The organism is Pseudomonas sp. TH41, assembly GCF_016650695.1.
Lineage (GTDB): Bacteria > Pseudomonadota > Gammaproteobacteria > Pseudomonadales > Pseudomonadaceae > Aquipseudomonas.
Genome location: NZ_JAEKFH010000003.1, coordinates 1,536,437 through 1,651,779 on the forward strand (window position 1 = coordinate 1,536,437; position 115,343 = coordinate 1,651,779).

The 115,343-nt window shown below is 59.2% G+C and carries 91 protein-coding genes, 2 tRNA genes and 1 riboswitch (2 of these 94 running past the window's edge); of the genes, 32 read left to right on the forward strand and 61 right to left on the reverse strand.

Annotation, left to right across the window (positions count from 1 at the left end):
• Nucleotides 1-782, forward strand: partial view of an urease subunit alpha gene (ureC, locus tag JFU37_RS09735; RefSeq protein WP_201115094.1) — the 3' end only. It extends 919 nt beyond the left edge of the window; 782 of the gene's 1,701 nt are visible here — the last part of the coding sequence; the start codon falls outside the window, past its left edge; its stop codon occupies nucleotides 780-782.
• Nucleotides 783-962: 180 nt separating this feature from the next.
• On the opposite strand, the gene JFU37_RS09740 is transcribed toward ureC, so the two are convergent.
• Nucleotides 963-6,026, reverse strand: coding sequence for a dermonecrotic toxin domain-containing protein (locus JFU37_RS09740; protein ID WP_201115095.1), 5,064 nt, complete (start codon nucleotides 6,024-6,026; stop codon nucleotides 963-965).
• Between the two features lie 241 nt (nucleotides 6,027-6,267).
• Here JFU37_RS09740 and JFU37_RS09745 point away from each other — a divergent pair, with 241 nt between their 5' ends.
• Complete coding sequence (locus JFU37_RS09745) at nucleotides 6,268-7,395, forward strand: sensor histidine kinase (protein ID WP_201115096.1); 1,128 nt, start codon at nucleotides 6,268-6,270, stop codon at nucleotides 7,393-7,395.
• Nucleotides 7,396-7,588: 193 nt separating this feature from the next.
• Nucleotides 7,589-8,116, forward strand: a complete 528-nt coding sequence (locus tag JFU37_RS09750) for an RHS repeat-associated core domain-containing protein (protein ID WP_201115097.1) — start codon at nucleotides 7,589-7,591, stop codon at nucleotides 8,114-8,116.
• A gap of 428 nt (nucleotides 8,117-8,544) precedes the next feature.
• Here the strand turns inward: JFU37_RS09750 and JFU37_RS09755 are convergent, their stop codons facing one another.
• Nucleotides 8,545-8,850: a chaperone modulator CbpM gene (locus tag JFU37_RS09755; RefSeq protein WP_201115098.1), complete on the reverse strand. Its 306-nt coding sequence runs from the start codon at nucleotides 8,848-8,850 to the stop codon at nucleotides 8,545-8,547.
• A 23-nt stretch (nucleotides 8,851-8,873) separates the two neighbouring features.
• Nucleotides 8,874-9,821, reverse strand: coding sequence for a DnaJ C-terminal domain-containing protein (locus tag JFU37_RS09760; RefSeq protein ID WP_201115099.1), 948 nt, complete (start codon nucleotides 9,819-9,821; stop codon nucleotides 8,874-8,876).
• A gap of 298 nt (nucleotides 9,822-10,119) precedes the next feature.
• Between JFU37_RS09760 and JFU37_RS09765 the strand changes: the two genes are divergently transcribed.
• The gene (locus tag JFU37_RS09765; protein ID WP_201115100.1) at nucleotides 10,120-11,394 is read left to right on the forward strand and encodes an Hsp70 family protein; all 1,275 of its coding nucleotides are present in this window, start codon (nucleotides 10,120-10,122) and stop codon (nucleotides 11,392-11,394) included.
• Between the two features lie 122 nt (nucleotides 11,395-11,516).
• On the opposite strand, the gene JFU37_RS09770 is transcribed toward JFU37_RS09765, so the two are convergent.
• From JFU37_RS09770 to JFU37_RS09785, 4 genes are all read right to left on the reverse strand, one after another.
• Nucleotides 11,517-12,530, reverse strand: a complete 1,014-nt coding sequence (locus JFU37_RS09770; protein WP_201115101.1) for an AI-2E family transporter — start codon at nucleotides 12,528-12,530, stop codon at nucleotides 11,517-11,519.
• A 154-nt stretch (nucleotides 12,531-12,684) separates the two neighbouring features.
• Nucleotides 12,685-12,990, reverse strand: coding sequence for a PsiF family protein (locus JFU37_RS09775; protein WP_201115102.1), 306 nt, complete (start codon nucleotides 12,988-12,990; stop codon nucleotides 12,685-12,687).
• Between the two features lie 89 nt (nucleotides 12,991-13,079).
• Nucleotides 13,080-17,405, reverse strand: coding sequence for a dermonecrotic toxin domain-containing protein (locus JFU37_RS09780; protein WP_207201409.1), 4,326 nt, complete (start codon nucleotides 17,403-17,405; stop codon nucleotides 13,080-13,082).
• A gap of 118 nt (nucleotides 17,406-17,523) precedes the next feature.
• Complete coding sequence (locus tag JFU37_RS09785) at nucleotides 17,524-18,306, reverse strand: AraC family transcriptional regulator (protein WP_201115103.1); 783 nt, start codon at nucleotides 18,304-18,306, stop codon at nucleotides 17,524-17,526.
• Nucleotides 18,307-18,404: 98 nt separating this feature from the next.
• Between JFU37_RS09785 and JFU37_RS09790 the strand changes: the two genes are divergently transcribed.
• A complete protein-coding gene (locus JFU37_RS09790; RefSeq protein ID WP_201115104.1) occupies nucleotides 18,405-19,292 on the forward strand; it encodes a DMT family transporter in 888 nt (295 codons plus the stop codon).
• 85 nt (nucleotides 19,293-19,377) lie between these two features.
• Here JFU37_RS09790 and JFU37_RS09795 read toward each other — a convergent pair whose 3' ends face one another.
• Together JFU37_RS09795 and JFU37_RS09800 are read right to left on the reverse strand one after the other, a co-directional pair.
• Nucleotides 19,378-20,268, reverse strand: coding sequence for an esterase/lipase family protein (locus JFU37_RS09795; RefSeq protein ID WP_201115105.1), 891 nt, complete (start codon nucleotides 20,266-20,268; stop codon nucleotides 19,378-19,380).
• A 265-nt stretch (nucleotides 20,269-20,533) separates the two neighbouring features.
• Entirely contained in the window at nucleotides 20,534-22,624 is a 2,091-nt protein-coding gene (locus JFU37_RS09800; protein WP_201115106.1) for an AsmA family protein, read from the reverse strand.
• 387 nt (nucleotides 22,625-23,011) lie between these two features.
• Between JFU37_RS09800 and JFU37_RS09805 the strand changes: the two genes are divergently transcribed.
• The 7 genes from JFU37_RS09805 to JFU37_RS09835 all read left to right on the forward strand — a co-directional run bounded on the left by JFU37_RS09805 (nucleotide 23,012) and on the right by JFU37_RS09835 (nucleotide 28,439).
• A complete protein-coding gene (locus JFU37_RS09805; protein ID WP_201115107.1) occupies nucleotides 23,012-23,566 on the forward strand; it encodes a hypothetical protein in 555 nt (184 codons plus the stop codon).
• A gap of 171 nt (nucleotides 23,567-23,737) precedes the next feature.
• Nucleotides 23,738-24,370 (forward strand): TetR family transcriptional regulator, encoded by a 633-nt coding sequence (locus JFU37_RS09810; protein WP_201115108.1) that lies wholly within the window; start codon nucleotides 23,738-23,740, stop codon nucleotides 24,368-24,370.
• A gap of 270 nt (nucleotides 24,371-24,640) precedes the next feature.
• Entirely contained in the window at nucleotides 24,641-25,141 is a 501-nt protein-coding gene (gene ureE, locus JFU37_RS09815) for an urease accessory protein UreE (RefSeq protein ID WP_201115109.1), read from the forward strand.
• On the forward strand, nucleotides 25,138-25,812 hold the full coding sequence (locus JFU37_RS09820) for an urease accessory protein UreF (RefSeq protein ID WP_201115110.1): 675 nt from the start codon (nucleotides 25,138-25,140) through the stop codon (nucleotides 25,810-25,812). Before ureE ends, JFU37_RS09820 begins: the two co-directional genes overlap by 4 nt.
• Before the next feature lie 23 nt (nucleotides 25,813-25,835).
• Complete coding sequence (gene ureG, locus JFU37_RS09825) at nucleotides 25,836-26,450, forward strand: urease accessory protein UreG (protein WP_010464137.1); 615 nt, start codon at nucleotides 25,836-25,838, stop codon at nucleotides 26,448-26,450.
• A gap of 28 nt (nucleotides 26,451-26,478) precedes the next feature.
• On the forward strand, nucleotides 26,479-27,051 hold the full coding sequence (locus JFU37_RS09830; RefSeq protein ID WP_201115111.1) for a HupE/UreJ family protein: 573 nt from the start codon (nucleotides 26,479-26,481) through the stop codon (nucleotides 27,049-27,051).
• Between the two features lie 254 nt (nucleotides 27,052-27,305).
• A complete protein-coding gene (locus JFU37_RS09835) occupies nucleotides 27,306-28,439 on the forward strand; it encodes an AGE family epimerase/isomerase (protein ID WP_201115112.1) in 1,134 nt (377 codons plus the stop codon).
• A gap of 122 nt (nucleotides 28,440-28,561) precedes the next feature.
• On the opposite strand, the gene JFU37_RS09840 is transcribed toward JFU37_RS09835, so the two are convergent.
• The 8 genes from JFU37_RS09840 to amaB all read right to left on the reverse strand — a co-directional run bounded on the left by JFU37_RS09840 (nucleotide 28,562) and on the right by amaB (nucleotide 38,654).
• Nucleotides 28,562-29,332, reverse strand: coding sequence for an SDR family oxidoreductase (locus JFU37_RS09840; RefSeq protein WP_201115113.1), 771 nt, complete (start codon nucleotides 29,330-29,332; stop codon nucleotides 28,562-28,564).
• Between the two features lie 916 nt (nucleotides 29,333-30,248).
• The gene (locus tag JFU37_RS09850; protein ID WP_201115114.1) at nucleotides 30,249-30,965 is read right to left on the reverse strand and encodes an ABC transporter ATP-binding protein; all 717 of its coding nucleotides are present in this window, start codon (nucleotides 30,963-30,965) and stop codon (nucleotides 30,249-30,251) included.
• Nucleotides 30,962-31,837 (reverse strand): ABC transporter ATP-binding protein, encoded by an 876-nt coding sequence (locus JFU37_RS09855; protein ID WP_201115115.1) that lies wholly within the window; start codon nucleotides 31,835-31,837, stop codon nucleotides 30,962-30,964. The genes JFU37_RS09850 and JFU37_RS09855 overlap by 4 nt, the downstream gene beginning before the upstream one ends.
• Nucleotides 31,834-33,132, reverse strand: coding sequence for a high-affinity branched-chain amino acid ABC transporter permease LivM (gene livM / locus JFU37_RS09860; RefSeq protein WP_201115116.1), 1,299 nt, complete (start codon nucleotides 33,130-33,132; stop codon nucleotides 31,834-31,836). Before livM ends, JFU37_RS09855 begins: the two co-directional genes overlap by 4 nt.
• Nucleotides 33,133-33,134: 2 nt before the next feature.
• Nucleotides 33,135-34,049: an ABC transporter permease subunit gene (locus JFU37_RS09865; RefSeq protein ID WP_201116463.1), complete on the reverse strand. Its 915-nt coding sequence runs from the start codon at nucleotides 34,047-34,049 to the stop codon at nucleotides 33,135-33,137.
• Nucleotides 34,050-34,240: 191 nt separating this feature from the next.
• Nucleotides 34,241-35,374, reverse strand: coding sequence for a branched-chain amino acid ABC transporter substrate-binding protein (locus tag JFU37_RS09870; protein WP_201115117.1), 1,134 nt, complete (start codon nucleotides 35,372-35,374; stop codon nucleotides 34,241-34,243).
• A gap of 363 nt (nucleotides 35,375-35,737) precedes the next feature.
• Entirely contained in the window at nucleotides 35,738-37,021 is a 1,284-nt protein-coding gene (gene amaA / locus JFU37_RS09875; protein ID WP_201115118.1) for an L-pipecolate oxidase, read from the reverse strand.
• A gap of 142 nt (nucleotides 37,022-37,163) precedes the next feature.
• Entirely contained in the window at nucleotides 37,164-38,654 is a 1,491-nt protein-coding gene (gene amaB / locus JFU37_RS09880) for an L-piperidine-6-carboxylate dehydrogenase (protein ID WP_201115119.1), read from the reverse strand.
• A 174-nt stretch (nucleotides 38,655-38,828) separates the two neighbouring features.
• Here amaB and JFU37_RS09885 point away from each other — a divergent pair, with 174 nt between their 5' ends.
• From JFU37_RS09885 to nadE, 3 genes are all read left to right on the forward strand, one after another.
• The gene (locus tag JFU37_RS09885; protein ID WP_201115120.1) at nucleotides 38,829-39,737 is read left to right on the forward strand and encodes a LysR family transcriptional regulator; all 909 of its coding nucleotides are present in this window, start codon (nucleotides 38,829-38,831) and stop codon (nucleotides 39,735-39,737) included.
• Nucleotides 39,738-40,034: 297 nt separating this feature from the next.
• Nucleotides 40,035-41,261, forward strand: a complete 1,227-nt coding sequence (gene pncB, locus JFU37_RS09890) for a nicotinate phosphoribosyltransferase (RefSeq protein WP_201115121.1) — start codon at nucleotides 40,035-40,037, stop codon at nucleotides 41,259-41,261.
• Between the two features lie 4 nt (nucleotides 41,262-41,265).
• On the forward strand, nucleotides 41,266-42,093 hold the full coding sequence (gene nadE / locus JFU37_RS09895; RefSeq protein ID WP_201115122.1) for an ammonia-dependent NAD(+) synthetase: 828 nt from the start codon (nucleotides 41,266-41,268) through the stop codon (nucleotides 42,091-42,093).
• A gap of 144 nt (nucleotides 42,094-42,237) precedes the next feature.
• On the opposite strand, the gene azu is transcribed toward nadE, so the two are convergent.
• A complete protein-coding gene (gene azu, locus JFU37_RS09900) occupies nucleotides 42,238-42,684 on the reverse strand; it encodes an azurin (protein ID WP_201115123.1) in 447 nt (148 codons plus the stop codon).
• Between the two features lie 342 nt (nucleotides 42,685-43,026).
• Here azu and JFU37_RS09905 point away from each other — a divergent pair, with 342 nt between their 5' ends.
• Entirely contained in the window at nucleotides 43,027-43,614 is a 588-nt protein-coding gene (locus tag JFU37_RS09905; protein WP_201115124.1) for an LOG family protein, read from the forward strand.
• 68 nt (nucleotides 43,615-43,682) lie between these two features.
• On the forward strand, nucleotides 43,683-43,874 hold the full coding sequence (locus tag JFU37_RS09910) for a hypothetical protein (protein ID WP_201115125.1): 192 nt from the start codon (nucleotides 43,683-43,685) through the stop codon (nucleotides 43,872-43,874).
• A 216-nt stretch (nucleotides 43,875-44,090) separates the two neighbouring features.
• On the opposite strand, the gene JFU37_RS09915 is transcribed toward JFU37_RS09910, so the two are convergent.
• The 11 genes from JFU37_RS09915 to rnr form a co-directional block, all read right to left on the reverse strand.
• Nucleotides 44,091-44,981 (reverse strand): transglutaminase family protein, encoded by an 891-nt coding sequence (locus tag JFU37_RS09915; RefSeq protein WP_201115126.1) that lies wholly within the window; start codon nucleotides 44,979-44,981, stop codon nucleotides 44,091-44,093.
• Nucleotides 44,981-47,467: a circularly permuted type 2 ATP-grasp protein gene (locus JFU37_RS09920; RefSeq protein ID WP_201115127.1), complete on the reverse strand. Its 2,487-nt coding sequence runs from the start codon at nucleotides 47,465-47,467 to the stop codon at nucleotides 44,981-44,983. The genes JFU37_RS09915 and JFU37_RS09920 overlap by 1 nt, the downstream gene beginning before the upstream one ends.
• Before the next feature lie 88 nt (nucleotides 47,468-47,555).
• Nucleotides 47,556-50,831, reverse strand: coding sequence for a transglutaminase family protein (locus JFU37_RS09925; RefSeq protein WP_201115128.1), 3,276 nt, complete (start codon nucleotides 50,829-50,831; stop codon nucleotides 47,556-47,558).
• A gap of 388 nt (nucleotides 50,832-51,219) precedes the next feature.
• The gene (locus JFU37_RS09930) at nucleotides 51,220-53,523 is read right to left on the reverse strand and encodes a YgiQ family radical SAM protein (RefSeq protein ID WP_201115129.1); all 2,304 of its coding nucleotides are present in this window, start codon (nucleotides 53,521-53,523) and stop codon (nucleotides 51,220-51,222) included.
• Nucleotides 53,524-53,729: 206 nt separating this feature from the next.
• A complete protein-coding gene (dnaB, locus tag JFU37_RS09935) occupies nucleotides 53,730-55,124 on the reverse strand; it encodes a replicative DNA helicase (RefSeq protein ID WP_201115130.1) in 1,395 nt (464 codons plus the stop codon).
• Between the two features lie 108 nt (nucleotides 55,125-55,232).
• Nucleotides 55,233-55,679 carry a 50S ribosomal protein L9 gene (gene rplI / locus JFU37_RS09940; protein WP_003197251.1) on the reverse strand — a complete coding sequence of 149 codons (447 nt, stop codon included), beginning with the start codon at nucleotides 55,677-55,679 and terminating at the stop codon, nucleotides 55,233-55,235.
• Between the two features lie 19 nt (nucleotides 55,680-55,698).
• Nucleotides 55,699-56,592 carry a hypothetical protein gene (locus tag JFU37_RS09945; RefSeq protein ID WP_201115131.1) on the reverse strand — a complete coding sequence of 298 codons (894 nt, stop codon included), beginning with the start codon at nucleotides 56,590-56,592 and terminating at the stop codon, nucleotides 55,699-55,701.
• A gap of 36 nt (nucleotides 56,593-56,628) precedes the next feature.
• Nucleotides 56,629-56,859 carry a 30S ribosomal protein S18 gene (rpsR, locus tag JFU37_RS09950; protein ID WP_002551829.1) on the reverse strand — a complete coding sequence of 77 codons (231 nt, stop codon included), beginning with the start codon at nucleotides 56,857-56,859 and terminating at the stop codon, nucleotides 56,629-56,631.
• 28 nt (nucleotides 56,860-56,887) lie between these two features.
• Nucleotides 56,888-57,310 (reverse strand): 30S ribosomal protein S6, encoded by a 423-nt coding sequence (gene rpsF / locus JFU37_RS09955; RefSeq protein ID WP_054595362.1) that lies wholly within the window; start codon nucleotides 57,308-57,310, stop codon nucleotides 56,888-56,890.
• Between the two features lie 288 nt (nucleotides 57,311-57,598).
• Nucleotides 57,599-58,360: a 23S rRNA (guanosine(2251)-2'-O)-methyltransferase RlmB gene (gene rlmB, locus JFU37_RS09960; protein WP_201115132.1), complete on the reverse strand. Its 762-nt coding sequence runs from the start codon at nucleotides 58,358-58,360 to the stop codon at nucleotides 57,599-57,601.
• Entirely contained in the window at nucleotides 58,357-60,996 is a 2,640-nt protein-coding gene (rnr, locus tag JFU37_RS09965) for a ribonuclease R (RefSeq protein WP_201115133.1), read from the reverse strand. The genes rlmB and rnr overlap by 4 nt, the downstream gene beginning before the upstream one ends.
• 225 nt (nucleotides 60,997-61,221) lie before the next feature.
• On the opposite strand from rnr, the gene JFU37_RS09970 reads away from it, so the two are divergent.
• From JFU37_RS09970 to JFU37_RS09985, 4 genes are all read left to right on the forward strand, one after another.
• Nucleotides 61,222-61,308 (forward strand) — tRNA-Leu (locus JFU37_RS09970).
• Nucleotides 61,309-61,474: 166 nt separating this feature from the next.
• Nucleotides 61,475-61,561 (forward strand) — tRNA-Leu (locus JFU37_RS09975).
• Between the two features lie 282 nt (nucleotides 61,562-61,843).
• Nucleotides 61,844-62,854 carry an iron ABC transporter substrate-binding protein gene (locus JFU37_RS09980; protein ID WP_201115134.1) on the forward strand — a complete coding sequence of 337 codons (1,011 nt, stop codon included), beginning with the start codon at nucleotides 61,844-61,846 and terminating at the stop codon, nucleotides 62,852-62,854.
• Nucleotides 62,854-64,419 (forward strand): ABC transporter permease, encoded by a 1,566-nt coding sequence (locus JFU37_RS09985; RefSeq protein ID WP_201115135.1) that lies wholly within the window; start codon nucleotides 62,854-62,856, stop codon nucleotides 64,417-64,419. Before JFU37_RS09980 ends, JFU37_RS09985 begins: the two co-directional genes overlap by 1 nt.
• A gap of 97 nt (nucleotides 64,420-64,516) precedes the next feature.
• Here JFU37_RS09985 and JFU37_RS09990 read toward each other — a convergent pair whose 3' ends face one another.
• The 12 genes from JFU37_RS09990 to JFU37_RS10045 all read right to left on the reverse strand — a co-directional run bounded on the left by JFU37_RS09990 (nucleotide 64,517) and on the right by JFU37_RS10045 (nucleotide 79,523).
• Complete coding sequence (locus tag JFU37_RS09990; RefSeq protein ID WP_201115136.1) at nucleotides 64,517-66,451, reverse strand: methyl-accepting chemotaxis protein; 1,935 nt, start codon at nucleotides 66,449-66,451, stop codon at nucleotides 64,517-64,519.
• Between the two features lie 151 nt (nucleotides 66,452-66,602).
• Nucleotides 66,603-67,895, reverse strand: a complete 1,293-nt coding sequence (locus tag JFU37_RS09995; protein ID WP_010464193.1) for an adenylosuccinate synthase — start codon at nucleotides 67,893-67,895, stop codon at nucleotides 66,603-66,605.
• A gap of 54 nt (nucleotides 67,896-67,949) precedes the next feature.
• The gene (locus JFU37_RS10000; protein WP_201115137.1) at nucleotides 67,950-69,137 is read right to left on the reverse strand and encodes an ATP phosphoribosyltransferase regulatory subunit; all 1,188 of its coding nucleotides are present in this window, start codon (nucleotides 69,135-69,137) and stop codon (nucleotides 67,950-67,952) included.
• A 315-nt stretch (nucleotides 69,138-69,452) separates the two neighbouring features.
• Nucleotides 69,453-70,322, reverse strand: a complete 870-nt coding sequence (gene hflC, locus JFU37_RS10005) for a protease modulator HflC (protein ID WP_201115138.1) — start codon at nucleotides 70,320-70,322, stop codon at nucleotides 69,453-69,455.
• Nucleotides 70,322-71,494, reverse strand: a complete 1,173-nt coding sequence (gene hflK / locus JFU37_RS10010) for an FtsH protease activity modulator HflK (protein WP_201115139.1) — start codon at nucleotides 71,492-71,494, stop codon at nucleotides 70,322-70,324. The genes hflC and hflK overlap by 1 nt, the downstream gene beginning before the upstream one ends.
• Before the next feature lie 96 nt (nucleotides 71,495-71,590).
• Complete coding sequence (hflX, locus tag JFU37_RS10015) at nucleotides 71,591-72,892, reverse strand: ribosome rescue GTPase HflX (RefSeq protein WP_201115140.1); 1,302 nt, start codon at nucleotides 72,890-72,892, stop codon at nucleotides 71,591-71,593.
• Between the two features lie 12 nt (nucleotides 72,893-72,904).
• Nucleotides 72,905-73,165 carry an RNA chaperone Hfq gene (gene hfq, locus JFU37_RS10020; RefSeq protein ID WP_007902656.1) on the reverse strand — a complete coding sequence of 87 codons (261 nt, stop codon included), beginning with the start codon at nucleotides 73,163-73,165 and terminating at the stop codon, nucleotides 72,905-72,907.
• Nucleotides 73,166-73,259: 94 nt separating this feature from the next.
• Nucleotides 73,260-74,231: a tRNA (adenosine(37)-N6)-dimethylallyltransferase MiaA gene (gene miaA / locus JFU37_RS10025; RefSeq protein WP_201115141.1), complete on the reverse strand. Its 972-nt coding sequence runs from the start codon at nucleotides 74,229-74,231 to the stop codon at nucleotides 73,260-73,262.
• The gene (mutL, locus tag JFU37_RS10030; protein WP_446739077.1) at nucleotides 74,231-76,141 is read right to left on the reverse strand and encodes a DNA mismatch repair endonuclease MutL; all 1,911 of its coding nucleotides are present in this window, start codon (nucleotides 76,139-76,141) and stop codon (nucleotides 74,231-74,233) included. The genes miaA and mutL overlap by 1 nt, the downstream gene beginning before the upstream one ends.
• The gene (locus tag JFU37_RS10035; RefSeq protein WP_274609932.1) at nucleotides 76,138-77,565 is read right to left on the reverse strand and encodes an N-acetylmuramoyl-L-alanine amidase; all 1,428 of its coding nucleotides are present in this window, start codon (nucleotides 77,563-77,565) and stop codon (nucleotides 76,138-76,140) included. Before JFU37_RS10035 ends, mutL begins: the two co-directional genes overlap by 4 nt.
• Complete coding sequence (tsaE, locus tag JFU37_RS10040) at nucleotides 77,566-78,036, reverse strand: tRNA (adenosine(37)-N6)-threonylcarbamoyltransferase complex ATPase subunit type 1 TsaE (protein ID WP_201115142.1); 471 nt, start codon at nucleotides 78,034-78,036, stop codon at nucleotides 77,566-77,568. It abuts the gene before it with no gap.
• The gene (locus tag JFU37_RS10045) at nucleotides 78,024-79,523 is read right to left on the reverse strand and encodes an NAD(P)H-hydrate dehydratase (protein ID WP_201115143.1); all 1,500 of its coding nucleotides are present in this window, start codon (nucleotides 79,521-79,523) and stop codon (nucleotides 78,024-78,026) included. The genes tsaE and JFU37_RS10045 overlap by 13 nt, the downstream gene beginning before the upstream one ends.
• 63 nt (nucleotides 79,524-79,586) lie before the next feature.
• On the opposite strand from JFU37_RS10045, the gene queG reads away from it, so the two are divergent.
• Nucleotides 79,587-80,651: a tRNA epoxyqueuosine(34) reductase QueG gene (queG, locus tag JFU37_RS10050; protein ID WP_201115144.1), complete on the forward strand. Its 1,065-nt coding sequence runs from the start codon at nucleotides 79,587-79,589 to the stop codon at nucleotides 80,649-80,651.
• A gap of 105 nt (nucleotides 80,652-80,756) precedes the next feature.
• Here queG and JFU37_RS10055 read toward each other — a convergent pair whose 3' ends face one another.
• Together JFU37_RS10055 and orn are read right to left on the reverse strand one after the other, a co-directional pair.
• Nucleotides 80,757-81,368 (reverse strand): trimeric intracellular cation channel family protein, encoded by a 612-nt coding sequence (locus tag JFU37_RS10055; RefSeq protein ID WP_201115145.1) that lies wholly within the window; start codon nucleotides 81,366-81,368, stop codon nucleotides 80,757-80,759.
• A 183-nt stretch (nucleotides 81,369-81,551) separates the two neighbouring features.
• On the reverse strand, nucleotides 81,552-82,094 hold the full coding sequence (gene orn, locus JFU37_RS10060) for an oligoribonuclease (RefSeq protein ID WP_201115146.1): 543 nt from the start codon (nucleotides 82,092-82,094) through the stop codon (nucleotides 81,552-81,554).
• Between the two features lie 108 nt (nucleotides 82,095-82,202).
• Here orn and rsgA point away from each other — a divergent pair, with 108 nt between their 5' ends.
• The gene (rsgA, locus tag JFU37_RS10065) at nucleotides 82,203-83,234 is read left to right on the forward strand and encodes a small ribosomal subunit biogenesis GTPase RsgA (RefSeq protein WP_201115147.1); all 1,032 of its coding nucleotides are present in this window, start codon (nucleotides 82,203-82,205) and stop codon (nucleotides 83,232-83,234) included.
• Nucleotides 83,235-83,407: 173 nt separating this feature from the next.
• On the opposite strand, the gene dinD is transcribed toward rsgA, so the two are convergent.
• The 4 genes from dinD to motA all read right to left on the reverse strand — a co-directional run bounded on the left by dinD (nucleotide 83,408) and on the right by motA (nucleotide 86,979).
• Entirely contained in the window at nucleotides 83,408-84,274 is an 867-nt protein-coding gene (dinD, locus tag JFU37_RS10070; RefSeq protein ID WP_201115148.1) for a DNA damage-inducible protein D, read from the reverse strand.
• Nucleotides 84,275-84,415: 141 nt separating this feature from the next.
• Entirely contained in the window at nucleotides 84,416-84,685 is a 270-nt protein-coding gene (locus tag JFU37_RS10075; protein WP_201115149.1) for a hypothetical protein, read from the reverse strand.
• Nucleotides 84,686-85,095: 410 nt separating this feature from the next.
• Nucleotides 85,096-86,124 carry a flagellar motor protein MotB gene (gene motB, locus JFU37_RS10080; RefSeq protein WP_201115150.1) on the reverse strand — a complete coding sequence of 343 codons (1,029 nt, stop codon included), beginning with the start codon at nucleotides 86,122-86,124 and terminating at the stop codon, nucleotides 85,096-85,098.
• A 3-nt stretch (nucleotides 86,125-86,127) separates the two neighbouring features.
• A complete protein-coding gene (gene motA / locus JFU37_RS10085; RefSeq protein WP_201115151.1) occupies nucleotides 86,128-86,979 on the reverse strand; it encodes a flagellar motor stator protein MotA in 852 nt (283 codons plus the stop codon).
• A 166-nt stretch (nucleotides 86,980-87,145) separates the two neighbouring features.
• Between motA and JFU37_RS10090 the strand changes: the two genes are divergently transcribed.
• From JFU37_RS10090 to JFU37_RS10105, 4 genes are all read left to right on the forward strand, one after another.
• Nucleotides 87,146-88,678, forward strand: coding sequence for an HDOD domain-containing protein (locus JFU37_RS10090; protein ID WP_201115152.1), 1,533 nt, complete (start codon nucleotides 87,146-87,148; stop codon nucleotides 88,676-88,678).
• Between the two features lie 97 nt (nucleotides 88,679-88,775).
• Nucleotides 88,776-89,591, forward strand: coding sequence for a rhodanese-like domain-containing protein (locus JFU37_RS10095; protein ID WP_201115153.1), 816 nt, complete (start codon nucleotides 88,776-88,778; stop codon nucleotides 89,589-89,591).
• 18 nt (nucleotides 89,592-89,609) lie between these two features.
• A complete protein-coding gene (gene asd, locus JFU37_RS10100; protein ID WP_201115154.1) occupies nucleotides 89,610-90,470 on the forward strand; it encodes an archaetidylserine decarboxylase in 861 nt (286 codons plus the stop codon).
• Nucleotides 90,471-90,627: 157 nt separating this feature from the next.
• Nucleotides 90,628-92,394, forward strand: a complete 1,767-nt coding sequence (locus JFU37_RS10105) for a molecular chaperone (RefSeq protein WP_201115155.1) — start codon at nucleotides 90,628-90,630, stop codon at nucleotides 92,392-92,394.
• Between the two features lie 96 nt (nucleotides 92,395-92,490).
• Here the strand turns inward: JFU37_RS10105 and serB are convergent, their stop codons facing one another.
• Entirely contained in the window at nucleotides 92,491-93,705 is a 1,215-nt protein-coding gene (gene serB, locus JFU37_RS10110) for a phosphoserine phosphatase SerB (protein ID WP_201115156.1), read from the reverse strand.
• A 135-nt stretch (nucleotides 93,706-93,840) separates the two neighbouring features.
• On the opposite strand from serB, the gene JFU37_RS10115 reads away from it, so the two are divergent.
• Nucleotides 93,841-95,376 carry an AhpA/YtjB family protein gene (locus tag JFU37_RS10115; protein WP_201115157.1) on the forward strand — a complete coding sequence of 512 codons (1,536 nt, stop codon included), beginning with the start codon at nucleotides 93,841-93,843 and terminating at the stop codon, nucleotides 95,374-95,376.
• 247 nt (nucleotides 95,377-95,623) lie between these two features.
• Here the strand turns inward: JFU37_RS10115 and JFU37_RS10120 are convergent, their stop codons facing one another.
• The 9 genes from JFU37_RS10120 to JFU37_RS10160 form a co-directional block, all read right to left on the reverse strand.
• Nucleotides 95,624-96,337, reverse strand: a complete 714-nt coding sequence (locus tag JFU37_RS10120) for a PqiC family protein (RefSeq protein WP_201115158.1) — start codon at nucleotides 96,335-96,337, stop codon at nucleotides 95,624-95,626.
• Nucleotides 96,338-96,513: 176 nt separating this feature from the next.
• The gene (gene parC, locus JFU37_RS10125) at nucleotides 96,514-98,781 is read right to left on the reverse strand and encodes a DNA topoisomerase IV subunit A (protein WP_201115159.1); all 2,268 of its coding nucleotides are present in this window, start codon (nucleotides 98,779-98,781) and stop codon (nucleotides 96,514-96,516) included.
• A 7-nt stretch (nucleotides 98,782-98,788) separates the two neighbouring features.
• Nucleotides 98,789-99,313: a TIGR02281 family clan AA aspartic protease gene (locus JFU37_RS10130; protein WP_201115160.1), complete on the reverse strand. Its 525-nt coding sequence runs from the start codon at nucleotides 99,311-99,313 to the stop codon at nucleotides 98,789-98,791.
• Nucleotides 99,310-100,299, reverse strand: coding sequence for an esterase-like activity of phytase family protein (locus JFU37_RS10135; protein ID WP_201115161.1), 990 nt, complete (start codon nucleotides 100,297-100,299; stop codon nucleotides 99,310-99,312). The genes JFU37_RS10130 and JFU37_RS10135 overlap by 4 nt, the downstream gene beginning before the upstream one ends.
• Nucleotides 100,299-102,203, reverse strand: a complete 1,905-nt coding sequence (gene parE / locus JFU37_RS10140; RefSeq protein ID WP_201115162.1) for a DNA topoisomerase IV subunit B — start codon at nucleotides 102,201-102,203, stop codon at nucleotides 100,299-100,301. Before parE ends, JFU37_RS10135 begins: the two co-directional genes overlap by 1 nt.
• A gap of 41 nt (nucleotides 102,204-102,244) precedes the next feature.
• A complete protein-coding gene (locus JFU37_RS10145; protein ID WP_201115163.1) occupies nucleotides 102,245-102,853 on the reverse strand; it encodes a YqiA/YcfP family alpha/beta fold hydrolase in 609 nt (202 codons plus the stop codon).
• A 210-nt stretch (nucleotides 102,854-103,063) separates the two neighbouring features.
• Nucleotides 103,064-103,879 (reverse strand): 3',5'-cyclic-AMP phosphodiesterase, encoded by an 816-nt coding sequence (gene cpdA, locus JFU37_RS10150; protein ID WP_201115164.1) that lies wholly within the window; start codon nucleotides 103,877-103,879, stop codon nucleotides 103,064-103,066.
• Nucleotides 103,880-103,991: 112 nt separating this feature from the next.
• Nucleotides 103,992-104,444 carry a DUF1249 domain-containing protein gene (locus JFU37_RS10155; RefSeq protein WP_046819863.1) on the reverse strand — a complete coding sequence of 151 codons (453 nt, stop codon included), beginning with the start codon at nucleotides 104,442-104,444 and terminating at the stop codon, nucleotides 103,992-103,994.
• Nucleotides 104,435-105,052, reverse strand: a complete 618-nt coding sequence (locus JFU37_RS10160; protein ID WP_201115165.1) for an NUDIX domain-containing protein — start codon at nucleotides 105,050-105,052, stop codon at nucleotides 104,435-104,437. Before JFU37_RS10160 ends, JFU37_RS10155 begins: the two co-directional genes overlap by 10 nt.
• A gap of 206 nt (nucleotides 105,053-105,258) precedes the next feature.
• Here JFU37_RS10160 and JFU37_RS10165 point away from each other — a divergent pair, with 206 nt between their 5' ends.
• Nucleotides 105,259-106,005: an RsiV family protein gene (locus tag JFU37_RS10165; RefSeq protein ID WP_201115166.1), complete on the forward strand. Its 747-nt coding sequence runs from the start codon at nucleotides 105,259-105,261 to the stop codon at nucleotides 106,003-106,005.
• Here the strand turns inward: JFU37_RS10165 and cytX are convergent.
• Together cytX and thiC are read right to left on the reverse strand one after the other, a co-directional pair.
• Complete coding sequence (gene cytX / locus JFU37_RS10170) at nucleotides 105,974-107,266, reverse strand: putative hydroxymethylpyrimidine transporter CytX (RefSeq protein WP_201115167.1); 1,293 nt, start codon at nucleotides 107,264-107,266, stop codon at nucleotides 105,974-105,976. The two genes, JFU37_RS10165 and cytX, sit on opposite strands and share 32 nt — an antisense overlap.
• Nucleotides 107,267-107,453: 187 nt before the next feature.
• Nucleotides 107,454-109,343: a phosphomethylpyrimidine synthase ThiC gene (gene thiC / locus JFU37_RS10175; protein ID WP_201115168.1), complete on the reverse strand. Its 1,890-nt coding sequence runs from the start codon at nucleotides 109,341-109,343 to the stop codon at nucleotides 107,454-107,456.
• A 168-nt stretch (nucleotides 109,344-109,511) separates the two neighbouring features.
• Nucleotides 109,512-109,617: riboswitch (TPP riboswitch) on the reverse strand.
• Between the two features lie 196 nt (nucleotides 109,618-109,813).
• Between thiC and JFU37_RS10180 the strand changes: the two genes are divergently transcribed.
• Entirely contained in the window at nucleotides 109,814-111,247 is a 1,434-nt protein-coding gene (locus tag JFU37_RS10180; protein ID WP_201115169.1) for a TolC family outer membrane protein, read from the forward strand.
• A 100-nt stretch (nucleotides 111,248-111,347) separates the two neighbouring features.
• Here the strand turns inward: JFU37_RS10180 and waaA are convergent, their stop codons facing one another.
• Both waaA and JFU37_RS10190 read right to left on the reverse strand, forming a co-directional pair.
• Complete coding sequence (gene waaA, locus JFU37_RS10185; RefSeq protein ID WP_201115170.1) at nucleotides 111,348-112,625, reverse strand: lipid IV(A) 3-deoxy-D-manno-octulosonic acid transferase; 1,278 nt, start codon at nucleotides 112,623-112,625, stop codon at nucleotides 111,348-111,350.
• Nucleotides 112,618-113,538 carry a LysR family transcriptional regulator gene (locus tag JFU37_RS10190; protein ID WP_201115171.1) on the reverse strand — a complete coding sequence of 307 codons (921 nt, stop codon included), beginning with the start codon at nucleotides 113,536-113,538 and terminating at the stop codon, nucleotides 112,618-112,620. The genes waaA and JFU37_RS10190 overlap by 8 nt, the downstream gene beginning before the upstream one ends.
• Nucleotides 113,539-113,641: 103 nt before the next feature.
• On the opposite strand from JFU37_RS10190, the gene JFU37_RS10195 reads away from it, so the two are divergent.
• Both JFU37_RS10195 and JFU37_RS10200 read left to right on the forward strand, forming a co-directional pair.
• Nucleotides 113,642-113,974 (forward strand): DMT family transporter, encoded by a 333-nt coding sequence (locus JFU37_RS10195; protein ID WP_201115172.1) that lies wholly within the window; start codon nucleotides 113,642-113,644, stop codon nucleotides 113,972-113,974.
• 198 nt (nucleotides 113,975-114,172) lie between these two features.
• Nucleotides 114,173-115,343 carry the 5' portion of an NAD(P)/FAD-dependent oxidoreductase gene (locus tag JFU37_RS10200; protein ID WP_201115173.1) on the forward strand. The gene runs 5 nt beyond the window's last position, so 1,171 of the gene's 1,176 nt are visible here — the first part of the coding sequence; it begins with the start codon at nucleotides 114,173-114,175; the stop codon falls past the right edge of the window.

Below are 115,343 nucleotides of genomic sequence, written 5' to 3' on the forward strand. Positions count from 1 at the left end.
CCATCGACGAACACCTCGACATGTTGATGGTCTGCCACCACCTGGACCCGAGCATTGCCGAAGACGTGGCCTTCGCCGAAAGCCGCATTCGTCGTGAAACCATCGCCGCCGAAGACATCCTCCACGACCTCGGCGCGTTCTCGATGATCAGCTCGGACAGCCAGGCCATGGGGCGCGTTGGCGAAGTCATCACCCGCACCTGGCAAACCGCCGACAAGATGAAAAAACAGCGTGGGCCGCTGCCCGGTGATGGCGAAGGCAACGACAACTTCCGCGTCAAACGCTACATCGCCAAGTACACCATCAACCCGGCCATCACCCACGGCATCAGCCATGAAGTCGGTTCGGTTGAAGTGGGCAAATGGGCGGATCTGGTGCTCTGGCGCCCGGCATTCTTCGGGGTCAAACCGACGCTGATTCTCAAGGGTGGCGCCATTGCCGCCAGTCTGATGGGCGATGCCAACGCCTCGATCCCGACGCCGCAGCCGGTGCATTACCGCCCGATGTTCGCCAGTTATGGCGGCTCACTGCATGCCACCAGCCTGACGTTTATCAGCCACGCTGCACAGGAGGCCGGTCTTCCCGAAGCCTTGGGTCTGAAGAAAAAAATCGCGGTGGTCAAAGGCTGCCGGGAAGTGCAGAAAACCGACCTGATTCACAACGACTACCTGCCGAATATCGACGTTGATCCGCAGACCTATCAGGTCAAGGCTGACGGGGTTTTGTTGTGGTGCGAGCCGGCGGATGTGTTGCCGATGGCCCAGCGGTATTTCCTGTTTTGAGATTTGGCCAGACAAGAGCCCGGTACGAAAGGCAATTGTAGGAGCGAGCTTGCTCGCGATGGACTGAAGAGCGCCGCGTTTAGCCAGTAAACACGCGTTATCGTTAACGACCATCGCGAGCAAGCTCGCTCCTACAGTGCACGGTATCTGGTCGTGCGGGAGTGGTGTTTGTCAGGTCAATCAGTTGCTCTGTTCAACGGTGAAAGGAATCTCCACCCTTTGCAGTTTTGCCCGATCCATCGCTTGTTGAGTCAGGGTCTTGAGCAGTGCCTTCATCTCATCGTCGATCAGATTCAGCTCTGCGTCGTAGTCCTCATCTGTCATGACTTGCCCAGGAGCAATCTCGCTTTCCTGCTTGCCCAACTCGGCGGCCAGTACCCGGATCTCCTCGTTCAGCCGGGCTTTCTCTTCGATGGAAAGAGTTGCCCCGTTCGCCCGTTCCTTCAACACGGCATGAAACTCCGTGTTTGCATTGATTCTGCGCTTGAAAGCCTTGAACACACCGCGATTGGAGCCTTGAACATAAGACTTCCAAAACAGTTGCTCGCTGATGGAGTCGCGCAGCAGATCGCCGGCTTCCAGCTTCAGTACTCGATCATAAGCGCTCTCGATCATCTGCGGCGTGACGCCGGAAATTGTCCGAAATTGCATGTCTCGGGATTGCCACGGCAGGTCCAGACGGGTGCCCAGATCTGTCATGTAGGCCAGATGGACTTCCACTTCGTCGATGGTTCCCGTCACCCTGCCATTGGCGTCAACACGTCTGAATTGCTCACCGGCGTTTATTCTTTCGTCGATGACCGAGCGGGCAATTTTGCTCAGTTCATTCAGACGTGATTTGCCCTTGGCCAACGACACGAGCTCGGCCTCCACCAGACTAGGGCTAGCGAGCCCGTAAGCTTCATCGATCAGAACATGGACGCCCATTGCATTGAACAGCTGCGCCCCGGCATCAACGCATTCGGTCGGGGCCAGGGCCATCTTGAACAGGTCCTCGCGCAGTTGACTGTTGCGGGCCATGGCTTCGAGCATGCGCCAGAGTTTGCCGGTCATATCCGTTCTGAAGGCGGTGTCATTCTTGAAGCTGGCGGACTCGGTGAGCTTGCGGATCTCATTGAAAAACGGCTCGGAACCGAACTCGTCCTCGATGGCGTCCCATGTTTCCTGCAGGGCATTCCATTGCACCGGGGATAAACCCTCATCCCAATACGAACTGTCGACGTTGCCCCTCGGAGGGTAGGGACGATCAGGGTCAAGACCGAGCGACTCGATATACGTTTCGAGCTGGCTGCGCACTTCATCCGTCAACAGTTCACGACTCAGGAATGTGCGGGCAAGCAATTCGGCACGATAAGAACCTGGCGCGATGTCCGGAATGTGCCGCAGGGGGTTGTAACGCAGATTGAGGAAGAAACTGCGTGGACGTAACTGGGTGAACAGACCCGTGGGCCAGGTATCGATTCCGGTGTTCTCCAGCAGTAGAAAATACAGTCCGCGCATGCGGCTGATGTCGGGCGCCAGGCGCAGTGGATTGTTGCTCAAACCCAACGACTCCAGCCTGACCATTGTCCTCAGCCGCGCACGGCCCTCCGGGGTCAGTGTAATTTGGTTGTCGCGCAGCTCCAGGGCACGAAGAAACTTCATGTCACTGATCACCTGCGGAAAACTTGTCAGCCGGTTTCCCGCAAGGTCCAGGGCACGCAGCCTTGGAAAGGCTCTGAGAAAGTACCCCTGGAAGGTGGTCATTTCGCCGTTATGTACGCTCAACGACGTGACATGGTCGAAGTTGGCCTTCAGCTCAGGCATTCCCTGCAAGTGCCGCCCCATGGGCATATCGTCCAGAATCAGGGCCTGCGGATGGACAATATCCACCACCTCGCGCCCTCGTGGTCCGGTGCGCTGCCAGCACTGCCTGATCGCTTTGTATACCTGATTCCTGGAATTCCATTCGGCGATCCCCTCGGCGCTGAAACGAAACTTCGTCGTGGGCGAATCCAGCCAGCGTCGAAATGAGCGACTCAGCTCATCGAACTCGGCTTCCAGCTGACTCAGGCGCTGACCGGCCTGGTTGCCGAACCCGCCCAGAAGCTCGTCGATCTGCTCTTCGAGCATGGCGGGATAGAGCGAACTGGCACGCCGATGCAGTGCTTCCCGCTCGGGCAATAGCTGTGGGTAGCCTTGCATACCGCCACGAAGACGCATGGTGTCCGGATCATAGGCCGGTTCACGGACAGGATTTTCTGCCAGGATTGGCCTCAGCTGCTCTCGCGCCTCGGGTGCCCGTTGAACGATTTGCAAGAGCGTCGCACCCTCGCGGGCGCCAGTTGTCAGCGACGCCCGGTCAATATCGGGCAAGATTTGCAGCAGGCTGGCCACCAGTCTTTCGGTATCAGGATCATCCAGCTCACCAAGGAACAGCCTCTCGAAGGCGCGGTTCAAACGCACTTCCAGCTCGGCCGCCCTCGCCTGCTGCCTGAGCGTCAGTGGGACCGTGTTTTTCTCGGCCAGTTTCGCCAGATCCGCAGGCGCAGCATGGGCCAGTAGATCCTCGGCGACGCTGGTGGGAAGCAGCTTGAAGTGATCCTGAAGGCGCAGCACCTGGGCGTTGTCGGAACGCTGCCTCGCTTTGCGCAGCCCATCGAACAGGCGTTTGCGTTGTGTTTCGGCCTGCATGGCAAGCCTGCCCTGCAAGGCCTCGATCCGTGTCGGCTCATCGCTGGCGATACCTTGGCCCAGCAGTTCGCGGATTTCCGTTTCGCTTAAAGACTTCAACACCCGTTCCGGAAGTTTCCCCGCCTTGACCTCGGCGCGAGTCAACTTGATCGAGTGACCCGCTGAAGGCTCCAGGTTGCCGTACGTTATCGAACGCCCCCAATGTTCAGGCCCGTGGAACACCTCAATACCCATGTGCTCCGGCCATCGGGGCAGTTCGGTCATGAACGGTGGCAGAAAATCCACCAGCTCTTGCGGGACTTCGTTGGCCAGAATCTGCTCAGGCAACTTCCCGGCATCGGCCCACGCCCTGAAACGCTGAATCGTATCAACCAGCAGTGCCGGTGGCGGCTCGTGCTCGACCTGCACTCTGCGCAATACATTTTCTTCAACACCGCTGGTAATACGGATCTGCTCCAGCGTCGTCTCGTCGAAACCTTCAACGGCATGACCCAAGCGCTTCATCAATAGCGTCTTGTCCCATTCGACGGGGCGGTCAAGTTCGGTTTTCCAGGCACCAAAGCCGTTGTGTTCCAGCTTCGGTTGATAAGCCTTCGGTCGGCCGGGGTGACGAAGCCGAGGCTGGCCGGTCGGCGGATCTTCCTTCACCTCGAAATACTTGCCGTCCAGCGCCAGAATGTCCTGCCCATTGTGCTGATGAAGGCCTCGCGCGTTGGGTTTCGCCCCCTTGGGTAACGTGACTTTGCACTCGTAAGGGCTCAGGTCGGGGTTCCAGAGACGGGTCTTGCCGTCAGGGAGCTCGACCGTTTTCAGGCCATCGACAAAAGGCGATGGCTTGATGAGCGCAGGTGCCCCTTTCGGCAGCACATGCCCGGCCGCCATGAGCGCCAGCTGGGCCGCGTTAATGAGGACCCCGGTGAGCAGGGCCGCCGCCTCTTCCTTGTCCCCTTTGCTCCAGTCTTCCAGGCCCTCCATGGTTTCGAACAGCATTTGCCCGACCATGATCCCCAGCATGGCTTCACCCAGGCCGGGCACCAGCATCGCGCCGAAATTGAATACGTTCCAGCCGATACTCAGGTAGCTGGTGAGGCGCTTCCAGCGGGTGGTGGCATCTTCATCGTCGGTAGGCACGGCAATGTGTCGTGCATCGGCCATGGCCTTTTCCCGGCGCCAGCGACATTGCAGAGCCCAGAGTTCCTGCGCTATCACGTTGGTGATCGGTTCCGCGTTGGGGTTTTCGACGGCTGTTTCCCGCCACCACGGTCCCATATCCAGCGGCTCACGCTGATGCCAGGTAAAGGTCGTGAATCGTTCGTTGACCCTCGCAAAGAAGCGGCCCTTGTCTTTCTGCGCCACGAACCGGCTGAAAAAATGTTGATAATCCGCCGAGCGCAGCTGGCGCGTCAGCTCCTTCATGAAATCGGTGAAGGAGTTATATTCCTTGAGCGGATGATCGGGGTCATCCGGGACGTAGGCGATCAATGTCCCGTCCAGACGACTTTGTTTCTGGATATCTTCTCGACGGAATATTTCCTCGACCAACCCTGTGGGACCGTTGGCAAAAAAAGCCTTTATCAACTTGAACTGATCAAACTCCTGCCCCGGTAAAACAGCAAGGTTTTGCGACCACTCCATCATCGTTCGTTGGTGTTCGGGCACCAGTGCGTCGTATATTTCCTTGACTTGCGAGGGGGTTGCCACGGCACTGAAAAGCACAATGCCAGTCAGTTTGAACCCCATCAGTGAAAGTCGATGGCATTGCAATGGACGATTATAGATCGTGATGTTCTTTTCGCTGTTGCGCACCTGTTGCAACTTTCCGTAGGCGTAGGACGAAATATCTTTTTTCAAATAAGCAATCAGTGCCGATTCGCTGAAGGCGGCTCGTTCACTGGCCACGGATTGTTGTTCCAGTATTTTACTGATGGCGGCATCTGCAGGATCCAGTCGTTCCTTGATGTGGTGTTGATATTGCTTGCCCAGATCCAGGCTGCGGCACAGCGAGGCAAACTGCTCGACGGTCAGCGCGTGGCGTTGAAGTTCTCCTTCTGCATCTTTGGTGAAGATGCCGGAGCCGTCGCGAAAGGCCCCCTCCTGCGTTTCAGGCTCCTCGAAGTTTTGCAGGGCGGCTTCCAGCAGAGTGGATTGCCTGAGGCGACTGGCATTGGTATCGATACCGAAACCCAACGTGGCAGGTATATAAAGCCGCACCAGCGTTTGTTTGACATCCAGGTCCAGATTCAATTTTTCTTTCAGGGCCTGAACCAGTAAAGGTTCGGAGAAAGCGTTGATGTCTTTTTGCAAGTCGCCCAGTGTTTTATCCAGCGTGTCTTGCAAGCGCCAGCGCTCGCTGATGAGTTCCGTCAGGTACTGGCGATTAATATGAGAAACGGCGCCATACCAGTCGGGAATCGTGGAGTCCTGTTCTACTGTCACCAAAAGTTTCACCGGTGACGCACTTTTTAAATAGCCAGGAACTTTATCGACCAGATAACCCAAGTGAATATTTTCATTCTTGCCAACCGTCGTCGGAGTCGTTTCCGACGCGACCCCCTCTGTAAGTGTGTTCATTCTCGCAAGCATCCCTATGCGATGATTAGAACTACCAGCTTATTCAACACCTGCAAAAACAAAAGATTAAAAAACTGCTGGCAAACCCGCAAAACTAATGAAGAACATCTAACTTTAGAACCTGAAAAATAATTAATTACCACCCTGACACACCCCTTGCGTGATCCACCTTGTCAGCGGTGGTGCCTACCCGCCTGTAAAGAGGCTAAGATTCCCCGGACCTCCCGCCAGGAAACCGGCCATGCGCTTATCCGAATTCATCAGGCAACACGTAGACCGTATCGTCGATGAATGGGAACAGTTCGCCCGAACCATCACCCCCGCGGCCGAAAACATGGACCGAGCGGCCTTGCGCGACCACGCCAAGGCGATTCTGTTGGCGGCCGCGCGCGACATGACCAGCGCGCAAACTGCCAGCGAACAGGTTGCCAAAGCCAAGGGTGAAGGCCCGGAGAAAACCCCGAGCCTGGATGAAGCGGGGGCCAGTCATGGCGAGCTTCGGCATACCGTGGGGTTCGATCTGGTGCAGATGACCAGCGAGTTCCGCCACCTGCGTGCTTGTGTGATTCGCCTGTGGGTCAACAGCCTGGAATCACCGGACCTAGCCTACTTCCAAGACATGATCCGCTTCAATGAAGCCATCGATGAAGCGCTCGCCGAATCCACGGCGGCCTATGCCGAACAGGTGAATCGATCGCGGGATATCTTCCTGGCGATACTCGGCCATGACCTGCGCGCGCCGTTGCAAGCGGTGAGCATGTCCACTGAGTTGCTGATGCGTAAAACAACGCTCGAAGGCGATGCGCTGGCTTGTGCGAACAACATCATGCGTGGCGCGCGGCACATGGCGGTGATGGTCGGTGATTTGCTGGAGTTGGTGCGCAGTCGTCTGGGCAAGAGCCTGCCGATCGAAACCGCGCCGATGGACCTTGCTGATGCGACACATGCGGCGATTGCCCAAGCCTGTGCGGGTAACCCGGAGTGCGATCCGACGGTCAAGGTAGAAGGCGATACCCGAGGTGCCTGGGATGCCGGACGGCTGGCTCAACTGCTGCAAAACCTGATTGGCAACGCGTTGCAACATGGTTTGAACAAACGGGATGTGACGGTCACCCTCACCGGTGAGCCGGACACCGTGCGCCTCACGGTGCATAACTACGGGCCGCCGATTCCCGAGGATGCCATCGGCACAATCTTCGACCCGCTAGTACGCCGGGCCGATGAAGAACTGGGCCATCCATCCACCAGCCTTGGTCTGGGGTTGTTTATCGTCAAGGAAGTGGTCACGGCCCACGCCGGAACAATCGAGGTTACGTCAAACGAGGAAGACGGCACCTTGTTCACAGTGGTGCTACCCCGCGCCCTGTAGGAGCTGCCGCAGGCTGCGATCTTTTGATCTTGATCCTCATCGACTCCTCCGCCGCCAAACGTCAACGGAAAAATCAAAAGATCGCAGCCTTCGGCAGCTCCTACAGATGTCGATCCCCTATCAGATCTGCTAGTACCCGGCGTCGAACATTGCGTGTAAAAAATGGAGACCTGCTTACAAGGAAGGACTCCTCATGACCCGCTCAGTTGGCGATGTCCCCAACAACTCGCGCCAGCAACGCACCGTTCTGTTGGCCACCGATCACAAAAACTCGGTGCTCGCCGAAATCGTTGCCGACAGAATCAATCCCCTGGCTTATTCGGCCTATGGTCATCAGAGTGCACAACAAGAGGTTGTGACGGGAGTGGGATTTAATGGCGAGTTGCGCGAGGGGCAAACCAGTTGGTATTTCCTGGGTAACGGTTACCGCGCCTACAACCCGCGGTTGATGCGGTTTCATAGCCCGGACAGTTGGAGTCCGTTTGGGGCGGGTGGGTTGAATGCGTATATGTTTTGCGGGGGGGAGCCGGTGATGGGTTCTGATCCGACAGGGCATTTAAACCCCTCGAAGTGGTGGCGCAATATTACGAGTTTTTTTACGAACGGGGCGCGCAATCGACCTGCTTTACCCCCCGCAAGCCCCACACTTTCAAGAGCCCGCGCTCATAACCACAGATATGACGATTTCAACACCTCAAACACCTCCACCAGCTTATCGTAGTCGGGAATCTTTGCTCTCGCCCACACTGCCTCATAACGAGCCCCCTCCTCCTTATTGGGAGTTTGGACCGGCATCACAAAATACAAATGGGTTTATTAACTCTTCGGCAGGAGCTTTTAGCCGTCAACCCACCACTGGATTTAGCTCAACGCAGGGGTCAGCAAGTGCCTCACGTCCTGGTCCACCCGTAAACCGGGATACTAAGCCAGTGGTCACTGCAGAATGGCCAGTTACCATCGATCGGAGAGGTGCGCAACGAGTCAGACTGAACGAGCCCCCCCTTCTCGCCCCACTGTAAGAGTCCTTTCGAATGGCGTTGAAATTGGTCGTGATGGAGTAGAACGAATAACGCTGGAAAATCTCCACCGTATCAGGGGAGGCGAATAGTACGAGCGCAACGTGATGGCACTCGTGAAATTACCATCGCCCTACTCCACCACCAACCGCCCCAACCGCTGCCTGAGCATCCGGTTCTCCGCCCTTAGCTGCTGAACCTCTTCAAGCAAATCCAGCGCCAGGGCAACACCTTCCCACTCCAGCTCCAGGTCGCGCCGCAACTTGGCGGCGCGCTTGGCCAATACCAGTTCGTAATCGGTGAACCGCCAATCCTTGGGCACCGTGCCCTGAGGTTCGAGGATGCCGTGCTCGACGATTTCGATCACGTAGACGTCCGACAGGTCGGTCGCCTCACAGAATTCTGCCATGTCCAGTTGAACGATCAGGGGGGTGCTCATGATGGGCTACTCCGTCTCTCGGATCAGAAGTTTTCTCTCGGGTCGAACGCAGCTTTCTTCGCCAGTTCCTGCCACAACGCCTTGACCTCATCGCTCGAGGTTTTGGGCATCACAGCCTTCAACTGCACGAACAAGTAGCCACGCTCGCCAGCCTTGTTCAGCAGGCCGTGACCCTTGGCGCGCATGCGCTGGCCATTCTGGCTGCCGGCCGGCACCTTGAGATTGATCTTGCCTGTCAGTGTAGGCACGGCCACTTCGGTGCCCAACGCCAATTCCCACGGTGCCAGCGGCAGCGTGATGATCAGGTTCTCGCCTTCGACGTCGAACTTCGGATGTGGCGCAAAGCGAATGATCAGGAACAAGTCGCCATTGGCGCCGCCACCGATACCGGGAGCCCCCTGGCCCTTGAGGCGGATGCGCTCGCCGTCGGCCACACCGGCCGGGATCTTCACGTTCAGGCTTTTGCTGGTATTGCTGACGTGCTGGCCGGCAGCGTTGTACTGCGGCACCTGGAAGGTGACCTTCTTCGATTCGTTCGAGAGGGTTTCTTCCAGAAAGATCCCAAGTTCCATTTCCACGTCTTGCCCTCGACGTCCGGCACTGCGACGCGACTCTCCACCACCAAAACCAGGCCCACGGTTGCCAAAGATCGAACTGAAGAAGTCCGAAAAATCACCCGAGTCCTGACCACCGCCGAAACCGCCAGCACCACGACCCTGCCAACCTGGCGGCCCCTGGAACGGTTGGCCGTGCTGGCCGTATTTGCGCAAGTCGTCGTACTCGGCGCGCTTGTCGGCGCTTTTCAGCGCTTCATAAGCCTCCGAGGCATCCTTGAACTTGGCCTCGGCGTCCTTTTCCTTGCTGACGTCAGGGTGGTATTTGCGCGCCAGCTTGCGATAAGCGGCCTTAATGGCCTTATCGTCCGCTGTCGGCTCCACACCGAGAATCTTGTAATAGTCTTTGAAGTCCATCGAGGGAATCACCATCCGTTATCGATATCGCGCCGTCACCGGCAGCATGCGCTCATTGGCAGCCGCAGGGTTGACCGATCTCAAGGTGTGTGACCGGGCGGCGCATCAGAAGTTTATCGGCAGCGGTGGACGGTTCTTGCGACCGCCCGGTGGCTACCAGACCCAATGCAGACAAGTTTGGGGCAAAGGATAGTCTTTCAAGGCGCTAATCGCTGAGATTTAGCGGATAGTCGGCCTTCGAATATTCGCCGCACTGACATACACTGCGCGGCCGTTTTTTAACCGGAACTCGAAAGACATGAAAAACGCATCTCCAGCCCGTGCCTGCGGTATCGACTTCGGCACGTCCAACTCCACCGTCGGCTGGCTGCGTCCCGGCGTGGAAACGCTGATCGCGCTGGAGGACGACAAGATCACCCTGCCGTCGGTGGTCTTCTTCAACATGGAAGAACGCCGCCCAGTGTATGGCCGTCTGGCGCTGCACGAGTACCTGGAAGGTTACGAAGGCCGGCTGATGCGTTCGCTCAAGAGCCTGCTGGGCTCCAAGCTGATCAAGCACGACACCAGCGTTCTCGGCACGGCAATGCCGTTCAAGGACCTGCTCGGGCTGTTCATCGGTCAGCTGAAGAAGCGCGCCGAGACTGCCGCCGGTCGGGAGTTCGAGGAAGTGGTGCTGGGTCGTCCGGTGTTCTTCGTCGACGATGACGAAATGGCTGACCAGGAAGCGGAAAACACCTTGGTCGACGTGGCCCGCGCCATTGGCTTCAAGGATGTTTCGTTCCAGTACGAACCGATTGCGGCGGCATTCGACTATGAGTCGACGATCGAAAAAGAAGAGCTGGTGCTGATCGTCGACATCGGCGGTGGTACGTCCGACTTCTCGCTGGTGCGTCTGTCACCGGAACGCCGAACCCATGACAACCGTCACGACGACATTCTCGCCACCGGTGGCGTGCATATCGGCGGGACCGATTTCGACAAGCAGCTCAGCCTGCAAGGCCTGATGCCTCTGTTCGGTTACGGCAGCCGGATGAAGAGCGGCGCCTACATGCCGACCAGCCACCACATGAACCTGGCGACCTGGCACACGATCAACTCGGTGTACTCGCAGAAGTCGACCCTGGCGCTGGGTAGCATGCGTTATGACATTGAAGACACCGGCGGCATTGACCGTTTGTTCAAGCTGATCGATCAGCGCGCCGGGCACTGGCTGGCCATGGAAGTAGAAGAAACCAAGATCCAGCTGACCCACGCCGACAGCCGCCATGTGCCGCTGGACCGCATTGAGCCGGGCTTGAGCGTGGAACTGAGCCGTGCGCTGTTCGAATCGGCCATCGACAACTTGCTGGAGCGCGTGCGCAACAGCGTGACCCTAATGCTGAACGACGCCAATGTGCGAGTCGATCAGGTCGATACCGTGTTCTTCACCGGCGGGTCGAGCGGGATTCCGGCGTTGCGCAACAGCGTTTCGGCAATGTTGCCGAATGCGCGGCACGTGGAAGGGAACATTTTCGGCAGCATCGGCAGCGGGTTGGCGATTGAAGCCATGAAGCGCTACGGCACGATGGACTGACCTGGAACCGAGTCGCCCCCTTCGCGAGCAGGCTCGCTCACACAATTGACCTGTGTTCACAGTACTAATGTGGGAGCGAGCCTGCTCGCGAAGGGGTCAGTCCAGGCAATACATCTCTTGGATCAAACCATCCCCAGCAGCTTCAACTCACTCTTCAAATACGCGTAGTAAATCGGCCCCGCCACCACGCCCGGCAGGCCGAACGCGGCCTCGAACACCAGCATTGCCAGCAGCAACTCCCACGACTTGGCACTGATCTGCCCGCCGACGATGCGTGCGTTGAGGAAGTATTCGAGCTTGTGGATAAAGATCAGATAGCCCAGCGCCGCCAACGCGACCCAGATTGACAGCGACAGACCGACGATGGTGATCAGGGTGTTGGACATCAGGTTGCCAATCACCGGCAGCAAGCCGAGCAGAAAGGTCAGCACGATCAGGGTTTTGGTCAGCGGCAGCTTGATGCCGAACATCGGCAGGATCAGCGCGAGGAAGATCGCGGTGAAGAAGGTGTTGAGCAAGGAAATCTTGATCTGCGCAAACACGATGTTACGAAACGCCTGGACCAACAGGTGCAGACGATCAAACAACGCGGCGGCCAGAGGCTTGCGCTTGGTCACATCCGGCACGAGCTGCAAGGCAATGATCGCGCCCAGCACCATGCCGATCAGCAGCGTCACGAACATGTGCGCCGCGTCTTTGCCGACGAGCTGTAAGTCGCTGAGGTGTTTGGTCATCCACTCGCCGATCGCTACACGAAACTCAGCGGCGCTGGCTGGCAGGTAGGCGTCGATGAACGGCGGCAGCTGCCCGCGCGCGCGATCAACGACGCCCATGAATTTGTCGAGAGAAGCGCCGGGATTTTCCGCTTCGTGCAACAGAAAGCTGATGGCGCCGGCAAAGATCAGTGCCAGTACACTCACCACGAACGTCCCCAGCAACGCCACTGCCAGCCACCGCGCACGCCGGCCTTCGATCAGCCGTTGCAATTGCGGGGTGAGCATGTTGACCAGTTCGAACACCAGCAAACCCGCGAGCAGGCTAGGCAGCAAACGCAGTGGGATCACTAGCAGCAAACCACCAAAAATGATGACCCAACTGATCAGCAGCAAAACGTGGCGTTGAGAAAACGTTGGCATACAGCCTCAAAACGAACGGCGTGAAAGGATTGGCAGTCTGCCAGCGTTCCGGCGGCGAAGCGAGCGGATCACCGGCAAAAGATCGCAGCCTGCGGCAGCTCCTACAGGGATCGCGGTCTCATGCAGGAGCTGCCGCAGGCTGCGATCTTTTGATTTATTTTTTCTTCAGACAATCACTCATGAACGCTTTGCGCGCATCGCCCTTCAAAGCCTGGGTGGTGGCGGTGGCGTTGCAGGTTTTCATCTTTTCTTGCTGGGGGGTCATGGGTTTGGCGGCTTCGGCTGCCGGCGCCGCTTTCAGGCAGGTGCTCATGAATGTTTTGCGCTCATCGCCCTTGAGGCTTTTCGCGGTAGCGTCGGCATTGCAGGTGGTCATCTTGTTCTGTTGGTCAGTGGCGGCAAAGCCGTGGGCGCAGAGCAACAAACCGATCATCAACAAAGGGACACGCAACATCTTCATGGAGTTTTCTCCTTGTTGCCGCGCCGATGGACGCGACGTCATTCTGGAGTGTAGACAAAGCTTGTTACGCCGCCGTGGGGGCTTAAACCCTACTCAATGTCTGCGCTTGTTTCTAAAAGTGCTTTGAAGGCTTCGCGATAGCCGTAATAGGCATTGATTCGCCGATTAATAACGGAAGCGGGCAAACGCTCGAACGACACCGGCGTACCGCCAGGCACGCTGTAGGTACTGCCCAATGCTTTCAATGAGGTGAATTGGGCATAGGCACCGGATTGGTACAGTTTGTTTATTTTTATCTGCCGGTAGGTGTTTGCCTCGGCCACGTCAGGCAATGCCGCCTGGCCCGGCGGCACATCGTTTATAAACGAATAAGTGGCAACGGCAGGACCAGGTTCCAGCGTCGCCACCGCTGGCAGTTCGAACTGGAAGTAGCCATTGCTGGCCAGGTGTGCGGAGGGAAACTCGGGCCAGGAATCGGCGACAACCAGTTGTTCGGGATTGAGCAAGTCATCCCCGATCACCACGTATTGATGGTCAAATCGGGTGGCCCTGACGATATGGATTTTGGACGTTCTGGGCTGGCTGGCGAGTATCGAAAACGTCACCTTCGAGTTTTCCGAACAGTTACCCCCCTTGATAGCAATGGCTTTGCGCGCCGCTTCAGCGATGGTGAGTTTGGCGGTGAACCCGCCCTCCTCCAGGTTCAGCTCCCTGAGCCCTTTGATCTTCGCGATCGCCGAGCCACCGTTTTCCCAGATACTCGGCAATTGGTTACCGGACAGGGGAATAAGCTCCTTGGCCCGATAGATCGCACGCTGGGCCAATTGCAGGTCGGCCATGATTTTGGGTGACACTTCGACAGGCTCGGCTGACGTTACAACGTCAGTGAAGAGCGTCTCGCTGTAACTGCGCAGATCGGCCAAAGGTTCACTGGCCTGCGCGGTGTTCTCTCTCACGTTGCGTGACAGTGACCGGTATTCATCCAGGCGACCGGTCCGCTCCAGATTGCGCGCATTGATCCCCAGATTCAGCTCGGACTCCGTCAGCGGTATCAGGCCGTCCGCGGTAAACAGGCGCTCGACCAGCGCTTCGAACTGCTCGGGCAACATCAGCTTTTCCAGGTCGGGCAAGGCTTCGATGCTGTGTACCGCACTCACATTGGCTTGTGCGTCGCCAGCCGCATTGGCGTTGTTCAGTGCTTGCCAGAGTGCGTCGAAGTACGCGTCGGGACAGGACTGGTGCATTAACTTCAGTCCCCGTAAATAGTCGAATTTTTCGTATCGCGAGACCGAAGGATGAAACGCGCCGGCCACCAACTCTGGATAGAGTGTTTCGAGGTGCAGCAATTCGGCCACTTCATCTCCAGCGGTCGGGGCACCGCCGCGAAGGCGCATCACCTGAGGGTCAAACGTAAGGGGCTCAAGGACCGGAAGATCGGACAATACCCGCAACAGCCGATAAGGCTTCAACGCGTGTTCACGCACGGCCAGTTTCAACGTCGGCCCTTCGCCGATATGAATGTTCAGGCCGATGCGCTCGGCATCCGGAAGGGCTTGCAAGATCGAAGCGTAAAAGTCGGCACCAGAGTGCAACGCGTTGCCTTCATCATCGTGAGATTGAAACGTCAGGTCTTCACGCTCGACAATTGTGCGGCGAATCGGCGCATCGCTGCGGCCGATGCTGTCCAGCAGTCGGCCACGGTAGTCGAAGCGCACGACATCAATCCGTACATCGGGATTCCATCCGGGCAGATTCTCCAGCGAGTGCAGCGCCAGCCGGCGCGTATCGGGGTTGTCCACCGAGTCCAGATACAGCCCTTCATAGGCCCGACAGATTCTGACGTCCTGAAGCGCCCAGCGCGCAAGGTTTTCGAGTCTCGGCGGCCATTGCCCACGCTTTATCGCCTGCAACTCCGCGGGCGCGGCGATCGACAGCAACTCCTGTGCGACGGCACCCGGCAGGCCCGGGACTTTTGCCTGGAGCCTCCGCACGTCGCCACTCGCGGAATACCTGGCGGCCTCGGCACTGGCATACCCAGCGCTGAACAACGACGTTCTCTTGCGCCGGGCCAACCGCGCCAGCCCGGTTCTCATCCGCCTCGCATTCACGTCGGGAGCGGACACCGGCTCACCGAACTCAACGTTCATCAATGCTTTGGTTTCATCGTTATCCAGATGCGATAACAAGGTTTTCATCAGGTCGCCGTCGATCAACTGTTTCGGGTCGATCCGCATGGGTGGCGCCTTCGCATCACCAATGACCTGAAGGACTTCGCCATTGGCACCGACAAGCGCCATGCCCCGACCGGTCCACACGCCATCGAGCAATTGAAATTGCAGAACCGGGTCGGCTTGCAAATAGTCCTGAGGATGGTCGCTGCCAATCTGCTCAATGAAGGTTTGAATGTCGCGATCGATCCTGAACCGGATCGCCGTATCGCTGAGCGACGGCAAGGGCCGTTCATTGTCGGCATACATTCGGCGTATCGCGTAGGTGTCGGTTCTGCTGACCGTGCGAATGTCACCGTAGGCGTCAGACAATCCCCTCAATGACGGCCCAAGCCGTGCCATTAGTGTGTTGTCGTCCCACGCATGCGGTTGCTCGCCTTCAATCACGAACGCGCCGTCACCGTTGCTGTTAACCACCGGCTCATAGGCCTGCGGCCGCGCCGGATGTTGGACACGATGCTGGTTGGTTTGCGGGTCTTTCCTGAGTTTGAAGTGACGCGTATCGACGCGCAGTACCGGTTGACCGGCATGCTGATGCAACCCTGCCGAATCGGCTTTCGAATCGGCAGACAAACCCAGGTTGGTTTGCACGTAGGGCTCGAGGTCCTGGCCCCACAGGCGTTGACTGCCGTCGCTCAAGGTAACCGGTTGTGTCCCTTCGATGAAGGACGACAGCTTGGGCACCAGCGTGCCACCAACGATTTGCATGCCGCCGGCAAATAGCCCCAACTGAATCAGGCTTTCGGTGAAACCGATCAAGTGCTCGGCGGCTTCCAGGTACACCCCCTCCGCCAGATCCACGACGCCCTCGACGACTTCACTGACCAACTGATAAACCATGTACACCATCATGACTTCCCCAAGTCCGGGCACGAATGGCGTTACAACCAACAGGGCGACGTTGAAGATATCCGACAGGATTTTTTGCAGATTGGCGACCCAGGCCCAACGTTCCGCGCTGTCGGCATCCGCCGTGGAGATCACCAACGCCCGTGCGTCGTTGAGTAGTTTGTTTTGCTGCTGCTGATAGAGATAAACCCATAGATCGCCCCTGAAGCGATGCTCGGTGTCACTCTCAAACCCCGTCACGCCAAAGTGAACGCGAGGGTTATCGATTTGCGCCAATCGTTGGTTGAGCGTCGCAAAAAAATGCCCCCGTTGCTGATGATCGACAAACCGGCTGAAGAACTGCTGATAGCGCAGACCCGATACCCCCTGATCAGTACCGCGCAGCTGGCGTATCAACTCGCGGGAGAACGCCACCAGTGATGGATATTGTTTTAACGGGTGCTCAGGATCGTGCGGAACATAGGCGATGACACGCCGGGTTCCGCTATAGGGCGCGTCCAGATCAGGCGCGATCAGTACGATGCCTTTCAGGCGCGTGTCCAGCATCGTCAGGTGGTGGTAACGAACGGGAATGCCATCCAGCTTCAGCCCCTTAACGTCGTTGAGCATGCCTTGAACAACCAGAAACCCATCGCTCAAAAGGTCGCCTTTCATCAGCGCTAAATGAGCGGCCGCGTTCAAGGTCGTTTGTTGGCTTTTGACGATTGTGCTCTGCAGTACCCCCTGTGCCAGACCATCAGCGGGGCGCAAGTAGTCCTCAAGGTAGCGCGAATAACGCGCGCCGATATCCAGTTCGCGACACAGCGTCTTGAACTGCTCGATGCTCATTTGAGTGCGGAGAGTGTTGATCTCGAACTGACCGCGTTCGTCGGGCCGGGTAATGAATTGCGAATCAGGGAGAAGTACCTCATCGATGGCGAAATTATGCAGTGCCGCATCCAGTAAAGAGACGGTTCGACTACTGACTCCCCCCATAACGTTCAGCACCCACGGGGACAATTTGACCGGAGAATACAACTTCAGAAATGTTTCCCTGACATCAACCTCAATGCCGTATTGATCTTTTAATGCCTGACTCAGCAACGGTTGGGCAAACGCGTAAGCGTCTTGCACTTCACGCAGCATTCGATCGACATCGTTTTGTGAACGCCAACTCGCCTCGGTGGCGAGTTTCAGGGCCGCATGCTCAATGGCCGAGGCCGTTTTAGCCCACGCAGGGATACTTGAGAGTGTGTCTTTAAGTGCGCGAACTCGTTGTGGCGCCGCGTGGGTAAACCACGCGGGAATAGCACTTTTAATAAAGTCGTGATGAATACTTTGTTCTGGGATATGACGCATAAATGATTGCCTGCCTAAGTGCGTTAAAAACAACTTTTGCAGGAGCGTACAGCGATCATTATCGGCTTAATGAAGTGCGTTTCTGATTAGCTTGTAAGAGATGTCCTATACCCACCGATCAAGCGACTCGTTGTCGCCGATACTGCTCCGGCGTGCACCCGGCCTGGCGTTGAAACATGGCGATAAACGCCGAGCCAGTGCTGTAACCCATGTCGAAGGCAATCTCCTGGATGCTGCGCTGACTGCCCAGCGCTTCAATCGCTGCCAGAAACCGCAAACGCTGCCGCCACTCGCCGAAGCTCATGCCCAACTCACGCCCGAACTGCCGCGCCAAGGTGCGTTCGCTGACATGGATTTGCTCGGCCCAGTGCGCCAGAGGCCGGTTATCCCCTGGCTCGGCCTGCAAAGCTTCGAGTATCCCGAGCAAGCCGGGGCTGCTGGCGTAAGGCAAATAACATTCATGCTCCGGCGCTTGCTGCAGCTGATCCACCAGCACCTGGGCCAGACGAATGTCGGCCTCGTGCTCGGGAATCTTTACGTCGCGGGCGGCGAAGTCCTTGAGGATCGCCTTGAGGATATCGCTGATCGCCAGGGTGCAGGCCTGCTGTGGCAAGTCGCGACATAGCGCAGGCGCGAGGCAGACCGCACGGTAGTTGATCGGTTGATTGCTGTAGAAACTGTGCTCGATATGCGGCGGCACCCACACGGCGTACTGGGGCGGAGACATGAAGCGACGGCTGCCAATTTCCATGTGCAAGACACCGCTGGCCGAATACTCGAGGGTGCCCCAAGGGTGACGGTGGGCCGAGGCGTATTCGTGGGTGTCGAAGTCGGCATAACGGAAGTACACCGGAGCAGGCAATTCGCTGAAGTGCAGCAGGTCGATGTGTTTGCTGTTCATGCTGTCCGTCACCAGATGCGAGTTGTCCGGATCGAAGTATAGGCTTTGATACAGACAGGCGGATAATTGCCCCTCATTAACGTTCTGGTTTTCTCCTGATGCAATACGCTTACCCCCTGCTGGCCATTTTCATTTGGGCGGGCAACACCGTCATCAACAAGCTGGCCGTCGGCGCTATTTTCCCCGCCGAGATCGGTTTCTATCGCTGGCTGCTCGCCGGGATCCTGTTCACGCCGTTCATGCTCAAACCGGTGATCGCCCACTGGCCGTTGATCCGCCCGAACCTGGGCAGGATTTTCATCCTTGGCGTGCTCGGCATGGCCGTCTATCAAAGCCTGGCGTACTTCGCCGCGACGCTGACGTCGGCCACCAACATGGGGATCATTTTGTCGCTGATGCCATTGATGTCACTGGCGATGGCGATTGTCAGCCTTGGCCAGCGCCTGACGGCTGGGGCATTGGCCGGTGCGGTGCTGTCGTTTGCCGGCGTGCTGGTCGTGGTGTCGTCCGGCAGCCTGGGCGCGTTGCTGGCACACGGGGTGAACCTGGGGGACGCGATGATGCTGATCGCCACCTTGGCCTATGCGATTTACAGCACACTGTTGAAAAAATGGCAGCTGCGATTGCCGCCGCTGGTGTTGCTTTATTTGCAGGTACTGGTGGCGGTGGTGGTGCTGTTTCCGCTGTTTGCCGCCTCACCGAAAACGGGCCCGACGCTGCAGAATATTCCGCTGGTGCTTTACGCGTGCTTGTTGGCGTCGATGCTGGCACCGCTGGCCTGGATGCAAGCCGTGGTGCGTCTGGGGCCGAGCCGGACCACGCTGTTTTTCAATCTGCTGCCGTTGATTACGGCGCTGATTGCGGCGGTGGTGCTCCATGAGCAGTTGGCGATGTATCACCTGGTGGGCGGGGTGTTGACGTTGGGTGGGGTGATTGTTTCGGAGCGGTGGACCACGGTTTTAGGTCGTAAGATTAGCGTCGCCTGATTGAAAAAGATCGCAGCCTGCGGCAGCTCCTACAGGGGAATGCGTTCAAAATGTAAGAGCTGCCGCAGGCTGCGATCTTTTGATCTTATACACCCGCCGCTTTTAGCCGCGCCGCATGCTCGACAAACAACCGTATCGGCTCCGCCCCCTTCCCCACCAACCCCAGCGACTGGTTGACGATGTCGAAGTGATCCAGCGGATACTCATCGCCAATCACCGTCCCCAGGTGCGAGCTATAACGCCCGACCATCCCGTCGCAATGCCCGACTTCGCGCACGAAGGTCCTGGCAAACAACCGGCAACTGCGATTCGTCCCGTCAAACAGATTGCGCCCGCGATCAGTCTTGCCTGGCTGTAACGTTCCGGACCACGAGTAATAACGCACGCCATTGACCTCTTCCGGCCCGTGCCCGCCCCAGGTGTCCGGCAGGCCCTGTGGATAACGCTGGTTGAACAGCGTAACGCCCGCCGTCGTCAGGGATTCATGACAAGCGTGAATATCCACCGGTAGTTTCGGCCCGCGATAGCCGGTATCCAGCAGGCACATCAACGCGCCGATCACCCGCAGTAAAAACGCCAGCAGTCGGCCCTTCATGCGGTCCGACGGGTAGTGTTTCTCCAGATAGTCCGCCAATTCAGAGCCATGATTGGGCCCTGCCACCGAGGTGACCGAAGCCACCCGATCCGGGCGTTTGGCGGCGGCGTAGCGGGCCGTCAGCGAGCCTTGGCTGTGGCCGATCAGGTTGACCTTCTCGGCACCGGTTTCCCGCAGGATCTCGTCAATGCGCACCAGCAATTGCTCGCCGCGCACCTGCGATGAGTTGATCGGCGACACCTGCACCGCAATCACCGTTGCACCCCCCCGGCGCAATGCCTCCACGATCCCGTACCAGTACGGATAAAGCACCAGACGGATAAACCCGAGCGTGCCCGGGACCAACACCAGCGGGTAACGCGTGGCAGAACCTTGCGACATGGCTGAACATCCTTGTGATCGGTGAGGTGACGCAAGGCGCAATGAATGCAAAACATCCGCCAAGCATCGCCATCGAAGATGACAACTCCACGACCAGTCTATGACAGCCGCCCTACTTCAGCCCGACCACCCGACGCATCTTCGAAGACATCCTGAAAGTTCTCTAAAGCTTTAAAGCAAAAGATCGCAGCCTGCGGCAGCTCCTACATTGAGAATGCGATCCCCTGTAGGAGCTGCCGCAGGCTGCGATCTTTTGATCTGCCTTTTATCGGGTGGGTTTAACAGTCACTGGCGCCTTGCCCGCCTTCATCTGTTCCAGCAACGGCGCACACTGATTCGGCTCGCCACCGCTCGGCGCGACCAGCGCCAGCAACCCCGCGGCGGGTGCGGCAATCACGCCCAATGCCACCATCCCCGCTCCGCGCAACATCAGTGGCACCGTTTTCACCCCCGCATCCGGCTTGATGAACTTGCCTCGCACATATAGCGGCGAACGCAACGAGATCAGCCGCCAGCCTTTGGAGTCCGGAGTGATCGTCAGGTTCAGCTGTTCGGTGGCCATGTTCGCCGTGCCATCGATATAAACGATTGCGTTCTCGGTATCGAAGACGAACAAGCGTGTGGTCGCCAGCCCAGTCTTGATATCGAAGTCGGCGGCGGCGCAATTGATCTTCACTTCCTTGTCGCCAAAGATCCTGCCGACCACGTAGTTGCCGACGTTGAGCCCAGCCAGCTCCATCAACTCACGGCTGATGGCGCCATCATTGATCAGCATCTTCAGATTGCCATTGGCACTGCCCAACAGTTTGGCCACCGAGTTACCGCGACCGGTGATATCGGCATCGCCATTGAGCTCGCCGAAACTGGTTTTCATCGGTTCAAAGGTCGGGAACAACTGTTTGAGTTTGAAGCCGCGCGCGGTGAGTTTGGCCTTCCCTTCCAAAGGATCGGTATGACCGTTCAGGCGAATCTGCGCATCGAGCTTGCCGCCCGCCACGCCAAAACGCAGGGGTTCGAGACTGAGCACGCCATCGGTGAGCACCACGTGGGTATAAAGGTCATTGAACGGCAGCTTTTCGCTGTGGACGATGCGCTTGCCGGTGAACTCGATGTCGGCGTCCATATCGCGCCAGCGTTCGGTTTTGAATTCCTCGACCGGCAACACCTTGTCCGCCGGCTGCTTGCTTTCACCGCCACGCGCTTTTTGCTTGGCATTCGAGTCGGCGCCGATCAATGGCGCCAGGTCGGCAAACAGCAATTGATTGGAGACCAGCGAGCCGCTGAGTTTCGGCCGTGGCTGGCTGGCAACGTAGGCCAGGCTCCCATGGATGTCGCTCTGGCCGATCTTGCCGTTGAACTCCTCATAGCGGAATACCGCGCCACCCGCCTCGTGCAGCTTGGCAATCAAGTGACCGTCCGTGGCGTAAGGCGGGGTATCCGGCAGGGTTACGCCGATCAGCGGATAGAGATTACCGAGGCTGGTGCCGGCCAGTTTCAGCTGCAAGTCCAACGCGCCGAGGTTCAGCGGATCGGTCAGGGTACCGGCCAGTTCGACACGGGTGTCGGCGATCGTCACCTGAGCCTGGAGCGGAAACGGCCTAGCGGCGTCCTGCAACGCCAGCAGGCCACCGATTTTTCCTTCGCCCGCGAGTTTCTGGTCGTGGTATTGGCCTTTGACCTTCAACGCGAACGCGTAGTCCTGGGGCGCAGCGCCCTTCTCCAGCGCGGTTTTCGCTGCTTTGTCGCCGACGATCTCACTGAACGGAATCGGCTTGCCCAGCGGATCGACAATCAAGTCGAGCTGAGTCTTCAGGCTCTGGTCGTCGAGCGTGACGTGCCCCTTGTCGAAGCCGATCGCACCGATGTCGACCACCCACTTGGAAGGTTCGGCGTTCGGGTCCTTGGGATCGAATTTGAACGTCCAGTTGGCGCGGCCGTCGGCCAGACGTTGCAGATCAGCATTGGGTTCGGTGAGATCAATACGCGGGATCACTACGCGCTGCGCCAGCAAGGCCAGGGGCGAGATCCGCAACGCGACGCGCTTGAGGGTGACCATCAGCGGTTTTTTCGACCAATCCGGGTTGCCCAGGCTCAGATCTTCCGCCACCACATGCGGCCACGGCACCCAAGCCCGCCAGCCCCCCTCGTCGAGTTCGCGCTGCCAGACCACCGCCAGGTTGCCGTTGATGGCAAACGGGCGGTGCAACTCTTCGGACACTTTGGCATTGAGGGACGGTTTGATCCGGTTCCAATCGAAGAACACGATGATCAGAACCAGTACGGCCAGCAGGACAATAAGGCTGGCGAAGGTCCAGGCGGCTATTTTTTTCCAAGCAAGTTTACGAGTGCGCGTCATTGCACAGAGCTCCAGATACGACTGAGCGCCCTGACTGCGACGCACGTGTGAAACGTTAGGCCAGAAACGGCCTGCCATGGAACCTACGACTGGAAAACAGCCCGCAGGTTTAATCGAAAGACCGATTGGTCAGCAAATAGTCGGTCGGACACTGGATTTCCCCTTAATCCAACGTTACTGCGCCCGCACTTTTGCGAGGCAAAAGTGAGTCGAAAATACCCACCACAGGGCAAAAATGTCCGCCGGAAACACCCGAACTAGAGCCTTTTCGCGGAACAATCAATTCCGTTGATTATTACCATTGCGTTTATGAACTTTTATATCGACTTATCGAGAGTAGCATTAGCTTCGTACCCACTTTATCGCCCTCCTACGGAGCACCCAATCATGAAACGCCAATTACTGCTTAGCCTTACCCTCTCGATGCTAGCCAGCACTGCTTTTGCCCTGCCAGCTGCAGACCAGGCAACTCCGCAAGTGAAATCCACCCACGCGGTGTTCAGCCAAACTGTCGCCGCCGATGGTTCGGATCGCACGCCACAGGGCCAGACACTTGCCGAAGGTGGTAACGATCGCCTGAAAGAAAAAGGCCTGATCACTCAAGACGGCTATGACCGTACCCCACAAGGTCAAACCCTGGCTGCCGACGGCTCGGATCGCACTCCACAAGGTCAAACCCTGGCCGCCGACGGTTCCGACCGCACTCCACAAGGCCAAACCCTTGCCGCCGACGGTTCCGACCGCACTCCACAAGGCCAAACCCTTGCCGCCGACGGTTCCGACCGCACTCCACAAGGCCAAACCCTTGCCGCTGACGGTTCCGACCGCACTCCACAAGGCCAAACCCTTGCCGCCGACGGTTCCGACCGCACTCCACAAGGCCAAACCCTTGCTGAAGGTGGTGGTGACCGTGTAATCGAACGCAACAGCGCTGTGAGCTAAGGCCATGGCCGCCCTGAAAAAAAGCCCAATCCCCGGATTGGGCTTTTGATTTTTAGAGATTTGCGCTTTATATAGGCCGCTCTTCCCCGCCTGATCCCCAATAGTCGTTCGACGCCGGCAAAGCCGATTTGCTAGAGTGCGCCGCTGTCCTGTCCAGAAATCACTCTTGCGATGCTGCCCCGCGCCGAACAGAAACAACAGACCCGTAACGCCCTGATGGACGCTGCCCGCCACTTGATGGAATGCGGCCGAGGATTCGGCAGCCTGAGCCTGCGCGAAGTCGCGAAAACCGCCGGGATCGTGCCGACCGGTTTCTACCGGCATTTCGCCGATATGGATGAACTGGGCCTGGTGTTGGTGAGCGAAGTCGGTCAGACCTTCCGTGAAACCATCCGCCTGGTGCGCCACAACGAATTCGTTATGGGCGGCATCATCGATGCCTCGGTGCGAATCTTTCTCGACGTGGTTTCGGCCAATCGCTCGCAATTTCTGTTTCTGGCCCGTGAGCAGTACGGCGGTTCGCTGCCCGTTCGCCAGGCCATCGGCCGATTGCGCGAAGACATCAGCTCGGACCTCGCGGCCGACCTGTCGCTGATGCCGAAACTGCAACACCTGGACATCGCCGGCCTGAGCGTCATAGCTGATCTGATTGTCAAAAGCGTGTTCGCAACGTTGCCGGACATTATCGATCCCCCCGCAGAGGCATTGCCGGAGCATCTGACGCCTCAGGCGAAGATTACCCAGCAGTTGCGCTTTATCTTTATCGGGCTTAAGCACTGGCAAGGTCTCGGCAGCACCGAATAACCACTGTGGGAGCGGGCTTGCTCGCGAAGGCGGCGGCACATCCGGCATCTATGTGTCTGCAAGACCGCTTTCGCGAGCAAGCCCGCTCCCACATGAAACATCGACCTCGCTGCAATTTGGTGCGCCATCCAATCTCCCGCACCAAATCGATCCAAAAATCCACAATATCCCGAAATACGCGCTCAGATCCGACAGCCATTTCCTACACTTCACCCGATTGGCAAGCCCCTTGCTCTAGCCTGACTACTGTCCATTGCTGGAAGCCGTCCAATGCTGGTGATTCATCGCAGAATCGACCCTAAACCCGTCTGGGCCGCCGAGTTGCACCTGACCTTCGAAGCGCGGAGCAAAAGTCGCTTGCGCTGTTTCAGTGCCGAAGGCGAAGACGTCGGGTTGTTTTTGGAGCGCGGCCAACCACCGCTGTATGACGGCGAATGCCTGCAGGGTGAAGACGGCCGGGTCGTCCGTGTCTGCGCCCGCCCCGAACAACTGCTGCACGTCACCTGCGCCAATGCCTTCGAACTGACCCGCGCCGCCTATCACCTGGGTAATCGCCACGTGGCCCTGCAAATCGGTGATGGCTGGCTGCGCCTGCTCGACGATTACGTGCTCAAGGCCATGCTCGAACAACTGGGTGCCAAGGTCGAGAACATTGAAGCCCCATTCCAGCCCGAACACGGCGCCTATGGCGGCGGCCATCACCATTCGCGGCACGGCGACGAAGACTTCAACTACGCGCCGAAACTGCATCAGTTTGGCGTGCGTTTATGAATCCAGCCTGGGCGCTGCTGCGTCTGGCCAGTCCGCAGTTGCCGATTGGTGGCTACAGCTATTCCCAGGGCCTGGAAATGGCTGTGGATAACGGCCGCGTCAACAATGCCGATAGCGCAAAACGCTGGATCAGCGACCAGCTATTGCTGAATCTGGCGCGCTTCGAAGCGCCACAGCTGCTTGCCCATTGCGTGGCGGCGGCAGAGGAAAACTGGGGCGAGTTGCTGCAACGCTGCGAAGAACACCGCGCCAGCCGCGAAACACGCGAGTTGCATCAGGAGAGCCGGCAGATGGGTTATTCGCTGCAGCAATTGCTCAACGGCTTGCCGGAGCTCGACGCGCCGGCCCGCGCCTTCCTCGAACAATGCCCCGAGCCGCACCTGGCCCTCGGTTGGGCGCTGGCCGCTCGTGCGTGGCACATCAGTCCCCAGGACGCGCTGGCCGCATGGCTTTGGAGCTGGCTGGAAAACCAATTGGCGGTGTTGATGAAAACTCTGCCGCTGGGCCAGCAAGCCGCGCAACGCTTGACCAGCGAACTGTTACCGCAACTCCAGCAAGCTCAGCAGAACGCCACCCGAATCAACCCCGAACACAATGGCAGCGCCACTTTCGGCCTGTCCCTGGCGTGCATGGCCCATGAGCGCCAGTACAGCCGCCTGTTCCGTTCCTAGGGCCTATTATTTTGGAGAATCATATGAACACACAACCTCTGCGCGTCGGCATCGGCGGCCCGGTCGGTTCCGGCAAAACCGCCCTGACCCTGGCGCTGTGCCTGGCCCTGCGCGACCGTTACAACCTTGCGGTGGTCACCAACGACATCTATACCCGCGAAGACGCCGACTTTCTGGTGCGCAACGAAGCCTTGGCGCCGGAGCGGATCATCGGTGTGGAAACCGGCGGCTGCCCGCACACGGCCATCCGCGAAGACGCCTCGATCAACCTCGAAGCCGTGGACCAACTGAACCGCCGCTTTCCGGGGCTGGACCTGATTCTGGTGGAGTCCGGTGGCGATAACCTGTCCGCAACCTTCAGCCCGGAACTGTCCGACCTGACCATTTACGTGATCGACGTTTCGGCGGGCGACAAGCTGCCGCGCAAGGGTGGGCCGGGAATCTGCAAGTCCGACCTGCTGGTGATCAACAAGGTCGACCTCGCGCCATTGGTCGGTGCCTCGCTGGAGCTGATGGACAGCGACACCACACGCATGCGCAACGGCAAGCCGTTTGTCTTCAGCAACCAGAAAACCGGCCTCGGCCTGGAAGCAATCATCGCCTTCATCGAGCGCCAGGGCCTGTTGACCGCCGCCTGATCACGACTATCAACAAGGAAGCTTATCCATGACACTGAAACGCATCCTGGGCACCCTGGCGCTACTGCTGACCCCAGCCATCGCCTTCGCCCACCCGGGCCATGGCGACAACGGCTTGATCGCCGGCATCAGCCACCCGCTCGGCGGCCTCGATCACTTGTTGGCGATGGTCGCCGTCGGTTTGTGGGCGGCGCAACAGAAAGGCGCAGCGCGCTGGGCCCTGCCGTGCACCTTCGTTGGGACCCTGCTGATCGGCGGTTTGCTGGGATTTGAGGGGTTGAACCTGCCGGCGTTGGAAAGCGGAATTGCAGCGTCGGTATTGGCGCTGGGCTTGGCGGTGGCGGTGGCGGTGCGTCCGCCGATTAGCGTGGCGATCGGTGCCACGGCGCTGTTTGCGCTGTTCCATGGCGTGGCGCATGGCCTGGAGTTGCCGGACATGTCGAATCCCTGGATGTATGCGGCGGGTTTTGTCGCAGCGACGGCGGCCTTGCATGGATTGGGTTATGCCGTGGTGCGGGTGTTGCCTCAGGCAGCGGCGCCTTTAGTGCGACTGGCCGGTGCGGCCTCGGCGGCGACTGGGGTCTGGTTGTTGGCGGGTTGAGATCTTTATCGCCAGTGATGGCCTCTTCGCGAGCAGGCTCGCTCCCACATTAGTCCTGCGTACACAGGTCCACTGTGGGAGATTTTTACCGTCAGTGATGGCCTCTTCGCGAGCAGGCTCGCTCCCACATTGGTCCTGAGTACAGAGGTCCACTGTGGGAGCGAGCCTGCTCGCGAAGGCGGCCTGACAAACACCACATCTCTCAGGCCTGATAACATGTCGCGCAATCGCCCCTGCCGTGACGACGCCAGCCAATGCCGCCTGTTTCCCGCTCCGCCTCCCAGCCAAAATTGACCGCGCTGTTTGCCTCGGTGCAACAGCACTTCCAGGACGTGATCGTGCCACTCTGGCAGGGCCCCGGCTGGAATGCGCAAATGGCGTTGCCCTACGAGGCGCTGGACGCCCAGCATCAACCATTGCCGCCGCAACGCTACCGGGCCATGGCCTGCGCGCGGCAGCTGTACGTGTTTTCCAGCCTGATTGGCCAGGTGCCAGCCGCCGAGGCGCGCGCCGCGGCATTATTCCGCTCCTTGCAGCAGCACTTCCACGACGCCGAGCACGGTGGCTGGTTCTACAGCATCGACCCGCAGGGTGCGCCGCTGGATCAACGCAAAGATCTCTACACCCATGCGTTCATCCTGTTCGCCTGTGCTCATTACTGGGACAAGGTGCGCGAACCGCGGGTGGAATCAGTGCTCAACGCTGCACTGGAAGTGATCGCGCAGCGTTTCGCCACGGGCGACGGCCTGTACGAAGCGAGCCTTGAGCGTGACTGGTCGTCGCTGAAGTCCGGGCCACTGCAGAATCCTTTGATGCACCTGGCTGAAGCCTTCCTCGCCACGCTGTCGGTTCACGAAGACCTCGCGGTAGAAGGCGCGCTCGTCGAGTTATGCACAGCCATGCAGAAGCGCTTTATCGATCCGCAACACGGGGTGCTGATGGAAAAACCGCTAGGGGCTGTGGATAACTGGTTTGAACCGGGGCATCAGTTCGAGTGGTATTTCCTGCTGGAGTCTTCGCCACTGCTGCGCGATTCGACACTGCATGCGTCGCTGGAGCGCGCGTTTTCGTACACCGAGCAGTTGGGCGTCGACCCACATACTGGCGCCGTGCGGGCGATGCTGGACCTCGAACCTGACGGCCCCCCACGGGATGCAACTCAGCGAATCTGGGCTCAGGCTGAATACTTGCGCGCACTGACGCTACGCCCGGACAGCGAGACCTCGGTGTTGCGCCAACTGCAGGCGCTGCATCAGCGCTCACTGCATGCACGCGGCTGGTATGAGTGTCGCGACGAGAAGGGTGAGGTGAGCCGTCAGGACATGCCGTCGACCACGCCTTATCACTTGGCAACCTGCTATCGCGGTCTGGCCGACTATCTCGGCTGACTGTTCGGCCGCCTTCGCGAGCAGGCCCGCTCCCACATTTGATCTCTGCTGCTCACAAGTAAGGTGGCCAAAGGAGATCTACTGTGGGAGCGAGCCTGCTCGCGATTGGCCGTTACTCGGTCTTACGCCTTGCCGCCATTACGCTCAATGGCAAACCCGCTCCAGGTCTGACTTACGGGCATCAGCTCCAGGCTGTTGATATTGATGTGTGCCGGCGCATTGAGCACCCAGAAAATGGTGTCAGCGATGTCTTGCGGCTGGATCGGCTCGGCACCGGCGTAGGTCGCGTTGTAACGCTCCTGGTCACCGGCGAAACGCACCAGCGAAAATTCGCTCTCGCACAGGCCCGGCTCGATGTTGCTCACCCGCACGCCCGTGCCTTGCAGGTCGCAACGCAGGTTCAGGGAGAACTGTTTGACGAACGCTTTGGTCGCACCGTACACATGGCTGCCCGGGTACGGGTAGTTGCCGGCGATGGAACCCAGGTTGACGATGCCAGCACCACGACCGTGGGCGATCAGGCGCGGCAACAGCAGACGGGTGCTGTACATCAGGCCTTTGATGTTGGTGTCGACCATGGTGTCCCAATCATCCAGATTGCACTTCGGCGCGGGGTCGACGCCCAGTGCCAGGCCGGCGTTGTTGATCAGCCCGCGCAGTTTGGCGAACGAAGGCGGCAGATTGGCAATCGCCTCTTCCATGGCCTTGCGATCGCGCACGTCGAGCACCAGGCCATGGACCTCGGTCTGCTTCGACAACTCGGCGCACAGGGCATTGAGACGTTCTTCACGACGCCCCGTCAGCACCAGTTTCCAGCCAGCCTCGGCAAAACGGCGGGCACAGGCTTCACCAAAACCGGAGGTCGCGCCGGTAATAAACAGGGTGTTGGACATCGTGTTCTCCTTGCTTCGGGCTGATGACCAGCCATTGGAATAGATAATGAGCTGGCAGCATGCCCGGCCTTGCACACAGCGGCAACCACCGCACAACCTGTACAAAAAACGATCAAACCTTGCAACGCCTTATCCGCTGTGGCTTTCAGCCATGTGCGCGCACCTTATCCACAGCCCCATCCACACATTCCGGGGGCAAGTGCAAAAGCTGAAACCCGCTGTGCACAAGGCTTTGCGAGCAGATTATAAATTTTTTCGCTTGACCCTCGAATGCCACGTGTGTTGCCTAAGGCAATCTGCCCGGATTGCCGGTCAAACCGGCGATGGCGGCGAGCCAGTAATGACGGCCTTCAGCCGACTCTTTCCAGAGTTTAACCACAGACTTATCCACAGGCTGGCACAGCCCTTTTTGGGGCGTTTTTGCCATCAACAAAAAGGTTGACAAAGCCGCCTCTCGGCCACGCAAAATTACCTGATCAAAAAACAACCACAACCCTGTAAGCCACGGTTTTAAAGGCTTTCAGCCAGCTACTCCCACGTTATTCACAGCCGGTTCCACAGCAAACGGGGACAAGTCAAAACCGTGACAAAACAATTATTTGCAGCGGCTTTATGTCGCGCTTTAAGAGCTTGTGAATATTGTTTTCCACAATTTCCCTTTTCCCGTTTGATTTCCTTTGATTTCCTTTGATCCCCCCTTGATTCCCCCTGTAGGAGCTGTCGAGTGAAACGAGGCTGCGATCTTTTGATCTGCCTGTTAAAAAACAAATCAAAAGATCGCAGCCTCGTTTCACTCGACAGCTCCTACAGGTCCCACAAATCCCACAAGCCCCCACAGGTCCGCGGACCGACGGGCATGCATAAAAAAACGCCCTGACGTTGGGTTCGTCAGGGCGTTTTTTATTCACTCAGCAGATTAGTGCCCGCCGAGATAAGCGTTACGCACCTCCTCGTTGACCAGCAGCTCCTTGCCGGTGCCCGTGAGACGGATCTCGCCGTTGACCATCACATACGCCCGATCCGACAGCTTCAGCGCATGGTTGGCGTTCTGTTCGACGAGGAAGATGGTCATCCCGGTACTTGCCAGTTCCCGCAGGGTGGCGAAGATCTGCTTCACCACAATCGGCGCCAGCCCCAGGCTCGGCTCATCGAGCAACAGCAGTTTCGGCCGGCTCATCAGGGCCCGAGCGATGGCGAGCATTTGCTGTTCACCGCCGGACATGGTCATGGCCCGCTGGGTACGCCGCTCCTTGAGCCGTGGAAACAGCTCGAACATGCGCTGCATGTCCTCGGCGGCATATTTGTCACCGATAGGAATGGTGCCCATCAGCAGGTTTTCCTCGACAGTCATGTCAGGGAACACCCGCCGGCCTTCCGGCGATTGAGCAATGCCATTGGACGCGATGTAATGGGACGACTTTTGAGTGATGTCCACGCCCTGATAGATGATCTCGCCGTCTGCCGCACGCGGCTGACCGAAGATCGACATCAACAGGGTCGACTTGCCTGCACCGTTGGAGCCGATCAGGCTGACGGTTTCTCCTTCGTTGATGTGCAGCGAGACTTTCTTCAGGGCCTGGATCGGCCCGTAGAACACGTCGATCTCTTTCAGTTCGAGGATCGGTTGACTCATACCAGCTCCTCTTCATCAGCACCCAGGTAAGCGGCAATCACTTTCGGATCGTTGCGGATCGCTTGAGGGTCACCCTCGGCGATTACGTTGCCGTGGTCCAGCACCACAATGTGGTCGGAAATGCTCATTACCATGCCCATGTCGTGTTCAATCAGCACCACCGTAATGTCGTGGTCGTCACGCAGATGTCGAATCATCGCGCTGAGCGCCTCGGTTTCCTGCGGGTTGAGGCCCGCTGCCGGTTCGTCCAGACAAATGATCTTGGGTCGTGTGCACATGGCCCGGGCGATTTCCAGGCGACGCTGCTGGCCGTAGGAAAGCTCACCCGCCAGGCGGTTGGCGGAGCCCACCAGATCGACCACCTCCAGCCAGTAGAAGGCATGGTCCAGGGCATCGCTTTCTGCCTTACGGTAGGCTTTGGTGTTGAGAATGCCGGACAGCAAGTTGCGGTTGACCCACATGTGCTGGGCCACCAGCAGGTTCTCGATCACCGACATTTCCCTGAACAGGCGAATGTTCTGGAAGGTCCGCGCCAGCCCGGCGCGGTTGATCAGGTGCGTGCCACCGAACATCTTGTAGTGGAGCCGGTTGAGGAAGCTTTTCGGCGAAACAAAATCGGTCGCCTTGAACGGTTCCCCGAGCATTTTGATGACGTTGGTTTTCACACCACGGGTGTCAAGTTCGATACGCCCGCCAGAGGCCTTGTAGAAACCGGTCAGGCAGTTGAACACCGTGGTCTTGCCCGCACCGTTGGGGCCGATCAACGCGAAGATCGAGTTACGTTTGACTTTCAGGCTGACGTCGCTCAGGGCTTTGATGCCGCCGAAATGCATCATCAGGTTCTCGACCTTTAGAACGATTTCTTCGCTCATGGCGCGGCCCTCTCAGTCAAGGCACCTTTACGTGGAGTCACACCGGTACGGCTGATACGTATCAGGCCACGCGGTTTCCAGATCATCATCAGTACCATGAGGATGCCGAACAGCAACACGCGGTATTCCGCGAAGCTGCGCAACAGTTCCGGGGCGACGGTCAGTACGAACGCGGCAATCACCACGCCGACGGTCGACCCCATGCCGCCGAGTACGACGATAGCGAGGATCAAGGCCGACTCGAAGAATGTAAACGAGGTCGGGTTGACGAAACCTTGATAACTGGCAAAAAACACACCCGCCAGACCCGCTGTGGAAGCCCCCAGGGTAAAGGCCGACAGCTTGACCAGTACGTGGTTGAGGCCCATGGCGCGGCAAGCGATTTCATCTTCGCGCAAAGCCTCCCAGGCACGCCCTACCGGCATGCGAGTCAGGCGATGCTTGATGTACAGCACAAGCATCACGACGAGGAACAGCACGCCATAGATGAGCATGAACTTTACGTTCGGGTTGTATTCGGTCCCGAAGAATTCATGGAAGGGTATCCCGCCATCCTTCGCCACACGCCCGAACTCAATACCGAAAACCGACGGTGATGGCACCGGCATACCGTTAGGCCCTCCTGTGAAGGACAGCCAGTTGGTCAGTATCAGGCGAATGATTTCACCGAAGCCCAGGGTCACGATGGCCAGGTAGTCGCCGTGCATGCGTAATACGGGAAAACCGAGTATGCATCCGGCCAGCGCCGCCATGAGTGCCGACAGCGGCAACATGGTCCAGAAGCCCAAGCCAAGGTAGTGATAACCCAGCGCCAGGCCATAAGCGCCGATGGCGTAGAACGCCACGTAACCCAGGTCGAGCAGACCTGCCAGTCCGACCACGATGTTCAGGCCGAGGCCCAGCAACACGTAGATCAGTCCCAGGATCACCACCGTGAGCAGGTACTTGTCGGCGAAGATCGGAAACACGATAGCGATCACGATCAAAGCCGGGATAATAAAGCGCAGCCGCGACTTGTAATCAGGTGCAAGCACATGCACGCCGGAGCCGGTGACTTCGAAGCTTTGCTGGACCTTCACGCCCCTGGCGGTCTGCATGAACAGGCTCAAGACAAGACGCCCGATCATTACCGCCCCGACCATCCAGGCCACACGCGTCGGCTGCAGATTGTAGCTATAACCTTCAAGCACTACGCCCACGATCGGGCCGAAGACAATCAGGGCAATCAACCCGGCCAGAACAGCGTCGATCAGGCTTTTTTTGACATCGATGGTTTTGTTATTAGCGTCGGACATACTTACACCTTCGCCACAAGTGGGCGACCCAACAGGCCTTGAGGACGGAAAATCAGGATCATTACCAGCAGCGAGAAGCTGAAGACGTCCTTGTAGTCAGAGTTGATCACGCCGGAAAACAGCGACTCGGAAACGCCGAGAATGATCCCGCCGAGCATGGCGCCAGGCAGCGAACCAATCCCGCCGAGCACCGCCGCGGTGAAGGCCTTAATGCCGATGACGAAGCCTGCGTAGAAATCGAAGGTGCCGTAGTTCACCGTAATCAAGACACCCGCCAGCGCAGCCATGGCGGCACCGATAATGAACACGTAGGAGATTACCCGGTCGGTATTTATCCCGAGGATCGAGGCCATCTTGCGGTCTTGTTGGGTCGCACGACACATACGCCCCAACTTGGTGTACTTGATGATGTAGGTCAGCAGGGCCATCCCGACAAACGCGGCGACCAGAATAAAGATCTTGGTGTAGGTGATCTGCACGAAACCCGTACCAATATCGAATCTCAGCCCACCGCTCAGCAGCGTAGGAATACCCTGTTGCCGTGAGCCCTGAGCGATCTGTGCGTAGTTCTGCAGGATCAGTGAAACGCCGATAGCACTGATCAGCGGTGCCAGTCGGGTGGAGTTGCGCAGCGGTTTGTAAGCGATGCGTTCGATGACCCAGCCATACACGCCGGTCACGAAGACAGTGAACAGCAGGGTGCCGAGGATCAACAGCGGAAAGGATTCGACACCGAAGTAGGACAGCAGAGCCAGGCTGATCGCCGCGAGGTACGCGGAAATCATATAAACCTCGCCGTGGGCGAAGTTGATCATGCCGATGATGCCGTAGACCATTGTGTAGCCGATGGCGATCAGACCGTAGACCGACCCGAGAGTCAAACCGTTGATAACTTGTTGCAGGAAAATACCGTCCATCATGCACTCTCACTAACTTGAGAGGCCACCGCGAACCAGGTGTCGATGAACCCTTGTGAGGCGCACCTTACCGGCTTCATGTGGCTCAGAAGAAAAATACCGGGTCGGCATGATTGCAGAACCCATGACCCAAGCCGGGCCTGCGCCCCCCGACGAATATCGAGAGACGCAGGCCTGGCGATGCGCTTATCTCACTTCTGTTTGTCCAGCTGGTGGTATTTGCCCGCAGCATCCCACTGGTAAACCACGTAGTCGGAGATTTTCAGGTCGCCCTTGCTATCCCATTCCTTCTTGCCCATCACGGTTTCCACCGGATTGGCTTTCAGCCATTTAGCCGCGTCTTCACCTTTGTTCGTCTTGGCACCGTTGAAGCCGGCAGCCAGGGCTTGGACCGAGGCGTAGGCGTACAGGGTGTAGCCTTCAGGCTCGTAACCGGACTTGCGGAAGGTTTCTACAACAGCCTTGCTGTCTGGAATCAGACGCGGGTCAGCGCCAAAGGTCATGTACACGCCGTCGACGTATGGAGCACCACCGGCAGTCGTCACCATTTCGTCAGTCACGATGCCGTCATCGGACATGAACTTGACGTCTTTCAGACCTTGCTCACGCAGCTGGTGGACCAGTGGACCGGCTTCCGGATGCAGGCCGCCAAAGTAAAGAACATCAGCCCCTACCGAACGGACCTTGGTGATCACGGCACTGAAATCTTTCTCGCCGCGGGTCAGACCTTCTTCAAGAACAGGTTTCACGCCACGCGCGGTCAACTGCTTGGCTGTCGCGTCCGCCAGGCCTTTACCGTAGGTGTCTTTGTCGTTGATGACGGCAACTTTCTTGCCTTTCAGGACGTCGACGATGTAGTTACCCGCGACGATACCTTGTTGGTCATCACGCCCGCACATACGCATCATGGCCGGCAGGCCGCGCTCGGTGACCGCCGGGTTGGTAGAGCCCGGAGTGATTGCGATGATGCCTGCGTCGGAGTAGACCTCGGAAGCAGGGATGGTCGACGACGAGCAGAAGTGCCCGACAACGCCGATAACCTTGTCCTGTACCATTTTGTTCGCGACAGCCACAGCCTGTTTCGGTTCGCAGGCGTCATCGCCCTGGACCAGTACGATTTTCTCGCCGTTGATGCCGCCCTTGGCGTTGATTGCATCCGCCGCAGCTTGCGCGCCTTTCATGTATTGCAAGCCGAAGGAAGCGCTAGGACCGGTCATCGGACCTGCCACACCAATTTTCACATCAGCCTGTGCAAACGCAGAAACACCCAATGCAGCTGCCACTGCGAGGGCCAGAAAGCCTTTCTTGTAAAACGTCTGGGACATGAGGTGGTGCTCCATGGTTTTTTTTAGTTGGCATTGCGACTTCTCTGAATGCTCAGAGCAAGGGCCGTGCCATCGGTTTTTTATTCTTCAAAAAGTCGCTGCTTTATTGTTATTTCGACTGTTTCGTTCCCATTTTCATTGGGTGTGCAACCGTCTAAACCGCGGAAGGTGAAACCATTTATTTTTAAAGGCGCAACCCTCGCGTGCCATCATTGCAACCGCGGCGTTAAACGACGTGCAACCACCCTGTAACAACGTGCGTCACCGAAGTGCACACTACTAGTGCGAAACTGCTACAACTCGCACCACTACAGGCTAGTCGCTACGCCGAAAAACACCGCTCCCAGCAACAAAATTCAACAATCAAATAACGATCCGCAAGCACTGGCCTGCGTGATACAGCGAAAACCCGGCTTCGTACAGACAACTGCGCAATCCCACTCCGGCCAATGGCTGCATAGGCGCAAAGGGAATCGGTAGCGCCTGAGGATTTCCGTTACACAAATAATCGGCAAAGGCTTTGCCGACGACCGTGCCCGTCGTCACCCCCCGCCCGTTGTAACCGGTGACGGCCACCAAACCGGGCGCTGGCTCGAACAGACGCATCAAATGGTCGGGAGTAAAGGCGATGCAGCCGGTCCAGGTGCACTCCCATTCCACGGGTTTGAGGTACGGAAAATAATGCTGCTGAACCCGGTCGGCCCAGGCCTTGAGGAACCAGGCCGGCTTCTGATTGCCATTACCCAGACTGCCGAGCAACAGGCGACCGTCTTTGTCCCGGCGAATGCTGCTGAGTACCTGACGAGTGTCCCAGGAGCCCTGTCCACCGGGCAAGATTTGCTGTGCAGCCTCTTCTGTCAGCGGCACCGAAGCCACTTGATAGTAATAACCGGGGAAGAAATTGCGTCGCAGCTCGGTCCAGTCGCCTTCTGTGTAGGCGTTGGAGGCGATGACCACTTGCTCGGCCAGCACCGAACCCTGGGCAGTCTGAACTGACCAGCGCTGGCCCTGACGTTCGAGCCGGGTCACCGGGGAATGATCGAACAGCTGACCGCCGAGGCCGATGGCCGCTTTGGCCAGGCCGGTCGTATAGGCCATCGGATTGAGGGTGCCAGCACGTCGATCGAGTAAGGCGGCAGCGATTTTTTGGGTGCCGGTCGCTTGTTCGCAGGCTTTCCCCGTCAGCAATTCCACCGGCGCCCCACGACGCTTCCATTGTTCTTCACGACTGCGCAGATCGGCTTCGCCACGGGCGTTGTGCGCCATGTGAAGCGTGCCTTCGCGGCGCAACTGGCAATCGATGTTGTACTTGTCCACCAGGCTGAACACCAGGGACGGAGCGGCGCCAAGCATGCGATTGAGCTGACTGCCCACCGCTTCGCCGAAACCGGCTTCGATCTCGTCCGGTGCTATCCACATGCCGGCGTTGACCAGTCCGACATTGCGTCCCGAACCGCCATGACCGGCGCGATGCGCTTCCAGCACACACACCGTTTTACCCTGTTCCAGCAGATGCACCGCCGCCGACAGCCCGGTGAAACCAGCACCGATGACGCAAACGTCGACCTTGACTTCACCCTTGAGCGCCGCGTTATCAGGCCTTTGCGGCGTCAGTTTTTCCCACAGACACTCTTCGTGTAACGGCATTGCCAGACTCCAACAGAAACCTAACCAATTGTAGGAGCGAGCTTGCTCGCGAAAAACGTCGGGGCAAACGCGTTAAAGCAGCACACACGCGTTATCGTTGACGATCATCGCGAGCAAGCTCGCTCCTACAGGGGATCACCGCTTAGTCGAATGTAATCCCTTGAGCCAGCGGCAGCTCCAGCGAGTAGTTCACGGTATTGGTCTGACGGCGCATGTACCCGCGCCATGCATCGGAGCCCGACTCACGACCACCGCCGGTTTCTTTCTCGCCACCGAACGCACCGCCGATTTCCGCGCCGCTCGGGCCGATGTTGACGTTGGCGATGCCGCAGTCGCTGCCGACAGCCGACATGAATTGCTCGGCTTCACGCACGTCGGTGGTGAAGATGCACGACGACAGGCCTTGAGGCACGGCATTGTTCAGGCGCAGTGCTTCGGCGAAATCACTGTAACCGACCACGTACAGAATCGGCGCGAACGTTTCGTGACACACCACGTCGCTCTGCTCCGGCATTTCGACGATCGCTGGCGATACGTAGTAAGCATTGGGGTATTTGTCTTCCAGCTGACGCTTGCCGCCGAACACCCGGCCACCTTCGCTCAAGGCTTGTTCCAGGGCGTCTTGCATGTTGTCGAAGCTGTGTTTGTCGATCAGCGGGCCGATCAGATTGCCTTCCAGCGGATTGCCGATACGCACTTTGGAATAAGCGGCTTTCAGGCGGGTGACGATCTCTTCTTTCACCGACTCATGAGCAATCAGACGACGCAGCGTGGTGCAGCGCTGGCCGGCGGTGCCGACGGCGCTGAACAGAATGGCGCGAACGGCCATGTCCAGGTCGGCGCTTGGGCCGAGGATCATTGCGTTATTGCCGCCCAGTTCAAGAATGCTTCGCGCGAAACGTGCGGCGATTTTCGGCGCCACTTCACGGCCCATGCGGGTGCTGCCGGTGGCGCTGATCAAGGCGACACGCGGGTCATCGACCAGGGCTTCGCCAGCATCGCGGCCGCCGATGATCACTTGGCTCAGATGCGGAGGCGCATCGCTGAAGTTTTTCAGTACGCGGTCAAACAGCGCCTGGCACGCCAGGGCGGTCAACGGGGTTTTTTCCGACGGTTTCCAGATCACCGGGTTGCCGCAGACCAGCGCCAGCGTGGTGTTCCACGCCCAGACCGCCACCGGGAAGTTGAACGCGCTGATCACGCCGACGATGCCCAGCGGGTGCCAGGTTTCGCGCATGTGGTGGCCAGGACGCTCGGAAGCGATAGTCAAGCCGTACAGCTGACGGGACAAACCGACCGCGAAATCGCAGATGTCGATCATTTCCTGCACTTCACCCAGGCCTTCCTGAGTGATCTTGCCGGCTTCCCAGGACACCAGCTCGCCCAGATCCGCCTTGTATTCGCGCAGAATGTCGCCCAACTGACGCACCAGTTCGCCACGGCGCGGTGCCGGGACCTTGCGCCACAGTTCGAACGCATGATCTGCGCGACTGATGTGCTGCTCGACTTCAGCGGCGCCTTCCCAATTCACGGCAGCGATCTGGCTGCCATCGATCGGCGAATGCACCGGCACTTTGCCGTTCTGGTACAGGGCCGGGTTCACACCAAGACGATCAAGCAATGCGGCAACCATGGGTCACTCCTCAAGCAAAAAACAGAAAACGTACAGCCGGATTAATCCGGCTGATCAGACCTGTAGTTTTAGCTCCCCAGAGGTTACCCAACAAACGACCTTTAAGAGAGATATCATTCCGTTTATTCATGCTGCGAATTGCTGGTAAGAAAGAAACAAGAAAAAGGACAAGCCATGCTGAATAAACGCTACCTGCCGTCGATCACCGCACTGCAGTGTTTCGAGGCCGTGACCCGGCATTTGAGCTTCACCCGGGCCGCCGAAGAGCTGAACCTGACCCAGAGCGCGGTCAGCAAACAGGTCGCGCAACTGGAAGAGTTGTTGCAGCACCTGTTGTTCCGTCGGGTGCGTCGACGCCTGCAAATGACACCGGCCGGTGATCTGTACCTGGTGGAAGTACGAAAAATCCTCACCCAAGTCGAGATGTCGACCCATTACCTGCGCTCCTACGGCGGTGACACCGAAGTCTTGCGCGTTTCCACACCGCCGACGTTCGGTGCGCGCTGGCTGGTGCCACGCTTGAAAGGCTGGCGCCTGCGCCATCCGTCGATTCATCTCGACCTGTGCAGTGAGCAGGAAGCTGACGATCTACTGCAAGGTCGCAGCGACCTGGCGTTCTACTTCGGCCAAGGCTCACGTCCCGGCACCGAATGCCTGAAATTGTTCAGCGAAGAGCTTGTTCCTGTATGTGCACCGGGCAGCCTGCCTGACACGCCGTTCACCGATCCGACACAGCTCACTGACCTGGTCCTGCTGCAAAACGCCTCGCGCCCACAGGCCTGGCACGACTGGTTCGACAGCCAGGGCTACCACACCGAACACAGCTACCACGGCCCGCGCTTCGAAACTTTTTATATGTGCATTCGCGCAGCGCAAGTGGGCTGTGGCGTGGCGCTGCTGCCACGGTTTCTGGTGGAAGAGGAACTGGCCGACGGCAAACTGGTCATTCCCTGGAAGCATGCGATGCCCAGTTCCGATGCCTATTACCTGGCGTACCCGGAGCATTCAGCGGAAGTGCCCAAGGTCCGGGATTTTGTGAAGTGGATGCTGGAGCAGGTAGATAATCCAACCACCACCGATTAACGCCCTGTAGGAGCTGTGTAGGAGCTGTGTAGGAGCTGTGTAGGAGCTGCCGAGTGAAACGAGGCTGCGATCTTTTGATTTTGCTTTGAAATAGCCAGATCAAAAGATCGCAGCCTCGTTTCACTCGACAGCTCCTACACAGTTCCAACACAGTTCCAACACAGTTCCAACACAGTTCCAACACAGCCGCCCCAACACAGCCCAAACACAGCCCCAACATGGACGATGCAGAAATCACTGGCATTACCCGCCAACGATATGCGCCACTAGCACTATTCAATGTGGAGAATCCCCGTTATGAGCGAGAGTGTGTTTGCCGATCGTATCGTGCAGAACCTGCTCGACACCGACTTCTACAAACTGACGATGATGCAGGCGGTGCTGCACAACTACCCGAACGTAGAAGTTGAATGGGAGTTTCGTTGCCGTAACAGTGAGGATTTGCGCCCGTACCTGGCGGAGATCCGTTTCCAGATCGAGCGCCTGGCCGAGTTGAGCCTGTCCGCCGACCAGCTGAGCTTCATGGAGCGCATCAGCTTCATGAAGCCGGACTTCCTGCGTTTTCTCGGGCTGTTTCGCTTCAACCTGCGCTACGTCCACACCGGGATCGAAAACGGCGAGTTGTTCATCCGTCTGCGTGGGCCGTGGTTGCATGTGATCCTGTTCGAAGTGCCGCTATTGTCCATTGTCAGCGAAGTGCGCAATCGCTACCGCTACCGTGAAATCGTTCTGGAACAGGCCCGCGAGCAGCTCTATCGCAAGTTCGACTGGCTGACCGCCAATGCCAGCAGCGAAGAATTGTCCGAATTGCAGGTAGCCGATTTCGGCACTCGCCGTCGCTTCTCATACCGCGTGCAGGAAGAAGTGGTGAACGTGCTCAAGCACGATTTCCCCGGACGTTTCGTCGGCACCAGCAATGTGCATTTGTCCCGGGAACTGGACATGAAACCACTGGGCACCATGGCCCACGAGTGGATCATGGCCCACCAGCAACTCGGCCCCCGGCTGATCGACAGCCAGATTGCCGCCCTCGATTGCTGGGTTCGCGAATATCGCGGTTTGCTGGGGATCGCCCTGACCGACTGCATCACCACCGATGCATTTCTCAATGATTTCGATCTGTACTTTGCCAAGCTTTTCGACGGCCTGCGCCACGATTCCGGGGATCCCGTGATCTGGGCAGAAAAAGCCATCGCCCACTATCACAAGCTCGGCATCGACCCGATGAGTAAGACGTTGGTGTTCTCGGACAGCCTGACACTGCCCAAGTCGCTGGAAATATTCCGGGCATTACGCGGTCGGATCAATGTCAGCTTCGGCATCGGCACCAACCTGACGTGCGATATTCCAGGTGTCGAACCGATGAGCATCGTGCTTAAAATGGCGGCCTGCAACGGCCAACCGGTGGCAAAAATCTCCGACGAGCCGGGCAAGACTCACTGCAAAGACCCAAATTTCGTCGCCTATTTGCGACACGTTTTCAAAGTTCCTGCCGCCCTTTCCAGCACATCAAGCAAGGAGTGAATTCATGCAAGCCGTACAGCGTGAGATTGCTGAGCAGCTCAAGGTTCAACCGCCATTCGCCGACCAGGCTGCCCTCGAGGCCGAAATCGCTCGGCGCATCACCTTTATCCAGGATTGCCTGGTCAATTCCGGGCTCAAGACCCTGGTATTGGGCATTAGCGGTGGTGTCGATTCCCTGACGGCCGGCCTGCTGGCCCAGCGCGCCATGCATGAGCTACGCGCCCGCAGCGGTGACGACAGCTACAAGTTCATCGCCGTGCGCCTGCCGTACGAAACCCAGTTCGATGAACACGACGCCCAGGCCTCGGTGGATTTCATCGCCCCGGACGAGCGTCACACCGTGAACATCGGCCCGGCCGTCAAATCCCTGGCCAATGAAGTCGCAGCTTTCGAAGGCAAGCACGCCGTCTCGGTGGACTTCGTCCTCGGCAATACCAAGGCGCGGATGCGCATGGTCGCCCAATACACCATCGCTGGTGCGGCCCATGGCCTGGTGATCGGCACCGACCATGCAGCGGAAGCGGTGATGGGTTTCTTCACCAAATTCGGTGATGGCGCCTGCGACCTGGCACCGCTTAGTGGTCTGGTGAAAAACCAGGTTCGGGCCATCGCTCGCCGTTTCGGCGCGCCGGAATCGCTGGTGGAAAAAGTCCCGACCGCCGACCTGGAAGACCTGTCACCCGGCAAACCGGACGAAGCATCCCACGGCGTGACGTATGCCGAAATCGACGCGTTTCTGCACGGCGAGCCGGTGCGCGCGGAAGCCTTCAAGATCATCTGCGACACGTACAAAAAGACCCATCACAAGCGCGTGATGCCGTTTGCACCGTGAATCCCTCCCCGCATAGAAAACTGTAGGAGCGAGCTTGCTCCGGGCGGCGTTCCGACGATGGACTCAAGAGCGCCGCGTTTAGTCAGTAAACACGCGTTATCGTTAACGACCATCGCGAGCAAGCTCGCTCCTACAGTGGACCGATTACTTCAGGGTAACCGTGCCTTTCATCATCGAGATGTGGCCAGGGAACGAGCAGAAGAAACCGTAGGCTTCGCCAGCGGCCAGTTTCGAGACATCGAAGGTCACCGAGTCGGTCTCCTTGGCACCAATGACTTTGGTGTGAGCGATGATGCGTGCGTCACCATCAGGCAGGTAGTTCTTTTCGATGCCTGCGGCCAAACCAGCGGTAGCAATCGGCTGCATATCGGCCTCTTTGCTGAGTACCCAGTTATGACCCATGACAGTTTTCGGCAAGCTGCCCGAGTGGGTCAGCTCCACAGTGAATGTCTTGCAGCTCTTGTCGATTTCAATGGCCTTCGTGTTGTAAGACATTTGGTCAGTGGAATCGATGGTGGTCTTGCACTCGGCAGCCATCAATTGACTGCTGGCCAGTGTCAGCAGGGATACCGCAACAAGTTTGGCAAACATGGTGAATCTCCAAGGCTGGGTTAAAGAAAATGCGAATGGACAGAAGACTGCCTGAAAACTTCGCAAGTTCCTATGACCTGTATCAAAAATTGTATACAACTTTCGGGCTATGACCCCTATCGAAACAATCTACCAGCCAGACGTCTAGGGCGGCCCTATCATCAGGTCGTACTACTCAACTGGAGCGTCTGTCATGTCCATTAATAGTCTGTTGTGCAGTTTGCTCGCCGCTTATGCCTGTGGCGCCAGTGGCACCTACGAAACACCCCAGCGCGAAGTTTAGACCTTGGAACGCCGCTTGCCTGCCTTTACTCTGTCGCCATCCTGACCCTGGAGTAAGGCATGTCTTTAACGTCCGTTTGTGTATTTTGCGGTGCCAGCACCGGCGCCAACCCGGCTTATCGTGAAGCGGCTGTCGCCCTCGGGCGAGCATTGGCCGAGCGCAAGTTGACCCTGGTCTATGGCGGCGGTGCTGTCGGGCTGATGGGGATCGTGGCCGATGCCGCACTGGCGGCGGGCGGAGAAGTGATCGGGATCATTCCGCAAAGCCTCAAAGACAAGGAAATCGGTCACAGCGGCCTGACTCGACTGGAAGTGGTCGATGGCATGCATGCACGCAAGGCGCGGATGGCCGAACTCAGCGACGCGTTCATCGCACTGCCCGGCGGTCTGGGCACGCTGGAAGAGCTGTTTGAAGTCTGGACGTGGGGCCAGCTCGGCTACCACGGCAAACCGCTCGGTCTGCTGGAAGTGAACGGCTTCTACAGCAAGTTGACTGCTTTTCTTAATCATATCGTCGGCGAAGGCTTCGTTCGCGAACCACACCGTGACATGCTGCAAGTGAGCGAATCGCCGCAAACCCTGCTCGATGCCCTAGACGCCTGGCAACCCTCGGTCCAGCCAAAATGGGCCGAGCAAAAACCCAGCTAACGGCTCGGCACCGATACAGGGCAGAATATGCGCCGCTCAACCTCACCTTCGACCCCAGAGGATCGCCCATGGCTAAACCTAATTATTCCTTCGCCAAACGTCAGAGAGACTTGGCCAAGGAGCAGAAGAAAGAGGAAAAGCTTCAGCGCAAGAAAGCTACAGCTGAAGAAGAAGCCGCCGCACTGAACCCCGATGCAGAAGGTGAAGTGGCCGCAGAAAGTGATGTTGAAGCACCGAAAGATCAGGCGCCCGACGCCTGAGACCCTCAGGGCCCGATGATCTGATCAGGCCCACCGGATCTGTGTCCAGGGTCAGCAGAACCTTTGCTGACCCTCACAGGCCAATCTGAAATCCCACACATCCTCCCCTGTAGGAGCGAGCTTGCTCGCGATGGTCGTCAACGATACGCTGCCAAGCCTGATACCCCGGCGCTCTCAGGTTTATCGCGAGCAAGCTCGCTCCTACATTGGATCTTCTTAATCCAGTGGCATTACCGTGACACGGACTTCAGGATCGTGATTACCCCCTCCCAGAATCACCCCCCGCAACGGCGAAACATCAGAGAAATCCCGGCCCCAGGCCAGGGTGATGTGCTCCAGCGCCGGTTGCACATTGTTCGTCGGATCAAAGTCGACCCAACCCAGCACTGGGCAAAACACTGAAACCCAGGCATGCGACGCATCGGCACCCATCAATCGGGGCTGGCCTGGCGGCGGCTGAGTCAGTAGGTAGCCGCTGATGTAGCGCGCGGCCAAACCACGGGAGCGTACACACGCGAGCATCAGGTGAGCGAAATCCTGACAGACACCGCGCCGCCGCTCCAAAACTTCCACCAACGGCGTCGCCACTTGAGTCGCTTCGGCATCGAAAGTGAATTCGCTGAAAATCTTCTGCATCAGCGCTTGAACACCCAGCAACAGCGGCCGGCCCGACGGAAAGCAGCTTTGCGAGAACTCGACAAAATTGCGTTTCAAATGCACATAGGGCGACTCGAACCGATAACGGCAAGCGTCGAGTATCTCGGGTGAAAGCGGCTGACTGCTGTACATCAGCGCATTGCGGGTTTCTTCCCACGCCGGCGATTGGCTGAAATCCAGGGTTGGCCGGGCCAGCACTTCGACCGTGAGGCTGGCATTGACCAGCAATTCATCGTGCGGCCGCTCGAACGCCAGCCGGGTCAGCGGATTGCCGAACACGTCCAGTTCGTCCCGGCGCGAGGTCGGCTCCGGACTGATCTGCAGTTGCTGTGCGGTGCAGCGCTGCCAGGCGCAGGGTCGTGGCCACAGATGCGCCAACTGCTGGGCCAGGGACACGGGGCTGTCATAGTGATAATGGGTGTCGTGGAATATCTGGTAATGAGCACTCATCAGAGGGACACCGTGCGCTGGCTGACATCATCGACATGGGCGAAATGACGCAACGCCAGGCGATCCGACACCTGGCCACTGGCATCGGCGATCTCTTGCAGCAGATCGGCCAAACCATTGATGGCCGCGCGGACGCTGGCTTCGCCGAACAGCGAGTTTTCCAGACAACCAAAGTCGAATCGCGCCAAGCGCTCCACCAACGGTGACAGGCCTGCTTCGCGCGGTACGCCAAAGTCGTCGTTCAACTGTTTAAGGGTGCGGGTCACCAGTTTCAACTGGAACAACACGGCATGCGGGTTCTGTTCGTCGAGCAGCAACAGGTCAAGCACCGGAATCAATTGCGCCACGGCCAAATACCGCGAACGGTAGGTGATGCTGCTGTTACCCAGCTCCAGCAGCCATTCCAGCCCGGCCTGATCGAAAGCACCGGCCCCCCGCAAAAACGCCGCCAGGCTGCCGCTGAGAAACTGCAACCGCTCGATCCGTCGGCCGATCATCAGGAAGCGCCAACCTTCGTCCCGGGTCATATCGTCCAGGGCAAAACCGGACAGCGCCGCCAGGGACATGACCAGACGATTGAGGAAGTCCAGCAACTCGCCGAAATCCGGTTCTTCGGTTTCCAGTTCCATGGCTTCGCGCTGCAACTCCACCAGTGCCTGCCAGTTTTCCCGCGACAGTTTGCCTCGCACCTGCGAGGCCGCCCATTGCAAGCGCTGCAGGTTGGAACGCAGGCTGAACGGCCAGTCATCGCCGAGAATCGCCGCCAGTAACCGCTCCGGCAAGTCACCTTCATCGGGCAACAACATCAGCCGCTCACCGAGATCGACCGCCGCCTTCAGGGCCTGCGGATCATCGCCATCGACGTACCGCGCCAGCATGATCCGCAGAAGCCGCGCGCTGTCATCGCAGCGCTCGCAGTAACGACCGAACCAGAACAGGTTTTCCACCACCCGCGACGGCAAATAGGGATCGCGCCGCACCAGATCGTGGACGCCAATGTTGCGCTGGGCTTTCCACTGCTCGCCGCTTGGCGGACGCTCTCCAAGCACCCAAGTATCCTTGCTCGCGCCGCCGCGCTGCATCGACACCACTTCGGCATTCGCCTCGGCGGCCACTCGGGTCAGGCCACCGGGCAGCACCCGATAACCTTCCTGACTGGCCACCGCATACATGCGCATGCCGATGGCCCGGGGTTGCAGCTGACCGTCTTCGGCCTGCCAGATTGGTGCCTGCGACAACTGCGCAAGTTCTTGCGCGACATAGGCGTAAGGCCGGGCTTGCATGCGCTCTGCCAGGCCTTGACGCTGTTTTTCACTCAAGTCACGGCCAAACACCGGAGCGAAGCTTTGCGAGGGGAATGCGGGCTTGATCAACAGTTCCGGCAATTTTTCCAGGGCCTGTGCGAGCACCGGCGCTTCGCCGCACCACCAGGTGGCGATGGACGGCAGGATCAGTTCTTCGCCGAACAGAAACTGATTGATCCTCGGCAGAAAGCCCAGCAAACCCGGCGACTCCAGCACACCGCTGCCCAAGGCATTCGCCACCAGCACCCGCCCTTGCCGCACGGCTTCGAGCAGGCCCGGCACGCCAAGGGCTGAGTCGGTGCGCAATTCCAACGGATCGCAGAAGTCATCGTCGAGCCGACGCATGATCGCGTGGACCCGCCGTAAGCCGCTCAAGGTTTTCAGGTACACCGTGGCATCCCTGACGGTCAGGTCCCCGCCCTCCACCAGCGGATAACCGAGCTGGCGCGCCAGATAGAGATGCTCGAAATAGCTTTCGTTGAAACGTCCCGGCGTCAACAACACCACCAATGGCGCTTCGTCGTCGCTCGGTGCCTGGCGGGCCAGGGTTTCCTGAAGCGTGCGGAAGAATCCGGCCAGGTGCTGCACCTTTAAATCGCGGTACAGCTCGGGAAAGGCGCGGGACACGATGGTCCGGTTTTCCAGTGCATAACCGGCACCGGACGGCGCTTGAGTCCGATCCGCCGTGACCCACCAGCGACCGTCGGGCGTACGCGCCAGATCCACGGCATACAGATGAAGAAAGGCCCCGTGAGGCGGCGTAATACCCTGACAAGGCCAGAGGAAGTTGTTGTGGCCAAATACCAGCTCAGCCGGCAGCAGACCTTCAGCGATCAAGCGCTGCGGCCCGTACAAGTCCGCCAACACCGCATTCAGCAGCCGGGCCCTCTGAGCGATGCCGGCGGACAACTGCTGCCATTCATCAGCGGCAATCACATGCGGCAGCAAGTCCAGCTCCCACGGCCGATCGGCGCCCTTGGGGTCGGCGTAGACGTTGTAGGTCACGCCGTTTTCCTGGATTTGCCGGGTCAGCAGTGCCTGACGCTGCACCAGCTGCGTTGGCGTGCTGCGTTGCAATTGGTCGAACAGCCGCCGCCAATGCGGGCGCACGGCGCCGCTGGTGTCGAGCAGTTCGTGATAAGTCCCCGCCGTCAGCGGGTAGCGGTCAAGCAGGTCAGGCATGGAATGCTCGGCAGACAGCAATGAACAGTCAGACTAGCGCAGGCTCATGACGCCCGGATATACGAAAAATCCGAGCGTCGTGTACGGTTTAGAAACGTCGTAAATCGAGAGTCATCGGCAGCTCGTCGTTAATTTCCATCATCGGTATAGGAAGTTTCCCTGGGCTGTGTCCGACGCGGAAAAACCGCGCCATTCGCCGACTCTCGGCCTCATTGGCGTTTACCGGCAAGCTGTCGTAATTACGCCCGCCCGGATGGGCAACGTGGTACTGACACCCCCCCAGCGAGCGTTGCATCCAGGTGTCGAGCAGGTCGAACACCAGTGGCGCATGCACGGGGATCGTTGGTTGCAGGCAGTTGGCCGGTTGCCAGGCACGGAAGCGCACACCGGCAACAAATTCGCCGACTCGCCCAGTGGGCTGCAATGGCACCGGAACGCCGTTGCACGTCAGCAAATAACGCTGCGGCGGCAGGCCGGTGAGTTTCACCTGCAAACGCTCAAGGGATGAATCGACGTAACGCACCGTGCCGCCGACCGCGCCTTCCTCGCCCAGCACATGCCAGGGCTCCAGCGCCTGACGCAATTCCAGTTCGATGCCGCTGACGGCGTAATCACCGACCTTGGGAAAACGAAACGCCAGATGCGCCGCGAACCACTCGGCACGTACGGGATAACCCGCGGCGTTGAGGTCGACGATGACATCGGCGAAGTCCTGTTCAATGAAGTGCGGCAACAGAAATCGGTCATGCAGTTCAGTGCCCCAGCGCGCCAGTTTCGGCGGCGCATAGGGCTCGCGCCAGAACCGCGCGACCAGCGCCCGCAGCAACAACTGTTGCGCCAGGCTCATGCGTGCATGGGGCGGCATTTCAAAGGCGCGCAGTTCCAGTAATCCAAGGCGCCCCGTCGCGCCATCCGGCGAATAGAGCTTGTCGATGCAAAACTCGGCGCGATGGGTGTTGCCAGTCACATCGATCAGCAGGTTACGCAGTAACCGGTCGACCAGCCACGGCGCGCACTCCTCGCCCGGCTCAGGCATTTGGGCAAAGGCGATTTCAAGCTCATATAAAGCATCGTTGCGCGCCTCATCAACGCGCGGAGCCTGGGACGTCGGGCCGATGAACAATCCGGAAAACAGGTAGGACAAGGATGGATGGTTATGCCAGTAGCTGATCAGGCTGCGCAGCAAATCCGGCCGACGCAAAAACGGTGAATCGGCCGGTGTCGCGCCACCCAGGACGAAATGATTTCCGCCGCCGGTGCCGGTGTGCCGGCCATCGATCATGAATTTCTCGGTGGTCAGGCGGGTCTGGCGCGCCTCTTCGTAAAGGAATTCGGTGCGTTCGACCAGCTCATCCCACGTGGCGGACGGTTGTACATTGACCTCGATCACACCCGGGTCGGGCGTGATGCGGAAATTGCTCAGGCGCGGATCGCTCGGCGGCTCATAGCCTTCCAGCAACACCGGGCAATTCAGCTCCTGAGCCGTGGCCTCGATGGCGCTGACCAGTTCCAGATAATCCTCGACACTCTCCAGTGGCGGCATGAACAGGTACAACCGCCCTTCCCGCGCCTCGGCACAGAACGCGGTGCGGGTCAGCCAGTCGGCAGATTCATCGATCTTCGGTACGCGCTCTTGCGCAATCGCAGGCTCACCCTGGCTTTGCAGTTGCGCAGTGTCGGGCAACGGCGGGAAATCCTGATTCGGGTCCACGGGATGAATGAACGGATACTCCGCCGCTTTCACCCACGGCTGTGAGCCGAGCGGCAAGCGATAACCCAGTGGCGAATCCCCTGGCACCAATCGGCAATGCTCATCGCGCAGGTACCAGCGACCGCTTTGCCATTGATCGCCCTTGGCGGTGCGCGCCAGCGGCAGAACCTGGCCGATGACTTTATCCAGGCCTTGGCTGAAGACTTTGCGTAAACGCGCACGCTCAAGCGGTTCTTCCAGACGCGAATCTTCGGCGCTGACGTTCTGCGGCAACGTCCCCTCGCGCCAGAGGTAATAGAAGTTGTCTTCGTAAGCCGGAAACACAAATCGTGTCGGAATTTTCAGGCGTTCGGCAACGCTCGCGAGAAAACGCCCCGCCAGTTCGCCATCGGCACCGTAGTCTTCCTGCTCGTTGGCGATCAGCGCGCTGTTGTGCCAGATCGGCACGCCGTCGCGGCGCCAGTAGCAATTCAGCGACCAGCGCGGCAGTTGCTCACCGGGGTACCACTTGCCTTGACCAAAATGCACCAGCCCCTTGGGGGCGTAACGCTTGCGCATGCGCTGGAACAGTTCGGCGGACAGGCGACGTTTATCTGGCCCGAGTGCCGCCGAGTTCCATTCGGCGCCGTCCGGGTCGTCGATGGATACAAAGGTCGGCTCCCCGCCCATGGTCAGGCGCACGTCGCCCTCCAGCAGGTCGGCATCGATTTGCCGCCCCAGCGCCTGAATCGCCAGCCACTGGTCTTCTGTGTAGGGCTTTGTGACGCGTGGCGCCTCCCAAATCCGTTCCACGGACATCTCGTGGATGAATTCGCACTCGCAGGGTTCAACCAAGCCGCTGATCGGTGCCGCAGAGCCCGGATCGGGACTACACGCCAACGGAATGTGTCCTTCGCCGGCAAACAGCCCTGAGGTCGCATCCAGGCCGATCCAGCCGGCACCGGGCAAGTAGACCTCGCACCAGGCATGCAAGTCCGTGAAGTCAACGTCAGTGCCGGACGGACCGTCGAGGCTTTTGACGTCGGCGGTCAGCTGGATCAGGTAGCCGGAGACGAAACGTGCCGCCAGCCCGAGGTTGCGCAGCAGTTGCACCAGCAACCATGCCGAATCGCGGCAGGAGCCGGAGGCTTGTTCGAGGGTGTGTTCGGGCGTTTGCACACCCGGCTCCATGCGGATCAGGTAGCCGATGTCTTCACTCAAACGCTGATTGAGCGCGACCAGAAAATCCACGCTGGGCAGCGGCGTGCGGTCGATGCCATCCAGATAGGCCTTGAACGTCGGCGTCAGGGGCAAGGTTTCGAGGTACGGCGCCAGCTCCTTGCGCTCGTCGGCGGCGTAGGTGAAAGGGATTTTTTCGGCGTAGGGCTCGAGGAAGAAGTCGAACGGATTGAAGACCGCCATCTCTGCCAGCAGATCGACTTCGATCCGCAGCTCATCGGTTTTCTCAGGAAACACCAACCGCGCCAGGTAGTTACCTTGGGGGTCCTGTTGCCAGTTGATGAAATGCTGCTCGGGCGAGACCTTCAGCGCGTAGGACAGTATCCGCGTGCGACTGTGGGCGGCCGGGCGCAGGCGAACGATCTGCGGACCCAGCTCGACGGCGCGGTCGTAACGGTAATGCGTGACATGGTGCAATGCGACATGGATCGACACGGCGTGCCTCCTGCGAGCCTTAAGCGTATTGGAAAGCGCGCAAGACTTATGCCATCCAGCGGCGCTGGCGCTTTCTCCGGTTGCCAGGGGCAGTACAGCACCAAAATCGGGCGATGCGGGAAAATGGTTTGACAGCGTTGCACGGATTTGTGGCGTTCAGTTGAATTGTCGCCGTCATCTGCGGCCTCTTCGCGGGCAAGCCCGCTCCCACAGGGATACGCTGTGGACGCTCGACTTGCGTACACCACAAAACACTGTGGGAGCGGGCTTGCCCGCGAAGAGGCCAGCCGCCCCAACACAACTTCCGACCTGATACCCCGATTTCCCGTGGCCCTGAAACGCAAAACGCCAACCCGAAGGTTGGCGTTTTGTTTAGTTCAAGCGAGGCTTAGCGCGGCACAACCGGCTTACGCGCTGGCTTGGGCCCTTTGCCTTTGGCCGCGTCCTTGCGCTCCTTGGCCGCCTGCTGGTTGCGGGCGAACGCCGCAGCCTTGGCCTGTTCACGCTTGTCCCACGGATTTCCGCCGTCACTGGCACGCGGTGGCAGGCCAGTGTGCTGGGTCAGAATCTTGGTGGTTTTTTCACCAGCCACTTTGTGGCTACCGGCGGGCGTCGAGTTCTTGCGACGGGCACTCTGGTAGCTGTCGGTCGCTGGCTGATGCAGCGGGATCAACTGGTTCTTGCCCGGCCCGATCAGGTCGGCGCGGCCCATGCGGGTCAGCGCTTCGCGCAGCATCGGCCAGCCTTTCGGGTCGTGATAACGCAAGAACGCCTTGTGCAGTCGACGCTGCTCTTCGCTCTTGACGATGGTCACGGCGTCGCTCTTGTAAGTGACCTTACGCAGCGGGTTCTTGCCTGAGTGGTACATCGCGGTGGCGGTGGCCATCGGCGACGGGTAGAACGCTTGCACCTGGTCGGCACGGAAGCCGTTGCCCTTGAGCCACAGGGCCAGGTTCATCATGTCTTCGTCGGTGGTGCCTGGGTGGGCGGCGATGAAGTACGGAATCAGGTACTGCTCTTTCCCGGCTTCCTTGGAGTACTTCTCGAACATGCGCTTGAACTTGTCGTAGCTGCCAATGCCCGGTTTCATCATCTGGTTGAGCGGACCTTCCTCGGTATGTTCCGGGGCGATCTTCAAGTAACCACCGACGTGGTGAGTCACCAGCTCTTTGACGTATTCCGGCGACTCGACCGCGAGGTCGTAGCGCAGGCCGGAAGCGATCAGGATCTTCTTCACACCCGGCAACGCACGAGCGCTGCGATACAGCTGGATCAGCGACGAGTGGTCAGTGTTCAAATTTGGGCAAATGCCAGGGAACACGCACGAAGGCTTGCGGCACGCGGATTCGATTTCCGGGGTCTTGCAAGCGATGCGGTACATGTTCGCGGTCGGGCCGCCGAGGTCGGAAATGACACCGGTAAAGCCTGGGACCTTGTCGCGGATCTCTTCGATTTCGCGAATGATCGACTCTTCGGAACGGTTCTGGATGATCCGGCCTTCGTGCTCGGTGATCGAGCAGAAGGTGCAGCCGCCGAAGCAGCCACGCATGATGTTCACCGAGAAACGGATCATGTCGTAGGCCGGAATCTTTTCCTTGCCGTACGCCGGGTGCGGAATGCGCGCATAGGGCATGCCGAACACGTAGTCCATTTCTTCGGTGGTCATAGGAATCGGCGGCGGGTTGAACCAGACGTCGACTTCGCCGTGCTTCTGCACCAGCGCGCGAGCGTTGCCCGGGTTGGTTTCCAGGTGAAGCACGCGGTTGGCGTGAGCGTAAAGAACGGCGTCGCCACGGACTTTCTCAACCGACGGCAGACGAATCACGGTCTTGTCGCGAGTCATCTTCGGGCTCGCCAGGATCTGCACGACTTTGGCTTCGCTCGGGTCTTCAACCGGACCTTTTTCTTGCTCGATAGCGCAAGCCTGAGTGTCCTGGGTATTCACGTACGGGTTGATGATCTTGTCGACCTTGCCCGGACGGTCGATGCGCGTCGAGTCGACTTCGTACCAGTCTTTCGGCGTATCGCGACGGATGAACGCGGTGCCGCGCACGTCGGTGATGTCTTCGATCTTGTGACCGTAGGACAGACGCTGGGCGACTTCGACGATCGCACGCTCGGCGTTGCCGTACAGCAGGATGTCGGCGCAGGCGTCGATCAGGATCGAGTTGCGCACCCGGTCCTGCCAGTAATCGTAGTGAGCGATGCGGCGCAGGGAAGCTTCGATGCCACCGAGAACGATGGGCACGTGATTGTAGGCTTCCTTGCAGCGCTGGCTGTAAACCAGGCTCGCACGGTCCGGACGTTTGCCCGCCAGGCCACCGGGGGTGTAGGCGTCGTCGGAGCGGATTTTCTTGTCGGCGGTGTAGCGGTTGATCATCGAGTCCATGTTGCCGGCCGCGACACCGAAGAACAGGTTCGGCTCGCCGAGTTTCATGAAGTCGTCTTTGGATTGCCAGTTCGGCTGGGCAATAATCCCGACGCGAAAGCCCTGGGACTCCAGCAGCCGGCCGATGATCGCCATGCCGAACGACGGATGGTCAACATACGCATCACCGGTGACGATGATGATGTCGCAGGAATCCCAGCCAAGCTGATCCATCTCCTCCCTGCTCATCGGCAGGAATGGCGCTGGACCGAAACATTCGGCCCAGTACTTGGGATAGTCAAATAACGGCTTGGCTGTTTGCATGACGATGACCGGTGTTGAGATGAAAAATCGCGGGCGCGGAATATAGCACAAAAAATAACCAATTCCGACGGCTATGGTCGGAAATTGCGAGCACCTCATGTAGGAGCGAGCTTGCTCGCGATGGTCGCTAACGATGACGGGGGGCTGCCTGGATGAACGCGGCGCCCTGACGTCCTTCGCGAGCAAGCTCGCTCCTACATCACAGGTTACTCGTCGTCGAAGTTGTAGCTACCCGGTGCCAGGTTTTCGAAGCGGGTGTACTTGCCGATGAACGCGAGTCGCGACGTACCGATCGGGCCGTTCCGTTGCTTGCCGATAATGATCTCGGCAATGCCTTTGTGCTCGGTTTCCGGGTGGTAAACCTCATCCCGGTACACGAACATGATGACGTCGGCATCCTGCTCGATCGCTCCGGATTCCCGGAGGTCGGAGTTGATCGGACGTTTGTTCGGTCGTTGCTCCAGGGAGCGGTTGAGCTGAGACAACGCTACCACCGGGCAGTTGAATTCCTTGGCCAGGGCTTTCAAGGAACGGGAGATCTCGGAAATTTCGTTGGTCCGATTGTCACCACCCGAACCCGGGATCTGCATCAATTGCAGGTAGTCGATCATGATCAGGGCCACATCACCGTGCTCACGCACCAGACGCCGGGTCCGCGCGCGCATCTCCGACGGGCTGATGCCGGCCGTATCGTCGATGAACAGCTTGCGGTCGTTGAGCAGGTTGACCGCCGAGGTCAAGCGCGGCCAATCGTCGTCGTCGAGGCGACCGGCCCGGACCTTGGTCTGGTCGATACGGCCGAGGGACGACAACATACGCATGATCAGCGATTCACCTGGCATTTCCAGCGAGTAGACCAGTACGCACTTGTCGCTACGCAACACGGCGTTTTCCACCAGGTTCATCGCAAAGGTGGTTTTACCCATCGATGGACGGCCGGCGACGATGATCAGGTCGGATGGCTGCAGGCCACTGGTCATTCCATCGAGGTCGGTGTAACCGGTGGACAGGCCGGTAATGGCGTTGTCGGTGTTGAACAAGGTGTCGATGCGGTCGATGGCCTTGGTCAACAGGTCATTCACGCTCACCGGGCCGCCGGTTTTTGGCCGGGCCTCGGCGATCTGGAAGATTTGCCGTTCGGCTTCGTCGAGAATCTCTTCAGCGGAGCGGCCTTCCGGGTTGAAGGCACTGTCGGCAATTTCGGAGGCAATGCCGATCAACTGCCGCAAGGTAGCCCGCGCGCGGACGATCTGGGCATAGGCCTTGATGTTGGCGACGGATGGCGTGTTTTTCGCCAGCTCACCGAGGTAACCAAGGCCGCCGACTTGCGAGGTCTGACCTTCCTTGTCCAATTGCTCGGCAAGGGTCACGACGTCGATAGGGGAGTTCTGGTCGGCGAGTTTGGCGATCGCACGGAAAATCAAACGGTGGTCATGCCGATAGAAATCGCCATCCGACACTTGATCCAACACGCGTTCCCAGGCGTTGTTGTCCAGCATCAAACCACCGAGCACAGCCTGTTCGGCCTCGATGGAATGCGGCGGCACCTTCAGGGCAGCGGTTTGCAGATCGTATTGCTCGGGTGCGGAGATATCGTTCATGGCCACTTGGAATTGGGGGATTCAGAAAGACAAAGGGCACGACCTGTAAACAGGATCGTGCCCGATGTTACCGGCAAGCACCCAAGGGTGCCAGCCGACAAGTACTACTTAAGCTGCTACCACGACAACGCGTACGGTGGCTTCAACTTCGGCGTGCAGGTGCACGGCTACGTCGAATTCGCCTACGTTGCGGATGGTGCCGTTCGGCAGACGAACTTCGCTTTTTGCAACTTCAACGCCAGAGGCGGTCAGTGCATCAGCGATGTCGTGAGTACCGATCGAACCGAACAGCTTGCCTTCGTCACCGGCGGTGGCAGTGATAGTCACTTCCAGCTCAGCCAGTTGGGCGGCACGGCTTTCAGCCGAAGTTTTACGGTCTGCTGCGGCTTTTTCCAGCTCAGCGCGACGCTCTTCGAACGCAGCCAGGTTGGCAGCGGTCGCAGCGGTAGCTTTGCCGTAAGGCAGCAGGTAGTTACGACCGTAACCAGCCTTAACGTTCACTTTGTCACCCAGGTTGCCCAGGTTGGTGACTTTTTCCAGAAGGATCAGTTGCATGTGAAAATCCTCTTAACTTTTAACCTTCACCGTTCGCGTTATCGGCGTCTTTCGGCGCCGAACGACCGCGAAAATCAATCAGGCTGTCGACGATGGCCAAGACCACCAGCAACGGATAGATCAGCTGCATAAACAGCAACAGCGTGACGTACAACCCCACCAGCCAGAACCTGGCCAGTCGCTTTTGCGCCACCAGCCCGTGAATCAGGGCCAGCCCGGCGAACACCAGCGGTACACTGCACAACGGCGTCAACATGGCCATCTGTGGACCGATGTTCGGCCCCAGAAGCATGAACGCCAGCAGCAACATCGCCAGCCCCAGCGGGAATCGGATGGCGCGAAACTCGCGACCAAAACCACCCGGGTTGTACAACAACGCCTGCCAGTAGCGCCCGACAATCAGGCTCAGCACACTGACGATTTGTAACAAGGCCGCAATCAGGCCGGTCAGGACCGGTGCAATCAGGGACGCAAAATGCGCTTGCTCATCTACCGATAACTTCTCGTAGACATCACCGAGAAGCGACGGCATGACTTTTATCAAAGCCTGCGCCAGCATCTCGATTTGGGGACCAAAAGACATCCCCAGCACCACTGAAAACACCACTCCCATCGCTATGCTGACCAGCAGCACGCGGTTCCAGGACTCGCTTGCGCGTAAAACCAACGCAAGGCTCCAAGACCCCAGCAGCACCAGAAGTGCGCGTGGGTCATCGGCGTAAAGCCACCAGATCAATGCCGGCAGCAGTCCCAGAGCAAGAACACCAAGGGCGTCCTTCAATCCGCGCCGCAGGAGCACCAGGCATCCAGCGGCAGCACCCAACCAATACAACAACGGCAACGTTACGCATCCAGCCACTACGAGAGTGGCCTGCATACGGCCTCGCATGATGAACTCAGCTATGGCGCGCATGCATTCAATCCTTTGCTACGTGTCGACTGCCCGGTCTCAGCGGCCGTGGCTGTCGGTGTAGGCCAGCAGGGCCAGGAAGCGGGCGCGCTTGATAGCGGTGGCCAGCTGACGCTGATAACGAGCTTTGGTACCGGTGATGCGGCTTGGAACGATTTTGCCGGTCTCGGATACGTAGGCTTTCAGAGTGTTGAGATCTTTGTAATCGATCTCTTTCACGTCTTCAGCGGTGAAGCGGCAGAATTTACGACGACGGAAGAAACGTGCCATGTAATAGGCTCCTCAAAAGGTCCGTGGATTACTCGTCAGCGTTATCGCTGTTGTCGCTGTCATCACTGTCAACGCTTTCAGCGCCTTCGTGCTCAGGACGGTCGCGACGCTCACGGCGCTCACTGCGGTTTTCTTCAGCCTTGAGCATCTCGGATTGGCCGGTAACGGCTTCTTCGCGACGGATGACCAGGTTACGGATCACTGCATCGTTGTAGCGGAAGTTGTCTTCCAGCTCGGCCAGGGCCTTGCCAGTGCACTCAACGTTCAGCATCACGTAGTGAGCCTTGTGAACATTGTTGATTGCGTAGGCCAGTTGACGACGGCCCCAATCTTCCAGACGGTGGATTTTGCCGCCGTCTTCTTCGATCAGCTTGGTGTAACGCTCTACCATGCCGCCGACTTGCTCGCTTTGATCCGGGTGGACCAAAAAGATGATTTCGTAATGACGCATGAATGCTCCTTACGGGTTGTAGCCTGCCGCTCAAAAGCGGTCAGACAAGGAGTGAATGACACTTATGGACTTGCTTGCGATAGACACATGCGTGCCTGCCGTCACAGCAAGGGGCGCAATTGTAGAGAAGGGACAGAGGAGGTGCAAGGCAATTGGTGATTATTTGAACAATCACCGATATTCCCCTACCCACAAAACACTGTAGGAGCTGCCGCAGGCTGCGATCTTTTGATTTTAAAAAATCAAAGTCAAAAGATCGCAGCCTGCGGCAGCTCCTACAGGGGAGAGTCAGGACTTTTTGGTGGCAGCTTTGACGCTGCGTTGGCGCTGGGCCTCAAACAGGCACACGCCGGTTGCCACTGATACGTTGAGGCTGCTGACGCTGCCCGCCATCGGCAGGTGCACCAGATAATCGCAAAGATCGCGAGTCAGGCGACGCATGCCGCTGCCTTCCGCGCCCATGATCAGGATGGTCGGGCCGGTCATGTCTTGCTGATACAGACTCTGCTCGGCTTCGCCCGCCGTACCGACGACCCACAAACCACGCTGTTTGAGTTTTTCGAGGGTTCGCGCCAGGTTGGTCACGGCGACCAACGGAATCACTTCCGCCGCGCCGCAGGCAACTTTACGCACCGTCGGGGTCAAGGTGGCTGACTTGTCCTTCGGAACGATCACCGCCAACGCACCTGCCGCATCGGCAGAACGCAGGCAAGCACCGAGGTTATGCGGATCGGTCACACCGTCGAGCACCAGCAGCAGCGGTGCGCCTTCAGTGCGATCGAGCAATTCGTCGAGCATTGCCTCACCCCAGACCTGGCTCGGACTCACGTCCGCCACCACGCCCTGGTGCACGCCCTCAACCCAGGCATCCAGCTCACGGCGCTCGGCCTGGCCGACAGCCACGCGATTTTCGGCCGCGAGCTGGATCAGCGTCTGAACCCGCGGATCACTGCGGCCTTCAGCCAGCCAGATCTGCTTGACGCGTTTCGGGTGGTGACGCAGCAATGCTTCTACCGCATGTACGCCGTAGATCTTTTCCAACTGACTCATGACTTGGCCTTAGGTTTACGCACTCCGCCGCTTTTGGCGGCCGGAGCAGAACCCGCTTTTGGCGGGCCTTTACGGTGTTTGCTCGGTTTGGCTGGCTTGCCGCCGGGGGCCTTGTCAGGCGCCGACCGTCCGGTCTTTCCCCCAGACGCCGCTTTACCGCCGCTTTTCGCTTCAGACAACAGCGCCTGCTTCATTTCACGGCTTTTGCGCAGCTCGGCATTTTTCGCCGCCGCATCGCTCGGGCGATAGGCCTCGACAGCCTTTTCCTTGGCAGGACGACGACCGGTTTTAGCCGGCGCCGGCTCTGCAGCTGTTTTTGCAGCCGAGGCAGCAGGTGCAGTGGTTTCAGTCCCGCGCTTCTTGCGGCCGATTGGCGCGCTGATGGTTTTTTCAGCCATCTCGAAGTCGATCTTGCGCTCGTCGAGGTCGACGCGCATCACGCGCACTTCAACGGTGTCGCCAAGGCGGAAGCTGCGACCGGTACGCTCACCGGCCAGGCGGTGGTGCACAGGATCGAAGTGGTAGTAATCGCCCGGCAGCGCAGTGACGTGCACCAAGCCTTCGACATAAATGTCTGTCAGCTCGACGAACAGGCCAAAACCGGTCACGGCGGTAATCACACCCGGGAACGACTCGCCCACGCGATCTTTCATGAACTCGCACTTGAGCCAGTTCACCACGTCGCGGGTCGCTTCGTCGGCACGGCGTTCGCTCATGGAGCATTGCTCGCCGAGTTGCTCCAGGGCCGCTTCGTCGTACGGATAGATCCGCGCTTTCGGAATGGTCATCGCGCCGGCACGGCGAACGTGCGGCGTGTCCTGCTTGGAGTGGATGACGCTGCGGATCGCCCGGTGCGTGAGCAAGTCCGGGTAGCGGCGGATCGGCGAGGTGAAGTGGGTATAGGCTTCGTAATTCAGGCCGAAGTGGCCCTGGTTATCGGCGCTGTACACCGCCTGACTCAACGAACGCAGCATGACGGTCTGGATCAGGTGGAAATCCGGGCGGTCCTTGATGCTCGCCAGCAGTGCCTGGTAATCCTTCGGCGACGGGCCGTCCTTGCCTTTGTGCAGAGACAGGCCGAGCTCGCCAAGGAAGGCGCGCAGTTTTTCCAGACGCTCCGGCGGCGGGCCATCGTGAACACGATACAACGCAGGGATTTCGTGCTTTTTCAGGAATTCAGCGGTGGCCACGTTGGCCGCCAGCATGCATTCCTCGATCAGCTTGTGCGCGTCGTTGCGCACGGTCGGACGGATTTCGGCAATCTTGCGCTCGGTCCCGAAGATGATCCGGGTTTCCTGCGTTTCGAAATCGATTGCGCCACGCACGTGACGAGCGGCCAGCAGCACTTTGTACAGTGCGTAAAGCTGCTTGAGGTGCGGCAGAACGTCGTTGTACTCGCCACGGAGCTGACGCGCCTCGGTGAGTTTCGGCGTTTCCAGCATGGCACTGACTTTGTTGTAGGTCAGGCGGGCGTGGGAGTGAATCACCGCTTCATAGAAGCAGTAGTCGGTCATCTCGCCCGATTTGGAGATGGTCATCTCGCAAACCATGGCCAAGCGATCGACGTGTGGATTCAGGGAGCACAGGCCGTTGGACAACTGCTCTGGCAGCATCGGCACGACGCGCTCAGGGAAGTACACCGAGTTGCCGCGAACCTGGGATTCGTTATCCAGCGCAGAACCGATTTTCACGTAGCTGGAGACGTCGGCAATCGCCACGTACAACTTCCAGCCACCGGAGAACAGGCGCAGCTTGCCCGGTTTGGCTTCGCAATAAACCGCGTCGTCGAAGTCGCGAGCGTCTTCGCCGTCGATGGTCACGAACGGCAGATGACGCAGGTCGATGCGCTTCTCTTTGTCTTTTTCTTCGACTTCCGGCTTGAGCTTGGCGGCTTCTTTCAGCACAGCCTCAGGCCAGACATGAGGAATATCGTAAGTGCGCAGGGCGACATCGATTTCCATGCCCGGCGCCATGTAGTTACCCACGACTTCAACCACATCGCCTTGCGGCTGGAAGCGTGGCGTCGGCCAGTGAGTGATCTTCACTTCGACGAATTGACCGATCTGCGCGTTGGCGTTGCGGCCCGGGGTGACCAGCACTTCTTGCTGGATCTTCGGGTTATCGGCAACCACGAAGCCGATACCGCCCTCTTCGAAGTAACGACCCACGATGCTCTCGTGAGCACGGGTTACCACTTCGACGATCATGCCTTCGCGGCGACCGCGACGGTCCAGGCCGGAAACACGGGCCAGGGCACGATCGCCATCGAACACCAGACGCATTTGCGCCGGGCTCATGAACAGGTCGTCACTGCCATCGTCCGGCACCAGGAAGCCGAAGCCGTCACGGTGACCGCTGATGCGACCCAGGATCAGGTCGAGCTTGTCCACCGGCGCATACGTGCCGCGACGGGTATAGATGAGTTGAGCATCGCGCTCCATGGCGCGCAGGCGGCGACGCAGGGCTTCGATCTGGTCTTCTGTGGTCAGACCAAATTCTTCAACCAGCTGCTCGCGGTTAGCAGGCGAACCTCGATCAGCAAGGTGCTGAAGGATCAGTTCGCGGCTAGGAATAGGGTTTTCATATTTTTCCGCTTCACGAGCGGCCTCGGGATCGAGGGACTGCCAATCGGCCATTAGAGAGTTTTCACCTTGTCTATATGCGGGTTAGTTTGGCATAGGCGTAATGAAACGGGAAATTTCAGGCTATGACAGCCCATCTAAAGCCCTTTATCGACAGCGCAAAGCTGAATTAAATGCCACTGGTAAAATTTTTCAGGTTTTTTCGATGTCAGGGGTTTACAGTTAAAAAGACGCTCCGTATAGTGCGCGCCATCGACGACGCAGACGCATGTCGATACTGCCCAGATGGTGAAATTGGTAGACACGCCAGCTTCAGGTGCTGGTGACCGCAAGGTCGTGGAAGTTCGAGTCTTCTTCTGGGCACCAATTTCGAGCTTGAGATTAGATCAATTTCAAGGCTCGCACAAAAACCCGCGAAAGCGGGTTTTTTGCATTCTAAGCTTCTGATTTATTAAAACTAAATCAGGGGTTTACAGATCAAAAAGCTCTCCGTATAGTGCGCCACATCAACAGCGGCAACGCTGAAGATTATGCCCAGATGGTGAAATTGGTAGACACGCCAGCTTCAGGTGCTGGTGACCGCAAGGTCGTGGAAGTTCGAGTCTTCTTCTGGGCACCAATTCAAATTCAAGGTCACGATCTTGAATTTCACAGAAACCCGCGAAAGCGGGTTTTTGCGTTTCTGGCGTTCGAGAATCCAATGCGAACTCTGTAGGAGCTGCCGAAGGCTGCGATCTTTTGATCTTTGGCGATTTCAATTCCACCAACAATCAAGATCAAAAGATCGCAGCCTTCGGCAGCTCCTACAGGGCCATGCACACCGCCGCAAGGCGCACATGAGAAACAATATCGTTTATCATTGTTGCAAGTTTTTGCAATGCGACAGTGAGGAACCCTGCGAATGATGTTTCGAAATACCCTGCGCCGCGGCCTGACCATCACCCTGCTCGGCCTGGCACTCGCCACTCCCCTCACCCAGGCCGCCGACTCCGTTTCCCTGACACTCTATAACGGCCAACACAAGGAAGTCGGCGACGCCATCGCCAAGGCTTTCGAAGCCAAGACCGGCATTCACGTCAACGTGCGCAAGGGCAGCAGCAACCAGCTCGCCAGCCAGGTTGTCGAAGAAGGCGATCGCTCCCCTGCCGATGTGATCTACACCGAAGAGTCGCCACCGCTGAACAAACTCGGCGAACAAGGCCTGCTGGCCCAGACTGATGCCGCCACCCTAGCCGTTCTGCCCAAAGACTATGTCGCTGGCAATGGCACCTGGATCGGCATTACCGCCCGGGTCCGCGTCGTCGCCTACAACCCTGAACTGATCGATGAAAAAGACCTGCCCAAGTCGGTGATGGAATTCTCCGACCCGAAATGGCAAGGCAAGGTCGGCTTCGTGCCTAGCAGCGGCGCGTTCCAGGAACAGGCCGTGGCGATCATCAAAGTGCATGGCATGGACGCCGCCGAAGAATGGCTGACCGGCCTGCGCGCGTTCGGCAAGACGTACAGCAACAACATGGTGGCGCTGAAGGCGGTCGAAAATGGCGAAGTCGCCACGGTACTGGTGAACAACTACTACTGGTTCGCCTTGCAGCGTGAGAAAGGCCAGCTCGATTCGAAACTGCATTACTTCACGGGCGGCGACGTCGGCGGGCTGATCACTGTTTCCAGCGCCGCCGTGCTGAAATCCAGCAAGCACCCCAAAGAAGCCCAGCAATTCCTCGCGTACATGGCGAGCGAAGAAGGCCAACGCGTGATCACCCAGACCACTGCCGAATACCCGCTGCATAAAGGCATGGCGTCGGATCGCGGTCTCAAGCCGTTCAGCGAGCTTGAAGCGCCGAACGTCACGCCAGCCGACCTCGGCAATGCGGAACAAGCCTTGGACCTGGAACGTGACGTTGGCTTGAATTGATGAGTGCATCGTTATCCGCCCCCGCCGCGCACGAGGGCTACGTGCCACGGCGTAAGCGGCCCTCGATCTGGCTGCTGCTGCCGGTTGTGCTGCTGGTGTTTCTCAGCCTGTTGCCGCTGGCGTATGTCGGACTCAAGACCTGGCAGGCTGGCTGGGCCGAGGCACTGCATCTACTGTGGCGGCCTTATGTGTTCGGGCTGTTGCGCAATACCTTGGCACTGATGGTCGGCGTGACACTGGCCTGCGGCGTGATCGGCCTGTCGCTGGCCTGGTTGCTGGAGCGCAGCAATCTGCCAGGGCGGCGCTTGTGGGGCGTGATCCTGTGCTTACCGTTCGCGGTGCCAGCGTTTGTCAGCAGTTTTACCTGGGTCTCGCTGAGCGCTCACTTCGAAGGTTTGGGCGGGGCGATCCTGGTGATGACCCTGTCCAAATATCCGCTGATCTTTCTGCCGGTGGCGGCGACACTGCGCAATCTCGATCCGTCCCTTGAAGAGTCCGCCCGAACCCTCGGGCAGAATCGCTGGGGCGTATTTTTCAGGATTACCCTACCGCTGCTCTGGCCGTCACTGCTTGCCGGCTCGCTGCTGATTGCGCTGCATATGCTGGTGGAATTCGGCGCCCTGTCGATCATCGGCCTGCAAACCTTCACCACAGCGATCTATCAGCAGTTCGAGCTGGAATTCAGCAACGCCAACGCAGCCATGCTTTCTGCAGTGTTGCTGGCTCTGTGCCTGATGCTGCTGTGGCTTGAGTTACGGGTTCGCGGCAAGGGTCGACATGTTCGTACCGGCCAGGGTGCAGCGCGCCATGCAGAACAAGTCAGGCTGGGGCCTTGGGCGGCCGCCGGGCAATTTTATTGCCTGGCACTGGCGATCGTCGGCAGCGGCATTCCCCTGGGGATGTTGGCGTACTGGTTGGCGGTGGGCTCGTCGGCTGCGTTTCCGGTGGCTGCGATCAGCGAGGCGCTGCTGTCGTCTCTGGCGCTTTCTCTCGGCGGGGCAGCCTTGTGCCTGGTGCTGGCCGTGCCGGTGGGGTTGCTGGTGGTGCGTTACAAAGGCCCATTGGCGATGTGGGCCGAGCGCTTGCCATATCTGCTGCATGCACTGCCAGGCCTGGTGATTGCGCTGACCCTGGTGTATTTCGCCCTGCACTATGTGCCGGCGCTGTACCAGACGTCGGCGTTGCTGCTGATCGCCTATGCGTTACTGTTTCTGCCGCTGGCTCAGGCGCCGATTCGCACCGCGCTGAACAAGGCTGCGCCGCAGCTGGAAGAAGCGGCTCGCACATTGGGGGCGTCGTCCTTCAGCGCATTTTGCCGGGTGACCTTACCGATTATTTTCCCGGCGCTGGGCGCAGCATTTGCGCTGGTGTTTCTGGATGCGATGAAGGAACTGACGGCGACGCTCTTGCTGAGCCCGACCGGGCTCAATACGCTGGCGACGGAGGTTTGGGCGCATACCGCGAATGTGGAATTTGCGGCGGCGGCGCCCTATGCGGCGTTGTTGATTTTGGTGTCGGGGTTGCCGGTTTATTTGCTAACGACGCGGATGTATTTGGGCCGCTGATAAAGCGAAAGATCGCAGCCTGCGGCAGCTCCTACAGGGAAATGTATATTCCTGTGTAGGAGCTGCCGCAGGCTGCGATCTTTTGATCTTTAGGAAATCAGGCCCTGAACTGCCCCAGGCTCGCCTTCAACTGCGCCGCCAAGCCATCCAGCACCTTGCCGCTGGCCGTGGTTTCCACCACCGCCTGAGCTGCCTTCTCAGCCTGTACATGAATCGTCTCAACCCGACCCCGCACCGCTTGCGCGCCTTGTGCCTGATGCGCCGCTGCCTGAGTCGCCAGGCCAATCGCCGCATGCACTTGCTCAACCGATGCCTGCACCGACTGCTGCAACCGCGCGCTGTCACGCAGCACCAGCAAACCTTCGCTGGCCTGACGTCCGGCCTGACCAATCGCTGCCACCGCCTCACGTGCGCCTTGCTGCAAGGCAACGATGTGCGCCTGAATATCGCCAGTAGAGCTTTGCGTCTTGCTCGCCAACGCCCGCACTTCGTCAGCCACCACCGCAAATCCGCGCCCTGTCTCACCGGCACGCGCCGCTTCGATGGCCGCGTTCAGCGCCAGCAAGTTGGTTTGCTCGGCGATCCCGTGAATCACCGTCAGCACTACTTCAATCTGTTCACTCTGCTGCGCCAGTCGCTCGATGACTTTCGCCCCGGTATCAACCTGCCCGGCCAGCGCTTCGATCAGGCTGCCGACTTTCGCCGAGGTCCGGGTGTTTTCATCGGTGGCCGAACGAATGTCCACCACCTGCTTCAATGCCGCCTGCATGGCGTTGCTTTCTGACTGAGCATCATCAGCCATCTGCGACAAGGCACGCAGGCTCTCGGCCACTTCATCGCGCTGCATGCCCGCCGCCTTGTCGGCCCCGGCGTTGCGCAGGGTCATGGCACCAATCTCCACACCGGTACGCTGAGCCACATCGCCAGCCTCACGCACGATCGGCTGCAACTTATCCACAAAGCGATTGACCGCCGAGGCCATGTCGCCGATTTCATCTTTGCTGTTGATCTGCACACGCTTGGTCAGGTCGCCCTCGCCTGCCGCCAGGTCATCCATCGCGGCAATCAGCATTTTCAGGCGATTGACAACACGACGCCCCAACACCACGGCCAGCAACAGCAACACGCCGCAACCGACCAGCGCCAGGCCCATACCGATGCGCCAGCGCAACGTGGCCGCCGCTTCCTGCACGGTACTGGTCGTGTTGGCTTTCATGTCAGCGGCGGTGGATTGTGCCGATTGCAGACGCGCGCGCATCGCCGTGGCGCTGTCAGCGGCCGCGCCTTTGAGGCTGTCGCCGACCAGTTGATCACTGCTGGCGATCAACGCCGAGAAGCGCTTGTCGAGGGCCGCCAGATCGGTTTCCACCGAGGCGGTCGAGACGCCCATCAGGACCTTGCCAATCTCCACGCCATTGGGGTTGATCGAGGCTTCGATATAGAAGACCGATGGGTCGTTCTTCGCCGCATCCAGCACTTTGTCCAGCGCTCGCTCGCCCTGCCCTTTTTCCAAAAGCGCCTTGTTGATCGGATTGTCCCGATTGAGGTAGCGCGTCAGGTGCTGGCCCGTGGCGTCGTCATAGACCACGAACAATACGTTGGGATTGCGCTGAGCCCGGCGGGCGAATTCGGAAAGGGTTGGAACGTCGCTGTCCCACATGGCGCGGGGTGCGACCGAGGCCAGAAGTTGCGCCATATCATTGGCGGAATCTTTCAGGTCTTTTTCCAGCGTTGTACGCAACTGCGCCTGCTCCTCCTCCAACCGCGAGGACAAACCGGTCGTGAGCCGCTGCCGAGTGCTGGTGGAAAGACTATCGAGGCTCGACGTGACTTCGCGTCCCGCCTGCTCAAGCTCGCCAGAGAGTTTTTGACTGTCCGCACCCAGGCGCACACCGAGATCGGCTTCCAGTGCAGTCACTGTGCTCCGGGTCAGAGCAACAGCCACCAGCACCTGCACCAAAAGGGCGATACCAAGGGTAACGAACACAGGCCGCAACAAACGGCTTTGTAACAGGGAGAGAACGGCCGACACTTAAAATCCCTCTGCATTGACGCCATTAAATTGATGGCTCGCCAGGAAGCGATGCTCTTAATGAAGAACACAGCAAGGGTCGTGCCGTCCAACAGGCATAAACGACAAAGGGCCCGATTAAGGGCCCTTTGTGTTTTACATCAATGACTTATTAAGCGAACGGGTGACGCAAAACGATGGTTTCGTTGCGGTCCGGGCCCGTCGAAATAATGTCAATCGGCGCACCGACCAACTCTTCGACGCGTTTGATGTAGTTGCGAGCCGCTTGCGGCAGCTCTTCCAGGGTCTTGGCACCGACGGTGGATTCGGTCCAGCCTGGCATCTCTTCGTACACCGGCTCCAGGCCGATGTAGCTGTCGGCGTCAGTCGGTGCGTCGATCACTGCGCCGTCCTGGTTCTTGTAGCCAACACAGATGTTGATGGTTTCCAGACCGTCCAATACGTCCAGCTTGGTCAGGCACAGGCCCGAGATGCTGTTGACGTCGATAGCGCGACGCAGGATGACGGCATCGAACCAGCCGCAACGACGGGCGCGACCGGTAGTAGCACCGAATTCGTGGCCACGCTTGGCCAGGAACGCGCCCACATCGTCGAACAGCTCAGTCGGGAACGGACCCGACCCAACGCGAGTGGTATAGGCCTTGGTGATGCCGAGGATGTAATCCAGGTACATCGGACCAAAACCCGAACCGGTGGCGATGCCGCCCGCGGTGGTGTTGGAGCTGGTGACGTACGGGTAGGTACCGTGGTCGATGTCCAGCAGGGAGCCTTGGGCGCCTTCGAACATGATGTCTTTGCCAGCGCGACGCAGCTCGTGCAGCTCAGCGGTGACGTCAAGCATCATCGGCTTCAGCAGCTCGGCGTATTCCATGCACTCATCAAGTGTCTTCTGAAAGTCGATCGCTGGTTCTTTGTAGTAATTGACCAGTACGAAGTTGTGGTAATCCAGCAGCTCGCCCAGCTTGGCGGCGAAACGCTCACGATGGAACAGGTCACCGATGCGCAGACCGCGACGCGCAACCTTGTCTTCGTACGCCGGGCCGATGCCACGACCGGTAGTACCGATCTTCAGCTCGCCACGGGCCTTTTCACGGGCCTGGTCCAGCGCTACGTGGTAGGACAGGATCAGCGGGCAGGAAGGGCTGATACGCAGGCGCTCACGCACCGGCACGCCTTTCTCTTCCAGCTTGATGATTTCCCGCAGCAGAGCGTCGGGTGCAACCACCACGCCGTTGCCGATCAGGCACTGCACGCCTTCGCGCAGCACGCCCGACGGAATCAGGTGCAAGACGGTTTTTTCGCCGTCGATCACCAGGGTGTGGCCAGCGTTGTGGCCACCCTGGTAGCGCACTACGGCGGCAGCATGTTCGGTCAGCAGATCAACGATCTTGCCTTTGCCCTCATCACCCCATTGGGTGCCCAGGACTACGACATTCTTACCCATAACACTTGTCCTCATTCGCGCAAACTTGGTGCCGGCAGCCGCCGGCGGGAAAACTCAAGAAGCCAGCGGCAATATTTGCCAAAGCCCGTTCTGCTGAATCAATTGCCGGTCGCAGTCCGCTTCACGGGCGGCGGCCAAAGGTTGCCCAGGCAAAGCCTGAACGACACGCTGACCCTCACTGCGCAACTGGCAAACCTGCTGCCAGAGTGCCGCATCCGTACTGTCAGGCATCCAGATACCGCCAGACGGTAGCTCGATCTCAGCACGCCCCAGGGTCACCAGGGTTTTCAAATCGGTAGAGAAACCAGTTGCCGGACGTGCACGACCGAAGTCCGCACCAATGTCGTCGTAACGACCGCCCTGAGCAATCGACTGACCAACACCCGGGACGAACACGGCGAACACCACACCGGTGTGGTAGTGGTAGCCGCGCAACTCGCCCAGATCGAAGTAAAGCGGTAACTCCGGGAAACGCACGGACAGACGTTCGGCAATCGCCAGCAAGTCGTCCAGAGCCGCCAGAACCGGCGCCGGCGCATTCGCCAGTCGCTCGCGTGCAGCGCGCAATACTTCGCGGCCGCCACACAAATCGACCAACGCCCGCAGCATGCCCGACAGATCGGCAGGCAAGCCCTCGGTCAGGGTAATGACCTCGTCGATGGCCTTGCGTTGCAACGCATCGAACAATTGTTGTTCAACTTCACCGGACAAACCGGCAGCGCGGGCCAGCCCACGGTAGATACCGACATGACCGAGGTCCATGTGCACGTCCGGCACATCGGCCAGCTGCAGCATGGCCAGCATCAGGCTGATGACTTCCACGTCGCTGCTCGGGCTGGCATCGCCGTACAACTCGGCACCCAGTTGAATCGGGCTGCGCGAGGACGACAAGGCACGCGGCTGCGCATGCAGCACGCTACCGGCATAGCACAGACGGCTCGGGCCTTCGCGACGCAGGGTGTGCGCATCAATGCGCGCCACTTGCGGCGTGATGTCGGCACGGAAACCCATCTGCCGACCCGATTGCGGGTCAATAACCTTGAAGGTACGCAGATCGAGGTCCGAGCCCGCGCCGGTCAGCAGGGATTCCAGGTACTCGATATGGGGAGTCACGACAAACTCGTAACCCCAGCTCTGGAACAGATCCAACACCTGACGACGCGCTACTTCAATGCGCGCCGCTTCTGGTGGCAGTACTTCTTCGATGCCATCTGGCAGCAGCCAGCGGTCTACCGTTGCCATTACGCCATTCCCCTATGATCCGGGCGGCAAGCCTGTGGGCGAGCCTTGAGTGAAGCAGAAAATGATCGGTCCATGTGCATAAACCACGCGCATGAACGACGGGGCGAAAAGCCTGAAACCGGCTTCGCCAACCACTTTCCTCGAAAAACCTGTCGAGCTATTCAACTCGATGTCTTGCAACAACAGCAATCAAACGTGCAGACGCAAAAAAGCCGGGAATTTCCCGGCTGCCGCATCATACACACGTTTTCCCAAAGGATCACCCCGCCCGAGGTTTTAGCCGCCAGGCGGGGGATGATTCAGGTCAACGCCGTATCAAGGTTTGGCTTTTTCCAGGTAATGGAAGAAGTCGCTGCTTGGGTCCAGGACCATGACGTCGGATTTGTTCGCGAAGCTTTCACGGTAGGCACGCAGGCTACGGTAGAAACTGTAGAACTCCTGGTCCTGGCCGTAGGCCTTGGAGTAGATCGCAGCTGCCTGGGCATCACCATCACCGCGAACTTCTTCGGATTCACGATAGGCTTCAGCCAGCAGCACGCGGCGTTGACGATCGGCGTCGGCACGGATGCCTTCTGCCAGCTCGTTACCCTTGGCGCGATGCTCGCGAGCTTCACGCTCACGCTCTGAACTCATGCGCTCGAACACGCTGCGGTTCACTTCTTTCGGCAGGTCGATAGCCTTGACCCGAACATCGACCACTTCAATGCCCAGCTCTTTTTCCGCCATCTTGTTCAGCGACGCAGTGATATCGGTCATCAGCGCATCACGCTCACCGGAAACCACTTCGTGCAACGTGCGCTTACCGAACTGGTCACGCAGGCCCGATTCCAGACGGCGGGAAAGGCGCTCGTCAGCAATCTGCTTGAGGCCGGACGTCGCGGTGTAGAAGCGCTCGGCATCTTTCACGCGCCACTTGGCGTAGGCATCAACCATGACAGCTTTCTTTTCCAGCGTCAGGAAGCGTTGTGTCGGTGCATCCAGCGTCATCAGGCGTGCGTCGAATTTACGCACCTGGTTCACGTAAGGCACTTTCACATGCAGACCCGGCTGAACATCAGCCTGGACCACGCGACCGAACTGCAGCAACACCGCTCGCTCGGTCTGAGCCACGATGTAGAAGCAGTTCCAGGCAGCGATTGCCACGACGACGCCGACAATAAGGGCGATCAGCGATTTATTGCTCATCAGCGACTCTCCCTGGTACGTGCTTGCTGTTGCTGCAGGTCAGCTGCCGTACGTACATTCGCTTCATTGCCGGTGGCTGCCGCGCCGGTCACCGGAGTGCTGGTGCTGCGACCACTTTCGACCATCTTGTCCAGCGGCAAATAGAGCAGATTGCTCTGGCCATTCTTGTTGCCGGTCACGAGAACCTTGCTGGTATTGCTGAAGACTTCCTGCATGGTGTCCAGGTACAGACGCTGACGGGTAACCTCAGGCGCCTTGCGGTACTCGGCAACCAGTTTGGTGAAGCGATCAGCCTCACCCTTGGCGCGCGAGACGGTTTCGTCACGGTAACCATTGGCATCTTCAAGGATGCGCTGGGCCTGACCACGGGCTTCCGGCACGACGCCGTTAGCGTAGGTTTCAGCCTGGTTGCGCGAACGCTGCTCGTCTTCACGGGCGCGGATCACGTCATCGAAGGCTTCCTGTACTTCACGCGGTGCGGCTGCGCTCTGCACGTTGACCTGAGTGACCGTGATACCCGTGCGATAGGTATCCATGAAGCGTTGCAGACGCTCCTTGATTTCACTGGCCATCAATTCACGACCTTCGGTCAGCACCTGATCCATCGCGGTGGAACCCACTACATGGCGCAGAGCACTTTCGGTCGCGTGCTGCAGGCTGATTTCCGGCTGATCAACGCTCAGCACGAAGTCCTGCAGGTTGCTGATCTTGTACTGCACGGTCAGCGGCACTTCGACGATGTTCTCGTCTTCAGTCAGCATTTGACCCTGCTTGGTGTAGGCACGCTCACGCGTGACGTTTTCCAGGTACTTGCGGTCGATCGGCGGGAAATAAATGTTCAAACCCGGGCCGACGGTTTCGTAGTACTTGCCGAAGCGCAGCACCACGGCTTGCTCCTGCTCGTCGACCACGTAGACCGCGCTGTACAGCCACACGGCCGCTAACACGACCAGGCCGATGCCGAGCAGGCCACCAAAGCCGCCACTCCTGCCCGGACCACCGCCGTCATCACCGCGTTTCTTACCACCACCGAACAACCCGTTCAGGCTTTCCTGCAGCTTTCGGAAGGCCTCGTCGAGATCCGGTGGTCCCTTGCGGTCGCCGTTATTGCGGCGTTTGCCACCCCAAGGATCCTGATTATTCGAGTTGCCACCCGGCTCATTCCAAGCCATAGCGCTCTCCATCTGATAAAGCAAAGACGCACCCACGGCGCGCCGACCAATGCTACAGAATGCCTGTCACCACGGCACAACCGCTTTCTCAGGCTTTTATTGCAAAGTGTGTTGCTCGATGAATTCCGTCGGCACAACGCCTTCACGGCTGACCAGTCGATTGAGCTCCGAGCGCGGCAATCGAACGGCCAGCAAGCTGACACCTTCTTCGTCGTGTTCTTCTTTCTGTACCGCGCCCAGTTCAAAAAACTGTGCACGCAGTCGCGCAAAACGCTGAGGCAAGCGCAAGGTACCCACAAACAATTCACTGCCGAGCAACTCGGCAATGGCTTGCTCAAGCAATTCCAGACCACTGCCATCACGCGCCGACAGCCACACCCGTTGGGGCTTGCCGTTTTCGTCACGCTGGATTTGTGGCTCAACGCCTTCAAGCAAATCGAGTTTGTTATAGACCTCGAGGATCGGCAAGTCCTGGGCTCCGATCTCGCCCAGCACCACCATCACCTGCTCGATCTGCAACATGCGATCCGGTTCGGCCGCATCGATCACGTGCAACAGCAGGTCTGAGTTGCTCGACTCTTCGAGCGTAGACCGAAATGCCTCGACCAATTTGTGGGGCAAGTGGCGTATGAAACCCACAGTGTCGGCCAGGACAATCGGCCCCAGGTCGTCCAGTTCCAGACGGCGCAAGGTTGGGTCCAGCGTTGCAAACAACTGGTCAGCCGCGTACACGTCGGACTTCGTCACATTATTGAAGAGCGTGGATTTGCCGGCGTTGGTATACCCCACCAGGGATACGGTAGGAATATCCGCTCGCGAACGGCCGCGTCGCGACTGTTCGCGCTGACTGCGCACTTTTTCCAGCCGGCCCTTGATCTGTCGCAGGCGAACCCGCAGCAAACGGCGGTCGGTTTCCAGCTGGGTTTCACCCGGGCCACGCATACCGATACCGCCACCCTGACGTTCAAGGTGAGTCCAGCCACGAACCAGCCGGGTGCTCATGTGGTCAAGCTGGGCCAGTTCTACCTGGAGCTTGCCTTCATGGGTACGGGCGCGTTGGGCGAAAATATCCAGAATCAGACCGGTACGGTCGATCACGCGACACTCGAAAACACGTTCGAGGTTACGTTCCTGACTGGGCGTGAGGATGTGATTGAAGATGACCAGATCTGCCTTTTCGGCATGGACCAGGTCGCGTAGCTCCTCGACCTTGCCGCTGCCAATCAGGTATTTGGCGGTTGGCCGATGACGCGGCACGTTAAAAAACGCAACGGTCTCGGCGCCAGCCGAATTAGCCAACTCCTGAAACTCCTGCGGATCTTCGCGCGCCTCAGGGTCCTGTCCATCCAAGTGAACGAGGATCACTCGCTCACCACCACCGTGGCGCTCAAAGAACAAAGGAGACTCCTATCAGGCGTTACCTGGCTCAGCGTCACCAGCTTCGGATTCGGTTGCGCTAGGCAGACGAATTGGACGAACCGGCACCACTGTAGAGATAGCGTGTTTGTAAACCATCTGGCTGACGGTGTTCTTCAGCAGGATAACGAACTGGTCGAAAGATTCGATCGTACCTTGCAGTTTGATCCCGTTGACCAGATAGATGGACACCCCAACTTTCTCTTTACGTAAAGTATTCAAGTAAGGGTCTTGTAGCGAATGCCCTTTTGACATGTGCCGCACTCCTTTAAGGATTCAATATAAAAAAATAGGTAAACAGATGGCTTTGGCCGCCCCACCCCCAAGGATAGACGGCAATTGCAAGGACTCACCTCAATATGGAGATGGCCCCCAGGTATTTCAAGGCGCGCGGCAGATTGTCGCAATCCAGGCTGTCCAGCCAGTGTAAATCAGCCCAACTGCGCAGCCAGGTGAACTGGCGCTTTGCCAATTGGCGCGTGGCAATAATTCCACGCTCCTGCATCTCGGCTGACGTCAGCTTGCCATCCAGGTAGTCCCAGACTTGTCGGTAGCCTACCGCACGTATCGACGGCAACCCGGAATGCAGGTCACTTCGCTTACGCAGGGCTACGACCTCGTCGATGAATCCCTGTTCCAACATTAATGTGAATCTTTGTTTAATTCGGTCATGCAATACCTGACGATTTGCCGGAGCAATAGCCAAGTTCGCGACAGTATAGGGCAATTGTTGCAGTCCCGAAGCGGCTGCTTCAGTACTTTGCGCAGATTGTTGCAAGCGTAGCGCGGTCATGCTCTGACCGCTGACGCGATAAACTTCCAGTGCTCGACTAAGTCGCTGGGGATCGTTCGGATGAATGCGTGCCGCCGATACCGGATCGATTGCCGCCAATTGCTCATGCAGGGCTTGCCAGCCAAGGCGTGCAGCCTCTTCTTCAATCTGCGCACGAACCTCTGGATCAGCGGCCGGCATGTCCGCCAGACCTTCGACCAAAGCCTTGTAATAGAGCATTGTACCGCCCACCAACAGCGGAATTTTTCCCCGTGCGGTGATATCGGCCATGGCTTCGAGCGCGTCACGGCGGAAATCCGCGGCCGAATAGCTCTCTGCCGGGTCGAGGATATCGATCAGACGGTGCGGAAATTCGGCCAGAATGTCTTTTGAAGGTTTGGCGGTACCGATGTCCATGCCACGGTAAACCAGCGCCGAATCGACGCTGATCAACTCGCAAGGCAGGACTTTGGTGAGCTCGATGGCCAAGTCGGTCTTGCCCGCTGCGGTCGGGCCCATCAGGAAAATCGCAGGTGGGAGCTGGCTCATCAACGACCGCGCAGGAACAGTTTGTCCAGATCGTCCAGGCCCAGTTGGGTCCAGGTCGGTCGGCCATGGTTACATTGTCCGCTGCGCTCGGTGTTTTCCATGTCGCGCAACAGGCCGTTCATTTCTGGCAGAGCCAGGCGTCGATTCGCCCGAATCGCGCCGTGACAGGCCATCGTGCCGAGCAGTTCGTTCAGGTGAGCCTGAATCCGGTCACTCGTGCCGTACTCCATCAGGTCCGCGAGCACATCACCCACCAGTCGATTGGCTTCAGCCTGCTTGAGCAATGCCGGAATCTGCCGGATGGCCAGGGTTTCCGGGCCCAGGCGCTGCAATTCGAAGCCCAGACGCTGGAACCAGGCGACGTGCTCCTCGGCGCAATCGGCTTCACGCTGACTGACCGCCAGGGACTCCGGCACCAACAGTGGCTGGCCGCTCAGACCTTCGCTGGCCATGGCAATCTTCAGGCGTTCGTACATGATCCGCTCGTGAGCGGCGTGCATGTCCACCAACACCAGACCCTGGGCATTTTCCGAAAGAATGTAGATGCCCTTGAGTTGCGCCAGCGCATAACCCAGCGGCGGAATGTCGTCCTGCCCGGCCGGCAGAGCGACGGCGTTGGCTTCGGGCAACGGCGCAAAAAACTCACGATAGGCAGCCTGGGCTTCAGCCACCGGCACGCCTGACTGAGGCCGTGGCGTGTATTGATACTGATAACCGGCGCCAGCGCCCGAGCCCGCCGTCGTATTGAACGACGGTTGTGCCTGCGGCTGCTCCAGCAACGTATTGGCGGCCAGGCGCATTTCGCCCTGAGGACCGAATTCGCCAGCATCGATGCCGCTCGGTCGAACAATGGCCGTCGCGACGGGCGCCGCCAAATGGTCTTCCGGCCGCACATCGCCCAAGGCGCGGTGCAAGGTGCCATAGAGGAAATCGTGAACCATGCGACCGTCACGGAAGCGAACTTCGTGCTTGGTCGGGTGCACGTTGACGTCGACCCCGGCCGGGTCGACTTCGAAGAACAGCACAAACGTCGGATGCCGGCCATTGAACAGCACGTCGCGATAAGCCTGGCGCACCGCGTGGGCCACCAGTTTGTCGCGCACGGCTCGGCCGTTCACAAAGAAATACTGCAAGTCCGCCTGGCTGCGGTTAAACGTCGGCAAGCCAACCCAGCCCCACAAATGCAGACCATTACGTTCAATTTCGATCGGCAGCGCCTGCTCGAGGAACCCCGAACCACAAATCGCTGCCACTCGCCGGGCACGGGCTGCGTCATCGTGAGCCTCGTGCAGGCTGAGGATCGTTTTGCCGTTGTGGCGCAGATGGAACGCCACGTCGAAGCGGGCCAGCGCCAGGCGCTTGATCACTTCTTGCAGGTGATCGAATTCGGTTTTTTCGGTCTTGAGGAATTTGCGCCGCGCCGGGGTGTTGAAGAACAGGTCACGGACTTCCACCGAAGTGCCCACCGGATGGGCTGCCGGCTGCACGCGCGGCGCCATGTCCCGGCCTTCAGTCTCGACCTGCCAGGCCTGATCGGCATCGCGGGTCCGGGACGTCAGGGTCAGGCGAGCAACCGAACTGATCGACGCCAGTGCTTCACCGCGAAACCCCAGGCTCATGACCTGCTCGAGGTCTTCCAGGTTGCGAATCTTGCTGGTGGCGTGACGCGCCAGGGCCAGCGGCAGGTCATCGGCGGAAATGCCACTGCCGTCGTCGCGCACCCGCAGCAGCTTGACACCGCCCTGCTCCACGTCGACATCGATGCGCCGGGCGCCGGAGTCCAGGCTGTTTTCCAGCAGCTCCTTGATAACCGAAGCCGGGCGCTCAACCACTTCGCCGGCGGCAATCTGGTTCGCCAGTCGCGGGCTGAGCAGCTCGATACGAGACGTGTTGGTCAGCACCTGGCTCATTGTTTGGCCGCCAGCTCAGCGCCGGGAATGGTCAGCGTCTGACCGATTTTCAGCTCATCGCTTGTCAGGTTGTTGGCGCTGCGCAAGGTGGCTGGGGACACCTGATAACGCACGGCGATCATCGCCAGGGTCTCGCCCGGGCTTACGCGATGGTCACGCGGGCCCTGGGCGATCTTGCCGGAATCACGCAGCCAGGCAATGTAGGTGCCTGGCGGCGGATTCTGCTGGAAGAACTGGCGAACACCGGCGCTGATCGAACGTGCCAGCGCCTGCTGGTGGCTCGCCGCCGACAGTTTCGAGGCTTCGTTGGAGTTGGAGATGAAGCCGGTTTCCACCAGGATCGACGGAATGTCCGGCGATTTCAGCACCATGAACCCGGCCTGCTCCACCCGTTGTTTGTGCAACGGCGTGACCCGGCTGATGTTGCTCAAGACCTTTTGGCCAACGTCCAGGCTCGAAGTCAGGGAAGCGGTCATCGACAGGTCGAGCAGCACGCCGGCCAGCATGCGGTCCTTGTCGTCGAGGCTGACGCTGCCAGCACCACCGATCAAGTCGGAACGGTTTTCGCTGTCGGCCAGCCAACGGGCGGTTTCCGAGGTGGCGCCGCGATCGGACAAAGCGAACACCGACGCACCGAAGGCTGCCGCAGACGGCGCGGCGTCGGCATGGATCGAGACGAACAGGTCTGCGCCTTTCTTGCGGGCGATTTCAGTACGGCCACGCAGCGGGATGAAGTAGTCGCCGGTGCGGGTCAGTTCGGCGCGGTAGCCTTTCATGCCGCTGACCTGGCGCTGCAACTCACGGGCGATGGCCAAAACCACGTCTTTCTCATGCTGGCCGCGAGAGCCCGAGGCGCCCGGGTCTTCGCCGCCGTGGCCGGCGTCGATCACCACAATGATGTCGCGCTTGCCGGCCGGTGCAGGCGGCAGCTTGACCGCTGGCTCTACCGGGGTGACCGGCACCGGGGCCACCGTCGCGACGTTGGTCGGCGGCGGGATAGGCGCGGCGTCGGCGGCGTTATCGAACAGATCGACCACCAGGCGATTGCCGTACTGGGCGTTCGGCGCCAAGGTAAAACTCTTCGGTGTGACGGCTTTTTTCAGGTCGATGACTACCCGCAGGTCAGTCGGCGTGCGCTGAGCCGAGCGCATCGCCGTGATCGGGGTATTCGAGGTATTGACGTTCAACGGCGCACCCAGGGTCGCGCCGTTGATGTCGATAACCAACCGATCCGGGGCGGTCAGGGTGAAGACGCTGTGCTGGACAGGCCCGGTCAGGTCAAACACCAGCCGTGTGTTGTCCGGCGCCCGCCACAGGCGAACACTGTTGACCTTTGTCTCGGCCACAGCGTCGACGGTCACCGCCAGAAACAACACCCCTACGGCAGCAACCAACGCGCGAAAGCGCATACCTAACCCCATCATTTATTTGGATTCCAATGCCAAAGCGGCACACCACGACTCGCCACGCGAGCCTTGGGGCAAAATTTTCAGCGAACGCCCGCTGTCATGCGGGCTAATGGTAATGGTCAGGTCGGGCTTTGGCAAAAAGCCTGCACCCTTACGGGGCCATTCGATCAGGCACAGCGCGTCGTCTTCGAAGTAGTCGCGGATACCGAGGTACTCCAGCTCTTCAGGATCGACCAACCGATAAAGATCGAAATGGAAGGCCCGGATGCTGCCGATCTCGTAAGGCTCGACCAGCGTAAAGGTCGGGCTTTTGACCGCGCCCACATGACCCAGGCCGCGGATGATGCCTCGGGAAAGCGTGGTTTTCCCCGCCCCCAGGTCCCCTTCGAGAAAAATCAGACCGTGCCCTTCGGTTGTTTGTGCGATGCGTGCGCCAAATGCAGTCATCGCCTCTTCATCAGCCAGGTACAGGGTTACTTCAGACACGGTGCTTGCTCCTCCAACAACTGACGAATGGCTGGGATCAGATCACTGGCCGCCAGCCCACGGCCCGATTTACCTTCTTGTGCGCCCGCATTGGCGTGCAACCAGACCGCCAGGCAAGCCGCGTCGAACGCGTCCATGCCTTGGGCCAGCAAAGCGCCGACCAGACCGGCCAGCACATCGCCCAATCCGGCGGTGGCCATGGCCGGGTGCCCCTGATGACACAACGCCAGGCGCCCATCGGGGCTGGCGATCAAGCTGCCGGCACCTTTCAATACCACTACCGCTGTATATTTTTTGCTCAATGCATGCGCTGCCGCAGGACGATCAGCCTGAACGTCGGCGGTACTCATACCGAGCAATCGCGCCGCTTCGCCTGGATGCGGGGTCATCACGCAATCCTTGGGCAGGCTCACCTGTTCTTCGGCCAGCATATTCAGCGCATCGGCGTCCCAGACTTGCGGCAGTGGCGCATTGGCCGCCGCCGACAACAGACTGCGCCCCCAGGCAGCCTGCCCCAAGCCTGGACCGACCACCAGTACAGAAACCTTTTGAAGCAGTCCCATCAATTGATTGGCCGAAGACGTTCCCAACACCATGGCCTCGGGAATTCTGGCCAGCGCGGCAGGAACATGTTCGCTGCGGGTGGCCACGGACACCATGCCCGCACCACTGCGCAGCGCACTTTGCGCACTCAGCAGGATCGCGCCGCCGAAGCCGTGATCACCGCCGATCAGCAATACATGACCGAACTTGCCTTTATGTGACGTGGGCGCCCGAGGGGCAAGTCGCGCAAGATTGCCAACCGTCAGTCGGCGAGCGCTGATGGCCGCACCGTCAAGCACCTGCGGATCAGCGTGCAGGTCATTGAAAACCAGTTCACCAACCACGTCCGCCGCATCACCGGTGAACAGCCCCAGCTTCAAACCGATGAAGGTGACGCTCAAGTCGGCGCGCACCGCAGCGCCCAGGATACGACCGGTATCGGCACACAGCCCGGAAGGGATGTCCACCGCCGCAACCGGCAACCCACAGCCGTTGATCGCGGCAATGGCGTTGGCGTATGGCGCTCGCACCGCTCCCGTCAGACCGGTGCCGAGCAAGGCATCCAGCACAACGCCACGCAACTCGGATTGAGCGGTCCAGGCCTCGATGGAGACTTTTTCGGACACGGCCTCGGCGTGCGCCAACGCCGCGTCGCCCTGCAAACGTTGGGGTTCCCCAACCGCCAGCACCCGAACCGTCCAGCCGGCCCGCTGGGCCAGCACCGCCACCAGATAACCGTCACCGGCATTGTTGCCGTGGCCGGTCAGCACACTCAATTCCTGCGCCGTTGGCCACTGACGGACCAACGCACGCCAGGTTGCTCGTGCTGCGCGGTGCATCAATTCGAAGCCCGGCGTGCCAGCCGCGATCAGGCTCGCATCCAGCCCTCGGACTTGCGCGGCGCTGTACAGCGCGTCGGGTAAATCATCTTTAGTGTGCGGCATGCGTCTTCGGGCTCCGATGTCTGGCAGAATTATACGCATCTCAGCTCCGGTTTCTCTCGTCTCATGCCCGCTATTAACACAGACCTGCCCGCCCTCGCCCAATCCATCAAGGACTGGGGCCGCGAGCTGGGCTTTCAGCAAGTCGGCATCAGCGGCCTCGACCTCGCCGAGCATGAGCAGCACCTGGAACGCTGGCTCGCGGCCGGTTACCACGGCGAAATGGAATACATGGGCGCCCACGGCAGTAAACGCTCGCACCCGGAAGAACTGGTGCCGGGCACCCTCCGGGTGGTTTCCCTGCGCATGGACTACCTGCCGGGCGATACCGAAATGGCCAAGCGCCTGGGGCAACCGTCAAAAGCCTACGTCTCGCGTTATGCCTTGGGCCGCGACTACCACAAATTGATTCGTAAACGCGTGCAACAACTGGCCGAGAAGATTCAGGCTGTCATCGGCCCGTTCGGCTACCGCGCCTTCGTCGACAGCGCGCCGGTGCTGGAAAAGGCCATCGCTGAAAAGGCCGGTTTAGGCTGGATCGGCAAAAACACCCTGGTCTTGAATCGCAAGGCCGGCAGTTACTTCTTTCTCAGCGAACTGTTCGTCGATTTGCCGCTGCCGATTGACCCACCCCACGCCACCGAACACTGCGGCCGCTGCACGGCATGCCTGGACATCTGCCCGACCAACGCCTTCGTCGGCCCTTATGTGCTGGATGCCCGACGCTGCATCTCTTACCTGACCATCGAACTGAAAAGCGCGATTCCGGAGGAGTTGCGGCCATTGATCGGCAATCGGGTATTTGGCTGCGACGACTGTCAGATTGTCTGCCCGTGGAACCGCTTCGCCCGTCCGTCCGGGGAAAGCGACTTCAAGCCCCGGCACAACCTGGACAACGCCGAACTGGCCGAATTGTTCATGTGGGACGAGGACAAATTCCTCAGTAGCACCGAAGGCTCCCCGTTACGCCGCGCGGGTTACGAGCGCTGGCTGCGTAATCTGGCGGTAGGCCTGGGTAATGCACCGTCGAGCATTCCAGTGTTGGAAGCGCTGAAGGCACGGCGCGATTATCCGTCTGAACTTGTTCGCGAACACGTGGAGTGGGCCCTGAAACAACACGGACTCCTGTAGGAGCGAGCTTGCTCGCGATGGACGTTAACGATAACGCGTACTGTCTGGAAGAATGCGTCGCCTTCAAATTCATCGCGAGCAAGCTCGCTCCTACAGGGGACCGCGTCAGGCTTCGTCGTTGTAAACGAACTTCGGCATTTCCCAGTGGAAACGAATCGCCAGTAAACGCAGGAGGAAGCCGCCAAACAGGGTGATCAGAATCGCCTGTTCGCCAGGTAATTGCAGGTAGATGCAGAACATGTAACACCACGCGGCAGCGAACGAGACGCTGGCGTAGAGCTCGCGGCGGAAGATCAGCGGGATGTCGTTGCAGAAGATGTCGCGCAGAATGCCGCCGAAAACCCCGGTGATCACGCCACTGACCGAAGCCACCAACATGCCGTGGCCCATTTCCAGCGCGGTCATGCAGCCAATCAGTGTAAATGCCACCAGTCCTACGGCGTCGAGCACCAGAAACAGCGAGCGCAGGTGACGCATCCAGCGAGCGGTGAAGACGGTGAACATCGCCGCGACCGAGGTCAACACCAGGTATTCCGGGTGTTTGACCCAGGTCAGCGGGTAGTGACCCAGCAGCACGTCGCGCACCGAACCGCCCCCCAGGGCCGTGACGCAAGCGATCAGCACCACACCAAACCAATCCATGCCGCGACGACCGGCAGACAGGGCCCCCGTCATGGCTTCGGCCGTAATGGCGATCAGGTAAAGCATCAGCAACATGGTGGCGGTCCTTGCAGAAAGGCGCGCAGTCTACTCACTTCGCCGAAGCACCAAAAGAGGACGACTGTGACACAACTCCTGTAGGAGCTGCCGCAGGCTGCGATCTTTTGACTTTGCTTTTTTAAAACAAGATCAAAAGATCGCAGCCTGCGGCAGCTCCTACACAGGGACCGTAGTCCGCAATCAGAACTTGATGAAATGCTTGCGGTAGTGCTGCAGCTCTGCGATGGACTCGCGGATGTCGTCCAGGGCGAGGTGGGTGCTGCCCTTCTTGAAGCTGTCGCGCACGTCCGGCGCCCAACGTGCGGCCAACTCTTTAAGGGTCGAGACGTCGAGGTTGCGGTAGTGGAAGTAGCTTTCCAGGGATTTCATGTGGGTATAAAGGAAGCGACGGTCCTGGCAGATGCTGTTGCCGCAGATCGGCGACTTGCCCGTCGGCACCCATTGCTCCAGGAAAGCGATGGTTTGAGCCTCGGCTTCGGCCATGCTGATGCGACTGTCGCGAACCCGCTGGGTCAGGCCCGAGCCGCCGTGTTGACGGGTATTCCACTCGTCCATGCCCGCGAGGATTTCGTCGCTGTGATGAATAGCGATCACCGGACCTTCGGCCAAGGTGTTCAGATCACTGTCGGTGACAATGGTCGCCATCTCGATGATGACGTCGGTATCAGGGTTCAGACCGGTCATTTCCAGGTCGATCCAGATCAGATTCTGCGGGTTTTGCATTGTGTCGGCTCCTAGGCAATGCTGCGCAGTTTAGCCTAGAGAGGTGGCCGGGCGTGCTAAACTCGCGGCCGTTTTACCTAATCGCTGCATTCTTGATACGGAACACCCATGGCCAAACGCCAACTCAATCGTCGTCAAAACTGGCGCATCGAAAAGATTCAGGGCGAGCGCGCTGCCCGCGCCGCCAAACGCGAGTCCTCGGCTGTCGAGGCACTCGAAGGTGGCGATCTGGGTCCGGAACAGACGGGCCTGGTGATCGCGCACTTCGGTGTGCAGGTCGAGGTCGAAGCCCTCGATGGCGAATTGGCCGGCCAGGTGTTCCGCTGCCACTTGCGCGCCAACCTGCCTGCGCTGGTGACGGGCGATCAGGTGGTCTGGCGTGCCGGCAATCAGGGCATTGGTGTGATCGTGGCGCAACTGCCGCGCAAAACCGAACTCTGCCGCCCGGACAGCCGTGGCCAGCTCAAGCCGGTGGCGGCCAACGTCGACATGATTGTCATCGTCTTCGCGCCGCTGCCTGAGCCCCACGCCAACCTGATTGACCGCTATCTGGTCGCCGCCGAGCACGCAGGGATTCGTCCACTGCTGTTGCTTAACAAGTTCGACTTGATCGACGAGCAGAACGCCCCGGCGCTGAATGCCTTGCTGGCGGTTTACCGCACACTGGGCTACCCGGTGCTGGAAGTGTCAGCCCACCACGGCAACGGCATGGAGCAATTGCAGGAGCAACTGGACGGACGCATCAGCGTGTTCGTCGGTCAGTCTGGTGTCGGCAAGTCCTCGCTGGTCAACAGCCTGCTGCCTGAAGTCGAAACCCGTGTCGGCCCGTTGTCCGAGCTGTCCGGTCAAGGCACACACACCACCACGACCGCGCGGTTGTTCCACTTCCCGGGTGGCGGTGAGTTGATCGACTCCCCGGGCATCCGCGAATTCGGCCTGGGCCACGTCAGCCGTGCCGACGTCGAAGCCGGTTTCATCGAGTTCAACGACTTGATCGGCACCTGCCGCTTCCGCGACTGCAAGCACGACCGCGAGCCCGGCTGCGCACTACTCAAGGCCCTCGAAGATGGCCGCGTGCAGCAGCAACGGATGAACAGCTACCGCTCGATCATCGCCAGTTTGCCGGAAACCAGCTATTAAGTAGCTTCCCGCAGAGACAAAAAAGCCGCGATCAACGCGGCTTTTTTGTGGGTGTCTCGTCCTGAATAAGGTTTACACCTGTTTCAGTACTAGATAGCAGCCCTTACCAATCAATGGACGCCGAGCGACTCAATTCATGGCTGCCAACTCAGTTAGCCTAGTGAGCTTCGAGTTCAATCATCAGCTGAATCATCAGCTGGCAGCTTGGTCGCCTGTTTGGCAATATTCTTCTCTTCAGATTTCACCCGACGTTCAAGCTTCCGTATGTCCTCTTCAGCGGGAAGTTCTTCGGGCTTGATACCGCGCTGTTCCAGCATATCTCGGACGCTCAAGTTATTCTGGACATGCTCCTTGGCAATGGCTGGTTCGCCTTGCAAATCGACCTGTAACACGTTGTGATTGGTTATCTCATTAGCCAGATTTTTGGCAGCAATAGTCAGCGTTGGTAAAAAATCAGCCAGAGGACGGCTCTTAACGATGCCATACCTGTCCTTCATCGCCTGAGTGGTCTTGCCTCCGAACAGCGCTGCATCGCCTCGAGAGCGAATACGGGCAAATCCTTCATCATCCACACCGCGCTCGTAGATGTTCTGCGATAGTTCTTTCTCCGACTCACGCAAACGATCTCGGGCATCGAAGCGGGCTTGCAAGCGCATCCGGTCCTCGATCAACTCCTGCTTGCGCGTTTGCAGCGCGAAGTAGCTCTGAGCAAAAGCGATAGGTTGTTTACGAGGGTCACCATTCTGGGCAATCAAGTAGCAGGCATAACGAGTGAGCATGAAGTCTTCGACAGGGCGCTGACCCCCTTTGCCGACCTCGATCATTTTCGTGACGTCACGAAAATGATCGGCAGGCTCCACTCCAGTGGAGCCACATGAAGCTATGGCACGCCTGATGGCGGTAAGAAAATTGTCCCAGCGAGCGTAACCCAAGGGTTCTTGCAACTCGCGAGCGAACCAGAATTCGATGCCCTCGTCAGGCACTCGATGGATCAGCATGTCGAAACGCTGTTGCAACAGTGGAAGTGGTTGATTGTCCATAGCGAATTCCGGGGCAGGCAGAGGGCGTCGATCTCGAAGGCCTTGCAACAATAAACATCTGTGATAGTGAAGGGCAGACTCCCGAACGTATAGCCACAAATGTGTGACAAAAAAGCCGTGAATATCACGGCTTTCTCATTTTCAGCGTGCGGCTTTTTCCAGTTTCCAACCCAGCACATCCAAGGCATCACAGCCGTCCTGGATCAACATGTGCGCAGCATTGGCGAAATGCTCCAGGTCGTGTCCTTCGGCTTCTTTGACGCACAGGCAGGTGACGCTGTTGAGTAGATTGCGCGCGGCCTTGATTCGGTGGACGGCGGTTTCAAGAAGATCGGAAGCGCGGGCTTCTGTGTCTATGTACAGCGTCGGGCCGACGCTGAAGTTGCCTTGGAGCGGGTGGTATTTGGACATGGTTTGAATCTCATCTGATAGGTGAAACTCCCACCCTTTCGCGGCTAAACGAATTGGGGTGGTAGCTGTACGCGGGTTAGCCGACCGGACAGATGAACCCGGCACACCCGGAGGTGTCCCACGCACAGCCACCATAGACATGCAAATGCTAGGTAGCGAAAAGCGCCGCGATTATACGGGCGCTTGTGCATCATCTGATACGACCGGCTAAAGTCGATCACCGATTCGTCGGTAACGGGCGAACTATAGGCGAGGTTCCGGCGAAGTAAAACCCGGTTTATGCGCCTCAGAACCGTCCTACGCGATTCTCGGACCAAGCCTAATTCCTTGATTTTTACTGCAGTCCGACAGATCTAAATTCAATCTTACACGCACAAAAAAGCCGACATTGCTGTCGGCTTTTTTGTGGGTCACTGCTTCGGCGGTTCTGCCGGTTTCGGTGCCGGGTTTTCGAAGATATTCAAACGCTCGCGAAGCTCATGGGCCGGCAGCGGTTCCTTATCCGCCGGCACTGCATTCGGATCGACTGGCGTGGCCGGCGCTTCGCCGGGGCCACCCTGCCCTTGCGTCGGCTCTGGCGCCGGCTCGGCACCTTGCGAACCTTCGATGGCGCGCTGGGCTTTCTTGGTCAGCACCACGATATCGATACGGCGATTGATCGGATTGAACGGATTCTCGCGATCGAACAAGGCCGACGAGGCATAACCGACGACTCGCGCCACTTGCGATTCCGGGTAGCTGCCGGCAACCAGCGCACGGCGGGCCGCGTTGGCACGGTTGGCCGACAGTTCCCAGTTACCGAAGTCACCGGTGCCCGAGTACGGCTTGGCATCGGTGTGACCGCTGATGCTGATCTTGTTCGGTACCGCTTTGATGGTGTCGGCCATGGCCAGCAGGATGTCTTCGAAATACGGTTTCAGACGGGAGCTGCCGGAGTCGAACATCGGCCGGTTTTCGGCGTCCATGATCTGGATGCGCAAGCCGTCCTGAGTGATCTCGAACAGAATCTGGTCTTTAAACTTTTGCAACTGAGGGCTTTGTTCAACTTTGTTCTGCAGTTCTTGCAGCAACAACTCCAAGCGCTCCTTCTCGACCTGTTCGGCCATGCCTTCGACCTGATCGGTGTCGACCGTCACCTTGTCGGGCTGTGGCTGGGACTTCACCTCAGGGTTGAGGGTCTTCTCCGGCGCCAGGGTCGGCGTGCCGCCCAAATCAATGATGTACGGCGTGCCGCTTTCGGAAAAACCGACCGGATCTTTGAAGTAACCGGCGATGGCGATCTTCTGTTCCGGCGTGGCCGTGGACAGCAGCCACAGCACCAGGAAGAACGCCATCATCGCCGTCGCGAAGTCGGCGAAGGCGATTTTCCACGACCCCCCGTGATGCCCGGCCGCGTACTTCTTGACGCGCTTGATGATTATCGGCTGGTTATTTTCCATGGCTTAGCGACCGCGAACCGCTTGTTCCAGCTCAGCGAAGCTAGGACGGTGCGCCGGGTACAGAACCTTGCGGCCGAATTCCACCGCCAGCGATGGCGGCATGCCGGAGGCCGAAGCAACCAGCGAAGCCTTGATGGCCTCGTAAGTGTTCAATTCTTCCTTGGCATCGTGGGCCAGGGCGTGCGCCAGGGGCCCGAAGAAACCGTAAGCGGCGAGAATACCGAAGAAGGTCCCCACCAGCGCCGCACCCACGTGCACGCCAATCATTTTCTGGTCGCTGTCCCCGAGGGAGGCCATGGTCACCACGATCCCCAATACCGCCGCAACGATACCGAAGCCAGGCATGGCGTCGGCGATGCCGTTCACCGCGTGGGAGGGGTGATCCAGGTCTTCCTTGAGGCTCGCCAGTTCCATATCGAACAGGCCTTCGAGCTCATGGGGCGCCATGTTGCCGGAGGACATGATTCGCAAGTAATCGCAGATATACGCCGTCATGCGTTCATCTTTCAGGACCGCCGGGTACTTGGCAAAGATCGGGCTCGCGGCAGCCTCTTCGATGTCGCCTTCGATCGCCATCATGCCTTCGCGGCGGCTCTTGTTGAGGATCTCGTAAATCAGGCCGAGTACTTCGAGGTAGAAGGTGTGGTTGAAGCGTGAGCCGAACATTCCCAAGGCTTTCTTGAGAACGTGCTTCACCATATGACCAGGGTTAGCCTGTAGGAATGCACCGAGGGCCGCACCGCCGATAATCATTACCTCGAAAGGCTGAATAAGGGCGGCAATCTTGCCGTGGGAAAGCACGTATCCGCCGAGCACGCTCGCGAATACGACGATGATGCCGATAATTTTAGCCATAGGTAGGGGAGCACTTACTGAGTCGGGTTCAAGGTCATATTCGGAAGTTGAAAAATCTCTTCTTCTCCTTATCGGCAAAACTGCGCCAGACTATAGCCAGTTCAGGCGAAAAGCCAATCTAGCCCGCGCCGGGCGTGTTTACAGCCCTTGATGATCCCGTCCAGCCATGGCTAACGAAACAAGCATTGCGACTCAAAAACCGACCACACTTGAAGGCTGGGTCAAGCTTCTGGATGGCGTGCGCCTACCGGTCCCGCAAGACAGTCACGACCGCGTCTGCATGGCCATTGCCGATAACCGCAGCTCCCTGCGTGACATCGCCGAACTGATGCAGGACAGCCCGGCCCTGGCCTTGAGCGTGATTCGCGAAGCTAATCGCCACACGCATGGCAGCATGACCGAGCCTGCGGAAAACCTTGAAATAGCGATTAATCGCCTGGGGTTGAAACGCACCGAAGCGCTGCTCGCCCGGCTGCCCGTCGAACCTTCTTCGCAAATCCCCGTCGCCCTGCGTCAGCTTCAGCTGATCAGCCAGCACGCGACCCAACAAGCCAACGGCTTTTTCGCCAGTCGCCTGGCGCGACTGTGGCAGGACATCCATTGGGGCAGCCTGCTGTTTCTTTCGCCGTTCTGGCCATTGGCGCTGACCCACCCGCAACTGCTTGAGGAATGGGAGTTGCGGGTGATTCACAAGGGCGAGTCAGCGCACAAAGTCGAGAAGCAACTGTTCGGCGTTCGCCTGTTGGAAATCGGACAAGCACTTGTGGATATCTGGCGCTTGCCGATCTGGGTGCAGCAGGGTTATCGGCTGTTGCTCACCGAGCAGCGCGAACTGGTGAAAGTCCTGCGCATCGCTCGTGACAGCGATCATCCGCTGCGCCAGCAGAACCGCCTCGATGATGATCCGGACCTGCGCCGCTGGCTCAATCAACCGGCTAATACAGTGCTGTTGGCTAACGGTTTGGCGCTGTCGGCCCAACACGCCTGGGACAGCCCGCACAGTGAACGCTGGCAGTACCTGACCAGCCTTTACCTGCAAATGCCGATGAACGAGGTGCAGCAGCAGTTGCACCAACAGGCGGCGAACAGCGCTCGCCATCACAGCATGCCGGACCTCTGGCATCCGGTCGAATCGTTGATCTGGCCATGGGGCATGAATCGTATACACGCCCGTATGCTGCCGGCCCCGGCCCCCACCGCCGAAGACCTGGTGAAGTGGCGCAAACAATGCGCCGAGTTGCTGGTCGAGCCGAGCCGCTTCACCAACGCCATGCACTTGACCACTTCAGCCCGGGACGCGCTGGTCGCGTGCGGCATGCGTCGCGTGATGATCCTGATGGCCGACCGCACGCACGCCAATCTGCGCGCGCATCAAACCGCCGGACTGCCCAAAGAAGCGGCCGGCCAAAATTTCCTGGTGAGCCAGAGCACCGTGCTGCAACGCCTGCTCTCGCAACAGGCCCAAGTGCGCCTGACGCCGGCCAATAATGCGCAGTTTTCGGCCCTGTTGCCGGCCAGCCTGCGCTCCTGGTTCGGCGGCGAACACTTGCTGCTGCGCTCACTGGTGAATAATGGTCGGGTGATCATGATTGTTGTGGCGGATCAGGGTGGCGGGCCGTTCTCGGAAATCACCGTACAAGCCTTCGGCAAAACCGCGCAGTGCATCGAAAAGGCACTGCACAGCTTTAGCCAGCGCTAGGGCCTGTTATCCGTTATTCCCTGTACTGAAAATAACGGATAACAGACCCTCATGACGCTGCGCTACAATCCTCCCTTTTGTGCTCTGGAGACCTCACATGCCTGACTTCTCTGGCTTGCCGCTGGTGATCGAACCGAGCGAACTGCTCGCCCGTCTCGACGCCCGCGAACTGATTCTGGTAGACCTGACCAGCAGCGCCCGCTATGCCGAAGGGCATATTCCCGGTGCACGTTTTGTCGACCCTAAACGTACACAGCTGGGTCAGGCGCCGGCGCCAGGCCTGCTGCCGACCCACACCGCGCTTGAAGCATTGTTCGGCGAACTGGGACATAACCCGGATGCGGTCTACGTGGTCTATGACGACGAAGGCGGTGGTTGGGCCGGGCGCTTCATCTGGCTGCTGGATGTCATCGGCCACACCCAGTACCACTATATTGACGGTGGCCTGCGGGCGTGGCTGGCAGAAGGCTTGCCGATGTCGATCCAAATCCCGCCAGCGGTCGGCGGCCCGGTCGCCCTGACCCTGCACGACGAACCCACCGCCACCCGCGAGTACCTGCAAAGCCGTCTCGGCGCCGCCGACCTGGCGATCTGGGACGCGCGCGGGCCGCTGGAATACTCTGGCGAGAAAGTCCTGGCAGCCAAGGCCGGGCACATTCCTGGCGCGGTCAATTTCGAATGGACTGCCGGCATGGATCAAGCGCGTAACCTGCGCATCCGCACGGACATGCCGCAGATCCTCGAACAACTCGGGATCAGCAAAGACAAAGAAGTGATTACCCACTGCCAGACCCACCATCGCTCTGGCTTCACCTACCTGGTGGCCAAGTCCCTCGGTTATCCGCGGGTCAAAGGCTACGCCGGCTCCTGGGGCGAATGGGGCAATCACCCCGACACCCCCGTAGAGATTTAAGGTTTTTAAGGACAGTTAATGAATAAGCGTTTGTTTATCCTCAGCCAATACCTGCTGCCCCATCACTTGCTCTCGCGACTGGCCGGCTGCATCGCCGAATGCCGCGTGCGCTGGTTCAAGAACGCCTTCACTGCCTGGTTTGCCAAGCGGTATCAGGTGGACATGTCCCTGGCGCTGGTCGAAGACCTGACCGCCTACGAGCACTTCAACGCGTTCTTCACTCGCGCTTTGAAAGACGGCGCGCGCCCGCTGGACCAAACCCCTGGCGCGATCCTCAGCCCGGCCGACGGTGCCGTCAGTCAACTCGGCCCGATCGAACACGGTCGTGTGTTCCAGGCCAAAGGCCACAGCTTCAGCGTGCTGGAATTGCTGGGCGGCGACGCGGCCAACGCAGCACCGTTCATGGGCGGGGATTTCGCGACTATTTACCTGTCGCCGAAGGACTACCACCGCGTGCACATGCCGCTGGCCGGCACCCTGCGCGAGATGGTCTACATTCCGGGGCGGATTTTCTCGGTCAACCAGACCACGGCTGAAAACGTCCCGGAGCTGTTCGCCCGCAACGAGCGTGTGGCGTGCATTTTCGACACCGAGCGCGGGCCGATGGCCGTTGTGCTGGTGGGCGCGATGATCGTGGCGTCGATCGAAACCGTCTGGGCCGGGCTGGTCACGCCGCCGAAACGCGAGCTGAAAACCTTCCGTTACGACGAAGCTGCCCGCGCACCGATCCATCTGGAAAAAGGTGCGGAACTGGGTCGCTTCAAACTGGGTTCGACCGCTGTCGTGCTGTTCGGGCCGGATCAAGTGAAGTGGGCTGAAGAACTGGCGGCGGGTTCGCCGGTGCAGATGGGCCAGGGCATGGGCCTGCCTAACGCCTGATTGGATTCCCCGTGTAGGAGCGAGCTTGCTCGCGATGGACGTGAACGATGACGCATTCTTCCTGAATAAACGCGTTGCTCTCAAGTTCTTCGTCGGAGCGCCGCCCGGAGCAAGCTCGCTCCTACAGGGGGTTTCGATTCCTGCTATGGTTTTTGGCATGAATGAAGCCAGCCCCCACCTATTGTTACGCGCCCCAATTCCGACGCAGTTGCGCCTGTCTTTCTGTGAAGCCACCCCGCGCGACCTCAAGCGCTGGATCGCTAACCTGCCCAAAGCCAACATCGGCGAAATGGCTCGCCAGCTCTATCAAGGCCTGGGCGAGCTCAATCAAGTGCTCACGCCCAGCGAAAACCGCCTGCAGCTGCTCGAGCTGCTGCGACCCGAGGTGTATTACGTCTGCAAACACCTGGAGCGGCATTTCCTGCACCAGGCGATAGTCCTCGACGAACGTTCACGCAAAATCGCCAACCTCTGCCAGGCCCTGCAAAGTCACTTGGCGATTGGCTATAAACAGATCGTCATGCGTATCACGCCGCGTTTCAGCAAGGACCGTGCGCCGCTGCTGACCCAGGCGCTGCAACGGGCGATCCATTGTCTTAACGGCTCGCTGATTCGCTCGACCGAACTTTATTGTCCGGCACCCGAAGGCCTGTGGCTGGAGCTGCACCAGTTGTATCGGATTGCTTGCGCCCACCGCCTCCAGCACCTGAGCCTGCGGGACGAACTGGCCAATCAGACGCCAACCCTGAGCGTCGAACAGACTTACGTGGTCGCCCTGCTAGTGGGCGCTTCACGCTGCAATCAACTGCGCCAGAACCAGATTGCCCGGGTGGCTGAAGTACTGGAGTCCTGGAGCAAATGGATCAAGTTGCAACCCGGCAGCCTCGCCGACGGACTGTTTGCCATCTTGCCGGACCTCGACACCGGGCCGCGTTACCGCACCAAATTCCGCGCCGAACAGCAGGAGAGCCTGCTGGGGATCGATCCGCATCCGTTGGTCGCGGCTATTGAAGCGCACCTGCAAAACATCGATACCACAACGCCGCTACCCGTGCCGACGGGACTGAGTGTGGATACGCTGCAACACCTGCATGCCGCCTGGGGCCAAACGGCCGAGCGCAGCTTCCAGCGCACTGCGGGCCAAGGCAGCTTGACCCTTTGTGTGGGCATGAGTGCGCTGCATTTTTATCTGGGTGGGCAACGCTCGTTCAGCGACATTCTGAAAAACCCGGGCACCCGCCCTGCGCAGTTTTCAGCGACAACCCCTGCGGCCCGGGAAAAAGACCAGTGGCACCATGCCTTTGATGCTGCCCCCCACGGCAACGCGGACGCCCTGCTGCCCTACGAAGAAATCGAGTACCCGCAGATTCAAGGCGATGACCTCCAGGAAGCGTCCGACCGTAACCGGCACTTTGCGACTTACGTCCTGACGATCATCAATCACAGCCCCGGCGGCTATTGCCTGGCATGGCCGACGGCAGTGCCAGCCGAGTTACAAGCCGGCGAGATGGTCGGCATCGAGGACACTGCAGGCCAAGGGTGGAGCATCGCGGTGGTGCGCTGGATCCGTCAGGTTCGTGGCGGTGGCACGCAAATGGGCATCGAGCAGGTCGCGCCTTACGCCGAACCTTGCGGCCTGCAACTGGTGCGCACCCGCGATGACCACAGCCAGTATCTGCGCGGCCTGTTACTGCCGGCCATCAGTGCAATCGACCTGCCGGCCACCTTGCTCGCGCCGCGCCTGCCCTTTCAGGAAGGCAACAAGGTGATGATCAACACCAATGGCGAAGAACGACGGGCCGGGCTGGAGCAGCGGGTGGCGAGCACCAACAGTTTCAATCAGTTCGCCTACCGCTCGCTGGAGAACGCGAGCGGCGGGGTCAGTACTGAAGATGACTTTGATTCGTTGTGGACGTCGCTTTGACCCCAAAAGCAAAAGATCGCAGCCTTCGGCAGCTCCTACAGTTGGAATGTTTTCCCTTGTAGGAGCTGCCGAAGGCTGCGATCTTTTGATCTTTAATCAGAGCTGCCCGTCGCGATCCCGGAAGCCCAGCAGATACAGCACGCCATCCAGCCCAAGGGTGGAAATCGCCTGCTTCGCCGACTGCTTCACCAGCGGCTTGGCCCTGAACGCCACGCCCAATCCGGCAATTGCCAGCATGGGCAAATCATTGGCGCCGTCGCCGACCGCGATAGTCTGTTCCAGGCGTAATCCTTCCTTATGGGCCAGCTCACGCAGCAGATCAGCCTTGCGCTGCGCATCGACAATCGGCTCGACCGCTACGCCGGTGACCTTGCCGTCAACCACTTCCAGTTCGTTGGCGAACACATAGTCGATGCCCAGCTTGGCCTGCAATTGCCTGGCGAAGTAGGTGAAGCCGCCGGAAAGAATCGCGGTCTTGTAGCCCAGGCGCTTGAGTTCGGCGAACAGCGTTTCTGCGCCTTCGGTCAGACGCAACGAAGCACCAATCGAATCCAGCACGCTGACGTCCAGCCCTTTAAGCAAGGCCAGACGCTCCTTGAAGCTCGCGCGAAAATCCAGTTCACCGGCCATCGCCCGCTCGGTAATTTCAGACACCTGATCGCCCACGCCCGCAGCCTTGGCCAGTTCGTCGATGACTTCGGCTTCAATCAGCGTCGAATCCATGTCGAACACCGCCAGGCGACGGTTACGACGGAACAGCGAATCTTCCTGAAAAGCGATGTCGACGTTCAATTCCTGAGCAACGCTGAGGAACTCGGCGCGCAACGCCTGCGGATCAGCCGCTTCGCCACGCACTGAAAACTCGATGCAACCCTTGCCCTGATCGGCCGGGGTGTCCAGCGGCATGCGCCCGGACAACCGATCGATGTGGTCAATATTCAGGCCGTATTTGGCGGTGATCGAACTCACCGCCTGCAATTGCCCGGCAGTCACTTTGCGGGTCAACAGCGTGACAATGTGGCGTTTTTTGCCCTGGTTGCCGACCCACTGCTGGTAATCCTCTTCGGACACCGGCGTGAAACGCACCTGTTGATCAAGCTTGTAAGCCGTGAACAGGATGTCCTTGAGCACCGACTTGCCTTGCTCAGTGTCAGGAATTTCAACCAGGATGCCGAACGACAGGGTGTCGTGGATCACCGCCTGACCGATGTCGAGAATGTTCACACCACCCTGGGCCAGAACGCCGGTAATGGCCGCAGTCAGACCCGGACGGTCGACTCCCGTGATGTTTATCAGGACGATTTCGCGCAAGGCGCACCCCCGCAGGTGGAAAAAAACCGCATTCTACCCACTTTCAGTGACCATCGGGCACCGTGAGCGCTTTGCCGGTCTAGGGCCTGTCGCTATACTGCGCGTCAACTTCACGGACAAAAGAGCCGAGCTCAAGTGAACCGGCCCACGCCAGTAAAAACCGATAACTTCTTTCTGCTGATCTTCCGGGCACTGCGCCATCGCCGTGTACCGATTGCATTGCGCATCGCCAGCCATAACGTGATCCTGGTCGCTCTGGCCCTGGTGATCTACGCCTGTGTGATGGGTTTGCAGTTCAAGCAGGCCATGCACGAGCAGGCCGATGCGCTGGGTGAAAGCCTGACCACGCAGACCGCCACGTCCGCCACGGAGCTGTTGGTGTCCAATGACATCCTCAGCCTCAACGTGCTGCTCAACAACCTGACCAAAAACAAGCTGGTGGCTCACGCGGCTATCTATAGCGTGGATAACCGCATCCTCGCCGAAGCCGGTCAGCGCCCCAAGCACAGCCTGCTGGGCGAAGCCGAAGGCATGTACCAGAGCAAGATCACGTTCCAGGACGTGACGGCCGGGCAGCTGCGCATCAGCCTGGACATGGATCAGTTCCAGCAGCCGATGACCATCAGCCTGCAAAGCATGGGCATTTTGAGTGCGATTCTGTTGGCCCTGTCCCTGGCCTTGAGCCTGCGCCTGGGTCGGCATATCTCCACGCCGCTGCTGCAACTGCGGGTGTGGCTGCGCAATATCGACGAATACACCCCGGCCACCGAGCGTCAGGATGAGATTGGTGACCTGGCTCGCCAGCTGCACGCCAATTTCGCGCCTGAGCCGGCCGAGCCGGAACCGGTTCCGGAACCCGAGTTCGACGACAGCGATTACGACGACAGCGACGATGCCGATCCGGCCTTCGAAGTGCGTAATCTGCGGGATCCCAGCTTCGACGAAACCCGACCGGTGGCGGCTATGAAGCCGGCGCCACGACACATTGTCAGCACCGTCGAAGACGAAGATGACGACGAAGACCCATTCTCCGACCTGCGCGACGAGTCGGTCAACAGCGCACCGAAACCGGCGACTAAACCGCTGGTATCCAATGTGCCACAGCACAGCGCGGTGCTGGCCGTGCAACTGGGTGCCCAGGATCAGCTACGTCGTCTGCCCCGCACACGTTTGGAAGAACTGCTCAAACGCTATCGTGATTGCCTCGATCAGGCCGCCTCGCTCTACCAGAGTGAGCTGCATACCCTGAACGACGGCAGCACGCTGATGCTGTTCCATACCGAAGACAGCGGTGACGACTACCTGACCAATGCTATCTGCTGCGGCGAGCTGTTGCGTGCGCTGGGTCATCAGTTGCAGATCGAAGTCGCTGACAGCGGCATCACCCTGCAATTGCAGCTGGGCCTGACCTTGGGCGATGAGCTGTTCGGCCTGAGCCAGATCGATCTGTTGCTGACAGAATCAGCTCAGGATGCACTGGCGCTGTCGCAACACAGTCGCAACCTGCTGCTGGTGGAGCGCAAGATCAGCGACGACCCGTTGATTCGCCAGCGCGCACGGATTCGCCCGATTGCCAGCCCTGAGGGCGCTTGCTGTGTGGAGCGGTTGATGGAGCCTTACCCATCGATGCTCGAGCGGCAATTGGCGCGGATGCACGAACGCCGGGCGTAACCCTTGGCCCAGCTGTAAAGAAGCCCGCAGATGAGTGATCGTCTGCGGGCTTTTTGTCGCCTGTCCTGGCCCCTTCGCGAGCAAGCCCGCTCCCACATGGTCCTCTGTGAATACAAAATCTGCGTACAGCCTAGATCCCTGTGGGAGCGGGCTTGCCCGCGAAGGGGCCTGGACAGGCACTAGAGATCTCAATCTGCAGAAACAACAAGGCCCGCATCAATGCGGGCCTTGTTTTAATCCATCCCGCTTAGAACCTGAACACTTCCATATCCGTGCGGATCGGCGCAGCCATCGGAATTTTAGGCTGTTTTTCTTGCTCTGCCGCCGGCGCGACAGGCTTGGTAGCTGGCTTACGCGGTGCTTCGGCAATTGGCGGCTGATTGGCCAGTGGCTTCAGCGCGACCGACAGCTGTTCGGCCAGCTTCTGCAACAAAACCCCTTGCGCCTGAACCTGAGCCGCCGTGCCACCGGCGTGTTGTTCCTGCAGATGAATGATGCGGTTATCGCGAACCTGACCACGACGGTCAATCAGACGCCATTGCGCATCAAGTATCGCCGGTTGCGATTCGCCCGAATCCAGACGGGTAATCGTCAGCAGCACTTGAACATCCGGCGTGAAGCCGGTTGTTGCAGGCGCCAGGACAACGCGCTGGCTGTCCAGATGACCGGCGACCTGACGCAACAACAGCTGATCGATATCGGACGACAGGCTGCCCGCCCAACGACCGTCGGTCGAGGCTTGCAGACTACCATCCGCCTGACGCTGCAACAGCGTTTCGCGCTGCAGGTAATCAGCGACCGTTACCGGGCCCAACAATACCGCCATACCAGCGCTTTGCGCAGGTTGAACCGGACTTCCACTGTCCAGCTGATACAGCGACACCGGCTGGTGAACGCTGCAACCCGCCAGGCCAAGAACGCCAGCGAGCATCAAAATAAAAGGAAGGCGCAGAGCAGTCATCGTCCCATCCAGGTGGTTGCCACAAGGCTCACCACAGTGAAAATACTCAATAAATATGAAGAACGCTCGGCCACGCCGGCGCTTGAAAGGCCATATCATCCGTGAATATGCGTTCCGACTCCAGCGCCAATGCGTCGATCTACGCGTTAAATCGTAGATCGAGCGCTCTAGGACGCTTAATTGAGGTTTTCGACGAGCAGCGCATCCACCCGCTGAAAGCCACGTGGCAACTTGTTACCACGACGCCCACGTTCACCTTTGTAGTGTTCGAGGTCGTCAGCTTTCAGTGACAAGGTACGTTTTCCGGCCTGAAGCACCAATGTGGCGCCATCCGGCAGTACCGCGATGTCCGTGACATATTCTTCGCGATTGGCCACACGCTCACCGGAGATGCCGATGATTTTGTTGCCTTTGCCCTTACCTAATTGTGGCAGGTCGCTGATTTTGAAGATCAGCAGGCGACCTTCGGTCGTCACCGATGCCAACCAGTTGTTCTCGCGATCGGCCACCGGGCGCGGAAGAATGACCTTCGAGTTGTTCGGTAGGCTCAGCAGGGCTTTGCCCGCCTTGTTCTTGGCCTGGAAGTCTTCACCCTTGACCACGAAACCATAACCGGCATCGGACGCGATCACGTACAACGAATCATCTTCCGGCATCAGCACGCATTCGAAGGTTGCCCCTGGCGGCGGTGTCAGGCGACCGGTCAGCGGTTCGCCCTGGCCACGAGCCGATGGCAGCGTGTGCGCGGCGACCGAATAGCTGCGACCGGTGGAGTCGATGAACACCGCAAACTGGTTGGAGCGCCCAGCGGCCAAGGCCTTGAATCCGTCACCGGCCTTGTAGGAAAGCCCGGTGGCATCGATCTCGTGGCCCTTGGCGGAACGAACCCAGCCTTTCTCCGACAGCACTACGCTCACTTTCTCGTTCGGTAGCAGATCGTGTTCAGTCAGTGCCTTGGCTTCGGCGCGCTCGACGATTGGCGAACGTCGGTCGTCGCCGTAGGTTTCTGCGTCTTTGATCAGTTCGGTGCGGACCAGTTTTTTCAGCTTGGCTTCGCTGCCCAGCAACGCTTGCAGCTTGGCCTGTTCCTTGAGCAGTTCATCCTGCTCGGCACGCAACTTCATTTCTTCCAGTCGCGCCAACTGACGCAAACGGGTGTCGAGAATGTAGTCGGCCTGGATTTCGCTCAGGGCGAAGCGTTCGATCAACGCCGCTTTCGGGTGTTCCTCGGTACGGATGATGTGAATCACTTCATCCAGGTTGAGGTACGCAATCAACAAACCGTCCAACAGGTGCAGGCGACGCTCAACTTTGTCGAGGCGGAATTGCAGGCGGCGGCGCACGGTCTGGATCCGGAACTCCAGCCACTCGACCAGCAACGCCCGCAGGTTTTTCAGCTGCGGCTTGCCGTCCAGACCGATGATGTTGATGTTGACCCGGTAGCTCGACTCCAGCTCGGTGCTGGCGAACAGGTGTTGCATCAACGCATCGTGATCAAAGTTTTTCCGGGCGCCCGGAATGATCACGATCCGGCACGGGTTTTCGTGGTCGGATTCATCTCGCAAGTCAGCGATCTGCGGGGCTTTCGACGGCTTGGCCTGCATCATGGCCGCGATCTGCTCCAGCACCTTGGCACCCGAGACCTGATGCGGCAGCGCGGTGACAATGATGTCGCCGTCTTCGATGTGGTACACGGCGCGCATGCGCACCGAACCCTTGCCGGTTTCGTAGATTTTCAGCAAATCGGCGCGTGGTGTGATGATTTCCGCTTCGGTCGGATAGTCCGGGCCCTGGATGTGTTCACAGAGCTGCTCGACGGTGGCTTTCGGCTCATCGAGCAAACGCACGCAAGCGGTCGCGACTTCACGCAGGTTGTGCGGAGGCACGTCGGTGGCCATGCCCACGGCAATGCCGGTGGTGCCGTTGAGCAAGATGTTCGGCAAACGTGCCGGCAACACCAGCGGCTCGTCGAGCGTGCCGTCGAAGTTCGGGCCCCAGTCCGCAGTGCCCTGGCCCAGTTCGCTGAGCAGCACTTCGGAATAACGCGACAGTCGCGCTTCGGTGTAACGCATGGCGGCGAAGGACTTGGGATCATCCGGCGCACCCCAGTTACCCTGGCCGTCGACCAGCGTGTAGCGGTAACTGAACGGCTGGGCCATCAGGACCATGGCTTCATAGCAGGCCGAGTCGCCGTGCGGGTGGAACTTACCGAGCACGTCACCGACGGTACGCGCCGACTTCTTGTGCTTGGAATCGGCGTCCAGCCCCAACTCGCTCATCGCGTAGATGATGCGTCGCTGTACCGGTTTCAGGCCGTCGCCGATATGCGGCAAGGCACGGTCCATGATCACGTACATGGAGTAGTTGAGGTAGGCATTTTCGGTGAAGTCCGCCAGTGACCGGCGCTCTACACCGTCCAGGCTGAGATCAAGGGAGTCGCTCATGCGGGCCTCATTGGTTCGTTGTCTGGCGCAGCAGCATGGTGCCACCGCGCTGGGTAAATTCAAGTTTGTTCAGCGCGCTCATACCGAGCAGCACTTGATTGCCATCCAGGCCTGGCGCGACCAGCGCGCGAACATCACGCAACACAATGTCGCCCACTTGCAGCCGGTCGATGCGGGTTCGATAACCCTGGCTAAGACCGTTGGCGGTGCTCAGGGTCACCCCAAAGCCCTCTTCCAGCTTCAGCCGTTCGGCCAGACTGGCCGGGATCGACACATCGGTCGCCCCGGTATCCAGCATAAAATCCACCGGTTGGCCGTTGATCTGACCACGGGTGACGAAGTGTCCCTGATTGTTGCTGATCAGTTTCACTTCGATAAAACCTTCGCCCTGTTCCGAGCTGACGACGCCGTTGGGATTGTGCTGACGCGCTTCCCAGTCGCCGAAAAACCGCGTCGCCAAAAACAGCGCGGCACACCAGGCCAACACCATGAACACCCGACCGGCGCGCTTGCCCGGCGTCTGTTGGCTCACGGCTTGGCGCTCCAGCCACCTTCAGGCGCGGCGAAGCGCCAGACGATCGGGCGGACTTCACCATCGGCGCGGGCACCGTCGTTGTTATCGATGCCGATCCAGGCGCCGTCGGCGTCCACGACCAACGCTTCCGCCAATCCATAGGGCTGTGAATAACGACGATTTTCCTGCAGCGCCTCCGCCGCAAACGACCAGCAACGCTCGACCTTGGCCGTCACCGCGTCACGGCGACAGATTTCGAACGCGTTGCGCTCAAGGGTGAACAGCTTGCCGTTGAACAATGAAAGATCGGAAAAATCCCGGGAGACTGCCTTGGCCTTGGGGAATAGCGCGGGCTGCATTTCCATCCCGGCCTCGCTCAGCAGTACACAGCCGCCGTTGCAGTCCCAGACGATTTGCTTGCGCTTGATCAGCAATAAACCCCGGCGCTCACGTTCGGCCGCCAGCCAAAGCTGGTCACCGGCCGGATTGATTGCCAGGCCTTCGAACAATGCATTGAAATGCAACAGCATGCCGCTGGCCCGCGCTTCGCGAACCAATATCGGCGAAATTTTCAGCCACGACGCAGGGCCCACCAGCGGCACTTGCAACACCGCCGCATGGGCCTCGCTGACAATGTAGCGATTGCCGGCGCTGTCGCAGGTGATGCCTTCGAAATCCAGGTCACCGCCCCGCACGAAAGACGCCGCCCAGGTCCGCGAACGCAAACCCCAGGGCAAACCGCTGTCCGGTACCGGAGGTACACCGATGTGCACGGTTTCGGCCTGCCAGGTCTTTTCGCTGGTATCGAGTCGGTAGATTTGATCATCGTCGCGATCAGAAACAGTCCACAGGTCCTTGCCGCACTGCGCCAGCCCCGACAGGTTGCCGCCGCGCATACCGTCGACGGCATGCTCGGACAGCAGGCGCAACTCCGGTGCCGGTTCGGCAAACGCCGAAACCGAGGTCAGAAGTAACGCACACGCCAGGGCGAAGCCAACCCGCATCAGCCAAGAACCTCGGCCAGGTTGCCTTTGGATTCCAGCCAGGATTTGCGATCACCGGCGCGTTTCTTCGCCAGCAGCATGTCCATCATTTCCGACGTCGCTTCAAAATCGTCCAGCGTCAACTGCACCAGACGCCGAGTATTCGGGTCCATGGTGGTTTCTCGCAGCTGTGGCGGGTTCATCTCACCCAGACCTTTAAATCGGGTGACTTGCGGTTTGCCGCGTTTCTTCTCGGCCACCAGGCGATCGAGAATGCCATCGCGCTCGGCTTCGTCCAGCGCGTAGTAAATCTCTTTGCCCAGGTCGATACGGTACAGCGGCGGCATCGCGACGTAGACGTGACCGGCATCGACCAATGGGCGGAAATGCTGGACGAACAACGCGCACAGCAGCGTGGCGATGTGCAGACCGTCGGAGTCGGCGTCGGCGAGGATGCAGATTTTTCCGTAACGCAGCTGGGCGATGTCTGCCGAGCCTGGATCAACCCCGATGGCCACGGCGATGTTGTGCACTTCCTGGCTGGCCAGCACTTCACTGCCGTCGACTTCCCAGGTGTTCAGAATTTTGCCGCGCAACGGCAGGATCGCCTGAAATTCTTTATCCCGCGCCTGCTTGGCTGAACCACCAGCGGAATCACCTTCCACCAGGAACAGCTCGGAACGCATCGGGTCCTGCCCGGCGCAGTCGGCGAGTTTGCCCGGCAGTGCCGGACCTTGGGTGATGCGTTTGCGCTCGACCTTTTTGCTGGCTTTCAGGCGACGGCCGGCGTTATTGATCGCCAGTTCCGCCAGCAGCATGCCGGTTTCCGGGTTGGCGTTGAGCCACAGGCTGAAGGCATCCTTGACCACACCGGACACGAACGCGGCGGCTTCACGGGACGACAGGCGTTCCTTGGTCTGGCCGGAGAATTGCGGCTCCTGCATCTTCATCGACAGGACGAAGGCGATGCGTTCCCAGACGTCTTCCGGCGCCAGCTTCACACCACGCGGCAGCAGGCTGCGGAACTCGCAGAATTCGCGCATAGCGTCGAGCAAACCCTGACGCAAACCGTTGACGTGAGTACCGCCCTGCGCCGTCGGGATCAGGTTGACGTAGCTTTCCTGCACGCTGTCGCCACCTTCCGGCAACCACAACAGCGCCCAGTCGACCGCTTCTTTATTACCGGCCAGGCTGCCGCAGAACGGCTCGTCCGGCAGGCGTTCGAATTCGCTGACCGCGTCGACCAGATAGGAGCGCAGGCCGTCTTCGTAATGCCATTCGACTTTCTCGCCGGTGGCCTTGTCTTCAAAACTGACCAGCAGCCCCGGGCACAGAACGGCCTTGGCCTTGAGCACATGCTTGAGGCGGCTGATGGAGAATTTCGGGGAATCGAAGTACTTCGGGTCCGGGGCGAAGAACACACTGGTGCCCGTGTTGCGCTTGCCGACGGTGCCGATCACTTCCAGCTCGGTTTTCTTGTAACCATCGGCGAAAGTCATCTGGTATTCGTTGCCGTCACGCTTCACGCGCACCCGGACTTCAGTCGACAAGGCGTTGACCACCGAAATACCCACCCCGTGCAGACCGCCGGAGAACTGGTAGTTCTTGTTGGAAAACTTGCCGCCCGCATGGAGCTTGGTGAGGATCAGCTCGACGCCGGACACCCCCTCTTCCGGGTGAATGTCCACCGGCATGCCACGGCCGTCATCGCTGACTTCCAGGGAGTGATCAGCGTGCAGGATGACCTGCACCGACGTCGCGTGCCCGGCCAAGGCTTCGTCGACGCTGTTGTCGATGACTTCCTGGGCGAGGTGGTTCGGCCGACTGGTGTCGGTGTACATGCCGGGGCGTTTGCGCACCGGGTCGAGGCCCGAGAGGACTTCGATGGCGTCTGCGTTATAAGAGCTAGCGCTGGGAGTGGCCATGGGGTCTCGTCGTCAGTGTTCATTGAAAAAGGGGCGATGGGTCACAGTGCAGTGAAATCGATCGCCTGATACAAATCTGCGCCGATGCCGGCGAAACTCAACATTGCGGGCAATTGCGCGGCAAAGCCCTGGAAACCATGGTCGCCGCCGGCCTGGATGCGCAAGGCGCAGGCCCGGTAATACTGCTGGGCGAGGCGATAGTCCAGCGTTTCGTCGCCGGTCTGCAACCACACCTGATACCGCTGCGGATCCTGGGGCGCCGGCACTTCCAGCTCGGCCAGGGCCGTCACGTGGTCGTGGGTCAATTCCCAGGCTTCATCGGTATACAGGTTTTTCTGCGTGCCCAGAAACCCGTCAAACATCCGGTGTGGACTAACGGCAGGGTTGATCAACAGGGCTTTCAAGCCATGGCGCTCGGCCAAGTGAGTCGCATAGTAGCCGCCGAGGGAGCTGCCGACCAGCAGCGGTCGCCCAAGCGCCGAAATCGCCTGTTCCAACTGACCGATGGCCTCACGGGGATGGTGATGCAGGGCCGGAACGCGCAATTGATCGCTCAAGCCCAGACGCTCCATCACTTCGCTCAACTGAGTGGCCTTTTTCGATTGAGGCGCGCTGTTGAAACCGTGGATATAAAGGATCGAACCGGACATTTGAACTCCCTGCGCGTCGGGTAAAGAGGCGCAGTTTACAGGGTGTCGGCGTTCGTTGGGTGCCATCACTCTTCGAAATGATCGCAGCCGCTGTAGGAGCTGCCGAGTGCAACGAGGCTGCGATCTTTTGATTCTTGTTTTTAAAAGCAAGATCAAAAGATCGCAGCCTCGTTGCACTCGGCAGCTCCTACAGGGGGAAGTCGGGTTGTGTCAGTAGCCGTTGGAGCCGTAGTCGACCTGGAAGTCGAAGCCTGTGACGCGTTCCACACCGGTTTCAATCCGCCCATCCGGCAACAGCCGCAACCAGCGATACCCCGGCGCCTGGTCGCTGACCTTGAAATCATCACTACCCGGCTCGAACTGAATGCACGTCGAGGGTGAGGCAATCATCCGCACGCCGTTACGTAGCTCATCGATCTGCTGATGCACATGCCCCCAAAGCACCGCCCGCACCTGCGGAAACCGGTCCAGCAACGCAAACAGCGCCTCAGGATTGCGCAACCCAATGGGCTCCATCCACGCACAGCCAATCGGCACCGGATGATGGTGAAAACACACCAGATGATGCCGCTCCGGCGCCTCGCTCAGCGCGCGGGCCAGCAATTGCAATTGCTCGTCTTGCAAATACCCTGGCACCGACCCCGGCACCGCCGAATCGAGCAACGTCACCCGCCAGTTGCCGATATCGACCACCGGCTCCAGCAGTGCACTTTTCACGGCGGCTTCGGCCATGATTTGCGGCTCATCGTGATTGCCGGGAATCCATCGCGCGGGCGCATCGAGCGGCCGGGTCAGGTCGCGAAACAGCTGATACGACTCCAGCGTCCCGTCCTGGGACAAATCACCGCTGGCAATGATCAGGTCAATCTGCGGCTGCTGAAGGCGCACCAGTTCGATGACCTTTTGCAGGCTGTCGCGCGTGTTCATGCCCAGCAACGTCCCGTCCGCTTCGGCAAACAGATGGCTGTCGGAGAGTTGCACCAGCAACGCCGAATCGGCGGTGGTCAATGTGGATACGCTCGGCAAGGCGTTCTCCCAGGGCGTGATCACGGGTTTGGATAAGTGCCGCAATTATGCTGGGGGACGATCAAAAGGGGAAACCTGCGAACCTGACGCAGTTCACAACTCGTACCCTGATTTAACGTACGACTTCGTATTCATGCCCCAACGCCAGGCAATGGCTCAGCCATTCGCCCAGAAACATATTCAGCTGGGCCTTTTCGTCCGGCTGATGCATTGAGGCGTTCGGGTAAGGATAGATGCCGCGAAAGCGTCGCGCATGTTCGGCGCTGACCACTTCGGCCATGCACGCGTCGTGATATACCTGAACTTCCAGTTGAGGTACCGGCAGCCACGGCAGGCTGTGCTCCTGGCGCACTTGCAGCGTCGTGGTGTACGGACAAACCTGCAGCACTTCGAGGGCCAGCACCCCCAGCATCTGGTCGCCATGCGTCACGGCAATACGCCGCGCCGCCGGCTCATTACGCATGTCCGGGAGCAGTCGCATGAGGCGCGCGTAGTTCGCCTCGCAGGACGCTTGAAGCCCCACGAGGTCCACCCGATAGCGATCGCGCAGTTTGTTTACGACCATAACCCCCTCACTTCAGCGCGGTTCAAAGCTAACCATTGCAGGGCAATGATGCTTGCCGCGTTGGCAATACGCCCATCGCGCACAGCTTGCAGGGCATCTTCGAAGGCCCAGACCGTGACGCGAATATCTTCTGCTTCTTCCTCCAGCCCATGCAGGCCGCCGACCCCGGTTGTATCGCAACGCCCCAGGTACAAATGCACGAATTCATTGCTGCCGCCCGGCGATGGAAAATATTTGGTCATCGGCCAGAGCGCCCCGAATACAAGCCCAGCTTCCTCCTGCCCTTCGCGGTGAGCAACTTCTTCCGGCACTTCTTCCTTGTCGATCAGACCAGCGACCAGTTCGATCAACCATGGGTTGTCGGTCTTGCCCAAGACGCCAATGCGAAACTGCTCGATCATCACCACTTCGTCGCGCTGCGGATCATAGGGCAGTACGCATACCGCATCGTGGCGGACGAACACTTCACGATTGATTTCGCGACTCATGCCACCGGCGAATAACTCATGGCGCAAGTGCACGCGGTCGAGCTTGTAAAAGCCCTCGTAGCACTTTTCGCGCCGGACGATATCCACGGCGGTTGGAATGGTGTTGGCAAAATCAGTCATGACAATCCTCGTATCTACACCGAGGCTCCAGCCTCGACTTCGCGCCATCCTAACGCGCCCGCGACGTTTGATGCAGCCCCTTTCCCGTCAGCGGGATAGACGGTGAGGGAGAAACCAACTCTAATTAGCTTAGTGGCGAACTGACTGCTTCGTTGAGAGTCGAAGCGGTTAACTTTTCGCCTTTCCCTGTTTTATGAAGGACGCCCATGTCGCTTTTTAAAATCGCCTCCGTGGCCGCAATCGCCCTGACTCTGGGCGCGTGCCAGAGCCTGTTCCAGCCCAACTACCGGACGCCGCTGGAAACTACCCGCGACGCTTCCGAACAGCTGAAACCAGGCTGTACAACACCTGATTGCCCACTGGTGAACATCGATACACTGCATTTTCCTGCCGAACCGCAACTTGACGGCATTGTCGAAAAACGCTTGCTACAAATGACCCGCACCTCGCCAGACGCCCCGGCGGCACCGACGCTGGCGGCTTATCGCGAAGAATTTTTGCGCACTGCCGGCCCGCGCTACAGCAGCTACCTGCAAGCCAAGGTACGTGAGCAGCATGACGGCTTGGTGATCGTCGAATTTTCCAGCTACCTGGACACCGGAGGAGCGCATGGCACCCCGGGCCGCAGCTTCATCAACTATTCGCGCCAGCAACATAAGGTGCTGACGCTGTCGGATATGTTGCTGCCGGGGCAAGAAGAAGCGTTCTGGAAAGCGGCGCAGGTGGCGCACAACAGCTGGCTGATCAGCACCAAGCTCGATCAGGAACCGGAGTTCGTGAAGAGCTGGCCGTTCCAGAAAACCCAGAACGTGGCGCTGACCTATGGCAGCGTGATCCTCAAGTACGAAGTGAGCACCATCGCGCCTTACGCGCTGGGCCACGTCGAACTGAAGATCCCCTACCCTCGCCTGAATGGCATTATCAAGCCTGAGCTGTTTCCCGGCCGTAACTGAACGCCCGACCCAGCACGAATTGAAGCAGCCCTGCCAGAATCAACGACGGCAGGGTTGCGCCGATGTCCGGATAGAGATTGGCCAACACGTGATAAGTGCTGACCCCGCCTAACCAGGCGAGCAGCGCCGGCCAGCGCAACGCGGCTGACGCCACGTGTGCCGAACGTTTACGCAGGATGAAGTGATCCACCAGCACCACGCCGAACAGCGGCGCAAATACCGAACCGATCAACAGCAGGAAGTTCTGGTACTGGGCCAGCGGCGCCAGGCACGCGATCAGCGTGCAGATCACGCCGATGGCCAACGCCAGATGTTCAACTTTCAAGCGCAACAGAATCCCGCTGGAAACGGCCGCCGAATGAATGTCGGCGAAAGCGTTTTCCGATTCATCCAGCAGAATCAGCAGCAGTGGAATTCCCAGGCCTGCACCGGCCAATGCCAACAGCAAGGCATTCACTTCACCGCTCGGCGCGAACGCCAGGGTGTAAGCCACGCCGAGGCTCATCAGCCAGAAGTTACCGATAAAGAAACCCAGCGCCGTGCCGCCGAATACGTTTTTCGCACGCTTGCCGAAACGCGAGTAGTCGGCAATCAGTGGCAACCACGACAGCGGCATCGCAATGGCAATGTCGAAGCCCACGGCGAACGGCATCGAACCGTCACCGGCCTGTGCCCACAATGCGCTCAGATCGGCTTTGGCAAACAGGTTCCAGGTCAGCCAGATGCACGCGGCCAACAACAGCCAGATGCCCCACTTGCGCAGTATTTGCCGCACGAAGGTCAACGGTCCGCTGACGGCCAGCAAGGTTGCCAAGGCGCCGAAGAACAAGGTCCAGAGCAGCGGATTCGACAGCCAGCTGCCTTCATTGAACGCACGGGCGCCCAACAGGCTGGCGGCGTCGCGCATAACGATGATTTCGAACGAGCCCCAACCGATCAGTTGCAGCAGGTTCAGCATGGCCGGCAGGCTCGCGCCATGTTTGCCGAGGCTGAGCTTGAGCGCGGCCATCGACGACAGGCCGGTGTCGCTGCCGATCACGCCAACGGCGGCCAGCAGCAGAACGCCGACCAGGGTGCCCAGAAAAATCGCCAGCAGCGACCCGGACAGGCCCAGGCCTGGCGCGAGCAAAGCGCCGGTCTGCAGGACCATCAGGCCTATGCCGAGGGAGAACCACAGTGAAAACAGATCGCGGCCGCCGAACACACGCTTGTCGGTCGGCACCGCGATGTCGGGTGAGTAAGTGCTGGGTTGAATGCTCAAGGGTGTTATCTCAGAGGGATAAGTGTGTCATTGAGATATTTGGTGCTTGGCCTGGCGCCTTCGCGAGCAAGCCCGCTCCCACATTGGATCTCTTGTGAACACAAATTTTGTGTACGACCGGAATCCAATGTGGGAGCGGGCTTGCTCGCGAAGACGGCGGCACAGGCACCGTCAATCACAGGTCAGATCAAACCTTCTTGTACAGCTGACTGCCTTCCTGCTTGAACCGCTCGGCCTGTTCCGCCAATCCCTGGGCGACTTCGGCATCGATCGTTTCGATCCGCTGGTTGGCCGCATATTCGCGGACTTCCTGGGTGATTTTCATCGAGCAGAATTTCGGCCCGCACATGGAGCAGAAGTGCGCGACCTTGGCCGAATCCTTCGGCAGGGTTTCATCGTGATACGAACGCGCGGTGTCCGGATCCAGGCCCAGGTTGAACTGGTCCTCCCAACGGAATTCGAAACGCGCCTTGCTCAAGGCATTGTCGCGAATCTGCGCCCCCGGATGCCCCTTCGCAAGGTCGGCGGCATGAGCGGCGATCTTGTAGGTGATGATCCCGGTCTTCACGTCATCCTTGTTCGGCAGGCCCAAGTGTTCCTTCGGCGTCACGTAGCACAGCATCGCGCAACCGAACCAGCCGATCATCGCCGCACCAATCCCGGAAGTGATGTGGTCGTAACCCGGTGCGATGTCAGTGGTCAGCGGGCCGAGAGTGTAGAACGGCGCCTCGTCACAGCACTCGAGCTGCTTGTCCATGTTCTCTTTGATCAACTGCATCGGCACGTGACCCGGGCCTTCGATCATGCACTGCACGTCGTGCTTCCAGGCGATCTTGGTCAGCTCGCCGAGAGTCTCCAGTTCACCAAATTGTGCGGCGTCATTGGCGTCGGCAATCGAACCCGGACGCAGGCCATCGCCCAGCGAGAAGCTGACGTCGTAGGCCTTCATGATTTCGCAGATGTCTTCGAAATGGGTGTAGAGGAAGTTCTCTTTGTGGTGCGCCAGGCACCACTTGGCCATGATCGAACCGCCACGGGAAACGATGCCGGTGACGCGCTTGGCGGTCAGCGGCACGTAGCGCAGCAGCACGCCAGCGTGGATGGTGAAGTAGTCGACGCCCTGCTCGGCCTGCTCGATCAGCGTATCGCGGAACAGCTCCCAGGTCAGGTCTTCGGCAGCGCCGCCGACTTTTTCCAGCGCCTGATAGATCGGCACCGTGCCGATCGGTACGGGCGAGTTACGGATGATCCATTCGCGGGTTTCGTGAATGTGTTTACCGGTGGACAAGTCCATGACCGTGTCCGAACCCCAGCGAATGCCCCAGGTCAGTTTCGCCACCTCTTCTTCAATGGATGAACCCAACGCGCTGTTACCGATGTTGCCGTTGATCTTCACCAGGAAGTTACGGCCGATGATCATCGGTTCCAGTTCGGTGTGGTTGATGTTGGCCGGAATGATCGCGCGACCACGGGCGATCTCGTCACGGACAAATTCGGGGGTGATGATTTTCGGCACGCTGGCGCCGAAGCTGTGGCCGGCGTGTTGCTGGTCCAGCAGGCCAGCGGCGCGAGCCACTTCGAGCTTCATGTTCTCGCGGATGGCAACGTATTCCATCTCGGCGGTGATGATGCCTTTGCGCGCATAGTGCATCTGGCTGACGTTGGCCCCGGCCTTGGCGCGGCGCGGGTTGTTGACGTGAGCGAAACGCAGCTTGGTCAGTTCCGCATCGGCGAGGCGTTCCTGGCCAAAATTGGAGCTAAGGCCGGACAAGCGCTCGGTGTCGCCACGGGACTCGATCCACGGCGAACGCACATCAGCCAGGCCTTTGCGCACGTCGATGATGACGTTGGGGTCGGTGTACGGGCCCGAGGTGTCATACACCACCACTGGCGCATTGACCTCGCCACCGAAGTCGGTCGGGGTCACATCCAGGCTGATTTCGCGCATCGGCACGAGAATGTCTGGACGAGAGCCCTGAACATAGATTTTTTGCGAACGGGTAAACGGCTGAACCGACTGCTGATCGACTTGGGCCGAATCACTCAGGTTCGTAGTGTTTTTTAGTTTTATCGTCATCACGGGCTCTCCAGACAGCATCCAGGCAGTGGAATTTTGTCGGAGCGAACCTGTAACGAATGGACGCAGCCAATCAGCCATAAACGAAGCTGTTGGTGCTGTGCTCAGTGCTCGAGGGTGTTCGATTGTCGAACAACATCCCGGACGAAGCACAAGAGGACTCGCCGGGTGACGAGAAATCTTGTTCCCTACGCAGGCGCTAACCTGATCAGGTTCAACGGGATCCGAAATTATTCGATCTCAGCCTCATAGCAAGGCACCCCGACAAGAACCTGGCCAGTCTAGACACAACTGGCAAAGAACGCCAACACCTCAGTAAACACCATGATGAATGGCGTATTTACAGGATTGTTGCCGAACCTGTGCGCCACTACACTCGCTACGCCGTGCCGCGCCTTGACGCTATGCGGGCCGCGCCGTAGCCTTGGCGCTCAAATTACTTCTGTAATATTAATTCTAGGGATCGCCTCATGCTGCGCAAACTCTCACTGGCCATTGCCGTGTCTTGTGCGTCCAATGGAATGGCTTGGGCAGCAGAAGCGCCCTTATCGACCAAAAACGATCTGGTCAGCGTCTACCAGGAAGCGAAGGACAATAACGCCGACCTCGCCGCCGCCGTCGCCCAATATGGTGCCCAGAAAGAAGTCGTGCCCCAGGCCCGCGCCGGCCTGCTGCCCAATCTCTCGGGCGGCGCCGAAGTGGCCAGCGTGCGCACTGCGCTTGATCAGCCTTCGGCCACCGCCAACCGTGACGCTCATTCCTATCAAGCGACACTGGCTCAGCCACTGTTCCGTGCCGATCGCTGGTTTCAATTCCAGGCCGCCAAGGACGTCAACGAACAAGCTGCACTGCAACTCTCGGCGACCGAGCAAAACCTGATTCTGCAAACCGCCACTAGCTATTTCAACGTTTTGCGCACCCAGGACAACCTGGCCTCGACCAAAGCCGAGGAAGCCGCATTCAAACGCCAGCTCGATCAGTCCAACGAACGCTTCGATGTCGGTCTCTCGGACAAGACCGATGTGCTGCAATCGCAAGCCAGCTACGACACTGCACGCGCCAATCGAATCGTCGCCCAGCGCCAAGTGGATGATGCATTCGAAGCCCTGATCACCCTGACCAACCGTCAGTACAACTCGATCTGGGGTATTTCCCATACCTTGCCGATCCTGCCGCCAGCACCGAACGACGCCAAGGCCTGGGTCGATACGGCGGCCAAACAGAACCTCAACCTGCTCGCGAGCAACTACGCCGTCAGCGCCGCCGAAGAAACCCTCAAGCAGCGCAAGGCCGGTCATGCACCGACCCTCGACGCCGTGGCGAAATACGAGAAAGGCGACAACGATGCGCTGGGCTTCAGTAACCCCAACGGCTTCAGCCAGCCTTACGGTGGCAACGTCGAGCAAACGACGGTGGGCCTGCAACTGAACATCCCGATCTACAGCGGTGGCCTGACCACCTCTCAGGTGCGCCAATCGTATGCACAACTGGAGCAGTCGGAGCAGCAACGTGAAGCCCTGCGTCGGCAAATCGTGGAAAGCACACGCAACCTGCACCGCGCGGTAAACACCGACGTCGAGCAGGTACAGGCGCGCAAGCAGTCGATCATCTCCAACCAGAGCGCGGTGGAAGCGACCGAAATCGGTTATCAGGTGGGGACGCGAAACATCGTCGACGTGCTAGATGCCCAGCGTCAGCTGTACACCTCAGTGCGCGACTACAACAACACGCGCTATGACTACATCCTCGACAACCTGCGCTTGAAGCAGGCGGCCGGCACGTTGAATCCGGGGGATTTGCAGGATCTGGCGCGTTATCTGAAGGCCGACTACAACCCGGACAAGGACTTCCTGCCACCGGACCTGGCCAAGGCTGCGGCTGAACAGCTCAAAGCCAGGCCGTAAAAGCAAAAGATCGCAGCCTTCGGCAGCTCCTACATGGGATTGATGTACACCTTGTAGGAGCTGCCGAAGGCTGCGATCTTTTTATTCCAGACAACTCGGTTCAGCGACTCAACAATCTATCCAACCCGTCCAGCAATCGCTGCAAAGCGCCCTGATTCATCCGCATCACCTTCAGCCCCGCCTCCGCCATCCGCTGCGCATCTCGTGGCAATTCGAACAGCCGCTGCACGGCCAGCGCCAGACCTTCGGCATCTTCCACTTCCTGCAGCGCGCCAGCACTGCGCAATTGCGCTGCGATTTCGAGGAAGTTGAACAAATGCGGCCCGCTCAATACCGGCTTGGCCAGTACCGCCGGCTCCAGCAGATTGTGCCCACCGTTCGGTACCAGACTGCCACCGACAAATGCGCTGTCAGCCAGTGCATAAAGAAACAGCAGCTCACCCATGGTGTCGCCCACCAGCACCGACGTTGCGGCAGTGACTGGCTCGCCCGTAGACCGGCGTAGCGTGGCGAAACCCTGTTGCTGACACAACTCGACCACCGAGTTGAAACGCTCAGGATGACGCGGCACCAGAATCAGCAACGCATCGGGATGGTTGGCGAGCAACTGACGATGAGCCGCCAACACGACTTCGTCTTCCCCTTCGTGCGTACTCGCGGCGATCCAGACCGGACGGCTCACTGCCTGCCACTGCGCACGCAATTGGGCGGCACGCTGGAGCAGTTGCGGGTCGATGGTCAGATCGAACTTGATCGAGCCGGTCACTTCAACGGTATCCGGGCGCGCGCCCAACTCGCGGAATCGCTGGGCCTCGGCCTCCGTCTGCACGGCGAACAGGCTCATCTCGACGAGCATCGGCCGGGTCAGTTTGTTGAAGCGGCCATACCCTTTGGCCGAGCGTTCAGACAACCGCGCGTTGGCCAGCGCCACCGGAATTCCGCGCTTGGCGCATTGGTGAATATGGTTGGGCCAAAGCTCGGTTTCCATGATTACTGCCAATTTCGGTTGGACCCGATCAAGGAAGCGCGCAGCGGCGCAAGGCAAGTCGTACGGCAAATAGCAGTGCTGGATGCGCGGCTCGTTGGCGAACAATGCGTGAATGCGCTCGGACCCGGTCGGGGTCATGCAGGTCACGGTGATGGGCAGCTGTGGATAACGTTGCAGCAACGCGCGAATCATCGGCGCTGCGGCAATGCTTTCGCCCACGGACACTGCGTGCACCCAAATGCCTCCCGGCTTCATTGTCGGCAAGCCGAAGGAGAACCGCTCGCCAATGCGCTTGGCATACGCCGGTGCCTTGCGCGAGCGCAGCCACAGCCGAATCGCTACCAGTGGCAGCCCCAGGTAAAACAGCGCGGTATAGAGAGTTCTATTCATGGCGGCGGAGTTTATCGGTTTTTTCGCCGATCGCCTGCAAGTGCACGGCAAAACGTTCCGCCAGCCAACGCGCCGCCGGGCCGAGGGGCTCATCCCGGCGCCAGACCAGTTCCACCACCAACGCCGGCGGCGTCCATTCGCTGGCCAGTTCGACCATCAGCCCCTGATACGCCGGGTACTGCACCACGTGTCGTGGCAACCAGGCCCAACCGAGGCTCCGCACCAACCACTCGGCCATCACGTAGAAACTGTCGGCCCGCCAGACTTGCGGGCTGGCGGGCTCGCTGCCGGGATAGACGCTGGACTGGGTGGACATCAGCAACTGTCGATGCTGCGCCAGTTGCTGACAATCGACTTGAGCCTGATTCGCCAGCGGATGGTCGACGCCGCACACCGTGACCATTTCCACGCTTCCCAGCACCCGCCGCTCGAGGGCTTCGGGAATCTGGTCGTGATAAAACAACAAACCCAAATCGGCCCGACGCTCGACCAGTTTGCGCGCCACATCGCCCTGGGCGGCGCTGGTCAGTTGCACTTCGAGGCTGGGGAATTTTTCTGCCAGGGCTTCGAAGCTTTGGATAATCGGCTGATAGGGCATTGCCTCATCCTGGGCGACACGCAGACGCGCTTCCTGGCCGCGCATCATCGCCAGCGCCCGACCATTGAGACGTTCGCACTGACGCAGCACTTCCCGCGCCTCTTCCAGCAACGCATTGCCGGCCTCGGTGAGTTTCGGCTGACGGCCACTGCTGCGATCGAACAGGCTCACCCCCAGGTCCTCTTCCAGCAGCGCAATCGAACTGCTGACCGCCGACTGCGCCTTGCGCTGATCCCGCGCGACGGCGGAAAAAGAACGCTGCTCCGCTACGCTGACAAACAGCCGCAGCTGCTCCAGATTCCATTGCATATTCATGAGGCAACCCATCTTCAGAACAGATAGGTAATGACTTTACCGCATCTGGATAGCCTCTAGAATGCCGACCTCAGAAAGCAACACTTCACATGAGGATGCACCTATGACCGCTTACTACTACCTGGCCGTCGCCATCTGCGCCGAAGTGATCGCCACTGTTTCGATGAAAGCGGTCAAAGGCTTCAGCACCCCGCTGCCGCTGATTTTGGTTATTGTGGGTTACGGCATCGCCTTCTGGATGCTGACCCTGGTGGTGCGCAGCGTTCCGGTGGGTGTTGCGTACGCGGTGTGGGCCGGCATGGGAATCGTGATGGTCAGCGTGGCGGCGCTGTTTATTTACGGGCAGAAGCTGGATGTGCCGGCCATGCTGGGAATGGCGTTGATTGTGCTCGGCGTTGTTGTCATCCAACTATTCTCCAAAACTGCCGGCCACTAAAACCTGAAACACGATCTATTGTGGGAGCGGGCTTGCTCGCGAAGAGGCCGTGTCAGTCGGCATCAATGTGCCTGACACACCGCTTTCGCGAGCAAGCCCGCTCCCACAGGTTTTGTATGCGCCCTGTTGATCACCAACAAATCCCCTCTTCTTCGAGTCTGTATACTGCGCCCTCGTCTTGAACACTGAGGTCGCTGCATGCCATCCGTTATTTCCACCGACGTTCTGATTGTCGGCGCTGGTGTTGCCGGCCTCTGGCTGAACGCACGCCTGCGCCGCCAGGGTTTTTCGACGGTGCTGGTGGAGAACGCCAGCCTCGGCGGCGGTCAAAGTGTGAAGTCTCAGGGCATCATCCACGGCGGCGCCAAGTACGCGCTGCATGGCGCCCTGACCGGCGCCTCGGAAGCCATCGCCGACATGCCGCGACGCTGGCGCGAGGCACTCGCCGGTGACGGTGAGCTGGACTTGTCCGGCGTGCGCCTGCTGTCCGAAGCTCATTACCTCTGGTCCCCCGGCACCCTCGCCGGCAACCTCACCAGTTTCTTCGCCAGCAAAGCAGTGCGCGGCCGCGTCGATCAGGTCAAGGGCGAGCAACTGCCGCCCGCCCTGCAAGACAAGGGCTTCAAGGGCAAGGTCTACCGCTTGGCAGAACTGGTGATCGACGTCCCGAGCCTGATCCAGCGCCTCGCCGATCTGGCGGGTGATGGCTTGCTCGCTGGCCAGAAGATCGAACCGCTGCTGGAGGGTGGGATCCTGGTCGGCCTGAAGGTTGATGAACGCGAGATCCGAGCCCAACGCATTGTCTTGAGCGCCGGTGCCGGTACGGCGTCGCTGCTCGAAGCACTGGGGCTGAGCCAGCCGGCCATGCAACGCCGGCCATTGCACATGATCATCGCCAAAGGTCCGAGCCTCAAACCGCTGTACGCCCATTGCCTGGGCGGCGGCACCAAACCGCGCATTACTGTGACCACCCACCCGGCCGCCGATGGCCAGTGGGTCTGGTATCTGGGCGGCGACATCGCCGAAGCCGAAGGTGTTGCCCGCGAACCCGCCGAGCAAATCGCCACGGCGCAGAAAGAACTCGGCCAGTTATTGCCATGGATCGACCTGAGCACCGTGCAGTGGGCAACCTTGCGCGTTGATCGTGCCGAGCCGCTGCAATCGGGCCTGACTCGCCCCGACAACGCGTTCCTTGCGGAACAGGGTCGGTTGCTGGTGGGCTGGCCAACCAAACTGGCGCTGGCGCCGGATTTCGCCGACCGTGTCATCGCAAGTCTTACGCGTGACGGCATCCAGCCAAGCCATGCGGCACCGCTGCCCGACCTGCCAAAACCGCCGATGGGCGTTCCAGCCTGGGAGCAACTGTTGC

Coding starts and splice junctions, on each gene's coding strand:
- JFU37_RS09740 (WP_201115095.1), bottom strand. CDS start 6,026: ATGAACACACTTACAGAGGGGGTCGCGTCGGAAACGACTCCGACGACG.
- JFU37_RS09745 (WP_201115096.1), top strand. CDS start 6,268: ATGCGCTTATCCGAATTCATCAGGCAACACGTAGACCGTATCGTCGAT.
- JFU37_RS09750 (WP_201115097.1), top strand. CDS start 7,589: ATGACCCGCTCAGTTGGCGATGTCCCCAACAACTCGCGCCAGCAACGC.
- JFU37_RS09755 (WP_201115098.1), bottom strand. CDS start 8,850: ATGAGCACCCCCCTGATCGTTCAACTGGACATGGCAGAATTCTGTGAG.
- JFU37_RS09760 (WP_201115099.1), bottom strand. CDS start 9,821: ATGGACTTCAAAGACTATTACAAGATTCTCGGTGTGGAGCCGACAGCG.
- JFU37_RS09765 (WP_201115100.1), top strand. CDS start 10,120: ATGAAAAACGCATCTCCAGCCCGTGCCTGCGGTATCGACTTCGGCACG.
- JFU37_RS09770 (WP_201115101.1), bottom strand. CDS start 12,530: ATGCCAACGTTTTCTCAACGCCACGTTTTGCTGCTGATCAGTTGGGTC.
- JFU37_RS09775 (WP_201115102.1), bottom strand. CDS start 12,990: ATGAAGATGTTGCGTGTCCCTTTGTTGATGATCGGTTTGTTGCTCTGC.
- JFU37_RS09780 (WP_207201409.1), bottom strand. CDS start 17,405: ATGCGTCATATCCCAGAACAAAGTATTCATCACGACTTTATTAAAAGT.
- JFU37_RS09785 (WP_201115103.1), bottom strand. CDS start 18,306: ATGAACAGCAAACACATCGACCTGCTGCACTTCAGCGAATTGCCTGCT.
- JFU37_RS09790 (WP_201115104.1), top strand. CDS start 18,405: ATGCAATACGCTTACCCCCTGCTGGCCATTTTCATTTGGGCGGGCAAC.
- JFU37_RS09795 (WP_201115105.1), bottom strand. CDS start 20,268: ATGTCGCAAGGTTCTGCCACGCGTTACCCGCTGGTGTTGGTCCCGGGC.
- JFU37_RS09800 (WP_201115106.1), bottom strand. CDS start 22,624: ATGACGCGCACTCGTAAACTTGCTTGGAAAAAAATAGCCGCCTGGACC.
- JFU37_RS09805 (WP_201115107.1), top strand. CDS start 23,012: ATGAAACGCCAATTACTGCTTAGCCTTACCCTCTCGATGCTAGCCAGC.
- JFU37_RS09810 (WP_201115108.1), top strand. CDS start 23,738: ATGCTGCCCCGCGCCGAACAGAAACAACAGACCCGTAACGCCCTGATG.
- ureE (WP_201115109.1), top strand. CDS start 24,641: ATGCTGGTGATTCATCGCAGAATCGACCCTAAACCCGTCTGGGCCGCC.
- JFU37_RS09820 (WP_201115110.1), top strand. CDS start 25,138: ATGAATCCAGCCTGGGCGCTGCTGCGTCTGGCCAGTCCGCAGTTGCCG.
- ureG (WP_010464137.1), top strand. CDS start 25,836: ATGAACACACAACCTCTGCGCGTCGGCATCGGCGGCCCGGTCGGTTCC.
- JFU37_RS09830 (WP_201115111.1), top strand. CDS start 26,479: ATGACACTGAAACGCATCCTGGGCACCCTGGCGCTACTGCTGACCCCA.
- JFU37_RS09835 (WP_201115112.1), top strand. CDS start 27,306: ATGCCGCCTGTTTCCCGCTCCGCCTCCCAGCCAAAATTGACCGCGCTG.
- JFU37_RS09840 (WP_201115113.1), bottom strand. CDS start 29,332: ATGTCCAACACCCTGTTTATTACCGGCGCGACCTCCGGTTTTGGTGAA.
- JFU37_RS09850 (WP_201115114.1), bottom strand. CDS start 30,965: ATGAGTCAACCGATCCTCGAACTGAAAGAGATCGACGTGTTCTACGGG.
- JFU37_RS09855 (WP_201115115.1), bottom strand. CDS start 31,837: ATGAGCGAAGAAATCGTTCTAAAGGTCGAGAACCTGATGATGCATTTC.
- livM (WP_201115116.1), bottom strand. CDS start 33,132: ATGTCCGACGCTAATAACAAAACCATCGATGTCAAAAAAAGCCTGATC.
- JFU37_RS09865 (WP_201116463.1), bottom strand. CDS start 34,049: ATGGACGGTATTTTCCTGCAACAAGTTATCAACGGTTTGACTCTCGGG.
- JFU37_RS09870 (WP_201115117.1), bottom strand. CDS start 35,374: ATGTCCCAGACGTTTTACAAGAAAGGCTTTCTGGCCCTCGCAGTGGCA.
- amaA (WP_201115118.1), bottom strand. CDS start 37,021: ATGCCGTTACACGAAGAGTGTCTGTGGGAAAAACTGACGCCGCAAAGG.
- amaB (WP_201115119.1), bottom strand. CDS start 38,654: ATGGTTGCCGCATTGCTTGATCGTCTTGGTGTGAACCCGGCCCTGTAC.
- JFU37_RS09885 (WP_201115120.1), top strand. CDS start 38,829: ATGCTGAATAAACGCTACCTGCCGTCGATCACCGCACTGCAGTGTTTC.
- pncB (WP_201115121.1), top strand. CDS start 40,035: ATGAGCGAGAGTGTGTTTGCCGATCGTATCGTGCAGAACCTGCTCGAC.
- nadE (WP_201115122.1), top strand. CDS start 41,266: ATGCAAGCCGTACAGCGTGAGATTGCTGAGCAGCTCAAGGTTCAACCG.
- azu (WP_201115123.1), bottom strand. CDS start 42,684: ATGTTTGCCAAACTTGTTGCGGTATCCCTGCTGACACTGGCCAGCAGT.
- JFU37_RS09905 (WP_201115124.1), top strand. CDS start 43,027: ATGTCTTTAACGTCCGTTTGTGTATTTTGCGGTGCCAGCACCGGCGCC.
- JFU37_RS09910 (WP_201115125.1), top strand. CDS start 43,683: ATGGCTAAACCTAATTATTCCTTCGCCAAACGTCAGAGAGACTTGGCC.
- JFU37_RS09915 (WP_201115126.1), bottom strand. CDS start 44,981: ATGAGTGCTCATTACCAGATATTCCACGACACCCATTATCACTATGAC.
- JFU37_RS09920 (WP_201115127.1), bottom strand. CDS start 47,467: ATGCCTGACCTGCTTGACCGCTACCCGCTGACGGCGGGGACTTATCAC.
- JFU37_RS09930 (WP_201115129.1), bottom strand. CDS start 53,523: ATGCAAACAGCCAAGCCGTTATTTGACTATCCCAAGTACTGGGCCGAA.
- dnaB (WP_201115130.1), bottom strand. CDS start 55,124: ATGAACGATATCTCCGCACCCGAGCAATACGATCTGCAAACCGCTGCC.
- rplI (WP_003197251.1), bottom strand. CDS start 55,679: ATGCAACTGATCCTTCTGGAAAAAGTCACCAACCTGGGCAACCTGGGT.
- JFU37_RS09945 (WP_201115131.1), bottom strand. CDS start 56,592: ATGCGCGCCATAGCTGAGTTCATCATGCGAGGCCGTATGCAGGCCACT.
- rpsR (WP_002551829.1), bottom strand. CDS start 56,859: ATGGCACGTTTCTTCCGTCGTCGTAAATTCTGCCGCTTCACCGCTGAA.
- rpsF (WP_054595362.1), bottom strand. CDS start 57,310: ATGCGTCATTACGAAATCATCTTTTTGGTCCACCCGGATCAAAGCGAG.
- rlmB (WP_201115132.1), bottom strand. CDS start 58,360: ATGAGTCAGTTGGAAAAGATCTACGGCGTACATGCGGTAGAAGCATTG.
- rnr (WP_201115133.1), bottom strand. CDS start 60,996: ATGGCCGATTGGCAGTCCCTCGATCCCGAGGCCGCTCGTGAAGCGGAA.
- JFU37_RS09980 (WP_201115134.1), top strand. CDS start 61,844: ATGATGTTTCGAAATACCCTGCGCCGCGGCCTGACCATCACCCTGCTC.
- JFU37_RS09985 (WP_201115135.1), top strand. CDS start 62,854: ATGAGTGCATCGTTATCCGCCCCCGCCGCGCACGAGGGCTACGTGCCA.
- JFU37_RS09995 (WP_010464193.1), bottom strand. CDS start 67,895: ATGGGTAAGAATGTCGTAGTCCTGGGCACCCAATGGGGTGATGAGGGC.
- JFU37_RS10000 (WP_201115137.1), bottom strand. CDS start 69,137: ATGGCAACGGTAGACCGCTGGCTGCTGCCAGATGGCATCGAAGAAGTA.
- hflC (WP_201115138.1), bottom strand. CDS start 70,322: ATGAGCAATAAATCGCTGATCGCCCTTATTGTCGGCGTCGTCGTGGCA.
- hflK (WP_201115139.1), bottom strand. CDS start 71,494: ATGGCTTGGAATGAGCCGGGTGGCAACTCGAATAATCAGGATCCTTGG.
- hfq (WP_007902656.1), bottom strand. CDS start 73,165: ATGTCAAAAGGGCATTCGCTACAAGACCCTTACTTGAATACTTTACGT.
- miaA (WP_201115141.1), bottom strand. CDS start 74,231: ATGAGCCAGCTCCCACCTGCGATTTTCCTGATGGGCCCGACCGCAGCG.
- mutL (WP_446739077.1), bottom strand. CDS start 76,141: ATGAGCCAGGTGCTGACCAACACGTCTCGTATCGAGCTGCTCAGCCCG.
- JFU37_RS10035 (WP_274609932.1), bottom strand. CDS start 77,565: ATGATGGGGTTAGGTATGCGCTTTCGCGCGTTGGTTGCTGCCGTAGGG.
- JFU37_RS10045 (WP_201115143.1), bottom strand. CDS start 79,523: ATGCCGCACACTAAAGATGATTTACCCGACGCGCTGTACAGCGCCGCG.
- queG (WP_201115144.1), top strand. CDS start 79,587: ATGCCCGCTATTAACACAGACCTGCCCGCCCTCGCCCAATCCATCAAG.
- JFU37_RS10055 (WP_201115145.1), bottom strand. CDS start 81,368: ATGTTGCTGATGCTTTACCTGATCGCCATTACGGCCGAAGCCATGACG.
- orn (WP_201115146.1), bottom strand. CDS start 82,094: ATGCAAAACCCGCAGAATCTGATCTGGATCGACCTGGAAATGACCGGT.
- rsgA (WP_201115147.1), top strand. CDS start 82,203: ATGGCCAAACGCCAACTCAATCGTCGTCAAAACTGGCGCATCGAAAAG.
- dinD (WP_201115148.1), bottom strand. CDS start 84,274: ATGGACAATCAACCACTTCCACTGTTGCAACAGCGTTTCGACATGCTG.
- JFU37_RS10075 (WP_201115149.1), bottom strand. CDS start 84,685: ATGTCCAAATACCACCCGCTCCAAGGCAACTTCAGCGTCGGCCCGACG.
- motB (WP_201115150.1), bottom strand. CDS start 86,124: ATGGAAAATAACCAGCCGATAATCATCAAGCGCGTCAAGAAGTACGCG.
- motA (WP_201115151.1), bottom strand. CDS start 86,979: ATGGCTAAAATTATCGGCATCATCGTCGTATTCGCGAGCGTGCTCGGC.
- JFU37_RS10090 (WP_201115152.1), top strand. CDS start 87,146: ATGGCTAACGAAACAAGCATTGCGACTCAAAAACCGACCACACTTGAA.
- JFU37_RS10095 (WP_201115153.1), top strand. CDS start 88,776: ATGCCTGACTTCTCTGGCTTGCCGCTGGTGATCGAACCGAGCGAACTG.
- asd (WP_201115154.1), top strand. CDS start 89,610: ATGAATAAGCGTTTGTTTATCCTCAGCCAATACCTGCTGCCCCATCAC.
- JFU37_RS10105 (WP_201115155.1), top strand. CDS start 90,628: ATGAATGAAGCCAGCCCCCACCTATTGTTACGCGCCCCAATTCCGACG.
- JFU37_RS10120 (WP_201115158.1), bottom strand. CDS start 96,337: ATGACTGCTCTGCGCCTTCCTTTTATTTTGATGCTCGCTGGCGTTCTT.
- parC (WP_201115159.1), bottom strand. CDS start 98,781: ATGAGCGACTCCCTTGATCTCAGCCTGGACGGTGTAGAGCGCCGGTCA.
- JFU37_RS10135 (WP_201115161.1), bottom strand. CDS start 100,299: ATGCGGGTTGGCTTCGCCCTGGCGTGTGCGTTACTTCTGACCTCGGTT.
- parE (WP_201115162.1), bottom strand. CDS start 102,203: ATGGCCACTCCCAGCGCTAGCTCTTATAACGCAGACGCCATCGAAGTC.
- JFU37_RS10145 (WP_201115163.1), bottom strand. CDS start 102,853: ATGTCCGGTTCGATCCTTTATATCCACGGTTTCAACAGCGCGCCTCAA.
- JFU37_RS10155 (WP_046819863.1), bottom strand. CDS start 104,444: ATGGTCGTAAACAAACTGCGCGATCGCTATCGGGTGGACCTCGTGGGG.
- JFU37_RS10160 (WP_201115165.1), bottom strand. CDS start 105,052: ATGACTGATTTTGCCAACACCATTCCAACCGCCGTGGATATCGTCCGG.
- JFU37_RS10165 (WP_201115166.1), top strand. CDS start 105,259: ATGTCGCTTTTTAAAATCGCCTCCGTGGCCGCAATCGCCCTGACTCTG.
- thiC (WP_201115168.1), bottom strand. CDS start 109,343: ATGACGATAAAACTAAAAAACACTACGAACCTGAGTGATTCGGCCCAA.
- JFU37_RS10180 (WP_201115169.1), top strand. CDS start 109,814: ATGCTGCGCAAACTCTCACTGGCCATTGCCGTGTCTTGTGCGTCCAAT.
- waaA (WP_201115170.1), bottom strand. CDS start 112,625: ATGAATAGAACTCTCTATACCGCGCTGTTTTACCTGGGGCTGCCACTG.
- JFU37_RS10190 (WP_201115171.1), bottom strand. CDS start 113,538: ATGAATATGCAATGGAATCTGGAGCAGCTGCGGCTGTTTGTCAGCGTA.
- JFU37_RS10195 (WP_201115172.1), top strand. CDS start 113,642: ATGACCGCTTACTACTACCTGGCCGTCGCCATCTGCGCCGAAGTGATC.